The 114,344-nt window shown below is 33.5% G+C and carries 132 protein-coding genes, 4 pseudogenes, 1 riboswitch and 1 other annotated feature (1 of these 138 cut by a window edge); of the genes and pseudogenes, 103 read left to right on the top strand and 33 right to left on the bottom strand.

The annotated features are described in order from the left end of the window. Positions 1-462: the 3' portion of a sigma-70 family RNA polymerase sigma factor gene (locus tag ACKI3H_RS09185; protein WP_407371943.1), read on the top strand. The gene continues 138 nt to the left of window position 1, outside the view; only the last 462 of its 600 coding nucleotides appear in the window; its start codon lies beyond the left edge, outside the window; the stop codon is at positions 460-462. Positions 463-653: 191 nt separating this feature from the next. Here ACKI3H_RS09185 and ACKI3H_RS09180 read toward each other — a convergent pair whose 3' ends face one another. The 3 genes from ACKI3H_RS09180 to ACKI3H_RS09170 form a co-directional block, all read right to left on the bottom strand. Continuing rightward, positions 654-1,634 (bottom strand): polyprenyl synthetase family protein, encoded by a 981-nt coding sequence (locus ACKI3H_RS09180; protein WP_407371942.1) that lies wholly within the window; start codon positions 1,632-1,634, stop codon positions 654-656. Between the two features lie 37 nt (positions 1,635-1,671). After that, positions 1,672-2,241 carry a Gx transporter family protein gene (locus ACKI3H_RS09175; protein ID WP_407371941.1) on the bottom strand — a complete coding sequence of 190 codons (570 nt, stop codon included), beginning with the start codon at positions 2,239-2,241 and terminating at the stop codon, positions 1,672-1,674. A 234-nt stretch (positions 2,242-2,475) separates the two neighbouring features. Further along, positions 2,476-4,320, bottom strand: a complete 1,845-nt coding sequence (locus ACKI3H_RS09170) for an FAD-dependent oxidoreductase (RefSeq protein ID WP_407371940.1) — start codon at positions 4,318-4,320, stop codon at positions 2,476-2,478. 698 nt (positions 4,321-5,018) lie between these two features. Between ACKI3H_RS09170 and ACKI3H_RS09165 the strand changes: the two genes are divergently transcribed. The 7 genes from ACKI3H_RS09165 to ACKI3H_RS09135 all read left to right on the top strand — a co-directional run bounded on the left by ACKI3H_RS09165 (position 5,019) and on the right by ACKI3H_RS09135 (position 10,148). After that, entirely contained in the window at positions 5,019-5,504 is a 486-nt protein-coding gene (locus tag ACKI3H_RS09165; protein WP_407371939.1) for an FMN-binding protein, read from the top strand. Between the two features lie 168 nt (positions 5,505-5,672). Further along, positions 5,673-6,740, top strand: a complete 1,068-nt coding sequence (locus ACKI3H_RS09160) for an FAD:protein FMN transferase (protein ID WP_407371938.1) — start codon at positions 5,673-5,675, stop codon at positions 6,738-6,740. A 19-nt stretch (positions 6,741-6,759) separates the two neighbouring features. Beyond that, positions 6,760-7,701, top strand: a complete 942-nt coding sequence (gene menA, locus ACKI3H_RS09155) for a 1,4-dihydroxy-2-naphthoate polyprenyltransferase (protein WP_407371937.1) — start codon at positions 6,760-6,762, stop codon at positions 7,699-7,701. A gap of 91 nt (positions 7,702-7,792) precedes the next feature. Then, a complete protein-coding gene (rpmG, locus tag ACKI3H_RS09150; protein ID WP_013712055.1) occupies positions 7,793-7,945 on the top strand; it encodes a 50S ribosomal protein L33 in 153 nt (50 codons plus the stop codon). A 38-nt stretch (positions 7,946-7,983) separates the two neighbouring features. Further along, the gene (secE, locus tag ACKI3H_RS09145) at positions 7,984-8,163 is read left to right on the top strand and encodes a preprotein translocase subunit SecE (RefSeq protein WP_407371936.1); all 180 of its coding nucleotides are present in this window, start codon (positions 7,984-7,986) and stop codon (positions 8,161-8,163) included. A 191-nt stretch (positions 8,164-8,354) separates the two neighbouring features. Beyond that, complete coding sequence (gene nusG, locus ACKI3H_RS09140; RefSeq protein ID WP_407371964.1) at positions 8,355-8,894, top strand: transcription termination/antitermination protein NusG; 540 nt, start codon at positions 8,355-8,357, stop codon at positions 8,892-8,894. Between the two features lie 354 nt (positions 8,895-9,248). Further along, positions 9,249-10,148, top strand: a complete 900-nt coding sequence (locus ACKI3H_RS09135) for a glycine betaine ABC transporter substrate-binding protein (RefSeq protein WP_407371935.1) — start codon at positions 9,249-9,251, stop codon at positions 10,146-10,148. 56 nt (positions 10,149-10,204) lie between these two features. Here the strand turns inward: ACKI3H_RS09135 and ACKI3H_RS09130 are convergent, their stop codons facing one another. Then, complete coding sequence (locus ACKI3H_RS09130) at positions 10,205-10,987, bottom strand: NRDE family protein (RefSeq protein ID WP_407371934.1); 783 nt, start codon at positions 10,985-10,987, stop codon at positions 10,205-10,207. A 106-nt stretch (positions 10,988-11,093) separates the two neighbouring features. Here ACKI3H_RS09130 and ACKI3H_RS09125 point away from each other — a divergent pair, with 106 nt between their 5' ends. The 9 genes from ACKI3H_RS09125 to ACKI3H_RS09085 all read left to right on the top strand — a co-directional run bounded on the left by ACKI3H_RS09125 (position 11,094) and on the right by ACKI3H_RS09085 (position 24,098). Further along, positions 11,094-11,606, top strand: a complete 513-nt coding sequence (locus ACKI3H_RS09125; protein ID WP_407371933.1) for a hypothetical protein — start codon at positions 11,094-11,096, stop codon at positions 11,604-11,606. 121 nt (positions 11,607-11,727) lie between these two features. Next, entirely contained in the window at positions 11,728-12,153 is a 426-nt protein-coding gene (gene rplK / locus ACKI3H_RS09120) for a 50S ribosomal protein L11 (RefSeq protein WP_013712049.1), read from the top strand. A gap of 96 nt (positions 12,154-12,249) precedes the next feature. Beyond that, the gene (gene rplA / locus ACKI3H_RS09115; RefSeq protein WP_035020893.1) at positions 12,250-12,939 is read left to right on the top strand and encodes a 50S ribosomal protein L1; all 690 of its coding nucleotides are present in this window, start codon (positions 12,250-12,252) and stop codon (positions 12,937-12,939) included. 51 nt (positions 12,940-12,990) lie between these two features. Continuing rightward, positions 12,991-13,118 (top strand) — a sequence feature (ribosomal protein L10 leader region). 59 nt (positions 13,119-13,177) lie between these two features. Further along, positions 13,178-13,678 carry a 50S ribosomal protein L10 gene (rplJ, locus tag ACKI3H_RS09110; RefSeq protein WP_407371932.1) on the top strand — a complete coding sequence of 167 codons (501 nt, stop codon included), beginning with the start codon at positions 13,178-13,180 and terminating at the stop codon, positions 13,676-13,678. 72 nt (positions 13,679-13,750) lie between these two features. Further along, positions 13,751-14,116: a 50S ribosomal protein L7/L12 gene (gene rplL, locus ACKI3H_RS09105; RefSeq protein ID WP_407371931.1), complete on the top strand. Its 366-nt coding sequence runs from the start codon at positions 13,751-13,753 to the stop codon at positions 14,114-14,116. Between the two features lie 112 nt (positions 14,117-14,228). Beyond that, positions 14,229-14,837, top strand: a complete 609-nt coding sequence (locus tag ACKI3H_RS09100; RefSeq protein ID WP_407371930.1) for a class I SAM-dependent methyltransferase — start codon at positions 14,229-14,231, stop codon at positions 14,835-14,837. Between the two features lie 291 nt (positions 14,838-15,128). Further along, a complete protein-coding gene (rpoB, locus tag ACKI3H_RS09095; RefSeq protein WP_407371929.1) occupies positions 15,129-18,695 on the top strand; it encodes a DNA-directed RNA polymerase subunit beta in 3,567 nt (1,188 codons plus the stop codon). A gap of 166 nt (positions 18,696-18,861) precedes the next feature. After that, positions 18,862-22,482, top strand: a complete 3,621-nt coding sequence (gene rpoC, locus ACKI3H_RS09090; protein WP_407371928.1) for a DNA-directed RNA polymerase subunit beta' — start codon at positions 18,862-18,864, stop codon at positions 22,480-22,482. A gap of 152 nt (positions 22,483-22,634) precedes the next feature. After that, positions 22,635-24,098 (top strand): NAD-dependent succinate-semialdehyde dehydrogenase, encoded by a 1,464-nt coding sequence (locus ACKI3H_RS09085; protein WP_407371927.1) that lies wholly within the window; start codon positions 22,635-22,637, stop codon positions 24,096-24,098. Between the two features lie 88 nt (positions 24,099-24,186). On the opposite strand, the gene ACKI3H_RS09080 is transcribed toward ACKI3H_RS09085, so the two are convergent. Further along, a complete protein-coding gene (locus ACKI3H_RS09080; protein WP_407371926.1) occupies positions 24,187-24,909 on the bottom strand; it encodes a prepilin peptidase in 723 nt (240 codons plus the stop codon). Positions 24,910-25,251: 342 nt separating this feature from the next. Here ACKI3H_RS09080 and rpsL point away from each other — a divergent pair, with 342 nt between their 5' ends. The 52 genes and pseudogenes from rpsL (at position 25,252) to ACKI3H_RS08820 (ending at position 60,902) form a co-directional block, all read left to right on the top strand. Next, entirely contained in the window at positions 25,252-25,662 is a 411-nt protein-coding gene (gene rpsL, locus ACKI3H_RS09075; RefSeq protein ID WP_013712040.1) for a 30S ribosomal protein S12, read from the top strand. A 71-nt stretch (positions 25,663-25,733) separates the two neighbouring features. Then, a complete protein-coding gene (rpsG, locus tag ACKI3H_RS09070; protein WP_013712039.1) occupies positions 25,734-26,204 on the top strand; it encodes a 30S ribosomal protein S7 in 471 nt (156 codons plus the stop codon). Positions 26,205-26,308: 104 nt separating this feature from the next. After that, a complete protein-coding gene (gene fusA, locus ACKI3H_RS09065) occupies positions 26,309-28,396 on the top strand; it encodes an elongation factor G (RefSeq protein ID WP_407371925.1) in 2,088 nt (695 codons plus the stop codon). Between the two features lie 139 nt (positions 28,397-28,535). Continuing rightward, entirely contained in the window at positions 28,536-29,726 is a 1,191-nt protein-coding gene (gene tuf, locus ACKI3H_RS09060) for an elongation factor Tu (protein WP_407371924.1), read from the top strand. 193 nt (positions 29,727-29,919) lie between these two features. Next, positions 29,920-30,417, top strand: coding sequence for a kinase (locus ACKI3H_RS09055; protein ID WP_407371923.1), 498 nt, complete (start codon positions 29,920-29,922; stop codon positions 30,415-30,417). Positions 30,418-30,522: 105 nt separating this feature from the next. Then, a complete protein-coding gene (locus ACKI3H_RS09050) occupies positions 30,523-31,548 on the top strand; it encodes a branched-chain amino acid aminotransferase (RefSeq protein WP_407371922.1) in 1,026 nt (341 codons plus the stop codon). A 409-nt stretch (positions 31,549-31,957) separates the two neighbouring features. Beyond that, entirely contained in the window at positions 31,958-32,266 is a 309-nt protein-coding gene (gene rpsJ / locus ACKI3H_RS09045; RefSeq protein ID WP_350450821.1) for a 30S ribosomal protein S10, read from the top strand. Positions 32,267-32,293: 27 nt separating this feature from the next. Then, positions 32,294-32,926 carry a 50S ribosomal protein L3 gene (gene rplC / locus ACKI3H_RS09040; protein ID WP_013712033.1) on the top strand — a complete coding sequence of 211 codons (633 nt, stop codon included), beginning with the start codon at positions 32,294-32,296 and terminating at the stop codon, positions 32,924-32,926. 25 nt (positions 32,927-32,951) lie between these two features. Beyond that, positions 32,952-33,575, top strand: coding sequence for a 50S ribosomal protein L4 (gene rplD, locus ACKI3H_RS09035; protein ID WP_035020872.1), 624 nt, complete (start codon positions 32,952-32,954; stop codon positions 33,573-33,575). After that, positions 33,575-33,859 (top strand): 50S ribosomal protein L23, encoded by a 285-nt coding sequence (gene rplW / locus ACKI3H_RS09030; protein WP_007725672.1) that lies wholly within the window; start codon positions 33,575-33,577, stop codon positions 33,857-33,859. The genes rplD and rplW overlap by 1 nt, the downstream gene beginning before the upstream one ends. Before the next feature lie 37 nt (positions 33,860-33,896). Continuing rightward, a complete protein-coding gene (gene rplB, locus ACKI3H_RS09025) occupies positions 33,897-34,730 on the top strand; it encodes a 50S ribosomal protein L2 (RefSeq protein ID WP_407371921.1) in 834 nt (277 codons plus the stop codon). A 54-nt stretch (positions 34,731-34,784) separates the two neighbouring features. Further along, complete coding sequence (gene rpsS / locus ACKI3H_RS09020) at positions 34,785-35,063, top strand: 30S ribosomal protein S19 (RefSeq protein ID WP_035020868.1); 279 nt, start codon at positions 34,785-34,787, stop codon at positions 35,061-35,063. A gap of 23 nt (positions 35,064-35,086) precedes the next feature. Then, positions 35,087-35,443: a 50S ribosomal protein L22 gene (rplV, locus tag ACKI3H_RS09015; RefSeq protein WP_013712029.1), complete on the top strand. Its 357-nt coding sequence runs from the start codon at positions 35,087-35,089 to the stop codon at positions 35,441-35,443. 3 nt (positions 35,444-35,446) lie between these two features. After that, positions 35,447-36,103, top strand: a complete 657-nt coding sequence (gene rpsC, locus ACKI3H_RS09010; RefSeq protein ID WP_035020867.1) for a 30S ribosomal protein S3 — start codon at positions 35,447-35,449, stop codon at positions 36,101-36,103. A gap of 2 nt (positions 36,104-36,105) precedes the next feature. Beyond that, the gene (gene rplP, locus ACKI3H_RS09005) at positions 36,106-36,540 is read left to right on the top strand and encodes a 50S ribosomal protein L16 (RefSeq protein WP_035020865.1); all 435 of its coding nucleotides are present in this window, start codon (positions 36,106-36,108) and stop codon (positions 36,538-36,540) included. After that, a complete protein-coding gene (gene rpmC, locus ACKI3H_RS09000; protein WP_013712026.1) occupies positions 36,530-36,724 on the top strand; it encodes a 50S ribosomal protein L29 in 195 nt (64 codons plus the stop codon). Before rplP ends, rpmC begins: the two co-directional genes overlap by 11 nt. 27 nt (positions 36,725-36,751) lie before the next feature. After that, positions 36,752-37,018 carry a 30S ribosomal protein S17 gene (gene rpsQ, locus ACKI3H_RS08995; protein ID WP_007725691.1) on the top strand — a complete coding sequence of 89 codons (267 nt, stop codon included), beginning with the start codon at positions 36,752-36,754 and terminating at the stop codon, positions 37,016-37,018. A 50-nt stretch (positions 37,019-37,068) separates the two neighbouring features. After that, positions 37,069-37,437: a 50S ribosomal protein L14 gene (rplN, locus tag ACKI3H_RS08990; RefSeq protein WP_013712024.1), complete on the top strand. Its 369-nt coding sequence runs from the start codon at positions 37,069-37,071 to the stop codon at positions 37,435-37,437. A gap of 35 nt (positions 37,438-37,472) precedes the next feature. Then, a complete protein-coding gene (rplX, locus tag ACKI3H_RS08985; RefSeq protein ID WP_350450817.1) occupies positions 37,473-37,784 on the top strand; it encodes a 50S ribosomal protein L24 in 312 nt (103 codons plus the stop codon). A 26-nt stretch (positions 37,785-37,810) separates the two neighbouring features. Next, entirely contained in the window at positions 37,811-38,350 is a 540-nt protein-coding gene (gene rplE / locus ACKI3H_RS08980) for a 50S ribosomal protein L5 (protein WP_407371920.1), read from the top strand. Between the two features lie 18 nt (positions 38,351-38,368). Then, on the top strand, positions 38,369-38,554 hold the full coding sequence (locus ACKI3H_RS08975; protein WP_013712021.1) for a type Z 30S ribosomal protein S14: 186 nt from the start codon (positions 38,369-38,371) through the stop codon (positions 38,552-38,554). Positions 38,555-38,585: 31 nt separating this feature from the next. Next, positions 38,586-38,984, top strand: a complete 399-nt coding sequence (gene rpsH / locus ACKI3H_RS08970; RefSeq protein ID WP_407371919.1) for a 30S ribosomal protein S8 — start codon at positions 38,586-38,588, stop codon at positions 38,982-38,984. 31 nt (positions 38,985-39,015) lie between these two features. Then, on the top strand, positions 39,016-39,552 hold the full coding sequence (gene rplF / locus ACKI3H_RS08965) for a 50S ribosomal protein L6 (RefSeq protein ID WP_407371918.1): 537 nt from the start codon (positions 39,016-39,018) through the stop codon (positions 39,550-39,552). 48 nt (positions 39,553-39,600) lie between these two features. After that, entirely contained in the window at positions 39,601-39,957 is a 357-nt protein-coding gene (gene rplR, locus ACKI3H_RS08960; protein WP_407371917.1) for a 50S ribosomal protein L18, read from the top strand. Between the two features lie 20 nt (positions 39,958-39,977). Beyond that, positions 39,978-40,478: a 30S ribosomal protein S5 gene (gene rpsE / locus ACKI3H_RS08955; protein ID WP_350450814.1), complete on the top strand. Its 501-nt coding sequence runs from the start codon at positions 39,978-39,980 to the stop codon at positions 40,476-40,478. Positions 40,479-40,493: 15 nt separating this feature from the next. Further along, positions 40,494-40,673 (top strand): 50S ribosomal protein L30, encoded by a 180-nt coding sequence (gene rpmD, locus ACKI3H_RS08950; protein ID WP_013712016.1) that lies wholly within the window; start codon positions 40,494-40,496, stop codon positions 40,671-40,673. Between the two features lie 44 nt (positions 40,674-40,717). After that, the gene (rplO, locus tag ACKI3H_RS08945; protein ID WP_013712015.1) at positions 40,718-41,158 is read left to right on the top strand and encodes a 50S ribosomal protein L15; all 441 of its coding nucleotides are present in this window, start codon (positions 40,718-40,720) and stop codon (positions 41,156-41,158) included. Then, a complete protein-coding gene (secY, locus tag ACKI3H_RS08940) occupies positions 41,158-42,453 on the top strand; it encodes a preprotein translocase subunit SecY (protein ID WP_407371916.1) in 1,296 nt (431 codons plus the stop codon). The genes rplO and secY overlap by 1 nt, the downstream gene beginning before the upstream one ends. 58 nt (positions 42,454-42,511) lie before the next feature. Next, positions 42,512-43,165: an adenylate kinase gene (locus ACKI3H_RS08935; RefSeq protein ID WP_407371915.1), complete on the top strand. Its 654-nt coding sequence runs from the start codon at positions 42,512-42,514 to the stop codon at positions 43,163-43,165. Between the two features lie 262 nt (positions 43,166-43,427). Next, positions 43,428-43,646, top strand: a complete 219-nt coding sequence (gene infA / locus ACKI3H_RS08930; RefSeq protein ID WP_013712012.1) for a translation initiation factor IF-1 — start codon at positions 43,428-43,430, stop codon at positions 43,644-43,646. 34 nt (positions 43,647-43,680) lie between these two features. Further along, a complete protein-coding gene (gene rpmJ / locus ACKI3H_RS08925; RefSeq protein WP_007722194.1) occupies positions 43,681-43,794 on the top strand; it encodes a 50S ribosomal protein L36 in 114 nt (37 codons plus the stop codon). A gap of 31 nt (positions 43,795-43,825) precedes the next feature. Further along, entirely contained in the window at positions 43,826-44,191 is a 366-nt protein-coding gene (gene rpsM, locus ACKI3H_RS08920) for a 30S ribosomal protein S13 (protein ID WP_035020846.1), read from the top strand. Between the two features lie 23 nt (positions 44,192-44,214). Continuing rightward, the gene (gene rpsK, locus ACKI3H_RS08915) at positions 44,215-44,601 is read left to right on the top strand and encodes a 30S ribosomal protein S11 (RefSeq protein WP_007722186.1); all 387 of its coding nucleotides are present in this window, start codon (positions 44,215-44,217) and stop codon (positions 44,599-44,601) included. Between the two features lie 73 nt (positions 44,602-44,674). Further along, positions 44,675-45,619 carry a DNA-directed RNA polymerase subunit alpha gene (locus tag ACKI3H_RS08910; RefSeq protein ID WP_007722184.1) on the top strand — a complete coding sequence of 315 codons (945 nt, stop codon included), beginning with the start codon at positions 44,675-44,677 and terminating at the stop codon, positions 45,617-45,619. 26 nt (positions 45,620-45,645) lie between these two features. After that, positions 45,646-46,026: a 50S ribosomal protein L17 gene (rplQ, locus tag ACKI3H_RS08905; protein WP_407371914.1), complete on the top strand. Its 381-nt coding sequence runs from the start codon at positions 45,646-45,648 to the stop codon at positions 46,024-46,026. Between the two features lie 1,004 nt (positions 46,027-47,030). After that, positions 47,031-47,870, top strand: coding sequence for an energy-coupling factor ABC transporter ATP-binding protein (locus tag ACKI3H_RS08900; RefSeq protein ID WP_407371913.1), 840 nt, complete (start codon positions 47,031-47,033; stop codon positions 47,868-47,870). After that, entirely contained in the window at positions 47,846-48,736 is an 891-nt protein-coding gene (locus tag ACKI3H_RS08895) for an energy-coupling factor ABC transporter ATP-binding protein (RefSeq protein WP_407371912.1), read from the top strand. The genes ACKI3H_RS08900 and ACKI3H_RS08895 overlap by 25 nt, the downstream gene beginning before the upstream one ends. Then, on the top strand, positions 48,733-49,530 hold the full coding sequence (locus ACKI3H_RS08890; protein ID WP_407371911.1) for an energy-coupling factor transporter transmembrane component T family protein: 798 nt from the start codon (positions 48,733-48,735) through the stop codon (positions 49,528-49,530). Before ACKI3H_RS08895 ends, ACKI3H_RS08890 begins: the two co-directional genes overlap by 4 nt. 92 nt (positions 49,531-49,622) lie before the next feature. Beyond that, positions 49,623-50,462, top strand: a complete 840-nt coding sequence (gene truA / locus ACKI3H_RS08885; RefSeq protein WP_407371910.1) for a tRNA pseudouridine(38-40) synthase TruA — start codon at positions 49,623-49,625, stop codon at positions 50,460-50,462. Continuing rightward, a complete protein-coding gene (locus ACKI3H_RS08880; RefSeq protein ID WP_407371909.1) occupies positions 50,437-50,937 on the top strand; it encodes a GNAT family N-acetyltransferase in 501 nt (166 codons plus the stop codon). The genes truA and ACKI3H_RS08880 overlap by 26 nt, the downstream gene beginning before the upstream one ends. Before the next feature lie 173 nt (positions 50,938-51,110). After that, positions 51,111-51,557: a 50S ribosomal protein L13 gene (gene rplM / locus ACKI3H_RS08875; protein WP_013712004.1), complete on the top strand. Its 447-nt coding sequence runs from the start codon at positions 51,111-51,113 to the stop codon at positions 51,555-51,557. A 13-nt stretch (positions 51,558-51,570) separates the two neighbouring features. Next, positions 51,571-51,963, top strand: a complete 393-nt coding sequence (gene rpsI / locus ACKI3H_RS08870; protein WP_013712003.1) for a 30S ribosomal protein S9 — start codon at positions 51,571-51,573, stop codon at positions 51,961-51,963. A gap of 295 nt (positions 51,964-52,258) precedes the next feature. Continuing rightward, positions 52,259-52,579, top strand: coding sequence for a helix-turn-helix domain-containing protein (locus tag ACKI3H_RS08865; RefSeq protein ID WP_407371908.1), 321 nt, complete (start codon positions 52,259-52,261; stop codon positions 52,577-52,579). A 1-nt stretch (position 52,580) separates the two neighbouring features. Continuing rightward, positions 52,581-53,150, top strand: coding sequence for an ImmA/IrrE family metallo-endopeptidase (locus ACKI3H_RS08860; protein ID WP_407371907.1), 570 nt, complete (start codon positions 52,581-52,583; stop codon positions 53,148-53,150). A 162-nt stretch (positions 53,151-53,312) separates the two neighbouring features. Beyond that, positions 53,313-54,470, top strand: coding sequence for a hypothetical protein (locus tag ACKI3H_RS08855; RefSeq protein ID WP_407371906.1), 1,158 nt, complete (start codon positions 53,313-53,315; stop codon positions 54,468-54,470). Positions 54,471-54,534: 64 nt separating this feature from the next. Next, positions 54,535-55,383 (top strand): toll/interleukin-1 receptor domain-containing protein, encoded by an 849-nt coding sequence (locus ACKI3H_RS08850; protein WP_407371905.1) that lies wholly within the window; start codon positions 54,535-54,537, stop codon positions 55,381-55,383. 408 nt (positions 55,384-55,791) lie between these two features. Then, the gene (locus tag ACKI3H_RS08845; protein WP_407371904.1) at positions 55,792-56,553 is read left to right on the top strand and encodes a hypothetical protein; all 762 of its coding nucleotides are present in this window, start codon (positions 55,792-55,794) and stop codon (positions 56,551-56,553) included. Positions 56,554-56,925: 372 nt separating this feature from the next. Beyond that, positions 56,926-57,756: pseudogene (locus tag ACKI3H_RS08840) on the top strand (SPFH domain-containing protein). A gap of 518 nt (positions 57,757-58,274) precedes the next feature. Next, entirely contained in the window at positions 58,275-58,406 is a 132-nt protein-coding gene (locus ACKI3H_RS08835; RefSeq protein WP_007722171.1) for a hypothetical protein, read from the top strand. Positions 58,407-58,745: 339 nt separating this feature from the next. Further along, positions 58,746-59,054, top strand: a pseudogene (rpsI, locus tag ACKI3H_RS08830) (30S ribosomal protein S9); the annotation flags it as partial. Positions 59,055-59,274: 220 nt separating this feature from the next. Next, entirely contained in the window at positions 59,275-59,862 is a 588-nt protein-coding gene (locus ACKI3H_RS08825; RefSeq protein ID WP_407371903.1) for a hypothetical protein, read from the top strand. After that, on the top strand, positions 59,859-60,902 hold the full coding sequence (locus tag ACKI3H_RS08820) for a DGQHR domain-containing protein (protein WP_407371902.1): 1,044 nt from the start codon (positions 59,859-59,861) through the stop codon (positions 60,900-60,902). Before ACKI3H_RS08825 ends, ACKI3H_RS08820 begins: the two co-directional genes overlap by 4 nt. Before the next feature lie 813 nt (positions 60,903-61,715). Here ACKI3H_RS08820 and dcm read toward each other — a convergent pair. Then, complete coding sequence (gene dcm, locus ACKI3H_RS08815; RefSeq protein WP_407371901.1) at positions 61,716-63,011, bottom strand: DNA (cytosine-5-)-methyltransferase; 1,296 nt, start codon at positions 63,009-63,011, stop codon at positions 61,716-61,718. A 141-nt stretch (positions 63,012-63,152) separates the two neighbouring features. Between dcm and ACKI3H_RS08810 the strand changes: the two genes are divergently transcribed. The 3 genes from ACKI3H_RS08810 (at position 63,153) to ACKI3H_RS08800 (ending at position 65,345) form a co-directional block, all read left to right on the top strand. Continuing rightward, positions 63,153-64,628, top strand: a complete 1,476-nt coding sequence (locus ACKI3H_RS08810; protein ID WP_407371900.1) for a MutH/Sau3AI family endonuclease — start codon at positions 63,153-63,155, stop codon at positions 64,626-64,628. Between the two features lie 160 nt (positions 64,629-64,788). Continuing rightward, complete coding sequence (locus ACKI3H_RS08805) at positions 64,789-65,160, top strand: hypothetical protein (RefSeq protein ID WP_407371899.1); 372 nt, start codon at positions 64,789-64,791, stop codon at positions 65,158-65,160. Continuing rightward, positions 65,157-65,345, top strand: a complete 189-nt coding sequence (locus ACKI3H_RS08800; protein ID WP_407371898.1) for a hypothetical protein — start codon at positions 65,157-65,159, stop codon at positions 65,343-65,345. The genes ACKI3H_RS08805 and ACKI3H_RS08800 overlap by 4 nt, the downstream gene beginning before the upstream one ends. Before the next feature lie 179 nt (positions 65,346-65,524). Here the strand turns inward: ACKI3H_RS08800 and ACKI3H_RS08795 are convergent, their stop codons facing one another. The 3 genes from ACKI3H_RS08795 to ACKI3H_RS08785 form a co-directional block, all read right to left on the bottom strand. After that, positions 65,525-65,971, bottom strand: a complete 447-nt coding sequence (locus ACKI3H_RS08795) for a GNAT family N-acetyltransferase (protein ID WP_407371897.1) — start codon at positions 65,969-65,971, stop codon at positions 65,525-65,527. Positions 65,972-66,150: 179 nt separating this feature from the next. Beyond that, a complete protein-coding gene (locus ACKI3H_RS08790) occupies positions 66,151-66,672 on the bottom strand; it encodes a YcxB family protein (RefSeq protein ID WP_407371896.1) in 522 nt (173 codons plus the stop codon). 705 nt (positions 66,673-67,377) lie between these two features. After that, positions 67,378-67,581 (bottom strand): hypothetical protein, encoded by a 204-nt coding sequence (locus ACKI3H_RS08785; protein WP_407371895.1) that lies wholly within the window; start codon positions 67,579-67,581, stop codon positions 67,378-67,380. Between the two features lie 613 nt (positions 67,582-68,194). Between ACKI3H_RS08785 and ACKI3H_RS08780 the strand changes: the two genes are divergently transcribed. The 3 genes from ACKI3H_RS08780 (at position 68,195) to ACKI3H_RS08770 (ending at position 71,499) form a co-directional block, all read left to right on the top strand. Then, positions 68,195-68,698 carry a DinB family protein gene (locus ACKI3H_RS08780; RefSeq protein ID WP_407371894.1) on the top strand — a complete coding sequence of 168 codons (504 nt, stop codon included), beginning with the start codon at positions 68,195-68,197 and terminating at the stop codon, positions 68,696-68,698. Between the two features lie 858 nt (positions 68,699-69,556). Then, positions 69,557-70,066 carry a MepB family protein gene (locus ACKI3H_RS08775; protein WP_407371893.1) on the top strand — a complete coding sequence of 170 codons (510 nt, stop codon included), beginning with the start codon at positions 69,557-69,559 and terminating at the stop codon, positions 70,064-70,066. Positions 70,067-70,611: 545 nt separating this feature from the next. Further along, the gene (locus tag ACKI3H_RS08770; protein WP_407371892.1) at positions 70,612-71,499 is read left to right on the top strand and encodes a hypothetical protein; all 888 of its coding nucleotides are present in this window, start codon (positions 70,612-70,614) and stop codon (positions 71,497-71,499) included. Between the two features lie 271 nt (positions 71,500-71,770). Here the strand turns inward: ACKI3H_RS08770 and ACKI3H_RS08765 are convergent, their stop codons facing one another. Continuing rightward, positions 71,771-71,980, bottom strand: coding sequence for a hypothetical protein (locus ACKI3H_RS08765; protein WP_407371891.1), 210 nt, complete (start codon positions 71,978-71,980; stop codon positions 71,771-71,773). Positions 71,981-72,626: 646 nt separating this feature from the next. Here ACKI3H_RS08765 and ACKI3H_RS08760 point away from each other — a divergent pair. The 3 genes from ACKI3H_RS08760 to ACKI3H_RS08750 all read left to right on the top strand — a co-directional run bounded on the left by ACKI3H_RS08760 (position 72,627) and on the right by ACKI3H_RS08750 (position 75,664). Further along, a complete protein-coding gene (locus tag ACKI3H_RS08760) occupies positions 72,627-73,994 on the top strand; it encodes an alanine/glycine:cation symporter family protein (protein ID WP_407371890.1) in 1,368 nt (455 codons plus the stop codon). Between the two features lie 436 nt (positions 73,995-74,430). After that, the gene (locus ACKI3H_RS08755) at positions 74,431-74,808 is read left to right on the top strand and encodes a hypothetical protein (RefSeq protein ID WP_407371889.1); all 378 of its coding nucleotides are present in this window, start codon (positions 74,431-74,433) and stop codon (positions 74,806-74,808) included. 346 nt (positions 74,809-75,154) lie between these two features. After that, entirely contained in the window at positions 75,155-75,664 is a 510-nt protein-coding gene (locus ACKI3H_RS08750; RefSeq protein WP_407371888.1) for a helix-turn-helix domain-containing protein, read from the top strand. Between the two features lie 505 nt (positions 75,665-76,169). On the opposite strand, the gene ACKI3H_RS08745 is transcribed toward ACKI3H_RS08750, so the two are convergent. The 5 genes from ACKI3H_RS08745 to ACKI3H_RS08725 all read right to left on the bottom strand — a co-directional run bounded on the left by ACKI3H_RS08745 (position 76,170) and on the right by ACKI3H_RS08725 (position 78,859). After that, entirely contained in the window at positions 76,170-76,601 is a 432-nt protein-coding gene (locus tag ACKI3H_RS08745) for a GNAT family N-acetyltransferase (RefSeq protein ID WP_407371887.1), read from the bottom strand. A 164-nt stretch (positions 76,602-76,765) separates the two neighbouring features. After that, a complete protein-coding gene (locus ACKI3H_RS08740; RefSeq protein ID WP_407371886.1) occupies positions 76,766-77,170 on the bottom strand; it encodes a hypothetical protein in 405 nt (134 codons plus the stop codon). A 308-nt stretch (positions 77,171-77,478) separates the two neighbouring features. Then, complete coding sequence (locus tag ACKI3H_RS08735; protein WP_407371885.1) at positions 77,479-78,036, bottom strand: helix-turn-helix domain-containing protein; 558 nt, start codon at positions 78,034-78,036, stop codon at positions 77,479-77,481. Positions 78,037-78,294: 258 nt separating this feature from the next. Then, on the bottom strand, positions 78,295-78,513 hold the full coding sequence (locus tag ACKI3H_RS08730; RefSeq protein WP_407371884.1) for a hypothetical protein: 219 nt from the start codon (positions 78,511-78,513) through the stop codon (positions 78,295-78,297). Positions 78,514-78,688: 175 nt separating this feature from the next. After that, complete coding sequence (locus ACKI3H_RS08725; protein ID WP_407371963.1) at positions 78,689-78,859, bottom strand: DUF4260 family protein; 171 nt, start codon at positions 78,857-78,859, stop codon at positions 78,689-78,691. A 163-nt stretch (positions 78,860-79,022) separates the two neighbouring features. Between ACKI3H_RS08725 and ACKI3H_RS08720 the strand changes: the two genes are divergently transcribed. From ACKI3H_RS08720 to ACKI3H_RS08685, 8 genes are all read left to right on the top strand, one after another. After that, a complete protein-coding gene (locus ACKI3H_RS08720) occupies positions 79,023-79,193 on the top strand; it encodes a hypothetical protein (RefSeq protein ID WP_407371883.1) in 171 nt (56 codons plus the stop codon). Positions 79,194-79,627: 434 nt separating this feature from the next. After that, positions 79,628-80,044 carry a MarR family winged helix-turn-helix transcriptional regulator gene (locus tag ACKI3H_RS08715; RefSeq protein WP_407371882.1) on the top strand — a complete coding sequence of 139 codons (417 nt, stop codon included), beginning with the start codon at positions 79,628-79,630 and terminating at the stop codon, positions 80,042-80,044. Between the two features lie 2 nt (positions 80,045-80,046). Further along, positions 80,047-80,676, top strand: a complete 630-nt coding sequence (locus ACKI3H_RS08710) for a nitroreductase family protein (RefSeq protein ID WP_407371881.1) — start codon at positions 80,047-80,049, stop codon at positions 80,674-80,676. Positions 80,677-80,693: 17 nt separating this feature from the next. Beyond that, entirely contained in the window at positions 80,694-80,981 is a 288-nt protein-coding gene (locus ACKI3H_RS08705) for a putative quinol monooxygenase (protein ID WP_407371880.1), read from the top strand. Positions 80,982-80,984: 3 nt separating this feature from the next. After that, a complete protein-coding gene (locus ACKI3H_RS08700) occupies positions 80,985-81,344 on the top strand; it encodes a DUF1304 domain-containing protein (protein WP_407371879.1) in 360 nt (119 codons plus the stop codon). A gap of 1,092 nt (positions 81,345-82,436) precedes the next feature. After that, positions 82,437-82,512: riboswitch (Fluoride riboswitch) on the top strand. 78 nt (positions 82,513-82,590) lie between these two features. Then, on the top strand, positions 82,591-83,766 hold the full coding sequence (locus ACKI3H_RS08695) for a cation:proton antiporter (protein ID WP_407371878.1): 1,176 nt from the start codon (positions 82,591-82,593) through the stop codon (positions 83,764-83,766). Positions 83,767-83,850: 84 nt separating this feature from the next. Next, the gene (locus ACKI3H_RS08690) at positions 83,851-85,053 is read left to right on the top strand and encodes a chloride channel protein (protein ID WP_407371877.1); all 1,203 of its coding nucleotides are present in this window, start codon (positions 83,851-83,853) and stop codon (positions 85,051-85,053) included. Further along, a complete protein-coding gene (locus tag ACKI3H_RS08685) occupies positions 85,001-85,237 on the top strand; it encodes a type II toxin-antitoxin system RelE family toxin (RefSeq protein ID WP_407371962.1) in 237 nt (78 codons plus the stop codon). The genes ACKI3H_RS08690 and ACKI3H_RS08685 overlap by 53 nt, the downstream gene beginning before the upstream one ends. A 244-nt stretch (positions 85,238-85,481) precedes the next feature. Here the strand turns inward: ACKI3H_RS08685 and ACKI3H_RS08680 are convergent, their stop codons facing one another. The 3 genes from ACKI3H_RS08680 to ACKI3H_RS08670 are packed head-to-tail and all read right to left on the bottom strand — an operon-like array spanning position 85,482 to position 87,674. After that, a complete protein-coding gene (locus tag ACKI3H_RS08680; protein ID WP_407371876.1) occupies positions 85,482-86,213 on the bottom strand; it encodes a MerR family transcriptional regulator in 732 nt (243 codons plus the stop codon). A gap of 13 nt (positions 86,214-86,226) precedes the next feature. After that, complete coding sequence (locus tag ACKI3H_RS08675) at positions 86,227-86,961, bottom strand: ABC transporter permease (RefSeq protein ID WP_407371875.1); 735 nt, start codon at positions 86,959-86,961, stop codon at positions 86,227-86,229. After that, positions 86,958-87,674, bottom strand: coding sequence for an ABC transporter ATP-binding protein (locus ACKI3H_RS08670; protein ID WP_407371874.1), 717 nt, complete (start codon positions 87,672-87,674; stop codon positions 86,958-86,960). The genes ACKI3H_RS08675 and ACKI3H_RS08670 overlap by 4 nt, the downstream gene beginning before the upstream one ends. Before the next feature lie 309 nt (positions 87,675-87,983). Between ACKI3H_RS08670 and ACKI3H_RS08665 the strand changes: the two genes are divergently transcribed. Next, on the top strand, positions 87,984-88,490 hold the full coding sequence (locus tag ACKI3H_RS08665; RefSeq protein WP_407371873.1) for a GNAT family N-acetyltransferase: 507 nt from the start codon (positions 87,984-87,986) through the stop codon (positions 88,488-88,490). A 246-nt stretch (positions 88,491-88,736) separates the two neighbouring features. On the opposite strand, the gene ACKI3H_RS08660 is transcribed toward ACKI3H_RS08665, so the two are convergent. Next, positions 88,737-89,996, bottom strand: a complete 1,260-nt coding sequence (locus ACKI3H_RS08660; RefSeq protein ID WP_407371872.1) for a glycosyltransferase — start codon at positions 89,994-89,996, stop codon at positions 88,737-88,739. 540 nt (positions 89,997-90,536) lie between these two features. Here ACKI3H_RS08660 and ACKI3H_RS08655 point away from each other — a divergent pair. Continuing rightward, on the top strand, positions 90,537-92,408 hold the full coding sequence (locus ACKI3H_RS08655) for a serine hydrolase domain-containing protein (protein WP_407371871.1): 1,872 nt from the start codon (positions 90,537-90,539) through the stop codon (positions 92,406-92,408). Between the two features lie 381 nt (positions 92,409-92,789). On the opposite strand, the gene ACKI3H_RS08650 is transcribed toward ACKI3H_RS08655, so the two are convergent. The 5 genes and pseudogenes from ACKI3H_RS08650 to ACKI3H_RS08630 all read right to left on the bottom strand — a co-directional run bounded on the left by ACKI3H_RS08650 (position 92,790) and on the right by ACKI3H_RS08630 (position 94,498). Further along, positions 92,790-92,957: a hypothetical protein gene (locus ACKI3H_RS08650; protein WP_407371961.1), complete on the bottom strand. Its 168-nt coding sequence runs from the start codon at positions 92,955-92,957 to the stop codon at positions 92,790-92,792. Positions 92,958-93,205: 248 nt separating this feature from the next. Beyond that, a complete protein-coding gene (locus ACKI3H_RS08645; RefSeq protein WP_407371870.1) occupies positions 93,206-93,415 on the bottom strand; it encodes a hypothetical protein in 210 nt (69 codons plus the stop codon). Between the two features lie 7 nt (positions 93,416-93,422). Continuing rightward, entirely contained in the window at positions 93,423-93,548 is a 126-nt protein-coding gene (locus tag ACKI3H_RS08640) for a hypothetical protein (protein WP_407371869.1), read from the bottom strand. 315 nt (positions 93,549-93,863) lie between these two features. After that, positions 93,864-94,124 (bottom strand): annotated as a pseudogene (locus tag ACKI3H_RS08635) (type II toxin-antitoxin system YafQ family toxin); the annotation flags it as partial. Between the two features lie 92 nt (positions 94,125-94,216). Further along, on the bottom strand, positions 94,217-94,498 hold the full coding sequence (locus ACKI3H_RS08630) for a type II toxin-antitoxin system RelB/DinJ family antitoxin (protein ID WP_407371960.1): 282 nt from the start codon (positions 94,496-94,498) through the stop codon (positions 94,217-94,219). Positions 94,499-95,090: 592 nt separating this feature from the next. On the opposite strand from ACKI3H_RS08630, the gene ACKI3H_RS08625 reads away from it, so the two are divergent. After that, complete coding sequence (locus ACKI3H_RS08625) at positions 95,091-96,200, top strand: GGDEF domain-containing protein (RefSeq protein WP_407371868.1); 1,110 nt, start codon at positions 95,091-95,093, stop codon at positions 96,198-96,200. A gap of 435 nt (positions 96,201-96,635) precedes the next feature. Here the strand turns inward: ACKI3H_RS08625 and ACKI3H_RS08620 are convergent, their stop codons facing one another. After that, positions 96,636-96,824: a hypothetical protein gene (locus ACKI3H_RS08620; protein ID WP_407371867.1), complete on the bottom strand. Its 189-nt coding sequence runs from the start codon at positions 96,822-96,824 to the stop codon at positions 96,636-96,638. A 188-nt stretch (positions 96,825-97,012) separates the two neighbouring features. Between ACKI3H_RS08620 and ACKI3H_RS08615 the strand changes: the two genes are divergently transcribed. The 3 genes from ACKI3H_RS08615 (at position 97,013) to ACKI3H_RS08605 (ending at position 98,914) form a co-directional block, all read left to right on the top strand. After that, entirely contained in the window at positions 97,013-97,483 is a 471-nt protein-coding gene (locus tag ACKI3H_RS08615; protein WP_407371866.1) for a GNAT family N-acetyltransferase, read from the top strand. A gap of 63 nt (positions 97,484-97,546) precedes the next feature. Next, positions 97,547-98,089: a GNAT family N-acetyltransferase gene (locus ACKI3H_RS08610; protein ID WP_407371865.1), complete on the top strand. Its 543-nt coding sequence runs from the start codon at positions 97,547-97,549 to the stop codon at positions 98,087-98,089. A gap of 183 nt (positions 98,090-98,272) precedes the next feature. Further along, entirely contained in the window at positions 98,273-98,914 is a 642-nt protein-coding gene (locus tag ACKI3H_RS08605) for a hypothetical protein (RefSeq protein ID WP_407371864.1), read from the top strand. 862 nt (positions 98,915-99,776) lie between these two features. Here the strand turns inward: ACKI3H_RS08605 and ACKI3H_RS08600 are convergent. Then, positions 99,777-101,369 (bottom strand): ABC transporter ATP-binding protein, encoded by a 1,593-nt coding sequence (locus ACKI3H_RS08600; protein WP_407371863.1) that lies wholly within the window; start codon positions 101,367-101,369, stop codon positions 99,777-99,779. 186 nt (positions 101,370-101,555) lie between these two features. On the opposite strand from ACKI3H_RS08600, the gene ACKI3H_RS08595 reads away from it, so the two are divergent. Together ACKI3H_RS08595 and ACKI3H_RS08590 are read left to right on the top strand one after the other, a co-directional pair. Next, on the top strand, positions 101,556-102,452 hold the full coding sequence (locus tag ACKI3H_RS08595; protein WP_407371862.1) for a helix-turn-helix domain-containing protein: 897 nt from the start codon (positions 101,556-101,558) through the stop codon (positions 102,450-102,452). A gap of 703 nt (positions 102,453-103,155) precedes the next feature. Continuing rightward, positions 103,156-103,602: a GNAT family N-acetyltransferase gene (locus ACKI3H_RS08590; RefSeq protein WP_407371861.1), complete on the top strand. Its 447-nt coding sequence runs from the start codon at positions 103,156-103,158 to the stop codon at positions 103,600-103,602. 335 nt (positions 103,603-103,937) lie between these two features. On the opposite strand, the gene ACKI3H_RS08585 is transcribed toward ACKI3H_RS08590, so the two are convergent. Continuing rightward, positions 103,938-105,134: an MFS transporter gene (locus ACKI3H_RS08585; protein WP_407371860.1), complete on the bottom strand. Its 1,197-nt coding sequence runs from the start codon at positions 105,132-105,134 to the stop codon at positions 103,938-103,940. Between the two features lie 504 nt (positions 105,135-105,638). Here ACKI3H_RS08585 and ACKI3H_RS08580 point away from each other — a divergent pair. From ACKI3H_RS08580 to ACKI3H_RS08570, 3 genes are all read left to right on the top strand, one after another. Then, positions 105,639-106,190 (top strand): helix-turn-helix domain-containing protein, encoded by a 552-nt coding sequence (locus ACKI3H_RS08580; protein ID WP_407371859.1) that lies wholly within the window; start codon positions 105,639-105,641, stop codon positions 106,188-106,190. A 260-nt stretch (positions 106,191-106,450) separates the two neighbouring features. Next, on the top strand, positions 106,451-106,855 hold the full coding sequence (locus ACKI3H_RS08575; protein ID WP_407371858.1) for a hypothetical protein: 405 nt from the start codon (positions 106,451-106,453) through the stop codon (positions 106,853-106,855). Positions 106,856-106,908: 53 nt separating this feature from the next. Then, a complete protein-coding gene (locus ACKI3H_RS08570; RefSeq protein WP_407371857.1) occupies positions 106,909-107,307 on the top strand; it encodes a GFA family protein in 399 nt (132 codons plus the stop codon). A 417-nt stretch (positions 107,308-107,724) separates the two neighbouring features. On the opposite strand, the gene ACKI3H_RS08565 is transcribed toward ACKI3H_RS08570, so the two are convergent. Further along, a complete protein-coding gene (locus ACKI3H_RS08565) occupies positions 107,725-108,336 on the bottom strand; it encodes a Type 1 glutamine amidotransferase-like domain-containing protein (protein ID WP_407371856.1) in 612 nt (203 codons plus the stop codon). Positions 108,337-108,675: 339 nt separating this feature from the next. Here ACKI3H_RS08565 and ACKI3H_RS08560 point away from each other — a divergent pair, with 339 nt between their 5' ends. From ACKI3H_RS08560 to ACKI3H_RS08540, 5 genes are all read left to right on the top strand, one after another. Continuing rightward, complete coding sequence (locus ACKI3H_RS08560) at positions 108,676-109,137, top strand: hypothetical protein (protein WP_407371855.1); 462 nt, start codon at positions 108,676-108,678, stop codon at positions 109,135-109,137. A 1,075-nt stretch (positions 109,138-110,212) separates the two neighbouring features. Further along, on the top strand, positions 110,213-110,386 hold the full coding sequence (locus ACKI3H_RS08555; protein ID WP_407371854.1) for a hypothetical protein: 174 nt from the start codon (positions 110,213-110,215) through the stop codon (positions 110,384-110,386). Between the two features lie 112 nt (positions 110,387-110,498). Continuing rightward, positions 110,499-110,960 (top strand): hypothetical protein, encoded by a 462-nt coding sequence (locus tag ACKI3H_RS08550; protein ID WP_407371853.1) that lies wholly within the window; start codon positions 110,499-110,501, stop codon positions 110,958-110,960. A gap of 179 nt (positions 110,961-111,139) precedes the next feature. After that, a complete protein-coding gene (locus tag ACKI3H_RS08545; protein WP_407371852.1) occupies positions 111,140-111,529 on the top strand; it encodes an HIT family protein in 390 nt (129 codons plus the stop codon). A gap of 146 nt (positions 111,530-111,675) precedes the next feature. After that, the gene (locus ACKI3H_RS08540; RefSeq protein WP_407371851.1) at positions 111,676-112,227 is read left to right on the top strand and encodes a tyrosine-type recombinase/integrase; all 552 of its coding nucleotides are present in this window, start codon (positions 111,676-111,678) and stop codon (positions 112,225-112,227) included. Between the two features lie 62 nt (positions 112,228-112,289). Here the strand turns inward: ACKI3H_RS08540 and ACKI3H_RS08535 are convergent, their stop codons facing one another. Further along, the gene (locus ACKI3H_RS08535) at positions 112,290-112,505 is read right to left on the bottom strand and encodes a hypothetical protein (protein ID WP_407371850.1); all 216 of its coding nucleotides are present in this window, start codon (positions 112,503-112,505) and stop codon (positions 112,290-112,292) included. 104 nt (positions 112,506-112,609) lie between these two features. Between ACKI3H_RS08535 and ACKI3H_RS08530 the strand changes: the two are divergent. Further along, a pseudogene (locus ACKI3H_RS08530) lies at positions 112,610-112,693 on the top strand (integrase); the annotation flags it as partial. 45 nt (positions 112,694-112,738) lie between these two features. Here ACKI3H_RS08530 and ACKI3H_RS08525 read toward each other — a convergent pair. The 4 genes from ACKI3H_RS08525 to ACKI3H_RS08510 form a co-directional block, all read right to left on the bottom strand. Then, a complete protein-coding gene (locus tag ACKI3H_RS08525) occupies positions 112,739-112,966 on the bottom strand; it encodes a hypothetical protein (RefSeq protein ID WP_034536073.1) in 228 nt (75 codons plus the stop codon). Between the two features lie 300 nt (positions 112,967-113,266). Further along, entirely contained in the window at positions 113,267-113,440 is a 174-nt protein-coding gene (locus ACKI3H_RS08520) for a hypothetical protein (protein WP_407371849.1), read from the bottom strand. Positions 113,441-113,574: 134 nt separating this feature from the next. Then, the gene (locus tag ACKI3H_RS08515) at positions 113,575-113,817 is read right to left on the bottom strand and encodes a hypothetical protein (RefSeq protein WP_407371848.1); all 243 of its coding nucleotides are present in this window, start codon (positions 113,815-113,817) and stop codon (positions 113,575-113,577) included. A 38-nt stretch (positions 113,818-113,855) separates the two neighbouring features. After that, positions 113,856-114,056 carry a helix-turn-helix domain-containing protein gene (locus tag ACKI3H_RS08510; protein WP_407371847.1) on the bottom strand — a complete coding sequence of 67 codons (201 nt, stop codon included), beginning with the start codon at positions 114,054-114,056 and terminating at the stop codon, positions 113,856-113,858. Positions 114,057-114,344 lie beyond the last annotated feature (288 nt).

Here is a 114,344-nt window from a genome sequence, read left to right as displayed (position 1 = left end):
TACCTTAAAAGTTATGAGTTAGAGGATCTATGGCAAGAAGCGCGTATCGTCTTTCATAAAACGATACAAACGTATGATCAAGATAAAGGCCACACATTTGGAAACTTCTACAAACTAAATTTTAAACACCATATTTTTAGCTTGATTCGAAAAGATATGGCTAAGAAACGAAGAATAGAAAAAATTGCGGAGTCCTTAGATGGTATGATAGAAAAAGGAATGAGTCCTCAATACATAATGAATGGAAAAGAAGGACTGTCTGCGTTAGATATCTTACAAGTTAAAGAAAAATTAGCCGGTTATCATCATACATTGTCAAAGCTCGAACAAAAAGTATTTTCTCTTTATTTAAAGAATATAGAAGTAGATGAGATTGCTGAACAATTACAGTGTGATAGTCTACAAATAAAAAATGCTTTAGATCGTTGCAAACGCAAAATGAAACTTATACTAGAATCTTAATTGGTTCTTAACGTAATTATCAAGGCTACAACTACAGTTAAATGATAACGCTTTCTTAAATTGGTTGGATCCATCCATAATAAAGAGTCTACCATTCTCGTAAGGGTTCAAATAAAAAGACAAGTTATCGGAAAAATCGATAACTTGTCTTTTTATTCTAGAGAGCAGTAAAGGGCTAAATAATAGTCAGATTAAATCGTTCTATCTAATAATGACAGGGTTAAGTTACGAATCATTTCTTTTTCTGAATTATCCGGTAATTGATCAATCCGTTTTAAAGCTTTATCGGTGTACTTTTCAGCTAAACGTTTTGCTTCATCTAAACCGCCAGAATCTATAACAAGTTGTTGGATTTTTTGTGTTTCTTCTTTTGTTAGCTGATCTTTTTTTTCAAGTAATTCTTTAAAAACAGCATTTTTTTTACGAATAGCATAAATAAGAGGAGCAGAATAAATTCCTTGTTTTACGTCTTCTAAAACAGGCTTTCCAAAACCATCCGTGGTTTGGGTGTAGTCTAAAATATCATCTTTGATTTGAAAAGCCATTCCAATATGACTTCCAATATAATAACAATTTCGAGCAAATCGTTCAGTTTGTCCACTCTCTAAAGCTCCAGAGTAACATGAAAGAGCAAATAATTGAGCCGTTTTACCAGATATTTGAGTCAAATAATTGCGAATCGTTATTTCTTGATTGTATCTTAAATGCATTTGATCAATTTCACCCATCAAAATTTTTTCCATCCCTTTGGTATTGATTTGCATTTGTTTCATAGAATTAGAATAATCTGTTATTAATTTAAACGAAACGGTAAACAAATAATCGCCAGCATAAACGGCAATATCTTTGCCGTATTTTGATTGAATCGTTTGTTGGCCACGTCTTTTAGGTGAATCATCAATAACATCATCATGGATTAAAGTTGCCATGTGCAACACTTCAATAGCCGCAGCAAAAGCACGTGCTCGGTTAGGATCGTGATCTTTTCCAAAAGTTGAAAAAAGCAAAGTATAAGCTGGGCGAACCAATTTGCCACCTGTGTTCATCATATCAACTAAAGCATGTTCAATAGATTTATTTCGCAAATGAATTCTTGAATCTATCAATTCAATGGTTTGTATTAATTCAGATTGTAATTTAGGGTAGGCTTCCCACATAGGATGAATCTGCATGTGTATTCCCCTTTCGTTTCATAAGTTATGGCAGTGTCTAAGAATTTACGTAAGTGGTGTTGCGACGCTTTTTTTTAGCGGGTTGTTGCGTCTGATGTTTGAAGTTTTTTAAGGTACGTACATGAGTCATCAAATAATTAGCGGCAATACCGATAGCGATACCAGATAAAATACCCATAAAAGATAAGATTGGCAAGTACAGCATAACCGTCCATGTTTGAGCAATCCAGCTTGCAACAGCTAATTGACCAACATTATGCAAAATTCCGCCTGTAGCACTTATTCCGATGATGCTGACACGTTTTGGTCCAAGTTGTTTGACTAGCAACATACCAACATAACTGAGTAAAGCTCCAGCACAACTGTACATAAAGGTTGATAGTGTACCACCTAAAAGAGTGGTCATAATAAGTCTCATCCAAACTACTGTAAAACTATCCTTTAATGGTAAAGTGAAAATAGCAACAATAGTAATCAAGTTAGCAATACCAAGTTTTGCACCTGGAGCAAAGGCAAAAGGAAAGGGAATACTTCGTTCAACTAAGCTTAAGATAACAGCTTGAGCTGCCAATAATGCAATATACACAAGTTTTTGATTTCTAGTCATAAATACCAGCCCTTATCTACTATAAAATGAGTTGAACTAATGCTTGCTTGTTTTAGTAATTGAATAAAAATAACAAGAGACAAAGAAGAATATTGTTTGGATTCTTCTTTCTATCTTAACATTTTTTATCGTTTTACACATGAGTTTAGTAACCTTTTAAGACATAATAAAATGAGTGGAGGCAGAAGAGACCTACCTTCACTCAAACATGCTACTATATGAAACGTATTTTTCTTATTTGTATAAAGATTTTGGTGTACCATACCACCATTTACCGGCTATTTTTTGAATCCAAGGAATAACATAGTAATCTAAACCAAATGCACGACCAGAGCCATTCATTAAAGCGATAGCTGCAAATACGAACCACATATTTACCCAGTAAAACATTCCAGATAATGTAAAGCTGACAACTAAAGCAACAGTAGCTGCACTAGCCAACCAAGTGAACAAGCCAGCAATCAAAGCTAATCCAATAGCAATTTCTACACAAGTCATGAATTTTTGGAAAAGCAAAGCAACTTCTGGAGTAGGAATCATAAATTCCATAATGCTGTTAAACCAATCAGGAGCCTTAGAGAAAACCATCATAGGTTCTTCGCCATAGACGTAGCTTAAACCAAAAATTGGTTCTGCAACTTCTTCTACTACTTCGGATGCTCCACTAGTTACATCTTGTAACCAGGAGAATGGTAAAGCTACATTATCGCCAAACCAACTTTGAGAACCAAATAAACCAAAGGCTTTTTTGACCCCTTCAAAACACCACATACTACCGTAAAAGACTCTTAAAGGAACACTCCACAAAACATTCCCATAACGAGAAAGGTGACCGCGGAAAATATTTCTTTGGTTTTTGATATGAAAGAATTCATGGAACAGGTATTGCACCATGTAGTAACCAGAACGAATGTCAAAGAAGTATTTTAAGTTAACGATGTGTTTCATCAACATAGCGAAAAATCCGCTAAGGTGGAATTTATCCATCAAGTAAGCAACACCATATTTCGAACCAATAGAAACCATTGTTCCTTGGTAATTTGATTCGAATTTGTGTTTTTCTTTTCCTTCAATAGCTGCAACAACGTTAACAGCAGCAGTGTGTCCAGTTTGTTCAGCAGCTTGTACGATTTGAGGAGTTGGTTTTCCTTCTTCTTCCTCATAGTAGACAAGATCGCCAATAACGTAAACATCTTCTAAATTTTTTGCTTCCATAAACTCATTCGCAACTAAACGTCCAGCACGCGCTTGTTCCATTCCAAATTCTGCTGTGTCTGTGTTAGCTTTAACACCTGCAGTCCATACTAATGTTTTGGTAGGAAGTTCTTCACCAGATTTCAATAAAACGGAATCAGCTCCAACACTAATAATTGGAGAATCTTTCATGATTTTGATGCCTTTTTTCGTCATAAATTTTTCAGCTTTATCTGCATCTTGACGAGGAAGAGTGTTTAAGATAGTTGGAGCAGCTTCAACAACGATCAGTTCAATCTCTGAAGCGTCAAATTTGTACTCTTTTGCTAAAACATCTTTCCAATCTAATAGTTCTCCGACCATTTCGATACCTGTAAATCCAGAACCACAGATCACAAAACGCATCATAGCAGCACGTTTTTCAGCATCATGTTCAACAGCTGCAGCTGCAACAGTTGCTTCAATGTGGTGGCGTAAACGAATAGCGTCTTCTAAAGACCAAAGAGTGAATCCGTGTTCTTTAACTCCAGGTGTTCCAAAGTCATTTGGTTCGCCACCCATACCTAAAACTAAATAGTCATAAGAATAAGAACCATTTTCAGTTGTTACTACTTTCTTATCGTGGTCAACTGCTGTAACGTTATCTGTTACTAAGTTAACATTTTTCTTACGAGCAAATAATCGTTGTAAATCATACTGGATGGCTTCAGGCTCAACACGTCCTCCAGCTACTTCGTGTAACTCTGTCATATAAGTAAGGTAAGAGTGGCGGTCGATTAACGTAATCGTTACCTCTTTATTTTTCTTGAGTTTTTTTGCTAGCTGTTTTGTAGCAGCAACCCCTGCAAAACCAGCACCAACAACAACAACATTTGTTTGAGTCATTTTTCTAGCTCCTTTTTCAACCATTTTTTAAAAAAAATATTTAGTATAGATAAATTGAAGAATAATAAGTGCTTATCAAGTTAGTTAAAAGTTTCACAACCATCTGATAAATATATTATACAAAAAATAAATAATTATGTCTATGTTTTAAAGGATATTTTTCCCAAAAATTATTTTTAAAGATAAAAAATATTAAAAAAAATGATTTTTAATGAAATTATTCGCAATCTTTTTTTCTAAATCGTATTAAACCAAAGAAAAAGATAAATGCTAAAACAAAAACAGTTGTCACATTATTGACAAATTCAGTGTCAGTAGTGAAAAAGCATAAACTTTATACTTAAAAAAAAAATAAAAAAAATAGTACTACAAATAAACAGTTCAGCACTAAAATGTTGATGTAGAAAGAGAATCCAAACGGACGTCACTTTAATTGTGAAAATAAAAATAATCATTTAATAGTAGAACTAGGTTTATTGATATGCAAAAATTGACTTAAAATGTTATTTTACAGACGATTATTTAAGGAATGAAATAAAGAATAAAAGAACGCTAAATAGAAATTGCAAATTCATGTGAAAATATAGACAATAGGAAATAAAATAGTTATACTATTAGTGGATAGTCAACCAAATGAAGTAGCCGTATTGTTCTTTCGTTAGGAAGACTAGACTATAAAAATAGGGTGGGTACATAGCATGGAATTTAAAACCGGTTTGAAATTAGCGTCAGTTATTTTGGCTTCAACATTTGTACTAGCAGCATGTGGTTCTGACGATACAACTACTAAAGAAAGTACAGTAGCTGCATCATCAGAAACTTTGCAAGATGGAAGCTATCTATTGGAAGAGAAAAATCTTGATGACAATGGTTGGAGCGTTGTTTTTGGGATGACAGTTGAAGGTGGAAAAATTACAGAATCTACTTATGATTATGTAAATGATGCTGGAGAGTTGAAAACGAAAGATGCAGAATACCAAAAAGCAATGAAAGATAAAGTGGGAACTGGTCCTGCTGAATACATTCCGGCTTACAATCAAGCTTTAGTAGACGCACAAGATCCATCAGCTGTAGAAGTCGTTTCAGGTGCAACTCATTCGCACGAATTATTTGTTGAATACGCACAACAATTAGTTGATGCAGCAGAAGAAGGTAAAACAGAAACAATTGAAATTGATAACTAATACAAATTTTAATCAATCATTATCCAAAGTGCCTCTTTGATAAAGATTGAAAAATTCAGTTAGAAATGACATAATATGAGGGTCTTGGATGTATTTCTAGGACCCGTTTATTTTAAATAAAGTTAGTGAAAAAATATACAATTTTTTTTAGAACAAGGAGTATGCTGAATGAAAAAAAATAAGATAATGAAAGTAATGATTTCCCTACTAGCGATATTATTCTTGCTTATTGGTTGTGGAAATAATGAAGACACAAAAGAGCGTACGCTAGCTAAAAAACCCTTTGAGCGAACAGAATTTTTGATGGGGACCGTTGTGAAAGTTACCATCTATAATCAAGACAAACAAGAAGCGTTAGACGCGGCTTTTAATCGAATCGAGGAGCTAGCGGGTTTGATTACAGTTGATGAAGGAAACGAGAACTCGGAGATTGAAAAAATTAATGAACAAGCTGGTATCGAACCAGTTAAAGTATCGGATGATTTATACTATTTAGTGCAGGCAGCATATGATTACAGTGAAAGTACTGCAGGTAGTTTTGATTTGACAGTCGGTCCCATTACTGAACTATGGCATATTGGTTTTGATGATGCTAGAAAACCAGAACAATCTGAAATTGATGAAACGTTGAACTTGGTAGATTACTCAAAGGTAAAGTTTGATGAGGAAGCTCAGACCGTCTATTTGTCAGAAGAAGGTATGCGCTTAGATTTAGGAGCGATTGCGAAAGGTTTTATCACAGATGAAGTAGTAAAGGTGTTAAAAGAACATGAAGTGAATACTGCGATTATTGATTTAGGCGGAAACGTTTATGTTATGGGAGATAGTGCAAGAGGTGAAGGCGCAGCTTGGAATGTTGGGATTCAAGATCCGTTTGAAACGCGTGGAACGATTATAGGATCTTTAGCCTTGAGTGACAGGTCAATCGTTACTTCAGGTATTTATGAACGGTTTCTTGAAGTTGACGGAGTGAATTACCATCACTTGATGAATCCGGAAACAGGATATCCATTTGATAATGAGTTGGCAGGAGTCAGTGTGATCACTAAAAAATCAATCGACGGCGACGGACTATCAACTTCGCTCTTTTCTAAAGGTTTAAAAGAGGGATTAGAATACGTGAATGCATTAGAAGATGTTGATGCAATATTTGTAACAAAAGATAAAGAGGTTTATGTGTCAGATGGGTTAAAAGAATCCTTTAAATTAACAAATGATGCATTTACATTAAAATAAAAATCAAAGAGGGATAATGATGTCGATAAAGACCTTTTTTACATTAGTAGAGATTCAGACAAAGTTAGCAAGTCTGTTTCCTTTTTTATTAGGAACATTATTTACAGCTTATTATTTTAACGCATTTAACTTTTTTAATACGCTTCTGTTCTTTGTAGCGATGTTGATTTTTGATATGGCAACAACAGCTATCAATAATTTGATGGATTATCAAAAAGCTAAAGATAAAGGCTATCGAGATGAAGTAAATATTATCGGACAAGAAAAACTTTCAGAAAAACTCGTTATTCGTCTCATTATCGGAATGGTGATTATTGCAATGCTACTAGGGTTTTGGCTAGTTTATAGAACCAATATCGTATTATTAATATTAGGAGCCCTTTGTTTCTTTATTGGGATTTTTTATACTTTTGGGCCGGTTCCTATTTCGAGAATGCCCTTAGGAGAACCTATCTCAGGTTTGACTATGGGTTTTGGTATCTTTTTTATTGCAGCTTTTGTGAATGTTAGAAACTTTAATTTATTAAGTTTAGTGTTTAAAGGCCAATTATTTCTATTAGAAGGAAATATGGTGTCTGTTCTGGTATTATTCTTTGTGTCGTTACCAACGGTATTCTTGATAGCCAATATCATGCTGGCAAACAATACCTGTGATTTAGAACAAGATATCCTTAACCACAGATACACATTACCGTTTTATATTGGTAAAAAGCGAGCTATTCAATTGTTTAATGCATTGGTCTACATGAGCTATGTAGTAATTGTTTTAGCTGTTTTATTGGGTTTATTACATCCTATTTTATTACTTTTATTAATAACCCTTATACCTATGAGAAAAAATTTAGCTGCATACAACAACAAGCAAGTTAAGTCAGAAACGTTTGTCATTGCTATAAAAAACATCATTTTATTTAGTGCCAGCGAGGTTGTGCTGTTAGCGATAAGTTTAGTATTTAAATAAAATTTAAAAAGAGGAATTGACATGTTTCAAGAGTGATGGTAAATTTAGTAAGATGTCATTCGTCCGTACAATAGAGAGAATAGGTGAAAAAATGAGTGGAAAAAAAACATCTTTAGCTTGTTCTGTTTGTGGATCTAGAAATTATTCTAAAAAAGTAAATGAAGGAAATCGCACAGAACGCTTAGAAGTAAAAAAATTCTGTAAATACTGCAATCAACATACATTGCATCGTGAAACGAAGTAAGAAAAAGAAGTCTTGATACCAATTTGGAGGGAATAAACATGAAGAAAATAAAAAACTTTTTTGGCGGTGTACGTCAAGAAATCAAAACAGTCACATGGCCTACTGGTAAAGAACTTAGAAAATATACATTGACTGTTTTTGTCGTCTGTCTATTATTTGTTCTTTTCTTTGCGGTTGTTGACTTTGGAATAGATGCCCTCTTAGATTTGATTTTATAAAATGTCTGATAAATAAACCACTGGCATGAAGCTCTGCATGATGGTATAATGAACTCATGAATAAATGCACAAAACCTTCTTTAAAAGTAAATGAAGGTTTTTTTGTATGTTTAAAAACAGATGAGCCAACTAGCCAATATCGAAAATAACATAAGAACAAAAATTGAAGAGGAGTGATACGCGTGGAAGAAATAGAAAGTGCGAAACAGTGGTATGTGCTACACACATATTCTGGATATGAAAATAAAGTGAAACAAAATATCGAGTCTAGAGCAAATAGTATGGGTATGGGGGATTACATTTTCCGAGTAGTTATCCCTGAAGAAGAAGAAAAAGAAGTGAAAAACGGTAAAGAAAAAACAAATATGAAAAAAACATTTCCAGGATATGTTTTAGTTGAAATGATCATGTCTGATGATTCTTGGTACGTTGTTCGTAACACACCAGGTGTGACTGGGTTTGTGGGTTCTCATGGAGCAGGTAGTAAACCGGCGCCACTTTTAAATTCTGAAATAGAAGTTATTTTACGTCGTATCGGAATGAGTGCTCGTCATCAAGAAATCAACTTTGAAGTTGGCGAAACCGTAACGATTATTGAAGGTGCATTTAGTGGACTTACAGGTAAAATTACTGAAATTGAATTAGAAAAAGCAAAACTTAAAGTGAATGTTGAAATGTTTGGTCGTGAAACAAGTACTGAATTAGACTTTGAGCAAGCAGATAAACTTTAAATTAATAAGCATCATAAAATAGAGTGGAAAAGAGTTAAGACAAAGTAAGTTGTCTTAACTCTTTTTTTGTCGATTTGAATCTCGAAAGCATTCATGATACGTTGTTAATGGCTATGAAAAATCGATGACCAACTCTCAAAAGAGGAGGCCTTAAGATTACAATATATGCAAATTAGCGATTGATTTATTGAATTCTGAAAAGTATAGGAGTACTTATTGTATATAAGGTTGTCGGTTATACTAATGAATTACGAGTAAGTTAATGTTCTTATCCGTGCTTAACGTAAGGATGCTAAGCACTGGAAATTAGCCGAATAAAAAAGTGAAATGCTTTTAATATAAATGGAGGAAAATATGATAAATGTAAAATCAATTGGAATCATTTTAGGGTTATCTACTGTGTTAGCGTTAGGTGGATGTGCGGATGGTAACGAATCAGAAAATAGTATAAATGAGACGGTAAGCGAACAAGTGAGTTATACTATTACGGGTATTGAACCTGGAGCGGGAATAACTGGAATGGCACATCAAACCTTAGATGGGTATGAGAATCTAGCAGGCTGGGAACTTGAAGAAAGTTCGACTGGTGGAATGTTAACGTTGTTAGATAAAGCCATCGCGAATGAAGAACCTATTATTTTCACTGGATGGGCCCCGCACTGGATGTTTTCGGAATATAATTTAAAATACTTAGAAGATCCAGAAGTAACTATGGGGGATATTGAGAGTATTCATACTATTGCAAGAGTAGATTTCAAAGCAGAAATGCCTAATGCCTACAAAATTCTTGATGCGTTTCAGTGGGAAGTAGAAGATATGGAAGCTGTAATGTTTGAAGCACAAGAAAGTTCTTTTGAAGAGTCTGCGGCGAACTGGATAGAAGCGAATAAAGATAAAGTGGATATGTGGATTGAAGGTACTGAAAAAGTAGATGGGGAAAAAATCGAACTTGTATCAACGCCGTGGGATACTGAACGAGCGTCTAGTCTTGTGGCGAAAGCTGTATTAGAAGGGCAAGGATATGATGTCACTGTAACAGATGTTGATCCTGCAGTTTTGTTTGAAGCAATTGCAAACGGATCAGCAGATGTATCGCTTGCGCCATGGTTGCCAACAACACATGCCTCTTTTTATGAAAAGCACAAGGATAATATCGTTGATTTAGGTGAGAACTTAACGGGTGCTAAAAATGGGTTAGTGGTTCCTAGCTATATGGATATTGACTCTATTGAAGAATTAGAACCAAAAGAATAGGAAAAAAAGCAAGACTCGATCCGTTTAGTTAATTAAGCGGATCGAGTCTTTTTTTGTTAGGGAATCTTATAGGGAATCTTAAATGAATAGTTTACTTCTCCGGTAATGCCTTCTCTAGAATAACTGCGTTCGATAAATGTAACATTGTTCTTGTGATCAACTAATAAAACAGTTGTGGAGACTGTTCCGTATTCTGGAGTCTTGATAAAAATTGGAGGAGTTTCTTGTTCTAGATGTAAAGAAGTGGTGTCAGTAAATGAGGCGTCTTTTCCTGGTAGTAAGCTGGTGTCCATAAAAGCTGTAAGCAAGTCGTTTGGGTCAAGGGCTATACTTTTTAAATGAAGTTGTTGAAGATGAGATTTTACTTTTAACACTTTTGGCCATGGATCATTCAAACTAGCGTTGCTCAAACCGTGTATCCCGGTTTTAAGAAAGTTCGTTTGATTCATATGATTATTAAAATGCCAAAGGTGGTCGATGTCGCCTAGTAACAAGTTGAAACCTGCGTAGTCTAAGTGTTTATCTTGCAAATGGGATAAAAAGTCTGGTGCAGATTGAGTAGTCGTTAGATAATCACTCACGATTTGGCCTCTTGAAACAGGATTTTCGGGAACGCTGACAGCAGAATCGTAGCTATTCGTTAATGCTGCAAAGCGGCCTTCTTTCGTAATGCCTAACCAAGTCCCCATTTGTAACAAATCTCTACCGGCTAAAACTTGTGGATGGTCCTTCCAAAAACAAGCAGATGCAGTCGGACGTGTGTATGCCTCGTCCCGGTTAGCAACCAGAACCATTTTGTAGAGGGAATGTTCGTGAAGTTGAAGGGCAATCAGGCACATAATAGATTCACCTACTTTATTTACAATTATACGCTAAAGAGTGGGTTAAGAAAAACAACCAGCCTATGTTATAATAAGAAAAAATGAAATAAGCAGGTGATGAGTAATGAAAGAACTTATTCTAGTACTGGCAGCTATTGTAAATGAGGTACACGATATTCTCAACCAGTTGTTTGGGATGAGTATGACGGATAAAGCCTTGCATTTTTGGGTTATGGGTATTATCGGTATTCTGCTTTTTTTAGGGGTTTATCTTGTTATTAAGGTTATTGAAAAAATGAAATTTAGTGCTACGATCCTTTCGTTTGTTTTTACGTTTACAGTGATGACTGTATTAGTCTTTGCTATTGAAATCCAACAAGCTATTACGAATAGAGGGAATATGGAATTTGCAGATGCTGCGATGGGTTTGTGGGGATTTGTTGTCTTTTTCGCTATTTATGCCATTGTAATGGGTGTGTTGTATAGTGTGTATACTCGTATTAAAAAAAGGAAAAAGGCGAAGAAGACTGCCCAAGTTCCGATAGAAGAAAAAAGAGAGTCGATTTCGAACGAACCAGCAGAGGAACCAACTGTTTACCGTTCTCGAATGAAAAAGACAAACAAGTTTAAAAAGTAGTTGCAAAACAGTTTTATGAATGGTATAGTATTTTGGTACGTTTTACGTATGCGTCAAATGTGGGAGGGGAAATATTAACCCCATTAACCACATCACGGACTCAATCAAGGAGGTATGTCACGTGGCTAAAAAAGTAGTTAAATTAGTTAAATTGCAAATTCCTGCGGGGAAAGCAACTCCAGCTCCACCGGTAGGTCCAGCTTTAGGACAAGCACAAATCAATATCATGGGATTCTGTAAAGAATTCAATGCTCGTACTGCTGAACTAAACGGATTAATCACTCCCGTTGTTATTTCTGTATATGAAGATCGTTCATTTACATTTATTACAAAAACTCCACCTGCTGCTGTTTTACTTAAAAAAGCTGCTGGTGTTGAATCTGGTTCTGGTGAACCAAACACTAAAAAAGTTGCAAAAGTAACTCGCGACCAAGTTAGAGAAATTGCTGAAACAAAAATGGCTGATTTAAACGCATCTGACGTTGATTCTGCTATGTTAATGATCGAAGGTACTGCACGAAGCATGGGATTCACCGTAGAAGGTTAATTCTGTATTCCGCTTCTCAGTATCCCTTATGCGTAATAGCATAAGGATTAAGTGGGAGGTAAAACCGTTATAACCACAATCAAGGAGGAAAAAATTATGGCTAAAAAAAGTAAACAATATTTAGCAGCGGCTGAAAAAGTTGATGTTTTAAAAGCTTATTCTTTAGAAGAAGCTGTAGCATTAATTAAAGACGTTGACTACGCTAAATTTGATGCAACTGTAGAAGTTGCTTATAGACTTGGCGTTGACCCTAAGAAAGCTGATCAACAAATTCGTGGAGCAGTTGTTCTTCCAAATGGAACAGGGAAAACTCAAAAAGTATTAGTATTTGCTAAAGGTGAAAAAGCTAAAGAAGCTGAAGCTGCTGGAGCAGATTACGTAGGAGAAGCTGAATTAGTTCAAAAAATCAATGGCGGATGGTTTGATTTCGACGTTGTTGTTGCAACTCCAGACATGATGGCTGAAGTTGGTCGTCTTGGACGTGTTTTAGGACCTAAAGGCCTAATGCCAAACCCTAAAACAGGTACTGTTACAATGGATGTTACTAAAGCAATCAATGAAATTAAAGCTGGTAAAGTTACTTACCGTGTTGACAAAGCAGGAAATGTTCATGCTCCAATCGGTAAAGTATCATTTGACAATGCTAAATTAGTTGAAAACTTCAGAACAATCAACGATACAATGTTAAGAGTTAAACCTTCAACTGCTAAAGGCGAATACATCAAGAACATTACAGTAACTACTACTTTTGGACCTGGTGTTAAAGTTGATGCAGGATCGTTTTAATAAATAACTATTAAAAGTCTTGACCTAGACGATGGAAATTGTTAAAATCGTCTAGGTTGAGAAATATTACCGAAGACAGTAGGTGGCTGATGCCTTAATTTCCTGCCGAGGATGAATATGTGAAAACATACAATTATCCCTCTATGTCTAAGGTGACATAGAGTTTTTTGCGTTTTATGAGCTTGTAGTTCGTGAAAAACAAAAAATTCTAGCCAATCGATCAGGAGGTGAAAAATTAATGAGTCAAGCAGCAATCGCAAAAAAACAAGAACTAGTTGATTTAGCATCAACTAAATTTAAAGAAGCAGCTTCAGTAGTTGTAATGGACTACCGTGGATTAACTGTTGAAGAAGTGACTAATTTACGTAAACAATTACGTGAGGCAGGAATTCAAATGAAAGTTATCAAAAATTCAGTTTTAAGCCGTGCAGCAGAAGCAGCAGGTTTAGAAGGAATGGACGATGTTTTCAAAGGACCTACAGCTATTGCATTCAGTAATGATGACGTTGTAGCACCTGCAAAAATTATCGCTGAATTTGCTAAAGAAGCAGCGGCATTGGAAATCAAAGGTGGCGTAATTGAAGGACGAGTTTCTTCAGCTACTGAGATCAATGCTCTTGCAACATTACCAGACCGCGATGGTTTGTTGTCAATGTTGTTATCTGTACTTCAAGCACCAGTTCGCAATACTGCACTTGCTATCAAAGCAGTTGCAGAATCAAAAGAAGAAGTAGCTTAATTAAGCCGATTTTTCTTGAAAATAAAGCAAGTTGAAACAAAAAAAACTAACCAATAATGGAGGAAACCAACAATGGCATTAAACATTGAACAAATCGTTGCTGACTTGAAAGAATCAACGATTTTAGAATTAAACGGCTTAGTAAAAGCAATCGAAGAAGAATTTGGCGTAACTGCAGCAGCTCCAGTAGCAGCAGCAGGAGCTGGAGAATCAGCAGCAGCTGAACAAACTGAATTTACAGTAGAATTAACTTCTGCTGGAGACTCAAAAATTAAAGTTATCAAAGCTGTACGTGAAGCTACAGGTCTTGGCTTGAAAGAAGCTAAAGGATTAGTTGATGGAGCACCAGCAGCAATCAAAGAAAACATTTCTAAAGAAGATGCTGAAGCTTTGAAAGAAGCTTTGGAAGCAGCTGGAGCTTCTGTAGAAGTTAAATAATTTTAACTCTACTAAGCTTTAGGAGAAGACACGCAGTTTTGCTGCGTGTCTTTTTTCTCTTTATTAACTTATTCTAGAAGTTAAAATAAAGATACATTAAGGAGGGACGCACATGTCAGATCATTATTTTACAAATAATCCAAAAATTGCCAGTGAAACCGCTGCTTGGACATATACACTACGTGGCAATGAGTTTAAATTTGTCACAGATACAGGAGTGTTTTCGAAAAAAACAGTGGACTTCGGTTCTCGACTACTGATAGAAACGCTTGATTTTTCAAAAATGACTAGTGGTGATATTTTAGATGTAGGGTGCGGATATGGCCCGATTGGTTTAGCATTAGCTAAAGAAGATCCAGAACGCAAAGTGGAAATGGTTGATGTAAATGAGCGAGCGTTAGGATTAGCTAAGCAAAATGCATCAAATAACCGATTATCCAATGTATTGATCCATACCTCGGATGTCTATGAGTCTGTAGAAGGTGAAGAGTTTGCGGCAATTGTTAGCAATCCCCCTATTCGTGCTGGAAAAAAGGTGGTACATGGTATTTTAACAGGTGCTTTTGATTTGCTTAAAAAAGACGGTACTTTAACAATAGTGATTCAAAAGAAACAAGGTGCGCCGAGTGCGCAAGCGAAAATGGAAGAAAAATTTGGCAATGCTAAAGTAATCGTCAAAGATAAAGGCTATTGGATTATCCAAAGTTTCAAAGAGGAATAAAATTAAGAAATCTCCTTGACTTACACACGCAAATAATGTAAAATAATCTAATGCATATAGTGTGTCTTAAAGAAGAAAAATTTGTTCTGAAATATTGTCCAGAGCAGATTTGAAGAGGAAAACAAAAGAAATGGATTTTTATTTTAAAAGTTCACGAATCTTTTGGTTTTTTTTTGTCAAAAAATAGGCAAACTTTCAACATGTTACTTATTTTTAATAAATGTAACATGAATGAAATGTATTGATTTGTTTGAAGTGACCACACTAAAAACAGTTTGAGGGGTGAACAGGTTGGCAGGCCATTTAGTAAATTACGGTAAGCACCGTACACGTAGAAGTTTTTCACGTATCCATGAGGTTTTAGAGCTTCCAAATTTAATTGAAATTCAAACTGATTCTTACCAATGGTTCTTAGATGAAGGATTACGTGAAATGTTTAAGGACATTTCTCCAATCGATGACTTTGCTGGAAATCTATCATTAGAATTCACAGATTACCAATTGCAAGAACCTAAATATACCGTTGAAGAAGCTCGGTCACATGACGCAAACTATTCAGCACCGATTTATGTTAAGTTACGTTTGATCAACAAAGAAAGCGGAGAAGTGAAAGAACAAGAAGTCTTCTTCGGTGATTTCCCACTAATGACAGAAATGGGAACTTTTGTTATCAACGGAGCAGAACGAGTAATCGTATCTCAATTAGTCCGTTCACCTGGTGTTTATTTCCATGGTAAATTGGATAAAAATGGTAAAGAAGGTTTCGGCTCAACGCTTATCCCAAACCGTGGAGCATGGCTTGAATTCGAAACTGACGCAAAAGACCTTTCTTATGTTCGTATAGACCGTACACGTAAAATACCATTGACTGTATTGGTTCGTGCATTAGGATTTGGATCAGATGATCAAATTCTTGAAATCTTTGGAGATAACGAAAGTCTTCGTTTAACAATGGAAAAAGATTTGCATAAAAATGCTGGAGATTCACGTACAGAAGAAGCATTGAAAGATGTTTATGAACGTCTACGTCCAGGTGAACCTAAAACAGCTGACAGCTCAAGAAGCTTGTTAACAGCGCGCTTTTTCGATCCAAAACGTTACGACTTAGCAAATGTTGGTCGTTACAAAGTCAACAAAAAATTAAACTTAGTAACACGTTTGTTCAACCAAACATTAGCTGAAACATTAGTTGATCCTGAAACAGGCGAAATTATTGTTGAGTCAGGTACATTTTTAGACCGTGATCAAATTGATAAATTAACACCTTATCTAAATGACGGTTTAAACAGTGTTACGTATTATCCATCAGAAGACAGTGTCGTTCCAGAACCTGTAGAATTACAAGTTGTAAAAGTCTTTTCTCAAAGAGACCCAGAACGTGTTGTAAATATGATTGGAAATAAAGTAATCGCAGACGAAACTAAAAATGCAACACCAGCAGATATTTTAGCTTCTATGAGTTATTTCTTTAACTTACAAGAAGGTATCGGTAACGTAGATGACATTGACCATTTAGGAAACCGTCGTATTCGTTCAGTAGGTGAATTGTTGCAAAATCAATTCCGTATTGGGTTATCTCGTATGGAACGTGTGGTTCGTGAACGTATGTCTATCCAAGATATGGCTACCGTTACACCACAACAATTGATCAATATTCGTCCGGTTGTAGCATCGATCAAAGAATTCTTTGGTTCTTCTCAATTGTCTCAATTTATGGACCAAACAAACCCATTAGGTGAGTTAACACATAAACGTCGTCTATCTGCATTAGGACCCGGTGGTTTAACTAGGGACCGTGCTGGATATGAAGTTCGTGACGTGCATTACTCCCATTATGGCCGTATGTGTCCGATTGAAACACCAGAAGGTCCAAACATTGGATTGATCAACAGTCTATCAAGTTATGCTAAAGTAAATAAATTTGGTTTCATTGAAACTCCTTATCGTCGTGTGAATCGCGAAACAGGTCTTGTTACGGATCAAATTGATTACCTAACAGCCGATGAAGAAGATAACTATGTTGTTGCCCAAGCAAATGCTCCATTAAATGAAGACGGCACATTTGCAAATGATATTGTACTAGCTCGTTATGTAGAAGAAAACTTAGAAGTTCCTATTAGTCGCGTTGATTATATGGATGTTTCTCCTAAGCAAGTAGTAGCAGTTGCGACAGCTTGTATTCCTTTCTTGGAAAATGATGATAGTAACCGTGCTCTTATGGGAGCAAACATGCAACGTCAAGCTGTTCCGTTGATCCACCCTCAAGGTCCACTTGTAGGAACTGGTATGGAACACGTAGCTGCTCGAGATTCAGGAGCTGCATTGATTTGCAAAAATGATGGTATCGTTGAATACGTAGATGCAGATCAAATTCGTGTACGTCAAGAAAACGGGGCTTTAAATAAATACGCTATAACAAAATTCCGTCGTTCAAATTCAGGTACTTGTTACAACCAACGCCCAATCGTAGAAAAAGGCGACCGAGTAGAAAAAGGCGAAATCTTAGCAGATGGTTCTTCTATGGAAAATGGTGAAATGGCATTAGGACAAAACCCATTAGTAGCCTTCATGACATGGGAAGGGTACAACTATGAGGATGCCATTATCATGAGTGAACGTTTAGTTAAAGATGATGTATACACTTCTATTCATATTGAAGAATTTGAATCAGAAGCACGTGATACAAAACTTGGACCTGAAGAAATTACTCGTGAACTTCCAAACGTTGGAGACGACGCTTTGAAAGATCTAGACGAAATGGGAATTATCCGTATTGGTGCTGAAGTAAAAGACGGCGACTTGTTAGTTGGTAAAGTAACTCCTAAAGGGGTAACAGAATTATCAGCTGAAGAACGTCTATTGCATGCAATCTTTGGTGAAAAAGCTCGTGAAGTTAGAGATACTTCTCTTCGTGTGCCGCATGGTGGCGGCGGAACAGTTCATGATGTGAAAATCTTTACTCGTGAAGCTGGGGATGAATTATCACCAGGTGTAAATATGTTAGTTCGTGTTTACATTGTTCAAAAACGTAAAATCAACGAAGGGGATAAAATGGCCGGACGTCATGGTAACAAAGGGGTTGTCTCTTTAATCATGCCGGAAGAAGATATGCCATTTATGCCTGACGGAACACCAGTTGACATCATGTTGAATCCGTTAGGGGTTCCATCACGTATGAATATTGGACAAGTATTAGAATTACACATTGGTATGGCTGCTCGTCAATTGGGTATCCATATTGCAACACCAGTATTTGACGGAGCTTCCGATGAAGATGTATGGGATACCGTTAGAGAAGCTGGAATGGCTGCTGATGCAAAAACTGTTTTATACGATGGTCGTACAGGTGAACCGTTTGACAACCGTATTTCAGTTGGAGTTATGTACATGATTAAATTGGCCCACATGGTCGATGATAAATTACATGCTCGTTCAACAGGACCTTACTCATTAGTTACACAACAACCATTGGGTGGTAAAGCTCAATTCGGTGGACAACGTTTTGGAGAGATGGAAGTTTGGGCTCTTGAAGCATATGGGGCAGCTTATACGTTACAAGAAATCTTAACTTACAAATCCGATGATGTTGTTGGTCGTGTGAAAACATACGAAGCAATCGTCAAAGGCGAAAAAATTCCAAAACCAGGTGTTCCAGAATCATTCCGCGTATTAGTAAAAGAACTACAATCATTAGGTTTAGACATGAAAGTGTTAAATGAAAATGATGAAGCGATTGAACTACGCGATATGGATGACGATGATGACATCGTGAACCCGGATGCGTTAAACAAATATGCTGAAGAGCAAGAAAAAATCCGCGCTGAAGCAGCTGAACAAGAACGGTTAAAAGAAGACTAAGACTGGTATCCTTGACTGGCCTTTAAGTGAATGTTACTTAATTGGTCTTTCGAGCATCCATTTTAAGGACATCCAACAAATGACAACCAAAGATAGATACCACTATCTATAAATAAAACAATAGAGCAGGTAGGGCAGCTCACAAAAATAAAGGGAGGTTAGCCCCTTGATAGACGTTAATAATTTTGAAAGCATGCAAATTGGTTTGGCTTCTCCAGATAAAATCCGTAGTTGGTCTTATGGTGAAGTGAAAAAACCTGAAACCATTAACTACCGTACCTTAAAACCTGAACGTGATGGTTTGTTCTGTGAACGTATTTTTGGTCCTTCAAAAGACTGGGAATGTGCTTGTGGAAAATACAAACGTATTCGTTATAAAGGAATTGTTTGTGACCGTTGTGGAGTAGAAGTTACACGCTCAAAAGTACGTCGTGAACGTATGGGTCATATTGAATTAGCAGCACCAGTTTCTCATATTTGGTACTTCAAAGGTATTCCAAGTCGTATGGGTCTTGTATTAGATATGAGTCCTCGTGCTCTTGAAGAAATCATTTACTTCGCTTCATATGTAGTAACTGAACCAGGAAGTACACCATTAGAAAAGAAACAATTGTTAACTGAAAGAGAGTACCGTGAAAAACGTGAACAATACGGCAATGAATTCAATGCTGAAATGGGAGCAGAAGCGGTTAAACAACTCTTGAATGATGTTAAATTGGATCAAGAAGTGGACGAATTAAAAGAAGTCTTAAAAACAACTACTGGTCAAAAACGGACACGTGCGATTCGTCGTTTAGACATTTTAGAAGCATTCCGTAATTCTGGTAACCAACCTTCATGGATGGTTATGGATGTTGTTCCTATTATTCCACCAGAAATTCGCCCAATGGTTCAATTAGAAGGTGGACGTTTCGCTACAAGTGATTTAAATGACTTGTACCGTCGTGTAATCAACCGTAACAACCGTTTGAAACGTTTATTAGATTTAAATGCGCCGAATATTATTGTGCAAAATGAAAAACGTATGCTACAAGAAGCAGTAGATGCATTAATCGATAATGGTCGTCGTGGCCGTCCAGTTACTGGACCAGGTAACCGTCCATTGAAATCATTGTCACACATGCTTAAAGGGAAACAAGGTCGTTTCCGTCAAAACTTACTAGGTAAACGTGTCGATTATTCAGGACGTTCAGTTATTGTTGTTGGACCATTCTTGAAAATGTATCAATGTGGTTTACCAAAACAAATGGCTATTGAATTGTTCAAACCGTTTGTAATGAAAGAATTAGTTGAACGCGACATCGCAAGCAATATTAAAAATGCTAAACGTAAAATTGATCGTCAAGATGACGCTATTTGGCCAATTTTAGAAGAAGTGATTCGTGAACATCCAGTACTATTGAACCGGGCACCTACTTTACACAGATTAGGGATTCAAGCATTTGAACCTGTTCTTGTTGAAGGTAAAGCTATCCGTCTTCACCCATTAGTGTGTGAAGCTTATAATGCCGATTTTGATGGTGACCAAATGGCTGTCCATGTACCGTTAAGTGACGAAGCACAAGCTGAAGCTCGTATGTTGATGCTGGCTGCACAAAACATCTTGAATCCAAAAGATGGTAAACCAGTTGTAACACCTTCTCAAGATATGGTCTTAGGTAACTACTACCTGACTATGGAAGAAGAAGGACGTGAAGGCGAAGGAATGCAATTTAGTAGTTTGAATGAAGCAATGCTTGCTTACCAAAGCGGATACGTTCATTTGCACTCTAGAATCGCAATCAAACCAACTGATATTCCAAACAAACCATTTACTGAATGGCAAAAAGAGAAATTAATGATTACGACCGTTGGTAAATTGATCTTTAACGATATCATGCCAAATGAATTCCCGTATATGAATGAACCAACACAAAGCAACTTGGAAGTTCAAACTCCAGACAGCTATTTTGTTGAACCGGGTATAGACGTTCTTGCACATATTCAAGCGCAAGAATTAGTTAAACCATTCAAGAAGAAAAACCTTGGAAATATCATTGCTGAAGTATTCAAACGATTCAAAATTACTGAAACGTCTAAAATGCTAGACAGAATGAAAGATTTAGGATACAAATATTCTACTAAAGCTGGTATTACAGTTGGTATCGCTGATATCGTAGTATTAGAAGAAAAACAAGAAATTCTGGATAATGCTCATTTACAAGTTGAAAAAGTAACGAAACAATTCCGTCGTGGTTTAATTACGGATGAAGAACGTTATGAACGTGTTATTGATATCTGGAACAAAACAAAAGACCTAATTCAAATCAAGTTAATGGAAAGTTTGAATGACCTTAACCCAATCTTTATGATGAGTGACTCTGGTGCCCGTGGTAACATTTCCAACTTTACTCAGCTTGCTGGTATGCGTGGATTGATGGCTGCACCGAATGGTCAAATCATGGAATTGCCGGTTACATCTAACTTCCGTGAAGGATTGTCTGTCTTAGAGATGTTTATCTCTACCCATGGAGCTCGTAAAGGGATGACCGATACAGCCTTGAAAACAGCTGACTCAGGTTACTTGACTCGTCGTTTAGTTGACGTTGCACAAGATGTTATCATTCGTGAAACAGACTGTGGTTCTGACCGTGGACTAGTGATTTATGCAATCAAAGAAGGAAATGAAGTTATTGAACCGCTTGAAGAACGTTTACTAGGACGTTACACTCGCAAAACAGTCTTTAACCCTGAAGATGGAACAGTGATTATTGGCGAAAACCAAATCATTACTGAAGACATTGCCAGAGAAATTATTGCTGTTGGTATCGAAGAAGTAACGATCCGTTCCGTATTTACATGTAATACGAAACATGGTGTGTGTAAACATTGTTATGGCCGTAACTTAGCAACAGGTTCTGAGGTTGAAGTTGGAGAAGCAGTTGGAACAATTGCCGCTCAATCAATCGGAGAGCCCGGTACTCAATTAACAATGCGTACGTTCCATACAGGTGGAGTTGCCGGAGATGATATTACTCAAGGGCTTCCTCGTATTCAAGAAATTTTTGAAGCTCGTCACCCTAAAGGTCAAGCTGTGATTACTGAAGTTACTGGGGAAATCATCTCAATTGATGAAAATCCAGCAGCTCGTACAAAAGAAGTTACGATCAAGGGAGAAACGGATACTCGTTCTTATCAAGTTCCGTTTACTGCGCGTATGAGAGTTGCAGAAGGAGATATTATTCACCGTGGTGAAGCATTAGACCAAGGTTCAATTGATCCTAAAGAATTGTTGCGTGTTCGTGATGTGCTTGCAGTTGAAAACTACTTGTTACGTGAAGTACAAAAAGTATACCGTATGCAAGGGGTAGAAATTGGCGACAAACATATCGAAGTTATGGTACGTCAAATGTTACGTAAAGTACGCGTAATGGATCCAGGTGAAACAGATATTTTACCAGGTACATTAATTGACATTCATGACTACACAGATAAAAACTTTGAAACATTGGTATCTGGCGGAATTCCTGCAACAGCTCGTCCTGTATTGCTTGGAATTACAAAAGCTTCCCTTGAAACAAATAGTTTCTTATCTGCTGCATCATTCCAAGAAACAACACGTGTCTTAACGGATGCTGCGATTCGTGGAAAACGTGATCCTTTATTAGGATTGAAAGAAAATGTTATCATTGGTAAAGTAATTCCAGCTGGTACTGGAATGGCTAAATACCGTAAAATGAAGCCTAAAGGTGTTGGCGTTGTAAGTGAAAATGTTTACAGCATCAATGATCAAGTGGAACCTAAATAACATGAAAAAGAGCTCTTCATATTTATATGAGGAGCTTTTTTTTGTACTCTTTTGTAGGATATGAGAGGAGCAAATAGTTTAGGATTTTTTTAAGATATGTTAAGGTGAATAATGAAAAGAACTAGACACCATAATTTGAAGGAGTGATTTTAGTGGCAAACACACAAGCAAAATTACCAGAAATTCAAACGGGACTTTATATCAACGGGCAATGGGTCGAAGGATCACTAGAAAAAAAAGCAGTCAACAATCCAGCAACTAAAGAAGAACTAATACAAGTTTCTCAAGGTGGAGAAACTGAAACGTTAAAAGCGATTCAAGCAGCTAAAGAAGCTTTTCCAAAATGGTCAGGTATGGAACTGGCGGATCGTGTGGAACTTATCCATGCAATTGCCGATAAGATTGAAGAAAAAGCAGATCAATTAGCCTTGATTATGACCCTGGAACAAGGGAAACCAGTAAAAGAAGCTAAAGGAGAAATCCTGACTAATATTCAAAATCTTCATTGGAATGCAGAAGAAGCGCGACGTATTTATGGAGAAACGATACCTGCTCCTAATCAACACAAATATGAAGTGAAAAAGCAACCGGTTGGCGTCATTGGAGCAATCACTCCATGGAACTTTCCGTCAAATATGATTGTACGGAAAATCGCTCCAGCTATTGCAGCGGGATGTACCGTCATTCTAAAACCTGCAAGCAGTACACCATTATCAGCTATTGCGATTTTTGAAATTTTCCACGAAGTTGGCTTGCCAGCAGGAGTAGCCAATCTCGTTATCGGGCCATCAAAAGAAATTGGAAAGACACTAACCGATAGTGATGATGTGCGAAAATTAACCTTTACAGGTTCAACTGAAGTAGGGAAGATGCTCTATGAACAATCTGCTCAAACAATGAAGAAAATTTCGTTTGAATTAGGAGGTCATGCTCCGTTCATCATTTTTGACGACGCAGATATTGATCAAGCGGTAGATGGGCTTGTTGCTATGAAGTTTAGAAACAATGGGCAAGCGTGTACATCTCCGAATCGTATTTTTGTGAGTAAAGCCGTTAAAAAAGAATTTGTTAAAAAGTTAGAAGCGGCCGTTGGAAAAGTAACGGTCGGTAATGGTTTAACGGATGTCATGGTAGGGCCACTTATCAACGGAGAGGCAATCGAAACAATTCAAGCTCAAGTCGACGATGCAAAAACTAAAGGAGCTACTGTGCTTGCAGGAGGCGAAAGACTCACTGAGGGAGACTACGCTAATGGTTACTTTTATGCGCCGACGATCTTAGATGGAGTGACCACCGAGATGGATATCTTCTATGAAGAAACATTCGGTCCGGTTATTCCGTTGATTGATTTTGAAGATGAGGATGAAGTCATCACAATGGCGAACGATAGCATCTTTGGTTTAGCATCTTACTTCTTTACGTCTGACTTAAAACGAGCTGAAAAGGTCAGTGAAGCTTTAGAATATGGGTTAGTTGGTGTCAATAATACAGCTATTTCGACTTCTGAGGCACCATTTGGCGGAGTGAAACACTCAGGAGTTGGCCGTGAAAATGGAAGTTATGGTATACAAGAATTTTTAGAAGTGAAATTTGTTCATACAAAATATTTAGATTAGGAACATAAAAAGCTGAGGCATTGTCCTCAGCTTTTTTTTAGTTCTCTATCAAATGGAATGGACGGATTTGATTGAATCCTATATAGGGTCACAAGCAATAAGCAATGAAAGTTCCTAAAAAAATAAAAGGAGCAAATGGAATCGGGTAGTTGTAAGGAATTTTTTTACTGAACAGTAAGGGAAGGTATACAAGAATAGCGGACATAGATGCAATAAGAAGGGCAACTATACTTGAGTGATAGCCCAGTAATAAAGCAATAATTCCTAATAACTTCACATCTCCACCACCTATAGGAGTAGAAGAGAAGTGATAAACAAAGTAAAAGAAACCAAAAAAACCTAATCCACTAAAGATATAAAAACTAATCGGGTAGGGGTGAATAATCAAGCGGCCTAAAAAGACCCATAAAAAAAATAAAGTCATTAATTTATTTGGCAAAAGTTGGTAATAACTATCAGAAATTATAAAGATGAGGCCGAAAGCAACAACTCCTGTAATAAATAATCCTTCTACTCGGAAAGATAGATAAGTAGAAAAGATAAACAGGAAAACAAATCCCATAAAAATTTCCGCTAACGGATAAAGAATAGAAATCTTTTGTTGGCAATCACGGCATCTTCCTTTTTGGATAAGGTAAGATAAAATAGGAATCAATTCAAAAATAGATAAGGTATGATGACAATTTGTACAATGAGAGCGAGGAAAAACAATGGATTGATGAATTGGGACCCTCGTTCCTATGACCATCAAAAATGATCCCAAACAACACCCTGTAAACCAGATCAGTAAAGACAAGCTACTTATCAGCATTTTTTTCACCTCAAATGAACGACTTATAATAAATATATGTTAATTAAGAAAGAAAGCTTTAAAAAAATAATGAGGAGGAGTATACTAGTAAAAGTGCCAAAGAGATAAAAAAACTTTTTGCATTTTCAACTCAACTTGTTGACAATAAAATTAGACCATGTTATGATTCAAAAGGTGCTTTTGTACGCAGATTCCTGTCTATCAGTCGTGCTGACTGGTACATTGGCCTTAAACTATACAGACTGGTTGGTTGCAGTTTTGCAGCACTTATTTTTTTGCTGAAAAAAGAACCGCCTGGATGTGTGGACTAGAATAATAACATAGGGAAGGAGGAAACAATCGATGCCTACTATTAATCAATTAGTACGTAAACCTCGTAAATCAAAAATTGAAAAGTCTGAATCTCCGGCTTTAAACAGAGGTTACAACAGCAAAAGAAAAAAACAAACAACAGTAAACTCACCTCAAAAACGTGGTGTTTGTACTCGTGTGGGAACTATGACTCCTAAAAAACCTAACTCAGCGTTACGTAAATATGCACGTGTTCGTTTGTCTAACTTAATTGAAGTAACTGCTTATATCCCAGGTGAAGGTCACAACTTGCAAGAACATAGTGTGGTTCTTTTACGTGGAGGACGAGTGAAAGATTTACCAGGAGTTCGTTACCACATCGTTCGTGGAGCTTTAGATACTGCTGGTGTTGCAGATCGTAAACAAAGCCGTTCTAAATACGGAACTAAACGCCCTAAATAATAAGCTTATTGCTTAAATGAAATAAAAAAACTATTCTAAAAAGATAATTATTATCGAAAGGAGGAATTTGGATGCCTCGTAAAGGTCCTATTACTAAACGTGATGTTTTACCTGATCCACTTTATAATTCTAAACTTGTAACTCGTTTGATCAACCGTATCATGGTTGACGGAAAACGTGGGAAAGCTGCTACAATTCTTTATAATGCATTTGACATGATTAAAGAACAAACTGGCAACGAACCTATTGAAGTATTTGAACAAGCAATGAAAAATATCATGCCTGTTCTTGAAGTTAAAGCTCGCCGTGTTGGGGGTTCTAACTACCAAGTTCCAATCGAAGTTCGTCCAGAACGTCGTACGGCTCTTGCTCTTCGTTGGTTAGTAAGCTACTCTCGTCTACGTGGAGAAGATACTATGGAACAACGTCTTGCTAAAGAAATCATGGATGCTGCTAACAATACTGGAGCAGCAGTTAAAAAACGTGAAGACACTCATAAAATGGCTGAAGCAAATAAAGCTTTTGCTCATTACCGTTGGTAAGATTTTTTCTAGAGAAGGCTTTGGTGCACTTGTGCACCTTAGCCTTTAAAGGAAGAATTGAAGTTTCTTAGTTCAAATTAAATTAAGAGAGGTGTTATTGCAAGATGGCAAAAAGAGAATTTTCTCTAGAGAATACCCGTAATATTGGAATCATGGCTCATATTGATGCTGGTAAAACAACAACAACTGAACGTGTTCTGTATTATACTGGTAAAATCCATAAAATTGGTGAAACCCATGAGGGTGCTTCACAAATGGACTGGATGGAACAAGAACAAGAACGTGGTATTACAATTACATCAGCTGCAACAACAGCTGCTTGGCATGATCACCGCGTAAACATCATCGATACTCCTGGTCACGTTGACTTCACTGTTGAAGTAGAACGTTCTCTACGTGTTTTAGATGGTGCTGTTGCTTTACTTGATGCACAATCAGGTGTTGAGCCTCAAACTGAAACAGTTTGGCGTCAAGCAACAACTTACGGCGTACCTCGTATTGTATTTGTAAATAAAATGGATAAAACAGGTGCAGATTTCTTGTATTCTGTTGGTACTATTCTTGACCGTCTACAAGCAAACGCTCATCCGATTCAATTGCCAATTGGTGCTGAAGATAACTTCACAGGTATCATTGACTTGATCAAGATGAAAGCTGAAATGTATACAAATGACTTAGGAACAGATATCCGTGAGGAAGACATTCCTGAAGAATACGTTGAATTAGCAGAAGAATGGCGTACAAAATTAGTTGAAGCAGTAGCAGATACAGATGAAGCTTTAATGGAGAAATATCTTGAAGGTGAAGAGATCTCTGAAGCTGAATTGAAAAAAGCTATCCGTACTGCAACAGTTAACGTTGAATTCTACCCAGTTTTATGTGGTTCAGCATTTAAAAACAAAGGTGTTCAATTAATGCTTGATGCAGTCGTTGACTACCTACCGTCACCACTTGATGTACCTGCAATCCAAGGAATCTTACCTGATTCTGAAGAAACTGTAGAACGTCATGCTGATGACAGCGAACCATTCTCAGCATTGGCATTTAAAGTTATGACTGACCCGTACGTAGGTCGTTTAACTTTCTTCCGTGTTTATTCTGGTACGTTACAAGCAGGATCTTATGTACAAAACTCAACTAAAGGAAAACGTGAACGTGTAGGTCGTATCTTGCAAATGCATGCGAACTCTCGTAGCGAAATTCCTGAAGTGTTTGCTGGCGATATTGCAGCAGCTGTCGGATTGAAAAATACGACTACTGGGGATACTTTGTGTGATGAAAAAAGTCAAGTAATCTTAGAATCAATGGACTTCCCAGAACCAGTTATCCAAGTAGCTATTGAACCAAAATCAAAAGCTGACCAAGATAAAATGGGTGTTGCGTTACAAAAACTTGCTGAAGAAGATCCAACTTTCCGTGCTGAAACTGACCACGAAACTGGCGAAACAATTATTGCTGGTATGGGTGAGTTACACTTGGACATCATTGTTGACCGTATGAGACGTGAATTCAATGTTGAAGCTAGTGTTGGTGCTCCACAAGTTTCTTATCGTGAAACATTCCGTGGTTCTACTCAAGCAGAAGGTAAATTCGTTCGTCAATCAGGTGGTAAAGGTCAATACGGTCACGTATGGATCGAATTCTCTCCTAATGAAGAAGGAAAAGGTTTTGACTTTGAGGATGCAATCGTTGGTGGTACTGTTCCTCGTGAATATATCCCAGCAGTTAAAGCTGGTTTGGAAGCTTCATTAGACAACGGAGTTCTTGCTGGATATCCATTAGTTGATATTAAAGCAAAACTTTATGATGGTTCATACCATGATGTCGATTCAAATGAAACTGCCTTTAAAGTTGCTGCTTCAATGGCATTGAAAAATGCTGCTAAAAAAGCAAATCCAGTTATCTTAGAGCCTATGATGGGCGTTGAAATTACAATTCCTGAAGATTATTTAGGAGACGTAATGGGACACATCTCTGCTCGTCGTGGACGTATCGAAGGTTCTGAAGCTCGTGGAAATACTACTATCGTTAAAGGTATGATTCCATTGGCTGAAATGTTCGGTTATGCAACTGCATTACGTTCAGCAACACAAGGTCGCGGTACTTTCTCAATGACATTTGATCATTATGAAGATGTACCAAAATCTATTTCTGAAGAAATTATCAAGAAAAATGGCGGATCAGCAAACTAATCTTAATTTGCTCTCCAACGTTAAGTATTGATTTTCTAATGGATAATCGTTATAATTTTTACAAATGATGGGGGCGGAATAATCTTATTCTGTTCTTATCACTAAAAAAACAACTCACTATGAGGAGGAAATTACTAAAATGGCAAAAGAAAAATACGATCGCTCAAAAACGCATGTTAACATTGGTACTATTGGACACGTTGACCATGGTAAAACAACATTAACTGCTGCAATCACAACTGTATTAGCTAAAAGAGGTTTCAAGAGTACTGCAACGGACTACGCTTCAATCGATGGAGCTCCTGAAGAACGCGAACGTGGAATCACGATCAACACTTCTCACGTTGAATACGAAACTGAAACTCGTCACTACGCTCACGTAGACTGCCCAGGCCATGCTGACTATGTTAAAAACATGATCACTGGTGCTGCACAAATGGATGGAGCTATCTTAGTAGTATCTGCTGCTGATGGTCCAATGCCACAAACTCGTGAACACATTCTATTGTCTCGCCAAGTTGGTGTTCCATACATCGTTGTTTTCTTAAACAAAGTTGACCAAGTTGATGATGAAGAATTATTAGAATTAGTTGAAATGGAAGTTCGTGACTTATTGTCTGAATATGACTTCCCAGGCGATGACACTCCAGTTATCTCTGGTTCAGCTCTTAAAGCTCTTGAAGGCGTTGAAGAATTCGAAGATAAAATCATGGAATTGATGGATGCTGTAGATTCTTACATCCCAACTCCAGAACGTGATACTGACAAACCATTCATGATGCCAGTTGAGGATGTATTCTCAATTACTGGACGTGGAACAGTTGCTACAGGACGTGTAGAAACTGGACAAATCAAAGTCGGTGAAGAAGTAGAAATCATCGGAATTCATGAAGCTACTACTAAATCAACAGTTACTGGTGTTGAAATGTTCCGTAAATTGTTAGACTTTGCTCAAGCAGGGGACAACATTGGTGCATTATTACGTGGGGTTGCTCGTGAAGACATCCAACGTGGACAAGTTTTAGCTAAACCAGGTTCAATTACTCCACATACAAAATTCTCAGGTGAAGTTTATATCTTATCTAAAGAAGAAGGTGGACGTCACACTCCATTCTTCGCTAACTACCGCCCACAATTTTACTTCCGTACTACTGACGTAACTGGTGTTGTTGAGTTACCAGAAGGTACTGAAATGGTTATGCCAGGAGACAACGTTACAATCAACGTTGAATTGATTGCACCTATCGCTATCGACCCAGGTACTAAATTCACTATTCGTGAAGGTGGACGTACTGTTGGAGCCGGCGTTGTTGCTTCAATCGAAGCTTAATCAACTCTAAGAATAAACAATAAACATTGACTCTATCTGGTATAGAGCGTGATCATACGAGAAAAAAGCTCTGTCATTGTGACAGGGCTTTTTTATTTGGCAACTTGTACTAGTTTTCAAAATAAAATTTTTATGAATAGAGTATAATAGATAAAAAGATTAACTGACTATCTAATCATTAGGAGTTGTAAAGATGGATTCAAAACTAATTATATTACGTGGAAATTCTGGAAGTGGTAAAACAACAACGGCTTTAAAATTGCAAGAACTATTGGGAGAAGCTACTTTAGTTGTTTCTCAAGATGTAGTTAGACGAGATATGCTTAAAGTCAATGATCGAGAAGGCAATCTATCTATCGATTTAATCAAGCAAATTACTGAATATGGATTAGGGAAATGTCCTTTTGTCATTGTGGAAGGGATCATGGTAAATAAGAGGTATAAAAGAATGCTGCTAGATTTAATAAATATGTTTAAACCGCATGTTTATGTTTACTACTTTGACATACCTTTTGACGAGACTTTTGACAGACATAAGAAAAGGACAAAGGTAAATGAATTTGGCGAGAATGAAATGCGTAGTTGGTGGAATGAAAAAGATTATCTAGGAATTCCACATGAAAGATTGATTCTAAAAGAGTTGACTCAAGAAGATGTTGTGCAAGTTATAATGAATGACTTAGGAAAGTGAAAATTGAATATACATATGATAAAATTTATATAGTAGTAAGAAAACTCTCATAATTTTATCATTGATATGTTACACTAAAGAGCATTAGTGATAAGGAGTGATAGAATGACAAAAACTGTAGATATTGACTGGAATAATTTAGGTTTTAGTTACATAAAAACCGATTATAGATACGTTTCGTTCTGGAAAGATGGAGAATGGGATAATGGAACTTTGTCAGAAGACAATAAAGTTCATATCAGTGAAGGGTCGACGGCCTTACACTATGGACAAACGGTTTTTGAAGGGATGAAAGCTTACCGAACAAAAGACGGTTCAATCAATTTGTTCCGACCGGATCAAAATGCTGAACGTATGCAACGCAGCTGTAGTAGATTAATGATGCCTGCTATACCGACAGATGCATTTATTGAGGCTGTTAAAAAAGTAGTAAAAGCAAATGAACAGTACATTCCACCATATGGTACAGGAGGTTCATTATATCTTCGTCCATATATGATTGGTGTAGGAGATAATATTGGAGTAAAGCCAGCAGAAGAATATTTATTTTCTATTTTTTGTATGCCTGTTGGAGCCTACTTTAAAGGTGGACTGAAACCTACTAACTTTATGGTTTCTGATTATGATAGAGCTGCTGGAAATGGAACTGGAGCAGCAAAAGTTGGAGGGAATTATGGAGGTAGCTTACTTCCGGGAGCTGAAGCTCATAAGCGCAACTTTAGTGATGCAATTTATTTAGATCCGACAACCCATACGAAGATAGAAGAAGTAGGTTCAGCAAATTTCTTTGGGATTACAAAAGACAATAAATTTGTGACACCTGTATCGCCTTCTATTTTGCCGAGTATCACAAAATATTCATTGCTTTATTTAGCAAAAGAACGTTTGGGACTTGAAGTTGTCGAAGGAGATGTATTGATTAATCAACTAGATGATTTTAAAGAAGCTGGGGCTTGTGGGACGGCTGCTGTTATTTCGCCAATTGGTGGAATACAAAATAAAGATGATTTTCATGTCTTTTATAGTGAAACAGAAACTGGACCAGTGACAAAGAGATTATATGAAGAACTTACCGGAATTCAATATGGTGATATAGAAGCACCAAGTGGTTGGATTCAAAAAGTAGAATAAAGTAAAACGGTTAGGATATTATATAGAAGAAAGAAATTAATCAAACAAATAAATAGACAAACAAAACAAAATAAGCTAAGATGGGAAACGTTGATGTAATCCTAACTTAGTTTATTTTTTTCATGAAACAGGATAAATGAGGAAAATTGTAAAAATAGAGAACTATTTTTTAGATAGAATAAATTAATTTAGCAAACATCAAAAAAAGCTTGATTAAAAAAGTGTTTTTTTGTATAATTAAAAAGGTGCTGATTTCATAAGTGGAATCGTGCTAGGGGTATTCGAAAGAAACCCAATGGCTATGAAACGAGAGGTTGCGACACACCCGGCCGCTTTGTCACGGCGCGTGTGACGGAAATTTTCGTGGAGCAATGTCTAATTTATAAAAATAGGCGAAGGAGGGAAAATAATGGCAAAACAAAAGATTCGTATCCGCTTAAAAGCATATGAACATCGTATCTTAGATCAATCAGCGGAAAAAATTGTAGAAACAGCAAAAAGAACTGGTGCTAGTGTATCTGGTCCAATTCCATTGCCAACAGAAAGAACTCTTTACACTGTGATCCGTGCGACTCACAAATATAAAGATTCTCGCGAACAATTTGAAATGCGTACACACAAACGTGTGATTGATATTGTTAATCCAACATCTAAAACTGTTGATGCTTTAACAAAACTAGATCTACCATCTGGCGTAGATATCGAAATCAAGCTTTAATTTTAAAAAAATAATGGAGGTGTACTCATGACCAAAGGAATCTTAGGAAAAAAAGTAGGAATGACACAAGTCTTTACTGAGTCTGGTGAATTAATTCCAGTAACTGTAATCGAAGCAACTCCAAACGTTGTTTTACAAGTTAAAACAATCGAAACGGATGGTTACGAAGCAGTTCAATTGGGTTACCAAGATAAACGTGAAGTATTGTCTAATAAACCTGCAATGGGTCACGTAGCAAAAGCAAACGCTACTCCTAAGCGCTTCATTCGTGAATTTGACGATGTTGAGCTTGGGGACTACGAAGTAGGACAAGAAGTGAAAGTTGATGCTTTCAAAGCTGGAGACATCGTTAATGTAACGGGGACTACCAAAGGTAAAGGATTCCAAGGTGTTATTAAACGCCACGGACATAGTCGTGGACCAATGTCCCACGGATCTCGTCACCACCGTCGTCCAGGTTCAATGGGTCCTGTAGATCCTAACCGTGTGTTCAAACGCACATTACTACCAGGTCGTATGGGCGGAAACCGCGTAACTATCAAGAATCTTGAAGTTGTTCGTGTTGACGTCGAAAAAAATGTAATTCTTATTAAAGGAAATGTACCTGGGTCTAAAAAATCCTTAATCCAAATTAAATCAGCTTTTCAAAAAGCTAAATAAAAATTAAGAGAGGAGGAACAAAGGAATGCCAAACGTAGCCTTATACAAACAAGATGGTACACAAAATGGTGAAGTTACTTTAAACGACGCTATTTTCGGTATTGAACCAAACGAAAACGTTGTTTTTGATGCAATCATCATGCAACGTGCTTCATTAAGACAAGGAAATCACGCAGTTAAAAACCGCAGTGCAGTACGCGGTGGTGGACGTAAACCGTGGGCTCAAAAAGGAACTGGTCGTGCTCGTCAAGGGTCAATCAGATCTCCACAATGGCGCGGTGGTGGAATCGTCTTCGGACCAACTCCACGTTCATACAGCTACAAACTTCCTAAAAAAGTTCGTCGCTTAGCAATCAAATCTGTTCTTTCTACTAAAGTAGTAAGCGGAGATTTAATCGTTGTTGACGCATTGAACTTTGATGCACCAAAAACTAAAGAATTTGCACAAGTGTTAAAAAATCTAAATGTTGATTCTAAAGCGTTTATCGTAGTAGAAAACGACAATGATTTCGCAACATTATCTGCCCGTAACCTTCCAGGAGTTAAAGTTGTAGCTTTTGATAATGTTACTGTGTTAGATGTTGTAGCGCATGAAAAATTGATTTTGACACAAACTGCTCTAACTAAGCTAGAGGAGGTTCTTCAATAATGGATGTACGTGACGTAATCTTGCGCCCAATTATCACTGAAGCAGCAATGGCTGCTCAAGATAACAAAAAATACACTTTCGAAGTGGATGTTCGCGCAAATAAAACTCAAGTAAAACAAGCGATTGAAGAAATTTTTGACGTAAAAGTTTCTAATGTTAACATCATGAACGTACGTGGAAAATTAAAACGTATGGGTAAACATACTGGATACACTAAAAAACGTCGTAAAGCAATCGTAACTTTAACAACTGAATCAAAAGAAATCGAATTGTTTGAAGCTTAATTAAAGCTTTGAAAATAAACATCGGGAGGTAAAACACGTGGGTATTAGAAAGTACAAACCTACCACAAACGGCCGTCGTAATATGACTGGTTCTGATTTCGCAGAAATCACTTCAACAACGCCTGAAAAGACATTGTTGGAACCAAACAAAAGAAAAGCCGGACGTAACAATGCTGGTAAAATCATGGTACGTCACCGTGGTGGCGGACACAAACGTAATTACCGTGTTATCGACTTTAAACGTAATAAAGACGGTATCGTGGGTATCATCAAAACTATTGAGTACGATCCAAATCGCTCAGCTAACATTGCTTTAGTACAATACGTTGATGGTATTAAAACATACATCATCGCACCTAAAGGAATCCAAGTAGGACAACAAATCGTTTCAGGAGAATCAGTAGATATCAAAACAGGAAATGCTCTTCTATTAGAAAACATTCCTGCTGGTACTGTAATCCACAATATTGAAATGAAACCAGGTAAAGGTGGACAATTAGTTCGTTCAGCTGGAACTAGCGCGCAAGTGTTAGGTAAAGAAGGCAAATACGTAATGATCCGCTTAAACTCAGGTGAAGTTCGTCTAATCTTAGGAACTTGTCGTGCAACAATTGGTTCTGTTGGTAACGAACAACATGAATTGATCAACATTGGTAAAGCTGGACGTTCTCGTTGGTTAGGCAAACGCCCAACTGTTCGTGGTTCTGTAATGAACCCTAACGATCACCCACACGGTGGTGGTGAAGGTAAAGCTCCAATCGGACATGCTGGTCCAATGACTCCATGGGGTAAACCTGCTCTTGGATTGAAAACACGTAACAAGAAAGCTCAATCTAATAAATTTATTACACGTCGTCGTAAAACAAAATAAACCTAGGTTAGTTGGTTTTTCCAACTTTCCTAAGGAATGGAAGGAGGTTCACCCATGGGTCGTAGTCTTAAAAAAGGACCTTTTGTCGATGAACACTTAATGAAAAAAATGAATGCAATGGCCGAAGGCGAAAAGAAATCTGTCGTTAAAACTTGGTCACGTCGTTCAACAATTTTCCCGAGTTTCATTGGTTACACAATCGCAGTCTATGATGGACGCAAGCATGTACCAGTTTACATTCAAGAAGATATGGTCGGACACAAATTAGGTGAATTTGCACCAACAAGAACATACCGCGGTCACACTGCGGATGATAAAAAAACTAAACGTTAATTTTGAGAGGAGGATAACTCGATATGGCAGAACAAATTACAGAAGCTAAAGCAACTGCTAAAACTGTTCGTATTGCAGCTCGTAAAGTTCGTTTAGTTGTCGATCTTATTAGAGGGAAAAGCATCGGAGAAGCAATTTCAATTTTGAAATTCACTCCACGTGGTGCTTCACCAGCAATCGAAAAAGTTTTAATGTCAGCAATTGCTAATGCAGAACATAACTACGACTTAGACGTAGAAAATTTGGTAGTAAGCGAAGCTTATGTTAACGAAGGACCAACGATGAAACGTTTCCGTCCACGTGCAAAAGGATCAGCTGCACCAATCTTGAAACGCACAAGCCACATTACAGTAGTGGTATCTGAAAAGAAGGAGGGATAATCTGTGGGTCAAAAAATTAATCCAACAGGCTTACGTGTAGGTATCATCCGCGATTGGGATTCTAAATGGTATGCAGAAAAAGATTTCGCAAACTATTTACACGAAGATATCGCTATCCGCGAATATATTGCAAAAAAATTAAGCGAAGCTTCTGTTTCTAAAGTAGAAATTGAGCGTGCTGCTAACCGTGTTAACGTTTCAGTTCACACTGCTAAACCAGGAATGGTTATTGGTAAAGGTGGGTCTGAAGTTGACGCATTACGTAAAAAATTAAATGATTTAACAGGCAAAAGAGTTCACATCAACATTGTGGAAATCAAACGCCCTGACCTAGACGCTAAATTAGTCGGCGAAGGAATTGCTCGTCAACTAGAAAGCCGTGTTGCTTTCCGTCGTGCTCAAAAACAAGCTATCCAACGCACAATGCGTGCTGGAGCTAAAGGTATTAAAACAATGGTTTCTGGCCGTTTAAATGGTGCAGATATCGCTCGTAGCGAAACACATTCAGAAGGAACTGTTCCTCTTCATACATTGCGTGCCGACATCGACTACGCATGGGAAGAAGCAGCTACAACTTACGGTAAACTAGGTATAAAAGTTTGGATCTACCGTGGAGAAGTTCTTCCTGCAAAAAAGAACACTGAGAAAGGAGGGAAATAATCATGTTAGTACCTAAACGTGTAAAATTCCGTCGTGAATTTAGAGGTAAAATGCGCGGTGAAGCTAAAGGTGGGAAAGAAGTAACTTTTGGTGAGTGGGGTTTACAAGCCGTAGAGTCAAAATGGATTACAAACCGTCAGATTGAAGCATCTCGTATCGCAATGACACGTTACATGAAACGTGGTGGGAAAGTATGGATTAAAATCTTCCCTCATAAATCATATACGTCTAAAGCAATTGGAGTTCGTATGGGTTCTGGTAAAGGAGCACCTGAAGGTTGGGTTGCACCAGTTAAACGTGGAAAAATCATGTTTGAAGTTGATGGAGTTTCAGAAGAAGTAGCTCGTGAAGCACTTCGTTTAGCTTCTCATAAACTACCTGTTAAAACTAAGATTGTAAAACGTAAAGAAATTGGTGGTGAATCGAATGAAAGCTAATGAACTTAAAGAGTTAACCACTGCTGAAATGGTTGAGAAAGAAAAAGCATTTAAAGAAGAGTTATTCAATCTAAGATTCCAGTTAGCTACTGGCCAACTAGAAAATACTGCTCGTTTAAGTGAAGTTCGCAAATCGATTGCACGTATTAAAACTGCGTTACGTCAAGCTGAATTACAAAAATAGTTGATTGTCAAAGGAGGTCACCAAACAATGAGTGAAGAACGTAATCAACGTAAAGTCTACCAAGGCCGAGTTGTTTCAGACAAAATGGATAAAACAATTGTTGTCGTAATAGAAACTCAAAAGAAACATAGCCGTTACGGTAAACGTATTAAATACTCAAAAAAATATAAAGCACATGATGAAAACAATGTTGCCAAAATTGGCGATATCGTAAAAATTATGGAAACTCGTCCGTTGTCATCTACAAAACATTTCCGTTTAGTAGAAGTTGTTGAAGAATCTGTTACAGTTTAAGGTTTTCCAACAAATAACATAGTTTCCAAATCTGGAAGGAGGATACCACAGTGATCCAAACAGAAAGTCGTTTGAGAGTTGCAGATAACTCAGGAGCTCGTGAAGTCTTAACTATTAAAGTATTAGGCGGATCAGGCCGTAAAATCGCTAACATTGGTGATGTAATTGTTTGTACTGTAAAACATGCAACACCAGGTGGCGTTGTCAAAAAAGGTGAGGTCGTTCGTGCAGTTATCGTTCGTACTAAATCAGGAGCTCGCCGTTCAGATGGTTCATACATTAAATTTGATGAAAATGCATGTGTAATTATCCGTGACGATAAGAGCCCACGTGGAACTCGTATCTTTGGACCAGTTGCTCGCGAATTGCGTGACAACAACTTCATGAAGATCGTTTCACTTGCTCCAGAAGTTCTTTAATAATCAACCATCCACAAAGGAGGTGCGTGAAAGACATGTACATTAAAACAGGCGATAAAGTAAAAGTTATTACTGGTAAAGATAAAGGAACTGAAGCTGTCGTATTAAAAGCTTTTCCTAAAAAGGATCGTGTAATCGTAGAAGGCGTTAATGTTATGAAAAAACATCAAAAACCTAACTCAGCGAATCCACAAGGTGGAATCATTGAAATGGAAGCCCCTATCCACGTTTCAAATGTTATGCTTATAAACGCTGCAACTGGCGAACCAACTCGTGTTGGATTTAAAGTTGAAGACGGCAAAAAAGTACGTATTTCTAAAAAAACCGGTGAAGTTTTAGATAAATAATAGATAAGGAAGGAGGTATGAACTTCATGAACCGCCTTAAAGAAAAATATATCCAAGAAGTAACACCTTCAATGGTAGAAAAATTTGGTTACAAATCAATTATGCAAACACCTAAAGTAGATAAAATTGTTATCAACATGGGTGTGGGTGATGCTGTATCAAATGCTAAAAATTTAGACAAAGCTGTTGATGAGTTAACAGTTATTTCTGGTCAAAAACCATTAGTCACTAAAGCAAAAAAATCAATCGCTGGCTTCCGTTTACGTGAAGGTATGCCGATTGGTACAAAAGTAACATTACGTGGAGACAGAATGTATGATTTCTTAGACAAATTAGTTTCTGTTTCACTTCCTCGTGTACGTGACTTTCACGGTATCAGCAACAAGTCTTTTGACGGACGTGGAAACTACACGTTAGGCGTTAAAGAACAATTAATCTTCCCAGAAGTTGACTACGATAAAGTAGACAAAGTCCGCGGAATGGATATTGTTATTGTAACTACTGCTAATACAGACGAAGAATCTCGTGAATTGTTAACACAACTTGGAATGCCATTCCAAAAATAAGAATAGGAGGCGAACTACGTGGCTAAAAAATCACAAATTGCTAAAAACAAACGCCCTGCTAAATTCTCAACTCAAGCATATACTCGTTGTGAACGCTGTGGACGTCCACACTCAGTTTACCGCAAATTTAAACTTTGCCGTATTTGCGTCCGTGAACTTGCCTACAAAGGACAAATTCCTGGCATGAAAAAAGCAAGCTGGTAATACGATACTCGCATAAAGGAGGCTAAATTCAATGGTCATGACAGATCCGATTGCAGATTTTCTAACTCGTGTACGTAATGCTAACCAAGCACGTCACGAACAACTAGAAGCACCTGCATCAAAAATTAAAAAAGATATTGCTAACATTTTGAAACGTGAAGGTTTCATTAAAAATGTTGAATACATGGAAGATGACAAACAAGGCGTTATCCGCGTTTTCTTAAAATACGGAAAAGACAACGAACGTGTTATCACAGGATTGAAACGTATCTCTAAACCAGGTTTGCGTGTATACGCTAAAGCTGGCGAAGTACCTAAAGTTCTTAACGGACTTGGTATTGCGATCGTATCAACTTCTGAAGGTGTCATCACAGATAAAGAAGCAAGAGCAAAAAATATTGGTGGCGAAATTATCGCTTACATTTGGTAATAAGAAAGACTAATCAAGGAGGTGTATTGCTGTGAGCCGTATAGGTAATAAAACAATCACTATCCCTGAAGGCGTAACGGTTACTCGTAATGAGAACATCGTTACTGTTAAGGGACCAAAAGGTGAATTGAGTCGTTCTTTCAGCCCAGTTATCACAATGAATGTAGAAGGCAACGAAATTAACTTTTCTCGTCCAAACGACTTGAAAACAAATCGTGCACTACATGGCACAATGCGTGCTAATTTAAACAACATGATTGTTGGTGTAACTGTTGGTTTTGAAAAGACATTAGAATTAATTGGTGTAGGGTACCGTGCACAATTACAAGGTAACAAACTTGTATTGAACGTTGGTTACTCTCATCCTGTAGAATTTACTGCAGACGAAGGTATTAACATTGAAGTTCCTGCTAACACTAAAGTAGTTGTTAAAGGGACAAACAAAGAAAAAGTTGGCGCTTTAGCTGCTAACATCCGTGGCGTACGTCCACCAGAACCTTATAAAGGTAAAGGAATTCGTTATTCTGACGAAATCGTACGTCGTAAAGAAGGTAAAACAGGTAAATAATAGCCTGGCTGCCTAATTTTCAACCATAAAATTAAAGAGGTGACAATTGTGATTACAAAACCAGACAAAAACAAACTACGTCTGAAAAGACATGGTCGTGTACGTTCTAAAATTTCTGGTACTGCAGAGTGCCCACGCTTAAACGTGTTCCGTTCTAATAAAAACATCTACGCTCAATTAATTGATGACGTAGCGGGTGTAACGCTAGCAAGTGCATCTTCATTAGACAAAGAAGTTTCAGGAGAAACAAAAGTAGCTCAAGCTTCAGCTGTTGGTTCAGCTATCGCTAAAGTTGCTACTGAAAAAGGTATTAAACAAGTAGTCTTTGACCGTGGTGGATACCTTTACCATGGCCGTGTGCAAGCTTTAGCTGAAGCTGCTCGCGAAAATGGACTAGAATTTTAAAAAAAGGAGGAATACCACACATGGTTTACATCGATCCAACACATTTGGAATTAGAAGATCGTGTCGTTTCAATCAACCGCGTAACTAAAGTTGTTAAAGGTGGACGTCGTCTACGTTTTGCTGCTATCGTTGTTGTCGGAGATAAAAACGGACACGTAGGTTTCGGTACTGGTAAAGCACAAGAAGTACCAGAAGCTATCCGCAAAGCAATTGAAGATGCTAAAAAGAATCTTATTGAAGTACCTATGGTAGATACTACGATTCCTCACGCAGTTATTGGTCGTTATAGCGGCGGTAACATTTTAATTAAACCTGCTGTTGCCGGTTCTGGGGTTTCTGCTGGTGGTCCAGTACGTGCCGTATTGGAATTAGCTGGAGTTGCAGACGTAACAAGCAAATCATTAGGTTCAAGCACACCAATCAACATGATCCGTGCTACTGTTGATGGCTTATTACAATTAAAACGCGTTGAAGAAGTTGCAAAACTTCGTGGAAAAACTGTAGAAGAAATTATAGGATAAGGAGGACATTAAGAAATGGCTAATTTAGAAATCACTTTAAAACGTAGCGTTATCGGACGTCCTCAAAACCAAAAAGATACAGTTCAAGCTCTTGGTTTAAGAAAAATCAACAGTACTGTAGTTAAGCCTGCTAATGAAGCTATCACTGGTATGGTTAAAACAATCTCACATTTAGTGGACGTTAAAGAAGTATAAAACATTTGTAAGTAGACTTTTATTGAAGGAGGTGCCTAATCTATATGAAACTTCATGAATTACAACCCGCTGAAGGATCTCGTAAAGTGCGTAACCGCGTTGGACGTGGGACTTCATCAGGCAATGGTAAAACATCAGGTCGAGGCCAAAAAGGACAAAACTCACGTTCAGGTGGTGGCGTACGTTTAGGATTTGAAGGTGGTCAAACACCATTATTCCGTCGTGTACCAAAACGTGGATTTACAAACATTAACCGCAAAGAGTATGCTATCGTAAATCTTGATACATTAAACCGTTTCGAAGATGGTACAGTAGTAACACCAGCGTTGTTAATTGAAACAAAAGTCATCAAATCTGAAAAATCAGGGATTAAAGTTTTGGGTAACGGACAAGTTGAACGTAAACTTACTGTTAAAGCAAGCAAATTCTCCCAAGCAGCTAAAGAAGCTATTGAAGCTGCTGGTGGTTCAATTGAGGTGATCTAATGATCAAACTGCTTATAGAGTCCTTTAAAACAAAGGAAATTCGAAGTAGAATCCTCTTCACTTTAGGTATTTTAATCGTATTTAGACTAGGAACTCATATAACGGTTCCTGGTGTTAATGCGGCAGCTCTACAAGATCTATCCTCAAATAGTTCTTTGTTCAGTTTGTTAAATACATTTGGTGGAGGAGCATTAGACAGTTATTCTATTTTTGCACTCGGTGTTTCACCCTATATTACTTCTTCAATTGTTGTTCAACTGTTGCAAATGGATATTATTCCTAAGTTTGCTGAATGGGCAAAACAAGGTGAAGTAGGCCGTAGAAAATTAAATCAAGTTACAAGATACTTAACGATTGGTTTGGCTTTTGTTCAAGCAATCGGTATCTCGTATGGATTTAATGCTCTAGTGGATCAAGGTTTGGTTATCAATCCTAGTACAACTACTTATCTTATGATTGCTATTCTGTTAACTGCCGGAACAATGTTGGTTATGTGGCTTGGAGAACAAATTACAGTTAAAGGATTTGGTAACGGGATCTCAATGATTATCTTCTCAGGTATCATTGCTCGCGTACCTTCTGATTTAGGAGACTTTTACAATTCGCAAATTCGAAATGCTGGAGACGATATGGCGCAAGCTATTCTTTTTGCTGTTTTGATTGCCATTGCTTTTGTAGCAATTGTTGTAACGGTCGTTTACGTCGAAAATGCAAGAAGAAAAATTCCTGTTCAATACTCAAAACGCTCAGCTGGCTCAGGTCAGGACACTCACTTGCCATTGAAAGTAAATTCAGCTGGTGTAATTCCAGTAATCTTTGCAAGTTCATTTATTATGACACCACAGACAATCTTAGGATTCTTTAGTGCTACGAATGCTGATGCACAATGGTACATCATTTTAAATAAGATTTTTAATTTGCAAGAACCGCTTGGAGCAGTTCTCTATACTGTTTTAATCGTAGTCTTTACTTACTTCTATGCATTCATTCAAGTGAATCCAGAGAAAGTTGCTGAGAACTTACAAAAACAAGGCGGATACATTCCTAGTGTGCGACCTGGAAAACCTACTCAAGATTTCATCTCAACAACGTTAACGCGGTTGAGTACAGTCGGAGCAGTTTATCTAGGAGTTATCGCAATACTACCGATAATTGCGTCGAACGTTTGGAACTTGCCTCAATCTGTTTCTCTTGGCGGAACCAGCCTACTTATTGTAGTTGGTGTAGCTTTAGAACTGATGAGACAACTTGAAGGACAAATGTCTAAGAAAAATTACCAAGGCTTTATACAATAAGAAGAAAGTGTTGGGGATTATCCTCGGCACTCATTCTTACATTTAAGGAGGAAAAATTTTGAATCTCATTTTAATGGGTCTTCCTGGTGCAGGGAAAGGAACGCAAGCTGAACAAATTGTTGACACATACCATGTGCCACACATTTCTACAGGGGATATGTTCCGAGCTGCTATCAAAAATGAAACTGCCTTAGGATTAGAAGCTAAAACTTATATGGATAAAGGCGATTTAGTACCTGATGAAGTAACAAACGGGATTGTAAAAGAACGTTTGGCTGAAGCAGATACTGAAAATGGATTCTTGCTAGATGGTTTTCCAAGAACGCTTAACCAAGCGCAAGCATTGGAAGAAATCTTAAAAGATCTAAACAAAGAATTAGATGCTGTTGTTTACATCAGTGTTAACAAAGATATCTTAATGCAACGTTTGACTGGACGGATTATCTGTCGTTCATGTGGTGCTACGTATCATAAAATCAATAAACCACCAGTGGTTGAAGGTACTTGTGATCGTTGTGGTGGACATGAATTCTATCAAAGAGATGACGATAAACCAGAAACTGTTGAAAATCGTATTAGTGTTAACCTTGAGTTAACCGAACCTCTATTAGACTTTTATAAAGAACGTAATGTGTTGTACACCGTAAATGGTGAAGATGACGTTAAAGATGTTTTCAAAGACATCCAAGGCATAATTGCAAACACTAAGTAAATGAACAGAGCAACAATGACTTCAAGATTTTCTTGATAGAAGTCACAGCCAGCTAGCTCATGGTTAAAATTGCTTGATCAGTTATCGAGCGAGGCTACTTGTCACTATATTTAATTTGTGGTACAATATTCGAGGTGTTGTGTTTTCAATGCTGATATACTGTATTAGTAATAAGAAGATTAAACAAATAGAAGGTGAGGGCTAAGTGCGCTCACTGTTTATCGCGTATTAAACGCGAAACAATTTTAAGGAGGTACTAGGCGTGGCGAAAGACGATGTCATTGAAATTGAAGGAACAGTCGTTGAAACTTTGCCGAATGCAATGTTTAAAGTCGAACTTGAAAATGGCCATGTTGTATTGGCTCACGTTTCAGGTAAAATCCGAATGCACTACATTAGAATCCTACCAGGAGACAAAGTCACAGTTGAGTTGTCACCTTACGATTTATCACGTGGTCGCATAACTTATCGCTTTAAATAATTGTACTCCGTCAATAAAATAGGAGGTATAGTTCATGAAAGTAAGACCATCAGTAAAGAAAATTTGTGACAAATGCAAAGTTATCCGTCGTAAAGGACGTGTTATGGTGATTTGCGAAAACCCTAAACACAAACAACGTCAAGGATAATCATTTAAAAAAACAGGAGGTGTAATTGTTAATGGCTCGTATTGCAGGTGTAGATATTCCGCGTGACAAACGTGTAGTAATTTCTCTAACTTATGTATATGGAATCGGTAAAACAACAGCTCAAAAAGTCTTAAAAGATGCTGGCGTATCAGAAGAAATTCGTGTACGTGACTTGTCAAATGATCAATTAGACGCTATTCGTGCGACAATTGATACATTAAAAGTTGAAGGTGACCTTCGTCGTGAAGTAAGCCAAGATATCAAACGATTGATTGAAATCGGATCATACCGAGGCATACGTCATCGCCGTGGTTTACCAGTTCGTGGACAAAACACGAAAAACAACGCGCGTACTCGTAAAGGCCCAGCTAAATCAATTGCAGGCAGAAAAAAATAAAACATTAGTAAGGAGGTAACCTCATGGCAAAAAAAGTTACACGTAAACGTCGTGTTAAAAAGAATGTAGAAAGCGGAGTTGCACATATTCGTTCTACTTTTAACAACACAATCGTAATGATTACAGATGTACATGGAAATGCGATTTCATGGTCTTCAGCAGGAGCTCTAGGATTCCGCGGATCAAAAAAATCTACTCCATTTGCAGCACAAATGGCAGCAGAAGCAGCTGCTAAAGTAAGTATGGAAAACGGAATGAAAACTGTAGAAGTTGCAGTTAAAGGACCAGGTTCTGGTCGTGAAGCAGCTATCCGTTCTTTACAAGCTACAGGATTAGAAGTTACAGCAATTCGTGACGTAACTCCGATTCCACATAATGGATGCCGCCCTCCAAAACGCCGTCGTGTTTAATTGAGAGCCGCTTCACTATGTCGGGTAGCACTCAGTAACATGAATTTAACGTTTTGAAAGGGGTATAGATAGAATGATCGAAATTGAGAAACCAAGAATTGAAACGATTGAGATCAGCGATGATGCCAAGTTTGGTAAATTCGTTGTAGAACCACTTGAACGCGGTTATGGTACAACGTTAGGAAATTCTCTACGTCGTATTTTGTTGTCTTCTCTTCCAGGAGCAGCAGTAACTACTATTCAAATTGATGGTGTATTACATGAATTTTCAACTGTCGATGGTGTTGTTGAAGATGTAACATCAATCATTTTAAATATTAAAAAACTTGCTCTCAAGTTATATTCTGGTGAAGACAAAACGATTGAAATTGATGTGAAGGGTCCAGCAGTAGTAACAGCAGCTGATATCATTTATGATAGCGATGTTGAAATTCTAAATCCTGACTTGTACATTTGTACAGTTGCAGAAGGCGCACGTTTCCACGTACGCATGACAGCAAAATCAGGACGAGGATATGTACGAGCTGAACACAACAAACAAGATGATATGCCAATTGGCGTATTACCAATCGATTCAATTTACACCCCGGTTAGTCGTGTGAATTATCAAGTCGAAAATACTCGAGTGGGTCAAAAAAATATTTCTGACAAGTTAACACTTGATGTTTGGGCAGATGGTTCGATTAGTCCAGAAGAGGCTGTTAGTTTAGCAGCTAAAATTCTTACAGAACATTTGAATGTCTTCGTAAATCTAACAGATGAAGCTCGTAAAGCTGAAATCATGGTAGAAAAAGAAGAAACTCATAAAGAAAAAATGCTTGAAATGACAATTGAAGAGCTTGATTTATCTGTTCGTTCATACAACTGTTTGAAACGTGCTGGAATCAATTCTGTTCAAGAGTTAACTGATAAAACTGAAGCTGAAATGATTAAAGTACGTAATCTAGGACGTAAATCACTTGAAGAAGTGAAATTTAAGTTAGCTGAATTAGACTTAAACTTACGCCAAGACGACTAGTACTGTAACAAGGGAGGAAATGTACAATGGGTTACCGTAAATTAGGACGTACAAGTTCACAACGTAAAGCAATGCTACGCGACTTAACTTCTGATTTGATCATCAACGAACGTATCGTAACAACTGAAGCTCGCGCTAAAGAAGTCCGTAAAACGACTGAAAAAATGATTACTTTAGGTAAAAAAGGCGATTTACACGCACGTCGTCAAGCTGCAGAATTCGTACGTAATGAAGTCGCTTCTGTTAAAGAAGATGGCGAAGATATCGTTGTTCAATCAGTTTTACAAAAATTATTTAGCGATGTTGCTCCACGTTACGCTGAGCGTCAAGGTGGATACACACGTATCATGAAAACTCAACCACGTCGCGGCGATGCTGCACCAATGGTTATTATTGAATTAGTTTAATTTTAATGTAGTGCTGAAATGACGAGTTGCCGCGTGTATTTAGTGCTTACTGAAATTGTTTGAAATTCAATGTGTTTCACTTTTTAGATGTATGCAAAGAGTGTTATGATGATGGGATCAATTTTATTGGTTTCCAAGTCTAGCTCGAAACTTCTCCTGATTTGAGTTTGCTCATTCAGGAGAGGTAAATTCATCAAAAGAAAGTGATTTTTTTTGTCTTAAGAAAGGAAGCAAATAGGTGGGGGTGTCCATATATTTGTTTCCTTTTTTAATACAAAAAGATAAGTGAAATTAGTGGTATTTGACCGGGTGAAAAGGAATTTCTCCTGGAATTTACGGGTTTGTTTTTGAAGAGCCATGGGACCGTCTGAAGCCTTTTCTTCAGACTTTCAAGCCTCAAACAAAGCTTAGTCGCTGAAGCGATAATACTTTGTCATTCGAATTGAATCCTTTATACGACTACATTCAATCCCTCCTCCTCCAGAAATTTTAACTAAGCTATTTTTTATGCTGTTATATCTATTCATTAGACTGTATGTGCTGCATAAAAGTAGTCTGTCTTATTGGATTGGGTCATAAAATATCTTTTAACGGACAAGTGAAGTAGAGAAGAGGAGTCACTCTTCCATGAAACGACTTTTCACGGAAGAGTGACATCTAAAAGTTTGATCACTTGTCCATCAAAGCAGGTTTAAGGGACAAGTGAAGCAATAATAGGTACTCACTTATCCATAAAAAGGGAATCAATTTGAGAATAAGTTATTTTTGTTTCGAAAAAATGAAAAAAGAGTTAAAAGTTCTGTAAAATAGTGTCAAGACACCCCAAAAAAAGATTGTGTAATGTTATACTATAAAGCAGTAAGTAATTTAAGTCTGAGGAAAAGCAGTATTCGTTGAGTGTATTGCAACGTAGCTTATTTTTTGTTAGTCTTAACTAAATTTGTACTTAGAAAGCTGGAAAAGAATTGATTCTTTTTTAGTATATAGAACGTGAGGAATGTTCAGTGAATAAAATCATAACGTTAAAAGATATTTCCTATCAATACCATGAAACTGATGATCGACCAGCGTTAAATAATGTCTCTCTTTCCATTGAAGAAGGCGAATGGATTGCTATTATTGGTCACAATGGTTCTGGTAAGTCTACTCTTGCAAAAACGATCAATGGGTTAGTTGCTCCTAGTCAAGGTGAAGTAACCGTTGGCGGACTTATTTTAAGTGAAGAAAATATTTGGAAAATTCGTGAGATGGTCGGTATGGTTTTTCAAAATCCGGATAATCAATTTGTAGGCTCAACGGTTCAAGATGACGTTGCATTTGGATTAGAAAATCAAGGGATACCTAGAGATGAAATGATTGAACGCGTAAAAAGCGCCATTACACGAGTTAAAATGCAAGATTTTATGGAAAAAGAACCGGCTCGTTTATCGGGTGGACAAAAACAACGCGTAGCGATTGCTGGAGTGGTTGCATTACGTCCGCAAATCATTATTTTGGATGAAGCAACGAGTATGTTAGACCCTCAGGGAAGACAAGAAGTTTTGGCAACAGTCAAAGAGATTAAAGAAAGAGCCAATTTAACGGTTATTTCAATCACTCATGATATCGATGAAGCAGCAAATGCCAATCGTGTTCTAGTGATGAAAAATGGAGAATTGGTGCAAGAAGGAACGCCGGAAGAGATTTTTTCTTATGGCGATCAACTGATTGAAATGGGTCTTGATCTGCCATTTGCTGAGAAGCTGAAAAGCGATTTACGCAATCGTGGGATCAATGTTCCAACAGAGTATTTAACCGAAGAAGGGATGGTGGACTGGTTATGGACATTACTTTCGAAAAAGTAGGCTATACCTACCAAAAAGGGACACCTTTCCAAAATCGGGCACTTTTTGATATTGACTTGCACATTAAAGAAGGCAGCTTTACCGCTTTAGTAGGGCATACGGGTAGTGGGAAATCTACTGTATTGCAACACTTGAATGCCTTGATGAAACCGAGTGAAGGAACCGTGACGATTGGCAACCGTGTCATTACGTCACAATCCAATAACAAGAACTTGAAAGGCATCCGTAAGAAAGTCGGAATCGTCTTCCAATTTCCGGAGTCACAGTTGTTTGAAGAAACGGTTGCTAAAGATATTGCTTTTGGACCGAAAAACTTTGGAGCTACAGAAGAAGAGGGTCTTGAGTTAGCGAAACGTATGCTGCCTATAGTGGGCTTAGACGAGTCTTACTTGGAACGCTCACCGTTTGACCTGTCTGGTGGCCAAATGCGACGTGTGGCGATTGCCGGCGTTTTAGCGATGGAACCTGAAGTCTTGGTCTTAGATGAACCAACTGCCGGTCTTGATCCACAAGGACGCAAAGAAATGATGGAGATGTTCTATCAGTTATACCGTACGCAAGGGTTGACCATTATCTTAGTGACGCACCAAATGGATGACGTAGCAAATTACGCGGATCATATGGTTGTTCTTGAAAAAGGGACTGTCATTAAAGAAGGAGATCCTCAAGACGTATTTAAAGACGCAGAGTGGCTTGAATCGAAGCAATTAGGTGTTCCTGCTGCCGTTTCGTTTGGTAGCCTCCTGAGCGAGAAAACGGGCCTTATCTTTAATGGCTTACCGTTAACGACCAATGATTTAGCAGATGTGATTGCGGCATCTTTGAAACTGCAACCCAATGAGTCAAAAGCAGGTGATGCCAAATGATGGATAAATTGATTTTTGGTCGTTACATTCCTGGAGATTCATGGATTCATAAATTAGATCCCAGGGCTAAATTACTTGGGACAGTTATTTTTATCGGGATTATTTTCTTAGCCAACAATTGGATGACGTATTTGCTATTATTGGCGTTTGCGCTAACAGCGATTCGCTTATCAACGATTAAACTGAGCTTTTTTATCAATGGAGTCAAGCCATTAATCTGGCTGATACTCTTTACCGTAATCTTACAAGTACTCTTTACCGGAGGAAGCACGGTGTACTTTGATTGGGGTCCAATTATTATTTCGCAAGAAGGATTATTGAATGGGGTATTCATTTTTTGCCGCTTTGTCTTAATCATCTTCATGTCGACATTGCTGACATTGACCACTATGCCATTATCGTTAACTGATGCGATCGAATACTTATTGCGTCCTTTGAAAGTAGTTAAAGTACCCGTTTATGAAATTGCCTTGATGTTGTCGATTGCCTTGCGCTTTGTGCCAACATTGATGGATGAAACCGAAAAAATCATGAACGCACAACGCGCTCGTGGAGTCGATTTTGGAGAAGGAAACATTTTCCAACAAATGAAAGCAATTGTTCCCATTTTGATTCCTTTATTCGTCAGCTCATTTAACCGTGCGGAAGAATTAGCTACGGCTATGGAAGCCAGAGGGTACAAAGGCGGCGAAGGACGTACAAAATACCGTCAACTCGAATGGGTGTCACGCGATACTGTAGCGATGCTGAGTTATGCTGTATTGACCGTCGGATTAGTCGTATTGAGAAATTGATGCAAGAAGTCAAAGAACCTTTCTGCTAGGTTGCGAGAGGTTCTTTGACTTTTAATTCCCTTAGAACAAGGTAGTGTAAAGGAGTCAAACAAATGAAATGGATACGTTATAAAATGATCGTGCAATACGATGGGACACACTTTGCTGGGTTCCAGATCCAACCGCATGATCGGACAGTGCAAGGCGAGATTCAAAAAGCGTTAAAAATCATGACCAAGGGAATAGAAGTGATTATTCATGGATCTGGAAGAACCGATTCTGGGGTACATGCTAAAGGGCAAGTCATTCATTTTGATTACCCATTCATGATCCCAGCTAAAAATATGAAGCGCGCATTGAACAGTTTAACGACGGATGAGATTTTTGTAAAAGAGGTCTCAATTGTTGAAGATGATTTTCATGCACGGTACAACACTTCTGGAAAAAAATACCAGTACCGTGTTGATCTCAATGCGATACCGGATCCGTTTAAACGGTTATATACGTTACATCATCCGTATCCACTTGATATGGACAAGTTGAGAAATGCACTGAAAGCCCTTGAAGGCGAACACGATTTTGCTAGTTTTTGTGCCAGCAACAGTGGTAGAGAAGATAAAGTGCGCACCGTATATGAAGCCAGTGTAGTGAAAGACGATTTCAACAATGAATTGCTTTTTACCTTCAGAGGAAACGGCTTTTTATACAATATGGTCCGTATTTTTGTGGGTACATTATTGCAAATCGCAAATGGATTGCGCCCAGCAGATGAGATTCAACGCCTGTTAGAAGTTAAAGACCGCAACGAAGCTGGTCCAACGGCTAAACCTCAAGGATTGTATTTGATGGAAGTCTATTATGAATCGTCAACCGCTAAAAAAGGTACAGATTATCAAGAAATCAGTGAAGTAGGAGAGCAGGTGCAGCATGAACTGGATCATACGGTCAAGTAAACGAAGTGATTATCCCCAATTGATGGCTATTGAAAATCAAATTTGGCATTTAGGCAATACGCCTCATGTCACGACTTATGAAACAGTAGAGGATTACGAGAAGCATTATACAGAGGGCTCGCAATTGGTAGCCATAGCTGAAGAGAATCAGCAAATTGTAGGTTTCTTAGGGTTTCATACTCCTAGCCGATTAGCTCCTCACCAGAAGACGTGGAGCATTGATGTAGGCGTTCATCCGGATGCAGCAGGTAAAGGGGTAGGATCGGCTTTACTAACGGCTATCAAGGCCTTAGCGGCTGAACATGGGATCCATAAATTAAGTTTACGAGTATTGTCTACGAACCCTGCTGCAATTCACTTGTATCAAAAAAACGGTTTTGAAATAGAAGGTCGTTTAAGAGATGAATTCTTGATTGAAGGACAGTATATTGATGATTTATTTATGGCATACTTTATTCCAGTCCCTAAAGTTTAGAGTAACTAGAATGTAAAATAGAATTGATGAAAAAATAAATTATTTCTATTAAAATAATTGACAAAAACCAATATTAAGGTTAAAATATTAAATGGTATTGTTTGCCACCACGATGAGCCCCGGAAACTTATTGTGCATTCAAACAAACAGATAAGAATATGGAGGAATAAAACGTGCGTACAACTTATATGGCAAAACCAAATGAAGTAGAACGTAAATGGTATGTGGTAGACGCAACTGATATCCCTATGGGACGTATGTCAAGTGTAGTCGCAGCTATTTTACGTGGTAAAAATAAACCAACTTACACACCAAATGTTGATACAGGTGATTTTGTAATTGTAATCAACGCTGACAAAACAAAATTAACTGGTAAAAAAGCAACTGACAAAATCTATTCTCGTAACATCGACGGTAACCCAGGTGGATTGAAACAAATCTCTGCTGGTGACTTACGTGCTAAAGATTCTCGTAAATTAATCGAATTATCTGTCAAAGGTATGCTTCCTAAAAACACTTTAGGTCGCGCTCAAGGCATGAAATTACATGTTTACGGTGGAGCAGAACACAATCACCAAGCGCAACAACCTGAAGTATTAGACATCACAAACTTAATTTAAGGAGGGAATATCTATGGCACAAGCACAATATATCGCAACAGGTAGACGTAAAAATTCAACTGCCCGCGTACGTTTAGTACCAGGTACTGGAAAAATCATCATGAACAAAAAAGATATCACTGAATACATCCCATTCCCATATTTACACGAAGTTGTTAAACAACCTTTAGCTCTTACAGAAACTTTAGGTAGCTACGACGTACATGTAAACGTAAATGGTGGTGGATTTACTGGACAATCAGGAGCAGCCCGTCATGGGATCTCTCGTGCGTTATTACAAGTTGATCCAGACTTCCGTGGCCCATTAAAAGCTGCAGGTCTATTAACTCGTGACCCACGTATGGTTGAACGTAAGAAACCAGGTTTGAAAAAAGCGCGTAAAGCTTCACAATTCTCAAAACGTTAATTTACTTTATATATATATAAAAAAGGAACTGCTTATATGGCAGTTCCTTTTTTTTTGCGCTAAAATTGGTAATCTTAGTTTGCTGCAGCCGTAAGAATGCAGTGATACACAGAGAGAGCAAAACTAGAAAATTTTAAAAAAGAACTAAATAAAAAATATTTAGTTGAAAGGTTGTAACAAAACAAATTAGACAGGTATCTAAGCATAAAAACAAACCACATTGGTATGCAACTTGTCTAAATGGTAAGTTTGTGATAACATGAAAATAGCAAGAAAAATATTGGAGGCTATCATGGTGAATAACTTAGGAAAGAGAATATTAGAATTGTCAATGGAGCAAGGAATATCACAAAGAAAATTGGCAACGATGATTGGGGTAACAGAAACTACTGTCTCAAGATATATTAAAGGAACTCGAGAGCCAAAGATTGAAATTCTTTCTAATTTGGCAACATTACTAGACACCACGATTGATGATTTGATTGGAGATGATACAAGCAATAAAAATCAAGAAGAATATCCACAGATAAAAAAACTTATAGCTCGCAATTCAAAAAATCTCACGATGGCAGAGAAGCGTGAATTAATTGATGTGTTGCTTTCAGAGGAGGAGTAATTTGGTTAGATTAAAACGTAGTCGCTATGAAGAAATAAAAAAAGTTGTTGCGGATACTATCGAAGATGCTGATATTAGAATTTATCCTTATGATGTATTTGAAGTTGCGAGAAGTTTAGAAATTAAGTTGATTTCCTATCAGTCGTTATCTCAGAAAAAAAGAGAAGCTTGTTTCTCTGAAAGTGAAGATGCTTTTTCAATACTTATAGATTTTAGAAATCATGCTGAATGGCATATTTATTACAATGAGGATATAGGTCATTGTCGCGTTAGGTTTACAATAATGCATGAAATAGGACATATTATGCTTGATCATGAAGATGGTAATGAAGTTGAAGAGTCTGAAGCAAACTTTTTTTCAAAGCATATACTAGCGCCACCATGCATTATGCATGAAGTGGGTGTAGAAGATTACGTAGATGTAGTAAATGAATTTGATGTCAGTCAAGAGATGGCTACATATCAAATCGAATACTATGATAATTGGGTGCAATATGGTGGGAAATACTATACAGAATATGAACTGCGCATTTTGAATCTATATCAAAAGGAACGCAGTGCAAGTGCATAAAAAAAGCCCGAGTATGGTTACTCAAGCCCTAGACAAGCATATTATACCATACTTGGGACAAAAAGTTGATTTTGTAAAAAGCTCATTCATAGATACAAATTCTGTTTTCTATGAATAAAGATTTTGTGTCTAATTTAAATATTTTATAAGGAGTGTATGTAAATGAGTCAGTTGATGATGAAAAATTTTGTCCCTAATAAAAATGGTGGTTATGCTGATTATAAATCTATTCAAAAGTTATTGCGGTTAGAAGCAGATAAAGAGGACTTTGGGCAAGCAATTGAGGAAACGGTAAATTGGATTAATGAGAAAGACGTATGCAATATAAAGGGGTCTAAAGAGCTCGTAGACCTATATAACAGCATAGACAATGAAAAGATGGATTTAGTTTTACCTTTGTCAGAAATTGAATATATTGGTTTTTATCATGATAACGAAGTAATTCTTAACTTAGACGGTTATCAAGCACGTGGAGTATATTCTTTTACTCCTGCTTTTTTAGATTCTTTATTTAGTCTAAAAAAATTTGGAGCCTTTTGTTTTAATCATGGAGAAAAAGATTTGCTTAATGAAAACATTCAAAAACTTATGGTTTCTCAGAAGAATCAAAAGCGACAATATCGTTTTATAATGGATGGTGATAATCTTTTGTTAAGAGGATTGACTACTACATCCTATAAAAATTATGACAATAATATAGCAATCTATCTAGCATTACATTCTCTTCACAAATATTCGAAAGAGAACAATGTTCATATTTTTGTTGAAAGTGGTTATATAGCAGATTCCAATCTTGATATTGTGTTTGTTCAAGAGGAGACAATTAAGTTAGATAGCAGTACTTTTGTAGAAATTGGTGTTAGACTGACAAACAACGAAATCACGGAAGGCAAACTTTCTATGGAATTTGTTTATAAAGTCTTTGATAAAAATAGAAATAGTTTTAAAGCGATCGGAGATACCGTAGTTGGAATTGTTCATACCTATCAAGTACCTACTATTCAAGGGAAATTGGATAATCTCGGTAGACTATCAATATATGCTAGAGAGATTATTGAACATATTCAGAACATTAAAAATAGGTCTAAATTGGATAGAGACCAGTTGTCTCTGATATTCAGTAGATTGTCACGAGCTAAGAAAAATGAAATAAGTAAAAATTCAAGCGAACGAATAGAGGCGCTATATAAAGAAGAGGTTGTCAATAATACATTTTCATTAGTAGAATTGTTTGGAAAAATAGATGCACTTAGTACTAGTATTGATGAAAAAACGTTTATCCAAATCGTTTTTAATGAGCTGATCAAAGATATTTTGTAGTGTAATTTTATTTGATTATCGATGTATCAATAATTTGAATTATTAAATATGAGAAGGTGAGATCATGAGCGTATCATCTCTTGAATCAAGAGAGAGACAATACACACGAGATATAGAAAGGTTAAATAGAGACTTAGTTGCAGCAGCAAAGAAAGAAAGTAATGCGTTAAAAAAACTTAGCCAGTTAAATCCGAAACTATTGAAAGCTAAATCAACATCACAAATATCCTCGTATAGTTCTCAAATACAAACGGAGAATAAAAAAATATTTGACTCAAAGAAAAAACAGTCTGATATTCAGAAAAAAATCTCTGATATAACATCAAAATTAAATAAAACACGAACTGATTTAGGCAAAGATAGAAACAAAGAAAGTCAAAAAGTATTAAATCGTATTCAATTTGAAAATAAAAATCACATTAATGAAATTGTTAGTAACCTTAATGAGTCAGACTTAGATAGAAATACTGTTACTAATCAAAATTTTGAGCACGATATTTTCTTTTCTTATGTTCATGAGGATAGTGATTATGCTGATCCTCTTGTAGAACTTATGAAAGATAATGGGATCGATGTTGTTTTTGACAAGAATGATTTAGCTTGGGGTCAGAGCATTATTGATTTTATTGATAACCATCTACGGTCAGTTAAATATGGAATAATTCTTTTGACACCTACGTATTTAAACAAATATTGGGCTAATTACGAGTTGAAGTCTTTATTACAACGACATTCACGCTCGAAAGGAAATAATATAATTTTACCAATTTGGCATAATATAACAGCCGATGAAATAGCAAGCCATAGTCTAGCATTAACAGACTTTAGTGCATTACCAACATCGATTTTTACTCAACAAGACATTGTAAAAAAAGTCTTAGAGCTTGTGCAGCCCCACGAAGAAAAAATTTGATTTAAGGACAAAAATTATTTGATAGAAAAAAATTAGCTGTGTTAGAAATTTGTGTAAAATTGCTGTTTATTTATGTCTGTAAGATAATATGAGGTAGATTCATGAATTATCTACCTCATATTCGTTTAAACTTGCTTCGTTTCTTTCCTTTTTGATTTTAACTAAACTTGAACTTAATACTATAATTATTAGTAAATAAATCGTTCTTCTGTAAAATAAGAGGTTACTCGGCAAATATTGTAGTTAATATCTGTCACTTGTTAGAAGTCTATAAGGCTTCTGTTAGAAATTTTTGATTGTATGTATCAAAGATGGATACCAAGGGAACGTTCTAATAATTATTCATTTTTTTAAGCAGTTCATTTACTTATATGTAATAAAATTGTAAAAAAATAAGGAGAAGAAATAATGAATAGTGAAAATACATGGATATATTCGAAAATTTCAAATGAATTTTATAAAGAGCATAGGAAACACCACTCTTTTATGAAAAGTTTAAAATTTTATTGGAATCAAAATAAACTGAATTTCATTCTTTTTTTAGTATGGATTATTTTAATAATTACCTGTGGTATTTTACAAACTATTTATAGTTTTGACTTTGTTCAAGTAGCTAGTGCTGTAATATTTCTTTTTATATATTACAGCACTCTTCTTGTTAGTATTTCTAGGGAAAAATCTAAAAATCTTCATGATGTAGATGATTCCAAGCTTTTTGTGAAGATGGAGAGTATATTAAAAAAATATAATATTACTGTAAATGATTATGAGCGATTGCTTTTAGAAAGTGAAAAAGAAATATATAAAAGTTCTGAAAAGTATAATAAGAGTTTATCCCATCTTTATAAATTGAGCACTCTTTTGTTAATTGCACCAATAGGATTTTTGTTGTCATTTGGCATTACTTTGGAAGGAAATGCTATTACTTCAGATTTAGACAAATATATAAACAATATTTCAAGTCTAATTCCTTTAACTATAGTATTTGGATGTGTAATTATCCTTAGTTTAATCATGCTTGGTACAATTATTTATAGTGATGCGTTTATGAATTTTATCTTTTATGAAAGACAAGTAGCGGTTGTTATGAAAAGGTATCTAGGTACCCTATGCTATGAAAAAACTGTTATTCACGATACACTTCCATCACGTGTGAAAATTTTAAAATAGCTTTAGAATAATTTAATTACAACTTTTTAGATATATAAATAGATTGTATTTTAAATGTTCTATATTCTTATCATAGAAGTGTACTAAATACGCAATTAAGCTTAGATATTTAAAGGATACAACGTTTTAGATTACTCATTTGGTATAATGATTAAGATGATTTTTTATGGGAAGAGATGGGAAAATAGAATCAACTCATAAAAGAAAAAGAATGTAGAAAAGAATACACAGGCTTAAAGTGAAAAGCCTGTATATTTCTCTTTGTACATTGCAGTAAACAGTTACACAGGGGGTATTTTGTAAAGAATAAAGAAAAAAATGTAGTAGTTATTAGGTAGTGGTTTATTTAAAAAAAGAAAAGAGGACATAGAATTGAACGAAAAAGAATACGATAAGAACAGTATCAAAAAAATCAAAGGATTAATCATTGGTATTCTAGTAATTATCTTATTGGTAGGCGGATTTTTAGTGTTTTTTGAAAAAATAGAAAATGGTTATGTAGGTGTTCGTTATTCAATGAATGGCGGAGTTAAAGATCAAACTTTAAGTCAAGGGGTTAAATTTGTAGGTCTGGATAAAGTAACCCAGTATCCTATTCGATTACAAACGGTTAAAGCAGAAAAATTAAATTTAGCAACAGAAGATGGAAAAGCTACACATGTATCTATTACATATGCCTATAAAGTAGATTCAAAAAAAGTTTCTGATGTATTTAAAGAATTTGGTAGTATTAATGTATAAGACATTGAAGCCAATTGGTTAAAAGCACAATTGCTTAAATCCTCTCGTGCTGTAGTAGCCAGATATAGTTTATTGGATGTAACGGGATCGAAATCAACAGAAGTTCAGCAATCCATTTTAGAAGATTTCACTAAAGCAGTTGAACCAAAAGGATTTCTGGTAGAAGATGTTGCTTTTGGGGTACCAGATGTAGATGCTGAAACACAAAAATCAATTGATGAGATCATCAAAGCTGGTCAAGAAAAAGAAAAAGCTCTCTTAGAAGCTGATACAGCAAAAACAAAAGCGGATAGCTTAGCCTATCAAAAAGTAAAAGCAGCAGAAGCAGAGGCTGAAGCAAATAAAAAATTATCAGAATCTATTTCAGAAGAATTGATCAAGTTAAAAGAAGTAGAAGCACGTTTAGAACATGGTTGGGTTGAAGTACAAACAGGTGAAGCAATTGTTGATACTAATAAGTAGGTGATAAAATGATTTTCTTCTTAGGTAAACTTATTTTTATAACGATATTAGTAACTTTAGTAGTTTGTTTAGCACGTTGGCTGTTTAAAGCAGAGAATAAAAATGAAGATGATGATTTCAATTTTTAAGCATCTTCTTTAAACTATATTATTGAAAATTTTAAGAAAGAGATTCTTGTGGTTACAAGAGTCTCTTTTCTGTTGCTTATCTTAAATTCCATTCTAATATAAATTACTGACATTTATTGGACAAATTATCTGCTCAATAAACAAAAATTTGTTTGTTACTTCGCGGTTTATCCTGTATTATTTAATGAAGAATGTAAAACCAGATATTGTTATGGTGGGTAAAGGATACAGGGAAAATAATGGATTTAGAAAATAGTGTTGTCTTGAGAACGTATCAATCATTTCTAAGAACTCACTAGTATGGAGAAAGAATCATCCCATTAATGTAGTCATTATTCCTCTTATCTCACTGAAAGTATTTAGTGTTACACTAACAAGGTGGTGTGATAAGTGAATTCAAAAGAGAAAATGTTAGAGATAATTAAAAAGAAACAAGCAGGTGGCGGGAGATCTAAACAAACCAACACGCCAAAAAATGATCTTAAAAACATGCGAAAAGGTCCAAAGATTTTTAATAAATAAGATGATTTACAGTACTCGGTCGGTAATTTTATACAAGATATATTCTTAAATGATGAATATGAAAAAGTATTGCAAAAAGCTATTAATTGTTTTGAAGAGAAAATGATGACTGATGAATTTCGAATATCTGCTATCCCGTATAACGTTCTAGTCCTTGATTTGTATGGAAAAATAGGTTTTGCTCGTATGAGCTAATAAGTAGATGTAGAATCCGTATGATTAAAATAATTAAGATAGCAGAAGAACTAAATGAAACAACCTGAGGTACAAATCAGCACAAACTCAATTTAAGGGAATGTTTATTACACAAGCATAATATGTCGCAATAGGTAGACATAAAATCCAACTGCCCGCGTACGATTAGTACCAGGTACTGGAAAAATCATCATAAACAAAAAAGATATACCTGAATATATCTCATTTCCATATTTACACGAAGTTATTAAGCAACCTTTAGCTCTTACAGAATCTTTGGGTAGCTACGACGTAAATGGTGATGGATTCACTTGACAAACTAGAACATGCCCTCATGAAATCTCTTGTGCGTTATTAAAAGCTGCAGGTCTATTAACGCGTAACCCACGTATGTTTGAACGTAAGAAGTTAGGTATAAAAACACATTTTAAGTGTACCACGAGTGGTTTTTAATTGACTAGCTTAATTTTACAATCCGCGATTACTAAATATATTGTCAATTTAAAAAAAATTAAGAGATTATAATTATCACGCATAAACTATTTTAGTGAGAAACCAATAGGATTGTAATTTCATAGCTATTTAATATTGTATAGGTTTTTAATACTATTTATGTAATAATTATACCAGAATAATAACGTATGGTATTTTATAAATGAAAGTGAGGATTGCAATGAAATTAAATGCAGCAGAACAAGTTGATGAAAAAATAAATAACGAAATGAAAAGGCAAGCACTATATAAGACTACTTCAACATTATTCTTATCTTTTAGTAGTTTGCTAATATTATTGGTAATTCAGCTCTTTATGGGTGATGTTAAAGGTGTAATGGATAATATTTTAGGCTTTTTCATAAAAGGTAGTTTGATAACAGTTGCTATTTCCAATATAGCTGGTATAATTTCAAATTTATTTTTTGAAAAACGGATACCTTCTAAAAAGATACATAAAACAGAAAATGAAAAACTATACTCAAATTTAGAATTCAAAGAATTCCAATTTTTAATAGGTTTTATAATTTTGCTGTTAACTTTAGGGCTGATGTATTCCGCTCTAGTAATTAGTGGGATGAATAAAATAATACTCATAGTACACTGTATTCTGTATGCTGCCAACATAATTTTAATTTATAACTTTAATTTATTTAAAGAAAAAATTTCGCCTGAAAAGTATAATGACTTTGTGAATGAAATAAATAACGCTAGAGATAATGTTTTATCAGGAAAAAATTTAGATGAAGATGAGGGTGTACAATTATGAAATCCATTGAAGTTTCAGAAATTAATTTTAATTTTTTAGAGTTGCAACAGCCTTCAGGCACAATGTATATGGGAATTTTAAAAGCCTTTGAAATTGAGGCTATATCAAAAGTAAACAGACTATCAGATGAATTTCAAGAAGAAGGGATTCATCATGAAAAAAATGTACAAAGAGATGAAAACATCAGAAGAGTTAAAGCGATTTCAAAATATGCAGAAACACCAGACGCGATTTTCCCTACACCTATTATTTTATCAGGAAGTAGCGATACCATATCTATTGATTTTGAGAAAAAAATTATAAATTTTAAGGAAAGTGCAAGTAAGAATTTTTCAATCATTGATGGACAGCACAGACTTTCAGGGATTAAAGAATCAAAAATATTTGAGAATCTAAATTTACCTATTGTAATTTGTTTAGATACAGAGCCATACCAGGATGCAATGATATTTATAACCATAAATGGTAATCAAGTAAAAGTGCCAATGTCAATAATTTATCAATTATTTGAAATAATGCCTGGTAGAAGTGTAGAGAAAACAAGTCATACAATTGTTAAAACCTTAAATGCAGATGAAGCTTCGCCTTTCTATAACAGAATAAAGATGTTAGGAACAAAGGCAAAATCTCAAGACTTTGCCCCACTTACGCAGAGCTCATTCATAACGCCATTATTATCTTGCTTCAAAAAAAATGGAATTTTTTATGAATATTACCAACAAGAGAAAGACCCAGTTATTTATAAAATTTTGTTAAATTATTTTAGTAGTGTAGCCGATGCTTTCCATGAAGACTGGAATAGTAATGATTCTTTACTTCCAAAAGCAATAGGACATAAAGCTTTAGTTGAACTATTACAGAATAATTTGTTTGAAATTGGTAGACGTGAAGGGACTTTGGACAAAAATTTCTTTGACAAAAAAATGATAAAAATAGCTGCAGGATTTGATTCTAAAATAACTAGTAAAAAATATGGATCTAGTTATGGTGGGGCTGGAAACCTATATAAAGACTTCGTTATGTACCTTGAGAAAGAATAGAATTGAATAGCATTGATATTGAGTAATGAAGAAATTCACACCATGCAAAAGTTAACTTTAAATAAATCTAAGTTGTTTTAATATAGATGACAGGGGTTGGAAATAGCATTAAGTAAAGAGTTATTTCTTTTTCTCCATTTTTTCCGATATCTTATATTATTGTGCCATAATAGTTTTGTAAGGAAAATTTATGCCTGGCCCTTCTTTAGTTGAATATTAAATATTTACTTCTACATAATAATCTTAATAAATTAAGTATTATCTGAATAATTCATAGTTTTTTTGAAAGACTCTAGAAAACTGTTCTAACGCTATTTTTATTTTCTCAGTACCGTTTGAGTGTGCAAAAGAACCCTAATCTGCTATGATTAAAGAGTTCATGCACAAAATCACTTTCTCTGAAATTTTGAAACTCAGTTCCTATCATGTTTACAAGGAACTCTTTTATAAAAATTGTGGAATATTCAGCATGTTAAATGGCAGTAGCACAAACTTTTTTAAATATTTTAAAATAGACTAATTTCAAAGGCTTAGTGTGCTTAAAATTCTTGGTTTTTCGCCAAAAAAATTAGTGGATTGTAATTTGAAGTAAAATATGCGAAACTAACAAAATAATGATGTGGACGAAGTAAAATACACCATTTATTATTTTTTGAAAAAGTATGAATCATTAAGGTATATAGTTAGTAATTATTTAAGAAAACAATTTTTAATACGTATATAACAGAAGGGCGTCTCAAAATAAAAACCATCTAATAATGTCGCTTAAATAAGGACAATAGTAGGTGGTTTTTGATGGTTTTATTACGTTAGTTAATCTTCATCATTTATAATATTTTGTAATTCATCAGCGATTCTTTTTACGACACCTGTTACTAAAGCATTTCCCATAAAGAACATACGCATACGATCAGGTACTTCTACTATTTCATCAGTAGAAGTTTTTTTATATTTTGTCCAATCATCAGGGAATTCTTGTAGTCTTTCTGCTTCAATAGGTGTTATTAATCTATATTTACCATTTACATTTAAAAAATGAGTTGAGCGGTTAACGGTTCCTTCAGAAGTCAACATAGTTCTTCCTGGTAGGGATAAGTCATCCGTAGGTGCCATACTACCCTCTGAATAAATGTAAGTATGCCCTTCAACAGAAGTACGTTCAATTTTTTTAGAACCTCTTAAATATTTAAACTTCTCTAGCTTCATTTGATCAGTAATGAAATATTTTTCTGGAACTTCTTCTTCAGAAACTAATATTTCTCCCAAAGCCACTGGATCCTCTTTCATAGTTGGCACTGTATCAATTGTAAAGTAACGACCATGTCTCATAATTCCAGTATTCCAAACAGTACCTATGAAGTTATCCGAGATATCTACAATATCATTTGATAACGTATACGTCGCATGGCGATTTTTAACAGTTAAGGGTACAATTGGAAATTGACGTGCAAATAACCCTTTATTAAAAATATAATCGTCATATAATTGACTGTCAAAAGTTAAATCTAGTTCCTCGTTTTCAAATTCTTTATCTATTTTCTTAGCAAAGTCTGTATCATTTCGATATACAAAAAAGAAAACTCGACGACGACGTTGACTTCCTCCATAATTTGCTGCATTAATTACCCGCCATTCTACAGAATAATTCAAATCATTAAATGCAGCTAACATGATAGCAAAATCTCTACCTCGTTGTTTAGAAGGAGCTTTTAACAGACGATCTACATTTTCTAATACAAGATATTTTGGTTTTATTTGAGTAACTGCTCGAATGATTTCCCAGAACAATACGCCTTTTTTTCCTTGGATACCAAGTTCGTTCTTTTTACTTCTAGCAACGGAGTAATCTTGGCAAGGGAAACCTCCAACTATTATATCAGCATCCATACTTTGAAAAGCTTCGTCTGAAATTTCTTCTATATTTTCGTTTATATTCATACTCTCAGGATAATGGTAATCATATACTTCGAAGGCGTCTTGACTCTTTTTAGCGGGCTCCCATTGATTTGCCCATTTTGTTTTAAACATGCTTTCATTGGAATTTTCAAAACCAACGCGAAATCCACCAACTCCAGCAAATAGTTCTAAAATATTAAACTGTTTACTCATTATACGAACACCCTTTCGGTAAGCTAAGATTTATTATACAACAATTCACGGAAAAGATCCAGTGTTTTGTACAAAAAAATGGTACTATTAAACCATAAAATAATTATTGTATATTTGTATAAATTTTTTGGAGGGTAAAGTATGAGGGAACATGGACACGTTTTTGCTAAAGATGAACTAGAAGATATTCTAGATAGTACTATTGGTAAAACCTTAGGTGATGTTGATCGGAATAATGTTTTTTATAAAACAGTTAAACATCCTAAAATCACTGGTATAGCAGGAAGTGTTGTAGAGGAGTCTATATTGGGGTATCCAGCTGATTCTTATCAAAAACCAGATTTGTATGTCGATGGGAAAGATGTGGAAGTAAAAACAACAGGTTTAAGAAAAGTAAAGAAATCTTTAAGTGGAGAACTTGAAGCTAAAGAACCAATGTCTGTAACAGCTGTTTCTCCAAAAAAGATAGTGTATGAAAGTTTTGAGAATTCAAGTTTTTGGCATAAACTTGAAAGACTACTTTTAGTTTATTATCTTTATGATTCGGAAGTTACTGTTCCCGCATCAGAATACGCAAAATTTCCCATTGTTGGTTATGATTTCTTTGAATTTGATTCTTTAGATAGAGAAAAATTAAAGAATGACTGGGAGATAGTCAGAAGTTTCATACATAACTTACAACTTGTTCACCAAGACCCGACAGAACATTACCCAAGAATATCATCTGAATTACGCCCACAGCTGATGCTGATTGACACAGCACCTAAATGGCCCAATCCTCCTAGATTTAGGTTAAAAAGATCTACTGTAACAACGATGGTCCAAAAGTACTTTGGGAAAAAATTCGAACAGTTAGAACAAGAATATAATACATATGAAGAACTAGATGAACAGTTGAACCGTTTCACTAAACAATACAAAAATAAGACTATTCAAGAACTTCTTCAGATTCTAAATATTCCTATAAAATTAAATCAAACTGGTGATGTATCAAAATCAGTGACTGAACAAATCGTTACTCGAATGTTTGGAGCAAAATCGAAAAAAATCGGTAAAATAGAGTTATTCAGTGAGATTGGTTTGATTGCAAAAACGATTACTCAAACTAAGCAAGGAACGCGTACTGAAGACACTAAATTATTTAAAGTTGATTTTGATGAATGGTTGGATGAGAAGATAAATTTTGAAGATTCATCACTTTATAGCGATTTTAGTGAAAGACAATTTCTATTCATTATTTTTGAAGAACAAGATAAGTCAGAAAAGCTCTTAACAAATAAGTTGTTAGGCTTTAAACGTGTAATCTTTAGTGAAGATTTCATAGAGAAACAAGTAAAGTTTATTTGGGATGACGTTAGAAATAAAGTCTTTAATAATAATCTTCGTGAGGAAGTTATGCTTAATAAAAACGGGGAACCTGTTATAAATAAGAATGGAACAATAAAAACGTCTGTCAATTTTCCAAAATCTAAAGACTATGATGTTTTTTTCCGAGGCACTGGAAGAGATTCCAGTGATAAAACTATAACGATAAATGGAATCGACATGTACAGACAGAATGTTTGGATAAAAGGGAGCGTAATAAACCATATGCTCAATTCAGTTGATTTCATTTAGCGAAGCCTAACAAATGGGTTACCTCACTAGGAATTTAATTTCTTTATTACTGTAGTTGATTTAGATGTAGTAGGGTTTGAGACAGTTTATGAAAATGAAATTCTAATACACAAAATGTTTAGTAAAGTTAGCCTAGTAAAAAGAGACAGGGGAATGTTGAATGGAAAATAAAGAGTTATCTAATGTTGTTGCTAATATGGAACTATTTAAGAAAGAAAACACACAGATTCTTAGAAAGAACATCAATAATGAAATCTCAAGTTATCGAAAATCTTTACCTATTGAAACTATATCTGATGATTTAGAGTTCCAAATTGAAAACGAAGTTAGCAATAAATTATCAGAATTCAATAACGGCATCGATTTAAAACCTACAGCTTTGTATTATTCGTTAAAATCTGAAGTAGAACTTAATGAAAATATTTCCGAAAAAGAACTGACCTATTCAGCTTATGACTTTTTAGAAAAAACTACAAGAAGTAAATTCCTGAAAAAAATTCTGAAAGAGTTGAAAAGGGAGACTAAAAAATGAAAAAGGTAGTTTCAGAATTAGTAGTTAAAACTGGCAAAGCAATTATACTGATGATTACAACACAAATAGTTAATTATCTGTCCAGTGAAGAGTTTAGCAACAGAGTAAAAAAATTCATACAAGAGATGGTTAATAAAATAGTGAAATTAGTAATGTCAGAAAAGATATCTGATACACCTAAATAACAACAATATAAAAACTAAAAATGCCCTCTATAAAGTAGACTCTTAATAAAAAACTACTTTATAGGGGCCTTTTATATAGTCAAAAATCAAAGTCTATGGCTGTTATTTACATTGCAAGTAATGATTCAATAGATAGTCAATAACTAGTTGAATAGGATCTTTTTGACTTTTCATATTTTCTAAAGCTTATTGTATAACATTTCCATATGTGGAATACCATCTTCCAAATACACCTGAGAAACCTTCACAAACCCTAAACTCAAATAAAATTTTAGCAAATACTCCTGTGCAGATATTCTTATTACTTTTTCATTTAAATTGTCCTCAATAAATTCTATTGCACGTGACATCATGTCTTTTGCAAGGCCTTTGCTACGATATTTTTTAGTAACTAATACTCTTCCTATAGATATCTCATTAAATGAAACACCCTTCTCGAGTATCCGTAAATATGCAAGAATTTCTCCATCTTTTTCCCCAAATAAATGATAGGCTTTTTTGTCTTTGCCATCATATTCTTCATAAATACACTGTTGCTCTATTACAAACACTTCACTTCTAAGTTTTATAATTTCATACAACTCGTCGTTACTCAGTTCGTTAAATGTTTTTATTTTCCACTCCACAGTTTCTTTTCTCCTTTTTTGATCTTTTATTTCTTGATTTATATATTTTTAAGACTAATATAAAAAAATTAGCTAAATACATGAAGTTCTATACAATAATGTATTGAAGGACTTAATTTTAAAAGGATTCCTATCTCATATTTTTAGTCGAAAAAGATAGAAACTTAAAGGATTATTTTTTATAAAGTAGTATATTTTAATAGTTCTTCAAGAAATATTTTTAAGGTGTTTTTATTTTTAAATATCCTTTTAGGTATTATATAAGCTGAAATGGAGGAATTATAGATATATACATACTCACTTGTTTCGTCTACTTTATTTACTTCATTCCATTTTGTGTTTGTTTCACCAGTAGCGCTGCTTTCGGTTATTCCCTTATCTGTTACTACCATTTTTCTTTTTTTAAATAAATGTTCATTATTTCCTTCTTGAAGCATCTTTACTATTCTTCTTCTCATTTCCCAATCAAAGTATCTTGGGTAAAAAATAAGCCAAATTAAGCTAGTAATACTAAATACAGTCATCCAATACCCTATAGATATTGCTGAAAACCTTATAACTATAAATGGAGTTATTAAGAATACTATAGGTCCTACTAGTCTTTGGGCGATTAAACTTCTTTTTAGAGAAGGTGATTTTTTAGCATGATCAATGTTAAAGTTTATGTAATCTTCTTCCAATAACTCAAATTCAATTTCCATTTGTTGTCCTCCTAAGGATATTTATTAAAATGTATCCTCTGTATTTAGAACCTTGTTAATACAAAGCTTTTTTCATTAAAAAATTCTTATCTGTTTTTAAAATAGGGTAGTGCGATAGCAATAGAGTAAAAAGAAGTACTGATAATACTGGCTATTAAATATTTTTACCAGGGTGAAGAAAGTAAAAAACAATATACATAAAAATGAAGAAAATAAATGCACTTAAAACTTCTCGTTTCACTATTTTTTTATCCATAAGTTCTCCTTTTTATAAAAACAATAAACTATGATTTATTTTATCATTTTATGGGTTCTAAAAATATAACCTAATCATTTATTTAACTATATTTCCTATGTATTAATAGATACATGAAACGATATAAAGTCGTGTATCTAGAATTTTAAACGAATAAAGTTCTTTTTTCTTAGGAATTGTATCCAAATATTAAAGTCCAAAATAAAACCCACAACAATACTAGCGTCATTGTAAACCCAACAACTATGTTGACTATAGCTGCCGACTTGCTTTTTTTCCATATTTTAATTCCAGTAATAATGAGTGCAATTCCTACAAATAAAAATACAAGTTCAATTAACAAAAAAGGCCACTTAATTTCAATCATTCTTTTTAAGAATTGCATATAATACCTCTTTCTTTTTAACTAAATTTTTTTCAAAATACATAGATCACTAAAAAAAGTTAGATTATCTATTTTGTATTTTCGGCTTAAAGTAAACTGTCAACACAGATATAATCAATGCACCTAATACTAATACCCAAAGATAATCTATAAATCCTTGGTATATATTATTATTAGATACCCATAAACTTATAAAGAAAAGTATTAATACAAGCACAAATTTCTTTATAAATTCATAAAAAATTTGTTTTAATGTTATGTTTTTCATACAATACCTCCTTTAAATTTATTTGCTGAGCTTATTTTTTTTAGATAGTGATAAAAAAATACCTGATATAATACTTACGAATCCAATAATGTAAAATTCTTTGTAAGTAATGCTAATTATTGAATTGTTTCTTATAAAGAAATATTTATATAAAATTAAAAGAAGAAAAAAACTTGCCATAAGGCTAGACGTTTTCTCAAAAAAAATCAGTATAAAATTAAAAAAACCTTGATTCATATTTACTCATCCTTTCAACTATAGAAAAAACTTACTTTAGCTCTATTATTATCTCTTACTTTAATTGAAAAGTATCGCACTAATTAGTTTACATTTAGCAACCATTGGTTTGCATTTACCATAAAAAAGGGCTTTGTTTTTAACTGATACAGTTTTTTTGATATTCAATATAAATTTTTAGTAGCAGTGCAATAAGATAGTACAGGTATGCATCTGACATTTTCTTGAGTTAACAAGGATGAGGAACACTTCAATTGAGAACTGCTTTTGCCCTTTAGATTATTTGATAATAGAGAATAATTCACTTTTTTCTTTCTAGCGTTTTAATTAACAAATTTTTTGGTTGGTGGTAAAATCACCTCAAGGAGTGATAGCGATGACAACTATACAAGTAGAACTATTTGATCGTGTTCAAGAACGTTTTGAAGAAACTTTGGACAAAATGACGGTAGAAGAGGCCAATAAAATGCCGCATCCTTTACTTAAATCAGTAACTTGGCTCTTTTGGCATACTGCTCGTGAAATTGATATGCAGATTTCTGATCTAAAAGGCGAAGAAGCAATGTATACAAGTAATGGGTGGAATAAACGTTTTGATTTGCCACTCCCAGATGATACGCCAGAATACAAACATACATCAGAGGAAGCTGAACAAGTCACCGTTTCTGACAAAAATCTCTTAAGTGATTATTTAGATGTCAGTATCAAATTAGCAAAGGATTATTTAGATAATTTAAATGAAGATACTTTAGATAAAATTGTTGATGAAAATTGGTCTCCACCAGTAACTCATCAAGCTCGACTTATTTCTATTATTGATGATGCCGTTATGCATTCAGGACAAGCCGTTTATACACGTCGTTTGGTGATTAATGAATAATAGAAAGTGCGATCAATTAACTTTCTCGCTTAATTACAGCTTATTCGTTGTGTATTTAGTTGCGGTGCATCAGAAGGCCTATTCGTTGCATGGCTCTTTAGCTCAATGTAATAAACTGAAAAATAAAAAAATGGACTTCGTGTTATTTTTAGAGAAGTACAAGGTAAATTTGAAGTGATCCAAGTTGTTGTTATTGGAAAAAGTGATAAAAAAACCGTCTATAAAATCGCTGAAAATCGTATAAATTAACTAAATAAGAGCTCTAACACTATGAAAAGTGTTAGAGCTCTTATTTTACAATACATGAATTTATGTAATTTCATGTATTCAAATATACAAAATAATAGACTATCTATGATTAGTTATATAGTAATTCCATTAGTAAAAAAAGCTATAAGAACGTCCATTGAAATAACAATCAACACCAGAACTAATAATCTGTCTATAATTAGTTGGTAAGTATTTCTTTTAACTGAATTGTTTTTAGCTAGAGTGATTTCATCATATAGACCCAATATCGTGAAAATCAGGATAAAAATTGAACTAATAGTTACTTCAGATCCTGGTGTCTTCAACAAATTGTAAACCACTAAGGGAGTTAGTATTATTAAAAATAACCCTTTAAGTACATATTGTTTATTCAAATTAAATCCCTCTTTTCTATAATGCGTGTAATTTTTTAAAATAAAATCTGTGATATAAAAATTATACCTTACCATTTCATTAATAGTAACCATTGTTTTTATAAGAAAGAGAGAAAGATAATCTAATGATATCAAGGTTATAAATACATGATTCTATCCAATTTCATGGATTGTTTTAGTAAATACCTTTAATAAAATCCTAAGGAGCGATATAATGAATCTTTTTCAAGAAGCTTTGCGACATATGATTCAAATAATTTATGAACCGAAACAATTAACAGTAGAATCCATTCAAGAAGAAAAACAAAATGCTGAATATGGTGCAGGTATATTTAGATTATCGTCTAAAACGATTCGATTTAGGGTCGCAAAAATTACACCTACAAAAATAGGGCAATTTGTTGTTTTCTGGGAAAAAGATAGCAACAATAAAAACCGTCCTTTTTTATCTGAAGAAGCACCTGAATTATTAGTTATAACAACTTTTAAAAACAATAACGAATTTGGTCAATTTGTTTTTCCAAAAGATATACTTGTTGAAAAAAATATACTTCGATCTTCCTCTACTACAGGAAAAATGGCTATAAGAGTCTACCCTAGTTGGGATACTCCAACTAGCAAACAAGCACTGAACACTCAAAAATGGCAAACACCTTATTTTGTTGACATGAGTACTCAAAATCAAGAGTCTATAGATAAAATAATTGACCTATACTCTCTGTAACTTACGAAATAATAAATGTGAAAAATTACCTTATTAAAATAAAGTTTCAAATACATGAATCCATCTAATTTCATGTATTGCTTTATTCTTAGTAATAATAAATACTATAACTAACCAAAAAAAATGAAATGGAGAGATTATAGTTGCTTAAAAAAATGACAAAGTTATTTTCTACAATAAGTATCACGTTTATATCAATTTATATTATCCTATTCTTATCAACTGGCTTAGATAAAATAGGAACATATAACATATGGTTTGCATTTTCATTATCTATTTTTCTATCCGTTGGAGGATTTATTCTATCAACTTTATCAATTATTGGAAAAGGAAAACAAATAGTTGCTTACGTTCTACTATTATTCTCGCTGTTATTAATTCTTTTTACAGTTTTTATATACCTTTTACCTGAAGCCGGAATTCCACCTTATATACCACTGTTTTATTAAGCTTTTTGATATACGTTTTTAAGCAATTTCATGTATCTGTTAATCAGGAAAATAGAAAAGTCACTACTTACCTTTAAAAAATAGGAGTAACTATTTATGAGCAACTATGAAGAATATGAGAATTTATTATCAAAATTTAATTATGATGAAGCAGTTGAATTTTTACTTCAAAAATATGGTTCTGCACAGGATGATTATTTTAGAGAAAATTCCTATCAGAGATTTTTGAAGAAAGAAATAAAAAATATTACAAAAGGAAAATTTTCAAGAACGAGTGAGGGCCTATATTGTCATCATATAGATGAAAAAAAAATGCTGAACATATCCGATAAAGAGTTTGTAAAAAGTAATAAAATTCCGTTTGATTATCAAAAAAAAGAGAGATTAGTTTATTGTGATTTAATAGAGCATAATATTTTACACGTTCTGATTTCAAAAGAAACATCCCTAGAGTTTGGCCACCCAGGATTGCTTGCATTTTTAGTCCCAATTATTGAACAATGGTATCTTGATCAAATAATTCCTAATCCAGCATGGATGAAAAACTGCTATAATAAATCCTTTTTAGTTCCTCAAGAAGCATTTAATATATTAAAAAAAATGAATGAAATATTAGGTGAAAGTTATTACAACAGTTTATCAGAATATTATGAAGAAAAGATGAGGCAAGAAAAGGAAAGAAATAACTGGATAAAAGAGCGAGAACAAAGGTTGAAAGAAGAGAGAATTGAATTGATAAGTAATATTAAACTGTTACATGATAAGAGCCCTAGGCAAACAATAGTTGGAATGGCCTATAATTTAAAATATTCAGACCCTATGAGTAATTTTAATTCCATTCGTACTAAACCATCATATAAAGAATTTGATAGTAAAATGAAAATATATCCTAAAGAAAAAATTTTAGAAGAACTTAAAATATATCTAGAAAATTTAGTAGAGAGTAACAAAGTCTTTCAATTTCTTAGAGATCAGTACAAATAACTGAAAAATATTTATTAACTATTAATAGAGTGCCGCAACTCTAATTTTAATCGAGGATTTAAGAAATTACATATGTTAGGCTTTAAAAAAAGATTTATCCAATAGTTGACTGCTAAATAAGTTGAAAAAGAACGTTTAGTTCAAAAAAGACTCTCTAACCGACTCAAAACGATTCGCATAGTCTTTTCGGTCTGTTTCATCTGATAATTGATCAATAAGTTGTTGGTTTTCTGAAAACCATTCTTCTGTAATAATTATTGATACGCTATCATTAATACCAACTACATTTTTTTCGGTATCTGCTAGATTTTAAAGAAGCTTCTAGTTGTTCTTTAATTGGGAATCTGTTTCTTCTGCCGCTATTTTTTTCTTCAACCACTCGTTTTTGTTCTTTCAATTGTTGTTGCTGAGCAGATATTTCTTGAATATTTAATCCAAATGACATTTTTGATTGAGTTGAATACCCTAATAAAAGAAACACGCTAAAACAAATCACTAAAGAAGTAAGAGATACAAGACTAACTCGTTTTAAATGACCAGAATTCCTCCACTTATGAAGTTTTATCTTTCAAATGAGATAAAGACGTCAAAATACAACCAAACCGCTTAAAACGGGCAAAATACGACATAAGAGTTTCATGAAAAATAAACCCATCAGTTACATTCCATAAAGAACGAAAACATCCCGTAAATAGCTAAAAGGGTAACGGCCCCAATGCCTAAAATACTGATTCATTCGATCCAATAGGTCCGACGTTCTTTTTTAGCCTGTTGATCCGCTTGATGCAAGACCACATCTAATTTCTCTTGGTAGGTGCTTAAATGTTGGTGGACGATTTCATCTGATTTTGCTCCATTTTTTAGGGGAATAGTCGTTTAAATCAACGGCAGTTTGTTGTTTCCATTGCTCATTTTGAGTCAGTAGATCTTGAAACAGATCCACTCTTTTTTATGTACTATTTTAGGAAGCTCGACAAGTTTAAACAACGACTTCCATTTTCAAATTCCCACCTTTTTCACCCTTTCTTTCTAGGAGTATATAGAATGTAGAAAAAAAGTTGCAATACTGGTAGTAAGTAGGGTATATTAGTGAAATTGCAAATAAGACGGACAGTAAGGGGAAAAATATGGATACTTTTACAAAGATAAATGAGACGATTAATGGGATTGTATGGGGGTGGCCGCTTTTAGTTCTTATTTTAGGAACAGGAATTTACTTGACGGTACGGACGAATTTTATATCCCTCACTAAAATTGGTTATGTTATGAAGCAAACACTTTTCAAAATGTTTGCAAAAAAACAAAAAGGTGAAGGAGAAGTCACGGCTTTTCAAGCGGTAGCTACGGCTTTAGCAGCCTCAGTCGGTACGGGAAATATTGCCGGCGTTGGTACAGCTATAGCTATAGGTGGACCAGGTGCAATTTTCTGGATGTGGCTTGCTGCATTGTTTGGGATGGCGACGAAATTCGGTGAGGTTGTCTTGTCTATCGAGTATAGAGAAAAAACTAAGGAAGGCCACTTCGTTGGCGGACCAATGTACTACCTTGATAAGGGAGCAAACATGAAGTGGTTGGGTGTGCTATTTGCCGTTTTTGGTACTATAGCTACCTTCGGAATTGGTAATATGGTGCAGTCCAATTCTGTTGCGGCTTCCCTTAAAAGTACGTTTGACATCGATCCTTTAGTGACAGGTATCGTTTTAGCGATTGCCGTCAGTTTAGTTACGTTAGGCGGTATCAAGAAAATTGGGTTGGTAACTTCAGTGCTAGTACCATTAATGGCAACTATTTACATTGCTGGAGGTGTAATCATTATTATTCTTAATATCGAACTTGTCCCTGCAGCATTTGGTGTTATATTCCACGATGCCTTCACAGGAACGGCAGCTACTGGTGGGTTTGTTGGTTCCACAATGGCAATGACAATCCGCTTCGGTATTTCTAGAGGGGTCTTTACAAATGAAGCTGGACTTGGAAGCGCACCTATTGCTCATGCGGCAGCAACAACAGATCATCCTGTCAGACAAGGTCTTTGGGGTATTTTTGAAGTATTCATTGACACACTTGTCATATGTACCATTACAGCTCTAGTTATTGTTATGACTGGGGTATGGGAAACTGGTCTAGACGGTGCTGCTTTAACAACGGTGGCTTTTAATGAAGGAATGCCATTTGGTGGACAAATCGTGACATTCGGTTTAATCTTTTTTGCATTTTCAACATTGTTGGGCTGGTCATACTACGGTGAACGTTGCATGGAGTATTTATTTGGGCCTAAATCAATTGTAGTTTACCGACTCATTTTTCTTCCGCTTATTGTGGTTGGAGCAGTTGGCGGATTGCGCGTAGTTTGGGCTATTGCGGACACGCTGAACGGCTTGATGGCATTGCCAAACTTAATCGGCCTACTAGTACTTAGCCCGGTAATCGCACGCTTGACTAAGGAATACTTTGGTAAAAAGGGTATTTATGAAAAAGAACGGAAAAAAAGTTAATAAGCAGAATGAAAAGTAAGTTAAAGCTCTCTATCCAATGGTATGGATAATAAAGTTTTTTTAAGCAGCGTAAGATAAATTTCTTGCGTTGTTTTTTTTGATTGAAAAATTTTTTTCATTTTATAAATTGAGTGAAGTTTAGATGCAATTAGTAAGAAATAGATAGATTTTTCTTTCTAATGAATTGTTGTAACGTTATTCTAATCGGAAAATTTAGTTGTCTTAATTTTTTATACAATAGTTTATCAAATGAAGTTAATTTAGTCATTATATTAATTTTAAATTTTTTAGAATTACTAATTCACGAAATTAGATAAAAACATGTATCGAGAACCTTACTAAATCAAGGTTCTTTTTTGTATATTTACTTTTCTAAAAAAGTATTAACAATTGTTATTGATAAGGTATAATCACATGTAAGAAAGTAGATGATTTTATGAAAAAAGAAAATAAATATTATTTAATTAGTGACGTTGTTGTTTTCATACTAATGATCGTAGCTGCTTTAATTTTTAATAATCTTTTTAATCTTACTAGCATAGGAATTAGTTTTATAGCTCTATTGTCAGTAATTATTTCAGAAATTATATTAAATAAATATTTCAAGGAATTTACTCCTCCTAAAAAACAAGAATCTAAAGCAGAAAAATTTATAGAATGTATTGTTATCTTACTTTTAGGGCAAATTCTTATAATTTTCAATACTGGAATATGGGTTGATATAATTTCATTTTATCTCGCATACTTTATTCTTTCTAGATTATTCAGAAATGAAATTTTTGAGAATTGGATTTTTAAACTTCGTTCTCGGTAAATAATTAAGTATGACCTATTGGTATACTTAATTTATACTAGTATTTTTGTGTTATATATCTTTAAAAATAATTTTTGGCTATAATATTTTTTTTAAGAGTAATTAAAATAAAAAATACCACAATTACACAAGTATCCTTGTGGTGTAAAATACACTATTTTATATAATTTCGTGTATGAGAATAATGGAATAACTTGCAACTGGCAAGGTGAGTTTTTCACAATAAGAACTAAATAAAACTCAACATTAGTAGTGTAAGGATAATAAATAGTAAAATGTTACTTCGCGTTGCTTATAGCAACAAGTAATTAATTATATAATAGCAGTAGAAAAGAGGTTATCACTAATGCTAGGGAAAAATATTAAAGCAATTCGAAAATCGATAGGGCTTTCGCAAGAAGAACTTGCGATCAAACTAAATGTGGTGCGACAAACAATATCTAAATGGGAACGAGGTTTGTCGGTTCCTGATTCTGATATGCTTATTTCTATATCGGAAGTGTTTGAAACATCCATAAGCACTTTGCTTGGAGAAACTATAATTGAGTCGAAGGTTGATGACGTAAAAGTGATTTCTGAAAAACTTGAGGTCGTCAACTTGCAACTCGCACAAAGGAAAGCAACAAGGAGCAAAATGTTTCACTGGCTTCTTATTTTATTGTTCGTGGTTATAGCTGTTATTTTCACAGTTTTAATAGTGTCAAGTAGTCCTTACTTGGGTTGGGATTATAGTGACCCTGAAATCGCAGTTGTTGGAGTGGTTTTTCACGGATTTGAGTGGTTGTTCATGAGAATAGCTCCAATTGCCCTTATTGGAGTTATCTTTGGGATTTTTTTGACACGGAAGAAAGTATAAGACTGCTCTACTTTTTTTTAAGGTCTAATTTAAGGAATTAATCGTATAATTGAAAAAATTAAAAAGGAGTGTTTCATATGGGTTTTTGGTACTTTCTAACATTAATTATCGGTATTTATCTTTTAATCCGATCGATATCTGTTTATAGAAACAATCAAGACAGCAAAGTAACCTTTTTTATAAGTATTTTGCTTATTTTATTCTCCTTATTTATGTTTACTCCTTGGAGTGTTCAACTAATTGACTTAATATTTTCATGAATGAGTTTGTCTTAAAGGTAATTAAGACAAACTCAGAAAAAGTGCTAGAAGGACTGACACGATTAAGATAGAGTAGATTTTATGCTCTATCTTTTTTCTTTTTATATTTTGATTTTGTCATAAGTATCAGAATACGCAGTTTATGAAAAATACAGATTAAGATGGAATAAAACCTTGATTACACAATGTTTAGAATACATGATTTTATCTAAATTAATGTATTGATAAACACAATGACTTTATATTTATTTCTGCCATACCATTATGTACTCAATTTCTGAAGTGTTTGTATCTACTACTTCTTTCACTTTTTTAAATTTTTGAGCAGAATAGAATCCAATTGCATTCCTATTTTTTTTATAAACTGTCAATGTTAGTTGCTCACTCTTTTCTTTCGCGATATCAAGTAACTTCTTTCCAATACCACAACCTCTAAATCCTTTTTGAATAAAGATACCTGCAATGTAGTTATCCATAAAGCCCAAAAATCCTACTATTTCTTTCTCTTTGTAATAAGCAAGTATAGTTGCTTTAGGTAATTCGCTTTTTACAAACTCTTTATTGGATATCCAATAGTCTTTATTAATGTAATCATGAGCTTCGATGTTTACATTGAGCCATAATTCTATTAGAGTATCTAATTCCTCATTAGATACTTTTTCAATTTGCTTAATCATATTACTCCTAATCCTTTAACTGTATATATTTTATTTATAATGAAAATAAAAGTTAAAATAATTCGATATTTGTTTAGTGTAATCAACTAAAGTTAACTGTTTCTTCGATACATTAATCTATGTAATTTCATATGTTAATAATAATCATAGTCTTTTTACCCCTTTTATTTTCTTTTACCGATAAGAGCACTTATTCCTACAATCCAAATATAAGAGAAGAAAAGATTCCATAAATAAAAGAGTGAAATAGACTTATTACCTAACAGTGTATAAACTCCTAGAGCTATGAAAAAAATAACCAAAAAAACAGGCGATGTATCTGAAAAAAGTCGTAAAACATTCTTAATACCACGTTCATCTCCATCAGTACCAATAGCTTTCTTTTGTTTTAGTACTTGAATGACTGCCAAAAGGAGCGTTATTATTAGGCCACCATTAAACACTTCATAAGGAAATTCGCCTTGAAAGTAATAAACAAGAAACGAACCTACTAGTGTACAGCTAATAATAAAATAAGGACTCCACTGTATTAGTCGTTCATAACCTGTGCTTTTATCATTTGCACTCATTTATTCTCCCCCTCTAAATACATCGTTTGTCAATTAGCCTATCAAAAAAGACTCTCAATTTTAGTGCTACCTTTAGACTGGAAGTTTAACCATTTTTATTTGTGCTGTACTCTTCTTTGACAGACGTCTCAAATAGGGTTTATTCCTTTTATTAATCAAATTTCCTAATCAAAGGGACTATTTATTTATATATATACTAACAAATAACACTGAAGAAGGGTAAGTATATCCTTCTTCCGTGTTATTTTTACTCTAGATATACTATTCTTCCCAATAGATATAGATCATTAGATTATAATTTGGATAATCTACGACTCCTCACTATAAACCATTTTTTTGTTATATTTTACATATTTTGTAAAAGAATCCACTAAAGTTCGAGTAGTCTTTTTCGTTAAAGGGTATAGAACTAGTCCAGCGAGACATAAAAGGATACTTATGAACGATTGGAAAAGTGAAAAACTTTGTACTCCTATTATGTTAGCGCCTAAAAGGATCATTGGCGATAAAATAAAGGTTCCTGTAACTAACCACAGGGAAAAAACGAGTAAGATAATGGTTAGAGCTACGACTGAAAATAACAGTAAATTGAACAAGAGTACCCCAGCTAACGCGAACCAATTGAATTTTTTCATTGCTATTTCCTCCTCTTTCTTTTGTACAGATTTTTTTGTTTCAGAAATCAGTTCGTCAATCGACAGTCCATAGAGGCTACTTAATTCTTGTAAAACAAAAATATTCGGCAGTGTTTTATTTTGTTCCCACCTCGAAACAGTTTGTCGAGTAACATATAATTTTTTGGCAATATCTTCTTGAGTGAAATCCATTGCTGCTCGTGCTTCTTTTAGCGACTGACCTAATGACATTTAACTTATCTCCTTTATAATGAGTAGCTTACTTAATTTTAGAAGAAAATAAAAGCAACAAACATGTTACACTGTTGGTACAACAGTCTTCTTACCGTAAATTTATAAACTTTTTACTTATGTATACAAGGTTATCTTTAATGATTTTATGTGAAATAATGCGTTTCAAGCTATTAGGATACTGTGTATGTGTGGTCTGTTTTTATAAATACATAATTCCATTTAATTTCATGTATTTATAAGTGCATGAATTATGATTCAGTTTTTATTATTATTTGCTATTCCTTTTGATTTTATAAAGTAAGTGATAAAAAATATTACCAAGCCAATTATAAGTAAGATGAATTCAGTTCCTAAAACACTCGTTTTAACATACTGATAGATTGATAACATTAGTAACGAAGCTATGTAAAACATATTAGACCATTTTGCAGATGATTCTCCTATTGACTTTTTTATTTTACTTTCGTTTTTCATAGCTGAAGTCTCCTTTTTTATTTTTAGTATATCAAAGATGAACGAACTTATTTAATTAGAGTAAAAAAAACAAAAAGAACCTTGTAAAATCAAGGCTCTAGATACATGAATTTATATTGTTTCATGTATCCGATGTTAAAAATGACTCTCTTGCTAAAAATTAATAGAGTTAGTATCACATGATATGAGTATACTTAAAATTATCTAAATATTTTAAGCCGTATCCAAAAAACCTGTCCATAAAAATATGAATAAACAAAATGAGTGAAGCACAAATAAAAAAATTTTCTTGAAAGTACAATCCCAAAGTAAGAAAAGCGCATGGAGCAATTAAATTATGTTCTATATGTTGAAATCACACTAATTATATACTTTATAATTAGATATTAAAATCGATTATAAAATTTAATAAACTACCTTTTTATTATTTATTAAGAAAAAAGTACATAGTGAATCCTATTTAATGATACTATTGAAAGGTTTGATAGTATAATTAAATAGGAAAAATTATGGAAGAAAAAATGAAAAACTTACTTTTACTCAGTATAACTTTTTTAACTGTCTTAACAGATTGTGAAATGGAAGGTTCAAAAGAATTTATAAATGATAGTCAAAATAACTCTACACAAACTGTTACCGAAAATTTAGATATAATAGAAGAGGTATCTAAAAAAAGCTAGAAAATTCTGAAGCAATAGATAGTTTAGAAAACTATCAAGAATTTTTGAGTCAAGATTTTTTTGCTATCAATGATAAAACCTCCTTTTTTAATTTATATAAAGTATAGTGTCAAAAAAGGAGTAGTCTAGCTTAAAGATTATATGTAGTTAAATGTTATTTTATAAGCATTTAAAAGAAGAAAGTTTATTAAATATATCAACGTATAAAAAATTAAATTAAATGATGAACTGGTCTATGTCAATTAGACTAGATAATAGCTTGAATCATAGATATAAGCGATATAGGAAAGGCACTTAATCATCCTTATGTGACCAAACCAATAAAAATTTATTTATTTATATTTATTTTTTTGTTTACAAAATGATATTTTTGTTTTACTATTGACTCGTCAATGATTGATTAGTCAATTTAAAAAGACAAAAGGAGGTATAGTTTGAATCTTAGAGAATTTAGTAGTCTTCTGTATCAGATAAAGATTGCGAACCAAGAAATGACAACCAAATTTGAGGAAGTAACTGGATTTAGTTTGACCAGGTATGAATTAATGATGCTTCTTAAAGAAACAGGAAAATGTTCGCAAAAAAAAATACAGCAGAGGTTACATATTGATAGTGCTGCTGTTACGAGACATTTGAAAATTTTAGAAGAAAAAGAATATGTGATTCGAGAAAGAAATAAAGAAAATAATCGAGAAATTTTCGTGGAAATTACTGAAAAAGCAAAAATGGATCTTGAAAGCTGTGAGAAAGAACAGGATAGACCACAAAATCCCTTATATCATCTACTTAGTTCTGTAGAAGAGAACCAATTACGACTATTGCTTAAAAAATTAATCAAAGAAGAGGTTTAAAAATGACAGTAAATAATAATTTTTCAGATATCGCTTATAACAGAAAATCTATCAGAGTGTACGATGAAAGTGTCAAAATTTCTAATGAAGAAATGCTTGAAATGATCCAGAAATCAACTATCGCACCCTCGTCAGTAAATATGCAGCCTTGGCGTTTCGTAGTCGTCGAGAGTCCTGAAGAAAAACAAAAATTGAAACCATTAATTCGTTTCAATACAAGACAAAATGACACATCTTCAGCAATGATACTTATATTTGGAGATATGGAATGTTATGAGTATGGAGAAGCAATTTATAATCAGGCAGTAAGTGAAGGTAAAATGTCTCCACAAGTGAGAGATGAACAATTAGCTGCAATCATCCCTTATTACAAAAATTTTACTAGAGAAGAAATGAATGATGTCGTAAAAATTGATTCCAGTTTAGCTGCTATGCAATTTATGCTTGTTGCACGTGCTTATGGATATGATACGAACCCTATTGGTGGATTTGAAGCCGATGAATTAGCAGAAGCATTTGGCTTAAAAAAAGAACGTTATGTACCTGTCATGATTCTATCCATTGGTAAAGCATTAGAAGAAGGATATAATTCTATTCGATTGGATCCAAAAGAATTCACTACTTTTAAATAAGAGAGGAAGCTGATCAAATGAAAGTTATTAATGCCTCATTTTTTATCAAAGGAAATCAACGCGAGAATTTTCTATCAGACACTAAAGAATTAATTTCAGAAACTAGAAAAGAAGAAGGTTGTTTAGCCTATAATCTTTACGAATCACTAGAAGAAAGAAATACATTCATTATGGTAGAAAAATGGAAAGATCAAATTGCAATTGATATCCATAATCAAAACCCTTTACTACAAAGTTTTATCAGTAAAGTTGCTGATTACAGCATAAAAGCACCAGACTTAAAAATTTTTGAATTAGGAGACTAAATGATGACTATATGGTCTATTATCTTAACGGTAGTCGTTGCTATTGAGTTTTTTTATATCATGTATATCCAAACAATTATTACAACTTCTAGCAAGACAAGTCGTATATTCAACATTGATCAAAAAGAATTAAGTCAAAAGTCACTTAATGTATTACTCAAAAACCAAGGAGTATATAACGGATTAATTGGGTTAGGATTGCTCTATGGTGCATTTTTATCACCAAATTCACTTGAAGTCACAAGATTACTATTAGTTTACATTATAATTGTTGCTTCATATGGTAGTGTCACAAGCAGTAAAAAAATTATTTTTACACAAGGTGGCCCAGCTCTAGTAGCCTTAATTTCAACACTGTTCTAATTTTTATAACTACGTCTCTACGAAGGAGCTAGTGTTAGAAAATAGTTAGATTTTCCAAATTATTAGTAAGCAATAGATCGATTTAAGTCCTTAATGGGTACTAAAAACATTTAACTTGAACCCTTGTTTCGAAGACAATAAAAAAGAGGGTTAAATAAAGAAACTAAAAAACTGACTCCAGTGCTGTACTGGAGTCAGTTTTTTAGTTTTCATTGCCTTCTTTAGTAAATGTACTATTGAATGTAGTTGTCAATATAACTCTTTGATTCTGTTAACTTAATTTAATTCTTCTAAAAAATTTTGTTTTTAAACTATGCAAATGAATCATTCATTTACGCGGTCAGTTCGCTTTTAAAAGTATGTAAGCAGTTGATAGTAGCAGCGGCAATTGTAAGGTCACTTTTCTTAACAATCAAACAAATATACTTCATACGAACATTATTTTTTTACTATTAGGAGAGAAAATTGGGTATTTTTACTATCTCACTTTTGTTAATATTTATAAAATAATAGTTAGAAATAAGCTAATACAATTGTTAGATGCTTCTATTAAAATCTTTCAAACCTATTCTTTACTCATTTCTTAACCGATCTCTTCAAGTTCTGTATTCATAGTTTCATTACATACTTGTATTAGTTTAATTTTTTTTTCGAACGCAGTTCTTTTTGAAAAGGTGTTCTATTTTTAATAGTTAAAAAATAGATGTTTATTTCTTACCACTTGTGATACCTATCAACTCTTTAAAAGCAATTAAAAACACAGATTAAATAACCAGTTTACAAAGGTATACTTTTTTTAAACTACGAAAGTACATTACCCCCTTGTGTATAATCTTTTCGCTGCTACTATATCTAACTGCTACGATTATATTAGCAATTTTTTTTTTTGTTTCAAGTATTTTTTATAAAAATCTAATGATTTTTTTCGCTGTTTATAGTTAAATTTGATTGCACAAATCCAGTTTATAGAGAAAAATAATTGTTTATGCCTATAGCTGAAATACATGGATTTACATATAATCTTGTATCTATGACAGCAATAGTCTATCTAACATTTTGACTTGTAGGATGAAAAGTTATATAGTAGTACAATACTATTTTGGGAATGAATGTCTCCCTAAGCATATTGCTTAAACCGCTTATTAAAGCTGATGACTTCTGCGCATAGGCCGCAGTCTGTCGTCAGCTTTTTTTGTGCGGTGAATGACCAATGTAGTTTTTAATTAAGATGGAGGTAGAATAAAGAATGCTTTTAAGTATAGCTTTGATATTGATTGTTGGTTTTATATTTAGTTCAATTTTTAGTCGTTTACGTTTACCGGGTTTATTGGGTCTCATTTTAACCGGGATTATTTTGGGTCCTTATGGCTTAGATCTTTTAGATCCGAAGATTTTGTCTATATCAGCTGATATACGTCAAATTGCATTGATCGTTATTTTGTTCAGGGCAGGATTGACAATGAATATTAGTGATCTGAAAAAGAATGGTCGCCCGGCTATTTTAATGACCTTTTTGCCGGCTACATTTGAAATAATAACTGTCACTATACTCGCTCCGTTGTTATTTGGAATCAGTACTTTAGAAGCCGCTATTTTAGGGGCCGTTTTAGGAGCTGTTTCTCCTGCAGTTGTGGTTCCGCGAATGATTTTTCTTATTGAAAATGGCTACGGAAAAGCGAAAGGGATTCCGCAAATGATTTTAGCAGGAGCCTCTGTAGATGATGTTTTTGTCATTGTATTATTCACGTCATTCTTGGGGATGTTTCAAGGAAATGGATTCAATTTCTTTTCATTGCTCTCTGTTCCTGTAGCAATTTTATTTGGTATTCTAGTAGGAATTCTAATGGGATATCTCATGGTTAAACTATTCAAATACCTTCATATTCGTGATACCGTAAAAGTGTTAGTGATTTTAAGTATCTGTTTCTTAATGGTTTCTCTAGAAGAGAGTTTGAAAGGGATTTTTCCAATTTCAGGTTTATTAGGCGTTATGGCTTTAGGGGGGATTATATTGAAACTATATCCACTTTTAGCTAAACGAATCAATACCAAGTTTTCAAAAGTTTGGTTAGGTTCAGAAGTATTTTTATTTGTCTTGGTAGGATCAGTAACGGATATAACGGCCCTTAGTGAAGCAGGAGTTGCTGTTATTCTATTGATCGTCATTTCTTTAATCTTCCGTATGCTAGCTGTATTTTTAAGTGTATCTGGTACAAATCTAACCGTTAAAGAAAAATTATTTACAGCAGGCGCCTATACCCCAAAGGCAACAGTACAAGCAGCGATTGGTTCTCTTCCGCTAGCAATGGGAGTGCCAGCAGGTAGCCTTATTTTAAGTGTCGCCGTTCTTGCTATTATTTTGACAGCTCCACTAGGTGCAACATTTATAGATCTTTCCTACAAAAAACTGCTAGAAAAATAGGAGTGTAGGCTACTTGTTACTAATCTATCAGTAGTTATAGAAAAAAATATGATTAGTTCTATATTGAATGAAAGGAACAAAAACATGAGGAAATATATAGTAGAGTATAAAGAAATTGGACTATACGCAGTTGTCGCAGTATTTATTGGACTAATCGTTGGAATGCTAGATGCCCTATTTGGAGAAGTTCTTATTCTTATCAGCAATTTTAGAGATAGTTATTCTGTATACTTAATCCCATTTCTTCCTATAGCAGGTTTGATCATTGTCTATATGTACAAAAAAATAGGTAAAAATACGAATAAAGGCATGAGTTTAGTTTTTTCCGCAGGTAATGAAGAATTGCAGGAAATTCCTAAACGAATGATCCCTTTAACGATTATTGGTACGTGGATGACACACTTGTTTGGTGGTAGTGCTGGTCGTGAAGGGGTTGCAGTTCAAATTGGTGCAACCTTTTCTCATGCAATTGGTCGAAAACTACCCTATAGAAACGCTTCAAAAATAATGTTGATTACCGGGATGGCCGCAGGGTTTGGTGGCCTATTTGAAACGCCATTTGCAGCTACCTTTTTTGCCTTAGAGGTATTAGTAGTTGGTAAATTAGAATATTTAGCGTTATTTCCTGCTCTAATCGCAGCATTTGTGGCCAGTTATGTCTCTCACTTTTTAGGCTTAGAAAAATTTTCAATTAATTTAGATGTTGCTGTAACTATGGATAGTCAAACCATTTTTAAAATGATCATCTTAGGCATGGTATTTGGGGTTGTGGGTGGAATTTTTGCTTATGTTTTAGGCTACTCAAAACAATTTATAGGAAAGAAAATCCCTGATTTAAGTAAGCGAATTTTCTTTGTAGGGATTTTAGTTAGTTTATTGCTTTTAATTTTCCATATGGGTAGATATTCGGGTCTCGGAACAAATTTAATAGCTGCTAGTTTTAGCGGAGAAAGTATTTATGGATATGATTGGCTTATAAAGTTTCTTTTAACGATCCTCACTTTGGCAGCAGGTTTTCAAGGCGGAGAAGTAACCCCTATCTTCTCGATTGGTTCTAGTTTAGGCGTTTGGCTTGCTCCTTTATTCGGTTTACCTGTAGAATTTGTCGCTGCATTAGGTTATGCAAGTGTATTTTCTTCGGCTACAAATACGCTCATTGCACCTGCACTAATCGGAGCAGAAGTTTTTGGCTTTAATTATTTACCCTATTTTCTTTTAACTGTTTGTATTTCTTATATTTTTAACGGCAATCATTCGATTTATAAAGGACAAAAGTCTATCTTTTAAAATAAATGAACGTAATCTAGTGAATTGTACAGATCATAGGAAACAAGGAAAAGGACTGACCGCTAATCGTTCAGGAGAATGGCGGTATAGAATTGGAGATTATCGCTTAATTGTCGATATCAATGACGAGACAGTCACTATTTTAATGTTAGAGATTGGCCACAGGAAAGATATTTATAAATGATTCATTAAAATTAAGTTTAGCAGATTAATAATAAAAAAAATCGACTACTTAAAAAATAGTCGATTTTTTTATTTTATTTAGATTGAGTACTTAAGAATACAATTGCATTTTCAATCCTGTCTTGTTGAGTGTCTTGAATTAGAAATTACGTCTATAGACACTTTTCATTTCTTCAGCAAGTACGTTTACAATGTGCACGTACTTGACACATAGAATCATTTATCAAGACAAATTCCAATTACAATTAATGACTAGTGGCGTTTTGATAAAATAAAGCTATCGTTTCTTTTACGTCTGCAATTGCATTGAGTAAGGATTTACTTAATTGATCCGCTACTGAAACAATATCTTCTCCATCTGTTGGGGTATTTAAAATCACGACTACATCTGAGCTTGGTTGATGGATTTGTTTGAGTAAACGTAAAATGGCATTAATTGAGTAGTGAGCACTTCTCAAACTACGAATAACTCTTAGCCGATCAAGTTCTTTCCCACCATATGAGCGGTACCCATTTTCTAATCTCGGAATAGTTATAAGTCCATTTCGTTCCCAATTTCGAATAGATTCAGAAGTAGTATCTAAAAGTAACGCTACTTCTTTTCTAGAATAGGTCCGTTTGCTGACAGTAATCTCTTCTCTCAACCATTTCTCAACAACTTTTGTAGCGGATATAGCATGAGCATATTGATTTTCTAAATTGTACAGATAATTTAAAGTTAGTTCTTCTGCCATTTTGAAATCTTCTTTTCCGCAAGCATACACAATCTCACGAGCCTTATTGCGAAGATTCCCTTGTACAATTTCACATCGAAATAATTTTCGAGCAACTTTTAATTGAAATAAATGAATATCTGAATAGACCCTATAGCCATTTTCTTGTCTTGGAACAGGAGAGATAAAGCTCCAGTCTTCGTAAACGCGAACAGTATTGGGATGGACTCCGACCAGTGTTGCAATTTCTTTTGTTTTATACATTGGTCAATCCTACCTACTTCCATTTAAAGAATTTAATCGCTCCACCTAATCCAATTATAATACATACTAGTAGAATTAAGATATGGAAAAATCCATTTGTTAAAGGCTGGCCTATACTTGCTTGTTTTAATAAATGAATTCCATGTGAAAGTGGTAAAATATCCATTATTACTTGAAAGAATCGAGGCATTGATTCATAGGGGATCGTTGCTCCTGAAAATAATAACATCGTAAAATAAGCAACTGAGCTCCAAACATTCCCTGATTTTTGGTCAGGTACTACGCTCCCAATAAAAATACCGATGCTGTACATCGCCATAGCAACAAAAAGATATGTTATTAGGAATATCGGCCAAGACCCTTTTAATTCATAATCAAATAATAGATGGTAAATAAGTGAGACTCCGATAAAGGATACTATTGCTGAAGAAAGTTGAATGAGACCTTGTACAAATAGAAGTTGCAGAGGCGATACTGGAGTCACTTGGAATCGTTTTAAGATACCTCTATGACGGTAGTCTGCAATTGTAAGAGGTAGACCCATAACTCCGGTTGCTAGTATACCAATCGTAATAACAGCAGAGTAAGATAATTCAAAATCAGAAGCACCAGTCAAACCTTCCTTACTTAGTAAGTAGCCAAATAGCGTAGCTAAAATAATAGGGAAGCAAATACCAAATATAAGAATATCAATGCCTCTCCAAACAAGTTTCCCTTCAGTTTTTAATAAAGTTAAAAATGTATTCATGACCAGTTCTCCTCTCCTGAAAAGTATAGGTATGCGTCTTCAAGTGTGGATTTATTACTTGCAAGAATTGCCTCGGTGATTGTGCCATAAAAGACTGTTTTTCCTTCTTTTAAAATTAAAATTTTATCACATAATGCCTCAACCTCATCCATGTAGTGTGAGGTTAGGACAATCGATAATCCTTTTTCTTTCATAGAGACTAACTGTTTCCAAAGCATACGACGAGCCATAGTATCTAGTCCTGTTGTGAGTTCATCTAGGAAAACAAGTTTAGGTTTTGGAATCAATGCTAACAGCACTGCTAAACGCTGCCGTTCTCCTCCTGAAAGAGATTCCACGAGCTGAGATTCCTTTCCAGTTAAGCCAAATGTTTGCAAAAGTAGCGCTACATCATTGGTTTGATTATACAGCGATTCCCATTGCTCACATGCTTCTTGAACCTTTAGTTTGTCTTGGAAATTTGTTTCTTGAAACTGTACACCCACCTCTTGAAAAACTTCCTTGCGATTAACAATAGGTGACTTTCCAAAGATAGTAAGCTCTTCATGCGTACTATTCTCAATGCCAAGAACTGCTGCAATAGTAGAAGACTTTCCAGCTCCATTTGATCCGAGTAAACCAAGAACCGCACCAGGTTGTAAGCTAAAATTAATGTTGTCGACTACTTGTTTAGTACCATATGTTACCGATAAATTTTTTACGGATAAGACCAAATTTTTTTCCTCCTATATAAGACTTAGTAAACTATTGTATCAGAATAACAATGGGGTGGTGTTATATTGGAGGGTTTATATTATGTTATGTAATTAATATTTTTGAATTTATAACTAGCTAAAAACACATGAATTTACATAAAGTCATGTATTGTAAAACAGGAGCTCTAACACTTTTAATTATAGTGTTAGAGCTCCTGTTTAGTTAATTTATATGATTTTTAGCGATTTTATAGATGGTTTCTTTATCTCTTTTTCCAATAACAAAAACTTGAATCACTTCAAAATTAAGAAAAAGGAGGATTATATATGAATTTTAAGTTATTATCTGTCACTCAAGAAGATCTGACAGAATACAAAAATGATTTACAAGATGCTTTTCAAAAGGGAGCAGCAGCGGAGTTTACTGATTTAGACACAGAAATACTTACTGAAAAGGAAATTGACAAAGTATTATCAAAAACAGGAACAGTTGCTTACAAAGCGATTGTGGATGGAGAAATGATTGGCGGTGCAATTGTTTTAATTGAGGAAGAAACACAGCACAATCATCTTGATTTTCTCTATGTAAAATATGAAACGCAGATTCGTGGTGTTGGGCAAGCTATTTGGAATGAGATTGAAAAATTACAACCTGAAACAAAGGTTTGGGAAACCCTTATTCCATACTTTGAAAAGAGAAATATCCATTTTTATGTGAATCACTGTGGTTTTCACATAGTTGAATTCTTTAATCCATATCACAAAGATCCAAATATCTCTGAAGATATGGTGGGAGCTGATTATTGCTTCCGTTTTGAAAAGAAAATGATGTGAAGAAAAATAATTTTATCCAATACATGAAATTAGATAAAGTAATGTATTCAGAACGTCGTTTTAACAAAAGTTTTTTTATAAGTACGTCTATTACTACTGATGACAAATCCAATTAGTAAAAAAGGGACAGAGTATATAACGCACTCGATCCCCTTGTAGCTATTATTTAAACGATTTTTTAGTTTTTCATAATGAATATTATAATAAACTCACTTTTATTCTTCTTTGTAGCTAAAGTTTTCAATATTACCACTCTTTAACTATTTTTTCTATATATTCTAACGCACTCTGAGTCCCTTTTTCTTTATCAAGAATATTCTTAACCAAGTCAGCATTTTTTCTAGTTTCTTTTTCTTCCATTTGTTTAAATCTACTGATTAATGCATCTACTTCAATGTCTTTTTCATTTAAAGGCTTTAAACTATATCCTTTTTTATACAATAAATTAGCCCAGAAAGGTTGATCTACAGCAAAGGGAATAATCATTTGTGGTTTACCACTCTTTAAAGCTGTTGCCATTGTACCAACACCGCCATGATGAACGATTCCTTTGGCCAATGGGAATAATAAAGTATGAGGGGCTGCATGAATTGCTAAAAAATGATTATCCTTTTCTAAAGGGATTCCGCTTGTTCCTGTAAGTACAATGCCACGGTTACCAGTTTTTATTAATGCTTGTTTAAGTTTATTTCTAAAGTCAAGAGGATCTTTAAGTGGCGTGCTACTGAAAGATATAACGATAGGCTTACTACCTTCATTTATGAATTGTTTTATTAAAGTATCGAGGTGTAACTCATCTGTATCAAGATAAAAAAAACCTGGTAAAAAGATATTATTTCCCCAACTTTTTACATCTTCAAAAAGCATGGGATTAAGGGGATAAATGATGGGTATTTTATTTCCTTCTATTGCCAGATTATATATACCAGCTTTTCTTTTAGGTAATTTTAAAGTCTTTTCTCTGAAATCATTCACTTCTTTCATATTTGATCTTTCCGCATTTGACATCACGGTATAAGTAAATTTGTTTAATACCCTCCCAAAGTTTTTATTGGTTGAAATAATTAGATTAGGGAATTCTTCTATAGGATAAACAACAGGTATAAGTGGCATATTAATACAAGGTATTCCTAAAGCAAATGCCATATCGGGTGCTCCAAAAGCTTTTGGGTGATAGATTAGAACGTCAGCATTCTGTGCACCTTCCCAAAATTGATCCAGTGTCTTTCTAAACGCTGGGTTTACTACTTTTTTCACGTAATTTTTAGTTATTAGGGGGTGTTTCAAAGCACTATTATAAATAAATTTACCTTCATCTGATTCAAGCATGGCCATTAAATCACTTTCAACTTCTTTAAATTCAACACCGTTTTCTTTTACTAGTTTTTCAAATGTTTTACCCGTACAAATAAGAGCACTATGTCCATATTGTGTAGCTTTTTTAGCAAGTGCTATATAGGGTTGCACATCTCCTCTAGATCCTAAAGCAAAAAATACCAATCTCATACTCCGACCCTCTTTCAATTTTTTGATATAAAAAGTGCCTGTACATACTTAATTTGATACCCTCTATTATATTTAATCTCTATCTTCTCATATAAATGTAAACCAATGACTGCTAGTTGTAAATCAAAGAATCGTTACTTTTCAATTAAAATAAGAGATAATACTAGAGATAAAATAAGCTTTTTTATCGTTGATAGGATAATTACAGTATGAAGCAAAGTTACTCTAATATGAGGCGAATTTTTTTCTTCTTTTAATTTTATATAGCTATTCCTTTGTATTACTTAAAATGAATATGAGATCAGCGAGACTTTATTGAATTTTAGATTAGGCTTTTAAATTGAAATAGTAAACTAAAAAATAGTGTGAATCCAATTATATTTATCCAAATAATTATTAGTTTAATGTATTTGAAAGTAGTAGGGCGAAGTATGTTAAAATATAAATTAGTTCTGAAAAGTTCTTAAATTACTAGTTGGTAGTAAATTTTTTGAAGAGTAGGCTTAATAGAGGAAAGGAGATGAAGGGTTGGGTTATCCAATGAATTATTTACGAACATCTTTAATACTAGTATTTTTCTTATCCGTTATTCTTTTCAAGACTCCAGTTTTTGCTGAAGAAATAGAGGAATCTACTCCATCAGGTATTCCATTTTCAAAATTAGAAACGTTTATCGATGATTATATGGAGGAATATATTGGAAAAACAACGGCTGGTGCGGGAGTAATTGTTTTAAAAAATGGAGAAACGGTGTTATCAAAAGGTTACGGAAATGCTGATATTGAAAATAAAGTTAAAATCAACCCCAATACGACCATTTTTGAATGGGCATCGGTTAGTAAACTAGTTACCTGGGCGTCTGTTATGCAAATGGTAGAGCAAGGAAAAATTGATTTGAACGAAGACATTCGAAATTATCTACCTAATGAATTTTTAACTAAACTAAAATATGATGAACCTGTCACAATGCTTCATTTGATGCATCACAACGCAGGTTTTGAAGAATGGATTTTTGATTTAGGTTATGCTGACCCAAATCAAGTGAAAAGTTTAGAAGAAGGGTTGAAAATTGCTGAACCTGCTCAAGTATATCGACCTGGTGAGGTCGTTGCCTACTCAAATTTTTCAGCAGCGTTAGCTGGTTATATCGTAGAGAGGATTAGTGGTTTACCGTTTGAAGAGTATGTAGATAAACATATTTTTACACCTCTTGGAATGAATACTGCTGAATACAATATTATCAACAATAACAATAAGGCCACAGGCTATGCTATTGTCTCACCCGAACATTTTATGGAATATCATCCTTATTATATGTCTTTATACCCGGCAGGAGGTATTAACGGAACAACCGAAGATTTAGCTAAATTTGCAGCAGCCCTCATAGCAGTTGAAAACAATTCGAATAAACTTTTTGAGAAGCCAGAAACACTACAAGAATTTTTATCAACAAGTTACACTGTTTCGAATGGGATGTCGGGTAATGCGCATGGTTTTTGGGAATATAAAGGGAAATATCGCGGATTAACACACTCGGGAAATTCTGACTCTTTCTCTACGAACTTACATATAGTCCCTAATGATCATTTTTCAGTAGTCATAACCACCAACCAAGCAAGTGAAGTCAATGTAACTTTTGGACTTACTGAAGAGCTAGTTGGTGATAACAAGGAAATTATCATAGATAAAGAATTAACAGGTGCTAAAGAATTAGAAGGCTCATATATAACTGCAAGACGTGAACATAGCAATTTCATGAATATATACTATTATTTGATGTTGCTAAAGATAAAACCTTTAAATGAAAGTGAAATCGAAATTGATCTTGCTGGAATGAAAGCTACCTATTTACAATCTGCTCCCAACCTATACGTACTTAAATATGGGAATGAAATTTTTCTTACTATGAAAGAAATGTATTTTCATAGAGATAACGGAGAGGTTACACGAATTTCAACTTCTATGAATGATTTTTTACCACTTCCAAAGGAAAGAAGTGCTTCAATTTTAGGTGCAACTGTTAGCTTAGTTGCTATTTGTTTCATATATTTTATTATTTCACCAATTACAATCTTTCTTTTTTATATTAGAAATAAGAAAAAGAAACATTTTTCACAGAAATCTACAAGATGGCATGCACTATTAAATTTTTTTGTTTTTGCCATCTTGTTAAACATAGTAGTTCTCAGTATTCGTATGCTTAATAATTATAGTCGTCCGTACTCGGACATTACCGTACAGTTTATCTTAAATTACATTTTCACCGGATTTATTATTTTGTCAATAAGTATGCTTATTATTACATGGAACAAATCAGACCTATCTAAACCTCAAAAAACTTTTTATGTGATTTCTTCCATTCTTGGCAGCCTTTTTATAGGTTTGTTAATTAACTGGCAGTTGTTTCATTAAAAATATTCAATTTATCTAAGCATATTTTGAATCAAAAATTAAACTAAGCACCATTCTTACTATAGCGTATATTAGATTTAAAAATTAAAGTATCACTTAAGTTAATAGTCTCTAATTAACATACCATCCAAATAACCCAAGTCGTCCTACTACCATTAATGACAGTAAAGCGACTTGGATATTCTAATCTAAAACTACACTATTTTCCAGTTGTAACTGTTCTTCCTTTTTATCCAACGCAAGCTGCTTTTAGTTATTTATCATTAATACATTTATGATGGTTTCATTTTCGTAATCTTCGCCTATTTTTTAGCGCGGACTTTTTTTATTTTCTGCTATATGATGCTGACACGTTACTGCTTTTAACTCGCTTGATCACGTTTACCCCATTGTCAGCCAGTTTTTCTTTAAACGTGTCAAATGTAGGTGCTGTTCGTTTGGTTTTTTCGATCTTTTCTCGAATTTTATCGTTGATTTTTTCACTTTTTTAATCAATTCCACTCCATGCGCTTGAAATTTCAAACCCTTATCCAGAGTGACGCTGTTAATGACTAAGTGATTATGAATAGGGTCTTTATCCGCATGCGTGTAAATTCGCCTGGTGTACGTTAGTGATTTATTGGTCTAATAAAGCGTTCGTTTGTTCCAGATTTGTCTCACCGGTCTTAAATGTCTGAATATGGGTGGCTTTCATTCGACTTTTGGTATAGTTGATATCACAATTCAATCCGCTTTTGACTGTAGCATGCGGTTCAGCGTAGTTAATAAATCGTGAGCAACTGGTACTACAGGCTAATTTAATTTTGGGCATGGTTCTTTTTGACTAATACAGTATTTATTAGGGTGAAACTTGCTGCAGTTAAAAAAGCTTGAATGGCCTTTTCACCTAAATCAATTGGAAGGTCATAAGAATAGTCAATCGCAATCAGGAGGATAAACATAATACTAAAAAAAAATCCAATAGACCGGCCTAAAAGCCACATTCCTTTTAATGTAACTCTTCCCATAACTAATTCAGCTCCTTTGTACGTTCTGCAATTCAGCCGTTAAGTTGGCGGCTAAATAGGGCTCCAGTTCTGCTGTATTCGTGGCTCGTGACATTTCGTTGATATTGTTTCCAATTGTGCCTGCTCGTTCCATTTTTAGTGTTACGAACTTATTTCCGTGTGCCGGATTTTGATAAAATCTGGCACACTCATTTGCAAACTTTCATTGGAGAGCGTCAATTTTTAAAATTCGTGTTCGCTCAATGTCCCACTCCATATTTTTTTCCTATCGTTCAGAAACCAAGCATACCATTAAAACGCATTCGATTTCCAATGGTATGCTTGGTTTAAGGGGCTTTTAAGCCAACCACTTCGTGGCGCAATTGACCTTGTTGGGGGACACGGTGCTCTCACAATTCCCCTGTTAACCTGGTCAAACCGTAGCCATTTTGAGCCAAAAAAGAGGGACTTATACAAAAAAACAGCTAAAAGGAAACGGCTGTTTCTCTTTTATTGCGTAGATAAGACTAAAAAACATCCGAATGTGCCCCAAATCGAATAAAGAGACAAGATTTTGAAAAGGGTAATATTTATAAAGCAACAGCCAATCGCTATTGCATCCAGAAATATGACATTCCCAACAATCGAGATAATCTTTTGTCAGCTCTAAGAGGTGAGTACGGTATTCTTTTTCAGATAAGGGCACTTCTTCAACGATCATTTGCATAACGGTTTTGAGTTTTCAAGATTAGCATTTCTTTTCTTTAGTGGTTTCAGGTCTTTTTTTGAAGTTGGTTGTCTGCTTCATTTCTAACATAAACACTAATCTCCTAAAGCATCTTTAAAAAGATCGTCAACAGAAGTGTAGCGTTTTCCAGTTCCATTTTGGACCATTTCGTCAGATTCCTTAATTGCTGCAAGGGTTTCGGTATTAAATTTTGCATGTTTGGGTTGAAATGGTAGGCCATTTTCGGCAATTATTAGTCTAAAAAAGACGTTAATAGCAGTGCTAGTGTCCATACCTAGGTAATTTAAAACGGATAGGGACTGACTTTTAACGATTTCGTCAATACGAACTTGTACGACCGCTTTTTTTGTTTCTATTTAAATCGCCTCATGATTAACTCTGATTACAAGCCGTTGTAATGCATTTATAAATATATTGTAGTTCTTTTTTATGTAAATATATGAAATTGCTTAAAATAATGTATTTAAAATTTTGTTTTATTAAGCTTCTTTTTTATCAGTATATCTAATACAATTAGTTATTCTTGTGAAAGGGAGGTGACTTATGAGAATCTTAAAAAATAATATAGCATTTAAATGGCCTATATTACTTACTTTTTAAAGATATGTTTTTGATTAAAGGAATTTTGCTAATAACTACGGTAATAAAAATACGAAAACAAACCCTAATAGTATCTTTAATTATTATACTTATTATTTTGGACATTCATAGTTGGATATAATTCTTAAATTAACTCTATACATGCTATTCTAAAAGTACATAACTAATCCGAAATTTTTTATTAAAAAGGAGGTATAAAAATTTAAAAAGAAACTGACTATTCAAAAAAATAGAATTTTTTTCTTTTTATCGAATTAATCAGTTTAATTAAATATTGGGAATATATTTTGAATAAATATAAAGTTTTATTTACATAAAAATTAAAGGAAGAGAAGGGAGGAAATTACGATGTTATCATTTTATGATGGTTTTTTTCTAAATTTATGTGTGTTGATTACTGCACTGTTTTTGTATAAAGAACTGGCTAAAAGAAAACATTTCGAAATGCAAACTGTAAGTACAGCTATTGTAAATGGTTTATTAAGCGGACTACTAGCGGTTATTTTAATGCACTTTAGTATTGAAACTAGCACAAATTCTATGATTGATCTTCGGATTATTCCATTCATGTTAGTTATTCTTTATGGAAATTGGTTATCTAGCTTTACTGCAGCTGTTCTCATTATTTTTACGAGGTTTATGATAGGTGTAAACGCATATTCAGTTAGTAATATTATTTTTATTCTTGTTTCATGGATGATTTTCTATTATTGTTTTAAAAAAATTAAAAATCGGTGGTTTTCCATTATAGGTATGCTCATTTTGAGCAACGCTGTTTATACAGTATTGACTGTTATTCTTATAGACGGTAAAGACCTTAATTTACTTTTAATATCCACCTACTGGATTATCTGTATTTTAGGAGGACTCATCTCTGTTTATATGATGGATTACTTGACTGAAACCGAGATTGTATTCAAAGAAAATAGATATCATGCTCGTACGGATCCATTGACTGGTCTAAATAATGTTCGTAGTTTTGAATTTGCGTTTAATAAAGCAAAAAATAAATTAGAAAAATCGAATGAAAATTTTTCTATTATGATTTTAGATATTGATCATTTTAAACAAGTGAATGATCAATATGGTCACTTAGAGGGCGACTTAGTATTGAAAAAATTAGCAGAAATTTTAAAAATGAGTCAAAATTCTAATGATATTATTTCTAGAAATGGTGGAGAGGAGTTTTCAGTGTTGCTCAATGGCTGTACCAATAAAGAAGCATATGAAAAAGCAGATGCATTAAGAAAAATAGTAGAAAACTCTTTTTTTATTCTAAAGAATGGCACCATATCCATTCATATTACAATTTCTATAGGTACTGCAACCTATAATGATACGACAATAGAAGTCGATCAACTTTATGACCAAGCTAATCAAGCACTTTATTTAGCAAAAAATAGTGGCAGAAATAAAGTTTGTTCTTATTCACAAGTTATTGATCTAGTTTCTGATTAAAGAAGCTCAACTTTGTATTATTGGAAATACAATTATTTTCTTAAATACTCAATATGAATAAATAGATAAAGAAAAGAATACATGAAATTAGATAGGATCGTGTATCCATAAACTTATTAAATTAAAGTTTTTTAGTGTTCTAAGTATCTTTAAAATATTTATATTGTCACCAATATGATTGGTTTAAAGGTTTGGACAAGTTCTATGTTTGATAAAATTAATTTTTATATCGCACACGATTTTTTTTGAAATGGATGACATAGAAAGTATCGGACATGATGTATTCCTAGGATGCTCTTACTTTAAATTAGTTTATGCGATTTTATAGATGCTTTTTTATTTCTTCAATAAGTAAAAATAGAGCTATTAATAGACATAAACGTTTGCTGATTGCATGAAATTGCGTAAAAACGTCGAAATAGCTGACTTTTTTTCTTACTTATCTAATCGCTGACGAAGCACTAGAGCAGAAATAGCGAATATAATGAAAGCTGTTAGTGAACCAGCAGTAGCTATCTTCAATACATTTCCTATTGGAGGGTTGAATAATAGAGCAACCGAGATAATTAAGACGGCACCAGTTAACCCCATACCTAAAATTGAGAACGCTAAAATTTTATTCATTCAATCACCACCTTGTATATAAATTTTAATTACACAGATTTTTTGATACTCAAAGGATAACATATACATGAAATTTGATAGTTTCATTTATACAGAACCTTATTAGTTCAGCATGAATTTCTATAAAAAACTATTCATAGAGATAAAATAATACTATGTTTAATATAAGTAAAGGAGTAGATCAAGGAATGAAAAACAAAGTTGTTTATTTTAGAGAATTTAATGAAAATGATTTATCAGAAGTAGTAGACCTTTATATTAAAGTATTTTCAGCTGAGCCATGGAACGATAAATTAACATACGACCAAATTACAACTTATGTTAATCAAATGACTGATTTAAATACATTTAAAGGATATATCGTTAGAGAAGAAGGCACAGCTAATTTGTTGGGTGCTGCGTTAGGTTTTATTAGACCTTGGTATATGGGAAAAGAATACCATTTAGATTCCTTTTATATTTCAAATGATTATCAAGGAAAAGGTGTAGGTACTCAATTTTTGAACTTTATCAAAGAACAATTAAAAGTTATTGATATACCCACCATCATATTAGATACCGATCGAGGCTATCCAGCTGAATACTTTTATTTGGATAATGGTTTTAAGTTTTCCGATTCATCTATTGTACTTTATGGAGATACTTCTAATGATGTTTAAAAATAGGATACATGAAATTAAATAATTTCATGTATTTAGTAAAAAATAAGAGAGGTTATTACAATGATAAAAGGAAGGTTTGTTTATTTAAGACCTATAAAAGATGAAGATATGGAAAGTATATTTCAATCATGTCAAGATGAGGATATTATGTATATGACTGGGACTCGTAAACAGTTTAAACTTGATGAAATTATTAACGCTTATAAGCAATACAGAATAGATAGTACACGTTATGACTTCGCTATTTGTCTATTAGACAATGATCAAATAATAGGTGATTTATCTATTTTGGAAATTGATCAAGATAATCATAAAGCAGGATTTAGAATTTCTTTACATAGTCAAAATACTACAAGTAAAGGTTATGGTACTGAAGCAACTAAGCTTGCACAAAAGTATGCTTTTGAAGTTCTTAAATTAAATCGTTTAGAATTAGAGGTTTTTTCTCATAATATCCGAGGCATTAAAGCATATGGAAAAGCAGGTTTTAAAATAGAAGGAATATTAAGACAAGCACATCATATCAACCAAATGTACTCTGATGAAATTATTATGGGAATACTCAAAGAAGAATATAGTAAATCTAATTTATACAATACATGAAATTAGATAAAATAATGTAATAATCATTGAATGTAAAACATTGGTTGCTAAATGTAAACTAATTAGTGCGTTACTTTTTAAGTGAAAATATAGATAATAAAGATATCAAATTAAGGAGGGAAGTATTTTGTTTTTTCTGTTTTAATTATTTAAAAATAATACATAAATATAAGGAAATTAACTATGAAAAAAATAGTAACTAAAACAATATTAATGGCTCTTTCACTATCAATCGTTGGAACAAGCTTTCCTTCCTTGCATGTGTTTGCCTCTGAAAAAATTCCAACTGTAGTATATAATGAGAACGGAGTGAAAACAGAACAATCAGAAAATGAAATTATTTTAGAAGATTCTATTACCAATGAAACTTTAGTTTTAGAATATACAAATGATGACCAAACTGGACATGTAGATACTTTACTTAAAGACTCTGATGGCAATTTGCTTATTAATGGAGAAGTAGTTATAGAGTTGATTAGTGATACAGATAGCACTTCTTCAATGAATCCGGCTGGTACTAGTTCTATTGCTGCTACTACAAGTTGGACACTTTTTAACACAAAAAAATATAAACAAAGTGTTTTAAAATCTGCTAATACAACAGCGATAGCTTTAGCCTATTTATATCCTCCTATAGGAACGGTTGCAGGGATTGTTTCAGCCATACAATCCGTATTTAATACTGGAAAACCTGCACAGAAAGAATTATATGTGCTTATTAAACAATATCACAACAATAAGGCTACTTCTCCATCTCTATATCAAATAAAAACAACATCATCTATATATAGGAAATCTAATTATACTAGTAGGGACTACTACTAGTATAAAAAGACCTTTTCAATAAATAAAATGACTAAACTTTAGGAGGATAAGAGTATATGGAACTTACAAAATTATTAAAAATTGTAGCTCTAACGGATACAGTAAGTATGATTATTCTTATCGTCGTAATCTTCCGAAACAGAGGCAACTTCCTATCCCCTACTCGTTCATAGTCTTAACCAAGAAAAAATCCCAACCATTTATGTGGTTGGGATTTTAGTATACTATGCAATTGAAACATCAGAGGTATTAATTTTTCCATTCGCTATAGCCATTTAAAATAATTATATATATTACATACATGCAGGGAATAAATATAGCAAATAGGATTATCTTTATAATCCAACTTACTGTCGAAAATATAGCCCCAATAAGTATATACAGTATAAAAAAAACAAATACGGACATGATTAACAATAAAATAATTAAAATAAAATTTTTAATTATTTTATTGTTAATCTTTAAAACAGCTGATAATATTTCTTCAAAAAAAATTAAAATGAATTCCATTTAAAAGCTCCTTTTAAAGTTCTATCCATCCATTATATATATAAATACACTAAATTATATATAAATATGTATTGAGAATCCTAATTTAGCAATTTTTTTGTATATTTACTTTTCTAAAAAAGTACTGATATAATTTTTAGCTGCAAGTGCTAATTAGTCAGTATATGTTTCTTTTAATATGAAAGTTAGCTCAAATGAGAATTTAAATATATTGCTGTACTCTCAATAGTATTTTATTGTTCTCTACCAAATGGATTGTATTATATTAAATGATTAATCTGATTTTGATTAAGATAAGTATGATTTTCTTCAAATTTATATCTAGCCTTTTTTATCACTAGTTTAAATATGTTTATGAAAGCAATATGACTTGATTTAATTGTTTCTGAATCGATTCACGTAGTTGATGAGTAATCATCAGTACAGTTAGTTCTTCATTTTCTATTAATTGTTTTTCAATTTCTAACGCACTCTTTTCATCTAAGCTAGAGGTTCCCTCGTCTAGTAGAATAATTTTTTTTCCACGAACTAAACCACGAGCGAGTGCTACGCGTTGTCGTTGTCCACCAGAAAGTAAACGACCAGCGTCGCCAATATCTGTATCAATTCCTTGAGGTAGATTTCTTACCACTTCATCTAAATTGCTAGTTTTTAATGCCTGTTGGATTTGTTCATTGGAAAATTCTTCATCTAAAGTGATATTTTCTCGGACTGTTCCTTCAAATAAATACGGGATTTGATCCATGTATAAAATATGTTCACGCAATTCCCTTCCAGATAATACACTCAATTCTTTTCCTGCAAATTGGACTGAACCATCGTAATCCATTAATTTACCATTTAGAATATTTAATAATGTTGTCTTTCCGCTACCACTTGCACCAACGATGGCATATTTTCCACCTAACTGAAATGAAAAGTCTAAATTATTCAGAACCAAGTTGTCATCATATGCATAACTTAAATTATCTAAAACAATTCCTGAGTCAACTATTTTAATTTTTTCAGTGGTTTTCTCAACAGAAGGTTCAATTGTTTCTAACTTTTTAAAAACAGGTTCAACTGAACGGATGGCAGCAATTTGTTGACTGATATTTCCCACAGTATTAAATACATTGCTGGCTAAATCCCCTGTTGCCATGATTGAACCTAGGGAGACTATCGATTGAAAGACTAAATACCCAGTTAGCCCCATAATCGAAATTTGACCCACAATATTTCCAAATGTCCCTAAAAGGGCTACTCTTGCAGTCAAATTAGTTTGTTTGTTTTTAGCATCAGCTAGTTTAAGGGACGCTTCTTCCGTATTTTTTGTTATTTTTTCTAGTAAATTAAAAGAAAAAAATGTATCAAAACCATTGAGAGTGTCTGTCACTCTGCTTAAGAATCGTTCGCTTTCTTCAGTTACTAATAAAGAGGCCCTACTGAGCACTTTTTGGTACAACATTGGTAATAGAATGGTTAAAATAGTAACAGCGAGGGTCAATAAAACAATGGACCAATGAAATATAAACATGGCAATAATTGAACTAATAGCGCTAATTATTCCTCCTAATACGGTATAAAATTGATCGAAAGCAAACGTTTCAATCGTATTTAAGTCATTGCTGAGCCAGGAAGCATATGTTCCAACTGTTTTTGTATGGAAATTTGAGTAGCTAGTCTGTTCCATTCGGTTTGTAACATCTGTTCGAATAGCAGTAGCCATTTTTTGTTTTGTTTGGCTTCTTTTATTGATTTCAATATAGGAAAAGAATAAGAACACCATAAAAATTGCCGCATTGGCTAAAATTGTCTCAAAAAATAATGTAAAATTAAGATCAACTAATGCATTTAAAGAGGAAGCCATGATTACACTCACTAATGTTAGACAAACATTAGTGAGGACTAATAAGCCAAAAATTAACAAGTTATGTTTCCAGAAACGTAATATATATTTTTTCATTTTTTTCTCCTCCTAGTCATTCTTTCACTTAGAACAAATTATTTGGTAATTATGAGGTATAAGTCTAGTTTTAAATGAAAGGATACTGTGTTGAATGTACAATTATTTTATTTGTATCTAAAGTATAAACGAACTATACTTGATTAAAATAAAGAATTGCATATATGCAATAAGTTGGGAGAAAGTATGAATTATAGCAAAACATTTAAGAAAATACGAATAGCAAAAGGCATGAAGCTAAAAGAAGCTGCTGGAAATACACTATCAATTTCTCAATTGTCTCGTTTTGAAAACGAACAATCAATGATCTCAATTGATTCATTTATTGAATTGCTAAAAAATGTGAATACCTCACCAGAAGAATATTTTTACTTATTGAGACAAGAAGAAAATGAATTAAAGAACTATTTTAATATAATAAAGAATTTGCTCAATAATAGAAAGTATGACAAACTTGAAGAGTTGGCCATTGATTTAAAAAATAAAAAACCTACATCGAATAGTTGGATGAGTTTCCTAGTATTGTTTGTAGATAGCATTATTATTCTAGATAAAGAAAAAAGAGTACTAAATCAACCGAGAGTTCTTTCTTACTTGATAAAAGTGGAAGACTGGGGAGAAATGGAATTATATATTTACGCGATTTTTGGTTTTGTATTTGATGTAGAAACAACCTATCTTTTAATGAAAACAGCGATTAAAAAAAGCCGATTATACCAATCGATTCCACAAGATATGAACCTACTATTTAGTATTTTGTCAAATAATTTTTCTACATTTCTTCTACATAAACGCTACGATTATGCAGAAGAAACTCTTGCTATTTACGAAAAAAAACTATCAGATAATACTCTATTAATTGAACCTCATTTAGATTTTTTATTTAATAAGGGGATTTTTTCTTTTACGCAAAAAAGAGAAGAAGAGGCAAAAGAGTACTGTGAACAAGTATTTGAACTTTGCCGTTTATTTAAGCTAACTGAACAAGAAGAAAACTATAGAAATCGCTATCTTATTTGGTCAAAAAGCTACTTAGATTCAGATTTTCAAGAACTAATAATCAAAATTGGATTCATACGTTAAGCGATGGGAATAAATAATGAATAAAGGCGTCTACCTGTTAATGAAATTTAGACGAAAAATCGAGACCGCTGTAAGTTTGGTATGAATAACTTTAGAAAATATATAAAATAGTTTATCGAAAATCCTATTAAATTATGTATACTCCACTTAAAAAAGCACTAAGATCCTTTGTTATATTCATTATTTATCAATACTCAGAACGTAAGGTAACAATGGCAATTTTAATCATCTTTTACTGTGATGCTTGAGTAAGCAGCTCTAAGGTGTCACGTACAGATAAGAATAACTGAAATGTTATTAGTTTTTAACAGATCCATGATAGGCTGTATATTTTCAATATCCCTCTTATACTTAATTTTAAATCCAAGTATATCTATATACATTTTCTTATAAGCTTCAAACCATATAAAGAAATTAGATTTTTCCAAATACATGAAATTACATATAGTCATGTATTTCAAACCTTGATTTGTTGAGGTTGTTTATGCATGGCTGAAAAAGGACAGAGAGAGCAGACACAGTAAAGGTCGAAATCACGGTCTTTTTAAATGACTAACTCTATGATACACTTTAAAAATATAATTTTATAAGGGGTGAACTTAATGTCTATAGCCTAATTTGCCAGCAAGGTAAATAGCTCTGTTGGCAAACACTTTCAAAGAAAATGTAATTTTATTAACAACATTTGAAGGGTGGAACCAACATGAAGAATAATATTAAAGATCTTAACGAAAACAAAGAAATAGAAAGTATTATAAAAATTTGGCTTAATTCTAATCTAGAAGCTCATAGCTTTATTCCAGCTGATTATTGGCACGAAAATTATGATGAAGTAAAAAGACTGCTACCTCAATCTGATTTAAGAGTATATCAAAAAAATGAAAACCCCATTGGCTTCATAGGTATTATGGATGGATTTATTGCAGGAATTTTTGTGGACAGTGATTACCGTTCTCAAGGGATAGGACTTGCTCTTTTAGAAGATGCAAAAAATAGATATAACAGTTTATCATTAGAAGTATACGAGAAAAATCAAGGTGCTGTTAGATTTTATCAAAGAAATGGATTTGAAATCATTTCTTCTGAAATAGATGTTATTAATAAAGAGATTGAATATCACATGACTTGGAATAAAAACAACTTTTTTTAATTAGATTAAAAACTCATTTAAAATATTATAGTCGTTGATTTTATAAGGATAGAGTGTCTTTTAAACTCTATCCTTTTTTGTATATTTCAGTCAAATTTAAAAATAGCATATCTATCCTCTATAAAGTCTTTTTGACGTTTTTTTCACTCTAAATATAATTCAACACACGAAATTATATAAAATCATGTATTAAGAAATAAGAGCTCTAGCACTTTTTGTTATAGTGTTAGAGCTCTTATTTCTGTTTTTTTTAAGTGGATTATAGCCAATTTTTTATTTTATTCAACACGTGTATTTCCTTAACTATCAAAAAGAGAAAATTATTAGTTTGATTCTTATATAGAAAAACGATGATGACGTACCATAGCATAAATTGCGGACAGCCCTAATAATAGTGCTGAAATAATAAATATGATTTGCACACCCCATATTTCTGATAAAAAACCAAAAAGTAAGGAAGAAACTGCGAACAATAACGATCCTAATGAACTTTGTACAGCATAAATTTTAGGTAGTTCTTCAGTGCTAGCTGATTTTTGAAGAATTGTATTTGAAGCAATTTCTTTTAATTGTTGAAAAATTCCAATAAATCCTACAAAAACAAGGGATAACCAAGCAATTTTTGTTAAACCAAAAATAAATGTCAGGATACAGATTACAAAGGAAAAACTAATTAAAGCATACTTAAGGTTCTTTTCGAAGACCCTAGCAAAACGTGAGCATATAATTCCGCCAACGACCATTCCAATAAAAAATGAAGTGTTTATATAACCCCAATAAGCTTCAGTTTCTCCAAGAACTTCAGCAACAAAAATGTAGATTATAGAAGCAATCCATACAACATCTGCAATAGTATCAAGTACCATAAGCAAAAAAAGGCTCTTGTACATCGGATTACTCCATATGATTTGCCAACCTTCTTTTAATTCACCACTACGATGACCTTTGGAATCTTTTTTATGAAATTCCGTCGGATCAATAATTTTAGTCATCATAAAGGTAGCTATTGAAGATAATATTAATGTAAACAGAACAACTTTTTGACCACCTATAAAAGCAACAAATATACCTCCCAACGCCCATCCACCTAAATTTACTGTTTGGTTGATAATGGAAAAAAAGGTATTAACTTTCACAATCTCATTTTTCGAAACGAGACGAGGTAACATTGATTGACTTGCTGGTGCTGCCCATCCATCTAAAAATGCAATTGTAAATACAAAACATATTATAACAAGTACGCTCGAAATTATATTAATTTCTAAGATAAGCGCTAAAAATAGTAATAATAGAGTTTTGCTTATTTGTGAATAAACAAGTAGCGTCTTTAATGGATATCTATTTAACAATAGTGGAGAAATCATTCCACTAATAAAACGTCCAAACATATTAAAAAATGGGACCAACGCTAATATAAATGACGATTCTGTCAAAGTGTACAAAATTGAGATAAGCCCTACAATATAAAAAATATCACCTAGATTAGCCATTGATTGACCAACCCAAAGAAAACGGAACGATTTACTCTTCATTCTAACTACCCCTTTATAAAAAAATTAAGTTACATTCGTAAAGGGGATTTTTTACATTGGTATTATACCTCCTAAAATCAACTGTTTTTCTTTGAAAAATCAACTATAAACAACAATAAAGATAATTAACTGCTTAAAAGAAAAAAACTATTTTTGGGTAGTAAGAATGAACTATTTATAAATAGTATACGTTAATCCAAATTACAAGTCATATTCTTTTCGCTTAACTATTAAAAAAGATAAAAATATAGTTTTCCAATACATGAAATTAGATAGAATCATGTATTAAATAAAAACAGGCCACAAATACACAAGGATACTTATGTATTTGTGGTCTAAAACATATTATTTCATATAAAATTTTTAAAGATAATCTTATATACACAAGTGAATAGTTTATTAATTTAGGATAAGAAGACTGTTGTACCAACAGTGTAACACGTTTGTTGCTTTCATTTTCTTCTGAAATTAAGTAAGCTACTCACTATAAAGGAGAGAAGTTAAATGTCATTAGGTCAGTCGCTAAAAGAAGCACGAGCAGCAATGGATCTCACGCAAGAAGAGATTGCCAAAAGATTATACGTTACTCGACAAACCGTCTCAAGGTGGGAACAAAATAAAACACTGCCGAATATTTTTGTTTTACAAGAATTAAGCAGCCTCTATGGATTGTCGATTGACGAACTGATTTCTGAAACAAAAAAATCTATCCAAAAGAAAGAGGAGGAAGTCTCTATGAAAAAATTCAATTGGTTTGCGTTAGCTGGGGTACTCTTGTTCAATTTACTGTTAGTTTCAGTCGTAGCTCTAACCACTATTTTACTCGTTTTTGCTCTTTGGTTAATTACAGGAACCTTTATTGTATCACCAATCATCCTTTTAGGCGCTAACGTAATGGGAGCACAAAGTTTTTCCCTTTTCCAATCGTTCGCAAGTATCCTTTTATGTCTCGCTGGGCTCGTTCTTTATCCATTAGCTAAAAAGACTACTCAAACGTTAGTTGATTCTTTTAAAAAATATGTAAAATATAACAAAAAAATGGTGTATTCAGAATAAAAAAAAACACTGAAGAAGGGTAAGGATATCCTTACCCTTCTTCAGTGTTTTTTTGTTAGTATATATATAAAGAAATAGTCTCTTTGATTAGGAATTTCAATCAACGAAAGGAATAAACCCTATTTGAGACGCCCGTCAAAGAAAAGTACAACACAAATAAAAATGGTTAGACTTCTAATCTAGAGGTAGCACTAAAATTGATAGCTTATTTTGATAAGCCAATCAACGAACGATTTAGTTAAAGTAGAGGAGGAGAATAAATGAGTGCAAACGATAAAATCTCGGATTATGAACGACTACTAAAGTGGAGTCCTTATTTTATTATTAGCTGTACACTAATAGGTTCGTTTCTTGTTTATTACTTTAAAAACGAATTTCCTTATGAATTGTTTACTAGTGGCCTAATAATAACGCTTCTTTTGGCAGTCATTCAAGTACTAAAACAAAAGAAAGCTATTGATACTGATGGAGATGAACGTGCATTTAAAACTATTTTACGACTTTTTTCAGATACGTCGCCTGTTTTTTTAATTATTTTTTTTATAGCTCTAGGATTTTATACACTGTTAGGTAATAAGTCTATTTCGCTCTTTTATTTATGGAATCTTTTCTTCTCTTATATTTGGATTGTAGGAATAAGTGCTCTTATCGTTAAAAGAAAATGATAATATATTTAAATGGTAGTAAAAAAAATAAATTATAGAAAGGAGGAATATAGTTGTTAAAAAATGTAAAAGGAAGCTGTCTATGTGGAAATATTCAATTTGAAATAGACAGTATTAAACCTGAATTTGGAACATGTCACTGCGATCATTGTCGAAAATTAAATGCTGGATCTACTTTTTTCTTACCACAGATATCAGTAAAAAAAATATCTTCAGACGATTGGGAAAAAGTTGCTCATTATGTATCATCAGATTGGGGTCGAAGAGGATTTTGTCCTAAATGTGGAACTTATCTTTATCATGGAAGGCGAGATAAGGTTAGTGTTGCTTTCAGTGTAGAGTTATTTGAACAAATTGTTGAACAAGGTGTCTTTACTTCACAAATTTGGTGTTCTTCTAAACCTGACTACTATACCTATTCAAATAATACTAGTATGAGTGATTTTGAGTAGTAAATATAAACCTATGAATATACGTCTCTCACTATTTAATACTTAGATTTTTCATTTTCTTTGCGGCCGTGCACTCAAGGTGAAAAACAGTTAAAAGGTCGTAGGCGAGACTCTGGTCATACCTACAAAAAGAATTAATGTTAGCTCTATTCTTTCTAAAAAACTATAGTAATGCTCCAGCATTTATCGTTTATATAGTCTTATACACTAAAGTAAGTTAAATTTTATTATTTCGTGTTGAATATCATTTTGCGTGGTCTACTGGTCTAAACCAAAAATTATGAAGGCATTTAATTAAATACATGCAATTCTATAAAATCGTGTATCAAAAGAAGCTCACTCAACACTCGAATAAGGAGTACTGAGTGAGCTTCTTTTGATTTTAGAACGAAAAATTTGTTCTTTGATAATTTCTTATTAAGAGATATCTATACTATTTTGGCTAACTCTTATAACTTCTGAATTTGAAAAAGGAACAATATTTAAATTAGAATCATACTGAGTGATTAAATCAGCTACTACTTTTTTAAAAGGTTCATTATTATAGTGAGGAACTGGATAAAAGTTAATTAAATTAAGACCTTCGAAAGTGTCTAAATCAGGGGCTTTATCTTTATCATCTATCAGATTAATATAGTTAATATTCGGAGAGGTTACTACAGTACCTGCTGATTCACCGATGTATAATTTCCCCTGCTCAACTTGTTTTATTATTATCTTATCTGCACCTGATCTTTTTAATTCTTGTAATAAATAAAACGTGTTTCCTCCGGATATATAGATAAAATTATTTTGTTCCAATTTTTCTTTAATCTCTTCTAAAGAGGCTGTAGAAATATCAAGTTCTTCAACTACTATGCCCAAATTAGTGAATGCCTCTTTTGCACTGTAAACATAATGGTCTATTTCTTCAGGAATGCTTGCAGTAGGAATAAAGGTTACAGTTTTACCATTCAAATCCTCTTTCACGAATTCCCTAAATTGTTCAACGACATCTATGAATGACGATGTTAAAAACATTTTTACCATACTGACTCCCCCTTTAATATTATTATTGAAAAAAATGCTAAAATATAATAGGAAATTTCTCGTGTTTTCTTGTGTATACATAGTTAGTATACACATAATTAGTAGAAAAACAAACATACGTTCTTTTTGTTGTTATAGTGAAAAGGATACATAAAATTAGATAAAATTATGTATCTAGAACCTTACTAAAATAAGGTTCTTTTTTATCTGATTTTATAATTAAAATAGATTGAATGTGAATGATTAGTTGCTATATGTAAACCAATGAGTTCGTTACTTTCTAATTTTTAAATGAGATAATAAGTCTAATACATTGAGATAGTAAAAAGGAGAGTCTTTATGAAATATTTTACTGAAAACAAAAATGATCTTGAAGGATATATGGATAATTTAAGGACTTTAAATAAAGTATTAGATATAGATACTCTTAATTTTTTATTAAACACCTCTTTTCATGATAGTCGTGTAAGCGAAATTACATTGGTAAATAATTATAATCCAGAAGTACCAGATGAGTCTCAAGAAAGTATAGTATCTATTTCATCTACAGCAAAGCATTGGGATAATAATATATATCAATTATTATGGTCAGATGTGACGATATATTCTATTGATTTTGATATTTCAAGAAACAAATTATTCGAAAGTCAAAAAATTTTGTTTAACAGTGGTTTAGATGAGTGGTCACATGATGAACTTACGTTGCTAGATAATGGTCGTTTAAGACATGAAATTTTTTTGTTTTCGCAAACAACTATTATAATTGAATGTAAAAAATTTTCTATTAAACAGATTGATTAATTATTTATTTAGTACAATACATGAAATTATATAAAGTAAGGTAAACTAAAAAGTAGCGTATGAAATGAATTTGAAATACTGTTTTTAAACAACTAATAAGTTAAGGAGGTTTTTTTAGTGGGTGAAGGTTTAACAATTTTTTGTTTTCTTATAATTATTATGGTTATAACAAAAAACAAACAAAAAAATGAAAAATAAGATTGGAACTAATAAAATCCACATATAAATATATTAAAATAGGCTGCAAGTATCCTTGTAGCCTGAAATACATTAATTTAGATAGAGTAGAGTATTTATTATAGAGTTTGTTAAGGAGTCTACTTAATGAGTAATAAATTAAATAAACTAAAGATAAGAATCAAAACTAATTATACAAATAGAAAATGGACTATCTGGGCACTAATTATTATTGCCATATTTAGACTAATATGGAGCTATTTTTAAAATACTCTCATAATGATTGTTTTATTCTTCAAGGACAGACTAAGTAATTCAATAACAGATACACTATTTTACATAAAATAGTGTATCCGTAACCTTTTCAAATAAGAGTTGTTTAAATACATGTTATAATTACAGTATTGCTTAAATTATATACAAACGTAGAATAAAAATTTATACTCAGTATACACAAAAAGGAGCTGTTAAGATGAAATGGGTTAAAAGAATAACCTTTACACTTATTTATCTTGTAGTAACTCTTTATATGATTTGGGAGACCACTATTCCTCCAGTTATAATTCTTTCATTTGTTGTAATTTTTAGTTCTTTTATTTCCAAGAACGGCGTGTTTGCAGAGTTAGAACAGTTTTTAAAAAAATCTAGGTAATTATCCTTGAGGTATATTTTTAATCATCCATAAATCCACAGATACATTAAGACAAAACCTGCTGCACTTCTATTTAATAACAGATTATTCAATACACGAAATTTCATAGAATCGTGTGTTGATTAAAGGGACAATATTGCATAAAAAGCAACATTGTCCTTTTTTATTAATTGTACGAAATGTTTTTATTTTTTAAACATACTTTATAATCAAAGCAATATAATAAAAAAACGGGAGTGATTTGATATGAGAACTAAAAAACAATTTGCTATTGGATTAACATTAGTAATACTAGCTGTTATGCTAAAAATTACTATTGGGTTTACACCAGTTGTAGATAATTTAATTTTACTGTTTTTTGTGCTGATTGGATGTTGGTTCTATTATGAGAATGCTAAAAAAAAGGATAAGAATAAATAAATGCTCAAATAAAGTCTTTCTATTAATTTAGATATTAGATAAATGAAATTACATATAAACCTGTATTGAGTGTAAGGCTAAGCATCTACGTTTATGAAAAAGGAGGCTTTAGATGTCTTCATACATATATTTATCCAGCGATATACTTTTACCAGATGGATCTATTGGAGATAAAGGATTAACAGTTTTTCAAACTACATTTTATCCTTCATTAAATTTTATGGAATCTTTTTTCTTTGAAAAAAACTATGATACAGATGAACAAAAAGTTTTAAGCTTTAGCAAATATTTTTCTTCTGAAAAGTATCAAGTAGCTTCCATAGATTTAAATTTACCGAATAAAAATGACAAAAAAATAAGTAAAAGAAATAAAAAAGCTCTAGAGGAACTTTTAGGATATATAAAAAATCATTTTGATAATAATAATGCCAATTATGTTGAAATATTATTTTGTTTAAATGGCTTTGAAAATGCCCCTTTAAAACAACATTATTCTTTTAACTACAATGAATTATCTGCAAATGATTTATTTTATGAAGAATTAAAATTTTTAACAATAAAAAAACAGAACTAATATTCTGTCTCAAAAGTAACAAATATTAATTAATACATTAAATTAGATAGTTTCATGTATCAGACATATAGCAAAAAGCGCTGAAAAAATTATTTTTTCAGCGCTTTTTGCTATATGTCTACCTCTTTTGATAGAATGAACTGACTGGAATTTATTATTATTTATTAGGGGTTGAAAAGATGAAGTGCATATTTTGTAATGAGATAAAAGAAGAACAAATATTATTAGAAACAGCTTCATTCAAAGTTATTTTTGATAGTGATCCAATACAGTTAGGACACTTATTAATCATTTCGAAATCTCATGCTGATAGTATTATAGATTTTACATCAGAGACACTTTTAGAACTGATAATATTGGAGAAAAAGATAGTGGAAGCTTTAGAAAATAACTTCAACATTTTAGGAGTTAGTATTATTCAAAATAATGGAAAAGTTATGGACGACGGAACTCATTTTCATGTACATGTAGTTCCTAGATACACAGAAGATAAATTTTGGGATAATCAAACAGTTGCTAAAAGAAATATTGATATAAATCATTTGAAGCAAATATTATCGTACATATAACAATTCAATACATGAAATTCTATAAAAACGTGTATCAGGAATCCTATTCCAATAGGGTTCTTTTTTTATATCGCTCTCTAATACATGATTGTGTGGTATAATAAATAAAATCATGTATCGCTTTTGTGAGAGGAGAGGGCTTTTAAATGAGTTACAACGTCCAACCATTACGGACTCAACAAGAAATAAACGACTTTTTATTCTGTTTGAGGCGCAATAAAAACGCAGATCGAGATGTTTTTCTGTTTTTGATCGGCATTAATAGCGGTTTGCGCATGTCCGATATTGTTAAATTAAAGAAAAAAGACCTGATTTCCTCAAAAAATCCCCGAATTGTCGAGAAAAAAACAGGGAAAACCCGTATTTTGTATTTGAGTAGTCTGCAGGACTTGATCCAAGACTATACAAAAGACCTAGAACCAGAGGATTATTTGTTTCCTAGCACCAAAGGTGGCCATGTGGAAGTGAATACGGTCTATCAGATGTTTCAAAAGGTCGCTCAGCTGTTAGGAAGAGACGATATTGGGACGCACACGCTGCGCAAGACCTTTGGTTACCACTATTACAAGAAAACCAAAGACGTAGCCACACTGATGGAAATATTCGGTCACAGCAGCGAAAAAATCACGAAACGCTATATCGGGATCAATGAGGATGAAATTAGTGAAACTTTATTAAATTTCAGACTAGGTTTTTGATTCTTTGTGTTATAAAAAACCAACAAAATAATTATTTTGTTGGTTTTTATTATTATTATTTACTATTTATGATTAATTTTATCAAATATATTTTTAGAATGTTTTCCAAATGTATTTATGTTTGCATATAGTGTAAAAACAATCATTAATAATATAGCAATTATTTCTTTAATAGTTGGCATATCAATGGTTAAATCATGTAAGAACACAATTAAGTATAATATTAGTGCAATATCTAAAATAATAACACTTAAGATTTGTAATTGATTATTTTTCATAAGGAACACTCCTATCTACAATAAGTTATGATATCGTCAACTCCAAAAATAAGTGTTGCAAGACCACCTAATGCTGATCCACGTACTTTAAAACGTTGAATTTAAGCGGAAAAATCATGAAAAGCTACATTGGAATTAAGGAAAATGAAATTAGCGAAATTTTATTAAATTTTAGATTAGGTTTTTAAATTAAAATAGTCTGAAAATTAAAGTAACGCAATAAAATTATATTTTTATTTGTTATTTCCTTTATTTTCAATAATAAGTACTTTGATTGCTACAACTATAAGTAGTAAAGGAATAGCCCAAACAAAACTAGATAAAAATTCTGAATTAAACGCGTTTTTTATTGTTTCTTTGTTGTTAAGCATAAAAATAAATCGAGTACCTAAAAGAACTACTACGAACGATAAATAAGAATAAGCAAAGGTTTTAATAAACTTTTTACCTCTATCTGACAAATTATTTCCTTCTTTCTAATGTTTAGTGATTATTTTTTTGAAGTAACATTAATACAAAAAGTGGAATGAAAACTAACGATTGTACCGCAAGTGTTTGAATAATTGCTCCCAAAGGACCAGAATGGTCTGAAAACAAGTAAATATTTGTGAACAATACTATAAACGTTACAACAAAAAAAGTTATAGATCTCTTTAGAGTTATCTTTTTTTTCATTTTTTAGCTCCTTTTCCATTTAATTATTTTAAATAAAAAGTAATAATGTTTGAATACATATATTTTCAGCTTTGGATAAACTTTAATCATTTTTTATTTTCAGTATTTTTTAATATATACATGCTAAATATAAAATTAAGTTGGAAAAGATAACTAGCTGTTCTTGCAAGAATCCCATCTTGAAAAATAAAAATTAAACCTATAAAAAAGTTAAATAGTGCTAGATAAAAAATTGGTTGTTTAAAAATTTTTTTATTCAAAAAAAAACCTCCTATAATATATAATCTTAAATTAAATAAAATTTAGAATGTGATTGGGGTAATCTATGTCCTATTAAATTTCTTTAACGTTAGTGTAGCATTTATTCCTTCTATTTTAGATTTGTTGAGGTTACCTATCTTTTAAAAATATCGGTAACTATTAATAGTAAACCAACTAGCAAACCAATAAACAGCCACAATCCTAAGATAGCAAGGGTGACTATTCCAACTACATTTTTTGGTGCATGACTTAATTCACGAAAAAGTTGACTCGTTTCTCCATAATCAAAAATAAGGTTTTTGATTCCATTGAATCCTATAAAAAGTAAGGCATAAAAAAATCCTTCTTTTAATCGCCTTAATTTAGTTTTTTCCATTTTTACTCCTTTAATCCTTAGTTAGTTCTATTCTTTAATTAGGGTTTATCTTTTAATAGATGGTCAGTTGAAACTTCATAATAAGTACTTAACTTAACCAGATTATCTAAATCAGGATAGCTAATGTCATTTTCCCACTTTGAAATAGATTGTCTTGAAATATGTAACTCTTCTGCTACATCGTTTTGAGAATATCCCTTTTTTACTCGACTACTTTTTAATTTTTTACCTAATAACAATGCTGCTCCTCCTTGATTATTCCTTATTTCTATCATACTGAAAGTAAGGTTTATTGCCTAGAACGCACTGGTTTACATGGTAGCAACCAATGGTTGCTACCATGTAAACCAGTGCGTTCTTTTCGTTTTAGTAAATTAAATAGATAATAGGATTAAGAATTAGATAGTGAGGAGATTAACTATGGGAGATATCATAATGAAAAAACTAACTAGGAGAAGTTGTTATCGGGTTGTATCGATTCTTATCTTCTGAGAAAATTAGATTCAGAAAACTAAAGAATCGAATGA

Source organism: Carnobacterium sp. (assembly GCF_045617425.1).
GTDB lineage: Bacteria > Bacillota > Bacilli > Lactobacillales > Carnobacteriaceae > Carnobacterium_B.
The sequence above is the reverse complement of the archived record's forward strand: the minus strand, read 5'-3'. Positions and strand labels throughout refer to the sequence as shown.

Excerpts from the sequence above, each read along its gene's own strand:
- ACKI3H_RS08640 (WP_407371869.1), bottom strand. The coding sequence starts at position 93,548 with ATGGAACGAGCAGGCACAATTGGAAACAATATCAACGAAATGTCACGA.
- ACKI3H_RS08580 (WP_407371859.1), top strand. The coding sequence starts at position 105,639 with ATGTCATTAGGTCAGTCGCTAAAAGAAGCACGAGCAGCAATGGATCTC.
- ACKI3H_RS08730 (WP_407371884.1), bottom strand. The coding sequence starts at position 78,513 with ATGAAAAACGAAAGTAAAATAAAAAAGTCAATAGGAGAATCATCTGCA.
- ACKI3H_RS08855 (WP_407371906.1), top strand. The coding sequence starts at position 53,313 with ATGAGTCAGTTGATGATGAAAAATTTTGTCCCTAATAAAAATGGTGGT.
- ACKI3H_RS08700 (WP_407371879.1), top strand. The coding sequence starts at position 80,985 with ATGACTATATGGTCTATTATCTTAACGGTAGTCGTTGCTATTGAGTTT.
- ACKI3H_RS08690 (WP_407371877.1), top strand. The coding sequence starts at position 83,851 with ATGAGGAAATATATAGTAGAGTATAAAGAAATTGGACTATACGCAGTT.
- ACKI3H_RS08515 (WP_407371848.1), bottom strand. The coding sequence starts at position 113,817 with ATGGAAAAAACTAAATTAAGGCGATTAAAAGAAGGATTTTTTTATGCC.
- ACKI3H_RS09160 (WP_407371938.1), top strand. The coding sequence starts at position 5,673 with ATGAAAAAAAATAAGATAATGAAAGTAATGATTTCCCTACTAGCGATA.
- ACKI3H_RS08820 (WP_407371902.1), top strand. The coding sequence starts at position 59,859 with ATGAAATCCATTGAAGTTTCAGAAATTAATTTTAATTTTTTAGAGTTG.
- ACKI3H_RS08800 (WP_407371898.1), top strand. The coding sequence starts at position 65,157 with ATGAAAAAGGTAGTTTCAGAATTAGTAGTTAAAACTGGCAAAGCAATT.
- ACKI3H_RS08825 (WP_407371903.1), top strand. The coding sequence starts at position 59,275 with ATGAAATTAAATGCAGCAGAACAAGTTGATGAAAAAATAAATAACGAA.
- ACKI3H_RS08750 (WP_407371888.1), top strand. The coding sequence starts at position 75,155 with ATGCTAGGGAAAAATATTAAAGCAATTCGAAAATCGATAGGGCTTTCG.
- rplP (WP_035020865.1), top strand. The coding sequence starts at position 36,106 with ATGTTAGTACCTAAACGTGTAAAATTCCGTCGTGAATTTAGAGGTAAA.
- ACKI3H_RS08805 (WP_407371899.1), top strand. The coding sequence starts at position 64,789 with ATGGAAAATAAAGAGTTATCTAATGTTGTTGCTAATATGGAACTATTT.
- ACKI3H_RS08545 (WP_407371852.1), top strand. The coding sequence starts at position 111,140 with ATGAAGTGCATATTTTGTAATGAGATAAAAGAAGAACAAATATTATTA.
- ACKI3H_RS09100 (WP_407371930.1), top strand. The coding sequence starts at position 14,229 with ATGTCAGATCATTATTTTACAAATAATCCAAAAATTGCCAGTGAAACC.
- ACKI3H_RS09175 (WP_407371941.1), bottom strand. The coding sequence starts at position 2,241 with ATGACTAGAAATCAAAAACTTGTGTATATTGCATTATTGGCAGCTCAA.
- ACKI3H_RS08695 (WP_407371878.1), top strand. The coding sequence starts at position 82,591 with ATGCTTTTAAGTATAGCTTTGATATTGATTGTTGGTTTTATATTTAGT.
- ACKI3H_RS08660 (WP_407371872.1), bottom strand. The coding sequence starts at position 89,996 with ATGAGATTGGTATTTTTTGCTTTAGGATCTAGAGGAGATGTGCAACCC.
- rpmC (WP_013712026.1), top strand. The coding sequence starts at position 36,530 with ATGAAAGCTAATGAACTTAAAGAGTTAACCACTGCTGAAATGGTTGAG.
- ACKI3H_RS08540 (WP_407371851.1), top strand. The coding sequence starts at position 111,676 with ATGAGTTACAACGTCCAACCATTACGGACTCAACAAGAAATAAACGAC.
- ACKI3H_RS08595 (WP_407371862.1), top strand. The coding sequence starts at position 101,556 with ATGAATTATAGCAAAACATTTAAGAAAATACGAATAGCAAAAGGCATG.
- truA (WP_407371910.1), top strand. The coding sequence starts at position 49,623 with ATGAAATGGATACGTTATAAAATGATCGTGCAATACGATGGGACACAC.
- ACKI3H_RS08775 (WP_407371893.1), top strand. The coding sequence starts at position 69,557 with ATGAATCTTTTTCAAGAAGCTTTGCGACATATGATTCAAATAATTTAT.
- rpmG (WP_013712055.1), top strand. The coding sequence starts at position 7,793 with ATGAGTGGAAAAAAAACATCTTTAGCTTGTTCTGTTTGTGGATCTAGA.
- rpsE (WP_350450814.1), top strand. The coding sequence starts at position 39,978 with ATGGTTTACATCGATCCAACACATTTGGAATTAGAAGATCGTGTCGTT.
- rpsL (WP_013712040.1), top strand. The coding sequence starts at position 25,252 with ATGCCTACTATTAATCAATTAGTACGTAAACCTCGTAAATCAAAAATT.
- ACKI3H_RS09135 (WP_407371935.1), top strand. The coding sequence starts at position 9,249 with ATGATAAATGTAAAATCAATTGGAATCATTTTAGGGTTATCTACTGTG.
- ACKI3H_RS08620 (WP_407371867.1), bottom strand. The coding sequence starts at position 96,824 with ATGAATAAAATTTTAGCGTTCTCAATTTTAGGTATGGGGTTAACTGGT.
- rpsK (WP_007722186.1), top strand. The coding sequence starts at position 44,215 with ATGGCAAAAAAAGTTACACGTAAACGTCGTGTTAAAAAGAATGTAGAA.
- rplO (WP_013712015.1), top strand. The coding sequence starts at position 40,718 with ATGAAACTTCATGAATTACAACCCGCTGAAGGATCTCGTAAAGTGCGT.
- ACKI3H_RS08770 (WP_407371892.1), top strand. The coding sequence starts at position 70,612 with ATGAGCAACTATGAAGAATATGAGAATTTATTATCAAAATTTAATTAT.
- ACKI3H_RS08605 (WP_407371864.1), top strand. The coding sequence starts at position 98,273 with ATGAAAAAAATAGTAACTAAAACAATATTAATGGCTCTTTCACTATCA.
- rplD (WP_035020872.1), top strand. The coding sequence starts at position 32,952 with ATGCCAAACGTAGCCTTATACAAACAAGATGGTACACAAAATGGTGAA.
- rpsH (WP_407371919.1), top strand. The coding sequence starts at position 38,586 with ATGGTCATGACAGATCCGATTGCAGATTTTCTAACTCGTGTACGTAAT.
- ACKI3H_RS08585 (WP_407371860.1), bottom strand. The coding sequence starts at position 105,134 with ATGAAGAGTAAATCGTTCCGTTTTCTTTGGGTTGGTCAATCAATGGCT.
- ACKI3H_RS08810 (WP_407371900.1), top strand. The coding sequence starts at position 63,153 with ATGAGGGAACATGGACACGTTTTTGCTAAAGATGAACTAGAAGATATT.
- rplV (WP_013712029.1), top strand. The coding sequence starts at position 35,087 with ATGGCAGAACAAATTACAGAAGCTAAAGCAACTGCTAAAACTGTTCGT.
- rpsQ (WP_007725691.1), top strand. The coding sequence starts at position 36,752 with ATGAGTGAAGAACGTAATCAACGTAAAGTCTACCAAGGCCGAGTTGTT.
- ACKI3H_RS08550 (WP_407371853.1), top strand. The coding sequence starts at position 110,499 with ATGTCTTCATACATATATTTATCCAGCGATATACTTTTACCAGATGGA.
- ACKI3H_RS08755 (WP_407371889.1), top strand. The coding sequence starts at position 74,431 with ATGAAAAAAGAAAATAAATATTATTTAATTAGTGACGTTGTTGTTTTC.
- ACKI3H_RS08735 (WP_407371885.1), bottom strand. The coding sequence starts at position 78,036 with ATGTCATTAGGTCAGTCGCTAAAAGAAGCACGAGCAGCAATGGATTTC.
- rpsJ (WP_350450821.1), top strand. The coding sequence starts at position 31,958 with ATGGCAAAACAAAAGATTCGTATCCGCTTAAAAGCATATGAACATCGT.
- dcm (WP_407371901.1), bottom strand. The coding sequence starts at position 63,011 with ATGAGTAAACAGTTTAATATTTTAGAACTATTTGCTGGAGTTGGTGGA.
- ACKI3H_RS08655 (WP_407371871.1), top strand. The coding sequence starts at position 90,537 with ATGAATTATTTACGAACATCTTTAATACTAGTATTTTTCTTATCCGTT.
- ACKI3H_RS08565 (WP_407371856.1), bottom strand. The coding sequence starts at position 108,336 with ATGGTAAAAATGTTTTTAACATCGTCATTCATAGATGTCGTTGAACAA.
- ACKI3H_RS09130 (WP_407371934.1), bottom strand. The coding sequence starts at position 10,987 with ATGTGCCTGATTGCCCTTCAACTTCACGAACATTCCCTCTACAAAATG.
- ACKI3H_RS08710 (WP_407371881.1), top strand. The coding sequence starts at position 80,047 with ATGACAGTAAATAATAATTTTTCAGATATCGCTTATAACAGAAAATCT.
- rpsS (WP_035020868.1), top strand. The coding sequence starts at position 34,785 with ATGGGTCGTAGTCTTAAAAAAGGACCTTTTGTCGATGAACACTTAATG.
- ACKI3H_RS09125 (WP_407371933.1), top strand. The coding sequence starts at position 11,094 with ATGAAAGAACTTATTCTAGTACTGGCAGCTATTGTAAATGAGGTACAC.
- secY (WP_407371916.1), top strand. The coding sequence starts at position 41,158 with ATGATCAAACTGCTTATAGAGTCCTTTAAAACAAAGGAAATTCGAAGT.
- ACKI3H_RS08590 (WP_407371861.1), top strand. The coding sequence starts at position 103,156 with ATGAAGAATAATATTAAAGATCTTAACGAAAACAAAGAAATAGAAAGT.
- ACKI3H_RS08785 (WP_407371895.1), bottom strand. The coding sequence starts at position 67,581 with ATGAAAAACATAACATTAAAACAAATTTTTTATGAATTTATAAAGAAA.
- rpmJ (WP_007722194.1), top strand. The coding sequence starts at position 43,681 with ATGAAAGTAAGACCATCAGTAAAGAAAATTTGTGACAAATGCAAAGTT.
- ACKI3H_RS08625 (WP_407371868.1), top strand. The coding sequence starts at position 95,091 with ATGTTATCATTTTATGATGGTTTTTTTCTAAATTTATGTGTGTTGATT.
- rplQ (WP_407371914.1), top strand. The coding sequence starts at position 45,646 with ATGGGTTACCGTAAATTAGGACGTACAAGTTCACAACGTAAAGCAATG.
- rplL (WP_407371931.1), top strand. The coding sequence starts at position 13,751 with ATGGCATTAAACATTGAACAAATCGTTGCTGACTTGAAAGAATCAACG.
- ACKI3H_RS08890 (WP_407371911.1), top strand. The coding sequence starts at position 48,733 with ATGATGGATAAATTGATTTTTGGTCGTTACATTCCTGGAGATTCATGG.
- ACKI3H_RS08760 (WP_407371890.1), top strand. The coding sequence starts at position 72,627 with ATGGATACTTTTACAAAGATAAATGAGACGATTAATGGGATTGTATGG.
- rplC (WP_013712033.1), top strand. The coding sequence starts at position 32,294 with ATGACCAAAGGAATCTTAGGAAAAAAAGTAGGAATGACACAAGTCTTT.
- ACKI3H_RS09165 (WP_407371939.1), top strand. The coding sequence starts at position 5,019 with ATGGAATTTAAAACCGGTTTGAAATTAGCGTCAGTTATTTTGGCTTCA.
- ACKI3H_RS08895 (WP_407371912.1), top strand. The coding sequence starts at position 47,846 with ATGGACATTACTTTCGAAAAAGTAGGCTATACCTACCAAAAAGGGACA.
- ACKI3H_RS08600 (WP_407371863.1), bottom strand. The coding sequence starts at position 101,369 with ATGAAAAAATATATATTACGTTTCTGGAAACATAACTTGTTAATTTTT.
- ACKI3H_RS08645 (WP_407371870.1), bottom strand. The coding sequence starts at position 93,415 with ATGGGAAGAGTTACATTAAAAGGAATGTGGCTTTTAGGCCGGTCTATT.
- ACKI3H_RS08720 (WP_407371883.1), top strand. The coding sequence starts at position 79,023 with ATGGAAGAAAAAATGAAAAACTTACTTTTACTCAGTATAACTTTTTTA.
- ACKI3H_RS08740 (WP_407371886.1), bottom strand. The coding sequence starts at position 77,170 with ATGAGTGCAAATGATAAAAGCACAGGTTATGAACGACTAATACAGTGG.
- ACKI3H_RS09080 (WP_407371926.1), bottom strand. The coding sequence starts at position 24,909 with ATGCTGATAAGTAGCTTGTCTTTACTGATCTGGTTTACAGGGTGTTGT.
- rpmD (WP_013712016.1), top strand. The coding sequence starts at position 40,494 with ATGGCTAATTTAGAAATCACTTTAAAACGTAGCGTTATCGGACGTCCT.
- menA (WP_407371937.1), top strand. The coding sequence starts at position 6,760 with ATGTCGATAAAGACCTTTTTTACATTAGTAGAGATTCAGACAAAGTTA.
- ACKI3H_RS08845 (WP_407371904.1), top strand. The coding sequence starts at position 55,792 with ATGAATAGTGAAAATACATGGATATATTCGAAAATTTCAAATGAATTT.
- rplE (WP_407371920.1), top strand. The coding sequence starts at position 37,811 with ATGAACCGCCTTAAAGAAAAATATATCCAAGAAGTAACACCTTCAATG.
- ACKI3H_RS09170 (WP_407371940.1), bottom strand. The coding sequence starts at position 4,320 with ATGACTCAAACAAATGTTGTTGTTGTTGGTGCTGGTTTTGCAGGGGTT.
- ACKI3H_RS08615 (WP_407371866.1), top strand. The coding sequence starts at position 97,013 with ATGAAAAACAAAGTTGTTTATTTTAGAGAATTTAATGAAAATGATTTA.
- ACKI3H_RS08675 (WP_407371875.1), bottom strand. The coding sequence starts at position 86,961 with ATGAATACATTTTTAACTTTATTAAAAACTGAAGGGAAACTTGTTTGG.
- ACKI3H_RS08680 (WP_407371876.1), bottom strand. The coding sequence starts at position 86,213 with ATGTATAAAACAAAAGAAATTGCAACACTGGTCGGAGTCCATCCCAAT.
- ACKI3H_RS08560 (WP_407371855.1), top strand. The coding sequence starts at position 108,676 with ATGAAATATTTTACTGAAAACAAAAATGATCTTGAAGGATATATGGAT.
- rplJ (WP_407371932.1), top strand. The coding sequence starts at position 13,178 with ATGAGTCAAGCAGCAATCGCAAAAAAACAAGAACTAGTTGATTTAGCA.
- ACKI3H_RS08610 (WP_407371865.1), top strand. The coding sequence starts at position 97,547 with ATGATAAAAGGAAGGTTTGTTTATTTAAGACCTATAAAAGATGAAGAT.
- rplA (WP_035020893.1), top strand. The coding sequence starts at position 12,250 with ATGGCTAAAAAAAGTAAACAATATTTAGCAGCGGCTGAAAAAGTTGAT.
- rpsG (WP_013712039.1), top strand. The coding sequence starts at position 25,734 with ATGCCTCGTAAAGGTCCTATTACTAAACGTGATGTTTTACCTGATCCA.
- ACKI3H_RS09050 (WP_407371922.1), top strand. The coding sequence starts at position 30,523 with ATGACAAAAACTGTAGATATTGACTGGAATAATTTAGGTTTTAGTTAC.
- ACKI3H_RS08575 (WP_407371858.1), top strand. The coding sequence starts at position 106,451 with ATGAGTGCAAACGATAAAATCTCGGATTATGAACGACTACTAAAGTGG.
- rplW (WP_007725672.1), top strand. The coding sequence starts at position 33,575 with ATGGATGTACGTGACGTAATCTTGCGCCCAATTATCACTGAAGCAGCA.
- secE (WP_407371936.1), top strand. The coding sequence starts at position 7,984 with ATGAAGAAAATAAAAAACTTTTTTGGCGGTGTACGTCAAGAAATCAAA.
- tuf (WP_407371924.1), top strand. The coding sequence starts at position 28,536 with ATGGCAAAAGAAAAATACGATCGCTCAAAAACGCATGTTAACATTGGT.
- ACKI3H_RS08880 (WP_407371909.1), top strand. The coding sequence starts at position 50,437 with ATGAACTGGATCATACGGTCAAGTAAACGAAGTGATTATCCCCAATTG.
- ACKI3H_RS08745 (WP_407371887.1), bottom strand. The coding sequence starts at position 76,601 with ATGATTAAGCAAATTGAAAAAGTATCTAATGAGGAATTAGATACTCTA.
- ACKI3H_RS09055 (WP_407371923.1), top strand. The coding sequence starts at position 29,920 with ATGGATTCAAAACTAATTATATTACGTGGAAATTCTGGAAGTGGTAAA.
- ACKI3H_RS08555 (WP_407371854.1), top strand. The coding sequence starts at position 110,213 with ATGAGAACTAAAAAACAATTTGCTATTGGATTAACATTAGTAATACTA.
- fusA (WP_407371925.1), top strand. The coding sequence starts at position 26,309 with ATGGCAAAAAGAGAATTTTCTCTAGAGAATACCCGTAATATTGGAATC.
- rplX (WP_350450817.1), top strand. The coding sequence starts at position 37,473 with ATGTACATTAAAACAGGCGATAAAGTAAAAGTTATTACTGGTAAAGAT.
- ACKI3H_RS08780 (WP_407371894.1), top strand. The coding sequence starts at position 68,195 with ATGACAACTATACAAGTAGAACTATTTGATCGTGTTCAAGAACGTTTT.
- ACKI3H_RS09180 (WP_407371942.1), bottom strand. The coding sequence starts at position 1,634 with ATGCAGATTCATCCTATGTGGGAAGCCTACCCTAAATTACAATCTGAA.
- ACKI3H_RS08665 (WP_407371873.1), top strand. The coding sequence starts at position 87,984 with ATGAATTTTAAGTTATTATCTGTCACTCAAGAAGATCTGACAGAATAC.
- ACKI3H_RS08850 (WP_407371905.1), top strand. The coding sequence starts at position 54,535 with ATGAGCGTATCATCTCTTGAATCAAGAGAGAGACAATACACACGAGAT.
- ACKI3H_RS08535 (WP_407371850.1), bottom strand. The coding sequence starts at position 112,505 with ATGAAAAATAATCAATTACAAATCTTAAGTGTTATTATTTTAGATATT.
- ACKI3H_RS08790 (WP_407371896.1), bottom strand. The coding sequence starts at position 66,672 with ATGGAAATTGAATTTGAGTTATTGGAAGAAGATTACATAAACTTTAAC.
- rpsM (WP_035020846.1), top strand. The coding sequence starts at position 43,826 with ATGGCTCGTATTGCAGGTGTAGATATTCCGCGTGACAAACGTGTAGTA.
- ACKI3H_RS08705 (WP_407371880.1), top strand. The coding sequence starts at position 80,694 with ATGAAAGTTATTAATGCCTCATTTTTTATCAAAGGAAATCAACGCGAG.
- rpsI (WP_013712003.1), top strand. The coding sequence starts at position 51,571 with ATGGCACAAGCACAATATATCGCAACAGGTAGACGTAAAAATTCAACT.
- ACKI3H_RS08910 (WP_007722184.1), top strand. The coding sequence starts at position 44,675 with ATGATCGAAATTGAGAAACCAAGAATTGAAACGATTGAGATCAGCGAT.